At 65.6% G+C, this 106,288-nt stretch carries 101 protein-coding genes and 2 tRNA genes (1 of these 103 running past the window's edge); 39 read left to right on the top strand and 64 right to left on the bottom strand.

The annotated features are described in order from the left end of the window. Positions 1-72 precede the first annotated feature (72 nt). Complete coding sequence (locus HMPREF2550_RS12455) at positions 73-966, bottom strand: excalibur calcium-binding domain-containing protein (RefSeq protein WP_141760538.1); 894 nt, start codon at positions 964-966, stop codon at positions 73-75. Positions 967-1,047: 81 nt separating this feature from the next. Then, a complete protein-coding gene (locus HMPREF2550_RS06420; RefSeq protein WP_070790381.1) occupies positions 1,048-1,923 on the bottom strand; it encodes a hypothetical protein in 876 nt (291 codons plus the stop codon). Positions 1,924-2,096: 173 nt separating this feature from the next. Between HMPREF2550_RS06420 and HMPREF2550_RS06415 the strand changes: the two genes are divergently transcribed. Genes HMPREF2550_RS06415 through HMPREF2550_RS06405 form a run of 3 tightly spaced genes read left to right on the top strand, consistent with a single transcriptional unit; the run spans position 2,097 to position 4,949 of the window. Next, positions 2,097-3,785, top strand: coding sequence for a carbon starvation CstA family protein (locus HMPREF2550_RS06415; protein WP_070790380.1), 1,689 nt, complete (start codon positions 2,097-2,099; stop codon positions 3,783-3,785). Beyond that, on the top strand, positions 3,769-4,032 hold the full coding sequence (locus tag HMPREF2550_RS06410) for a cory-CC-star protein (protein ID WP_070790379.1): 264 nt from the start codon (positions 3,769-3,771) through the stop codon (positions 4,030-4,032). The genes HMPREF2550_RS06415 and HMPREF2550_RS06410 overlap by 17 nt, the downstream gene beginning before the upstream one ends. Then, positions 4,023-4,949 carry an ArsA family ATPase gene (locus HMPREF2550_RS06405; RefSeq protein ID WP_210400215.1) on the top strand — a complete coding sequence of 309 codons (927 nt, stop codon included), beginning with the start codon at positions 4,023-4,025 and terminating at the stop codon, positions 4,947-4,949. The genes HMPREF2550_RS06410 and HMPREF2550_RS06405 overlap by 10 nt, the downstream gene beginning before the upstream one ends. Positions 4,950-4,954: 5 nt before the next feature. Here HMPREF2550_RS06405 and HMPREF2550_RS06400 read toward each other — a convergent pair whose 3' ends face one another. After that, a complete protein-coding gene (locus HMPREF2550_RS06400; protein ID WP_070790378.1) occupies positions 4,955-6,259 on the bottom strand; it encodes a deoxyguanosinetriphosphate triphosphohydrolase in 1,305 nt (434 codons plus the stop codon). Between HMPREF2550_RS06400 and HMPREF2550_RS06395 the strand changes: the two genes are divergently transcribed. Continuing rightward, the gene (locus tag HMPREF2550_RS06395; protein WP_070790426.1) at positions 6,258-8,225 is read left to right on the top strand and encodes a TPM domain-containing protein; all 1,968 of its coding nucleotides are present in this window, start codon (positions 6,258-6,260) and stop codon (positions 8,223-8,225) included. The two genes, HMPREF2550_RS06400 and HMPREF2550_RS06395, sit on opposite strands and share 2 nt — an antisense overlap. Before the next feature lie 84 nt (positions 8,226-8,309). After that, positions 8,310-8,474, top strand: coding sequence for a hypothetical protein (locus tag HMPREF2550_RS12260; RefSeq protein ID WP_168167093.1), 165 nt, complete (start codon positions 8,310-8,312; stop codon positions 8,472-8,474). Here the strand turns inward: HMPREF2550_RS12260 and HMPREF2550_RS06390 are convergent. The 3 genes from HMPREF2550_RS06390 to HMPREF2550_RS06380 are packed head-to-tail and all read right to left on the bottom strand — an operon-like array spanning position 8,471 to position 10,772. After that, positions 8,471-8,887, bottom strand: a complete 417-nt coding sequence (locus HMPREF2550_RS06390) for a hypothetical protein (RefSeq protein ID WP_070762216.1) — start codon at positions 8,885-8,887, stop codon at positions 8,471-8,473. The genes HMPREF2550_RS12260 and HMPREF2550_RS06390 overlap by 4 nt on opposite strands. Further along, positions 8,884-9,390, bottom strand: a complete 507-nt coding sequence (locus HMPREF2550_RS06385) for a hypothetical protein (RefSeq protein ID WP_070790377.1) — start codon at positions 9,388-9,390, stop codon at positions 8,884-8,886. The genes HMPREF2550_RS06390 and HMPREF2550_RS06385 overlap by 4 nt, the downstream gene beginning before the upstream one ends. Beyond that, the gene (locus HMPREF2550_RS06380) at positions 9,390-10,772 is read right to left on the bottom strand and encodes a glycine--tRNA ligase (protein ID WP_038591851.1); all 1,383 of its coding nucleotides are present in this window, start codon (positions 10,770-10,772) and stop codon (positions 9,390-9,392) included. The genes HMPREF2550_RS06385 and HMPREF2550_RS06380 overlap by 1 nt, the downstream gene beginning before the upstream one ends. Before the next feature lie 250 nt (positions 10,773-11,022). Between HMPREF2550_RS06380 and HMPREF2550_RS06375 the strand changes: the two genes are divergently transcribed. Together HMPREF2550_RS06375 and HMPREF2550_RS06370 are read left to right on the top strand one after the other, a co-directional pair. Continuing rightward, on the top strand, positions 11,023-11,592 hold the full coding sequence (locus HMPREF2550_RS06375) for an ArsR/SmtB family transcription factor (protein WP_070790376.1): 570 nt from the start codon (positions 11,023-11,025) through the stop codon (positions 11,590-11,592). After that, positions 11,546-11,992 carry a Fur family transcriptional regulator gene (locus HMPREF2550_RS06370; protein ID WP_070790375.1) on the top strand — a complete coding sequence of 149 codons (447 nt, stop codon included), beginning with the start codon at positions 11,546-11,548 and terminating at the stop codon, positions 11,990-11,992. The genes HMPREF2550_RS06375 and HMPREF2550_RS06370 overlap by 47 nt, the downstream gene beginning before the upstream one ends. Before the next feature lie 2 nt (positions 11,993-11,994). Here the strand turns inward: HMPREF2550_RS06370 and HMPREF2550_RS06365 are convergent, their stop codons facing one another. From HMPREF2550_RS06365 to HMPREF2550_RS06345, 5 genes are all read right to left on the bottom strand, one after another. Then, on the bottom strand, positions 11,995-12,741 hold the full coding sequence (locus HMPREF2550_RS06365) for an isoprenyl transferase (RefSeq protein ID WP_070790374.1): 747 nt from the start codon (positions 12,739-12,741) through the stop codon (positions 11,995-11,997). A gap of 7 nt (positions 12,742-12,748) precedes the next feature. Continuing rightward, positions 12,749-13,453 carry a DNA repair protein RecO gene (recO, locus tag HMPREF2550_RS06360; protein WP_246819773.1) on the bottom strand — a complete coding sequence of 235 codons (705 nt, stop codon included), beginning with the start codon at positions 13,451-13,453 and terminating at the stop codon, positions 12,749-12,751. Positions 13,454-13,499: 46 nt separating this feature from the next. Next, positions 13,500-14,474, bottom strand: coding sequence for a GTPase Era (era, locus tag HMPREF2550_RS06355; RefSeq protein WP_083319809.1), 975 nt, complete (start codon positions 14,472-14,474; stop codon positions 13,500-13,502). 42 nt (positions 14,475-14,516) lie between these two features. After that, entirely contained in the window at positions 14,517-15,656 is a 1,140-nt protein-coding gene (locus HMPREF2550_RS06350; protein ID WP_070790372.1) for an HNH endonuclease, read from the bottom strand. Between the two features lie 87 nt (positions 15,657-15,743). Further along, on the bottom strand, positions 15,744-17,474 hold the full coding sequence (locus HMPREF2550_RS06345; protein WP_070790371.1) for an ABC-ATPase domain-containing protein: 1,731 nt from the start codon (positions 17,472-17,474) through the stop codon (positions 15,744-15,746). Positions 17,475-17,614: 140 nt separating this feature from the next. Here HMPREF2550_RS06345 and HMPREF2550_RS06340 point away from each other — a divergent pair, with 140 nt between their 5' ends. Next, positions 17,615-17,902, top strand: coding sequence for an FmdB family zinc ribbon protein (locus HMPREF2550_RS06340; RefSeq protein WP_070790370.1), 288 nt, complete (start codon positions 17,615-17,617; stop codon positions 17,900-17,902). Between the two features lie 8 nt (positions 17,903-17,910). Further along, positions 17,911-19,164 carry a formamidase gene (gene fmdA, locus HMPREF2550_RS06335; protein ID WP_070790369.1) on the top strand — a complete coding sequence of 418 codons (1,254 nt, stop codon included), beginning with the start codon at positions 17,911-17,913 and terminating at the stop codon, positions 19,162-19,164. Here fmdA and pdxY (HMPREF2550_RS06330) read toward each other — a convergent pair. The 11 genes from pdxY (HMPREF2550_RS06330) to HMPREF2550_RS06280 form a co-directional block, all read right to left on the bottom strand. Then, the gene (gene pdxY, locus HMPREF2550_RS06330) at positions 19,161-19,979 is read right to left on the bottom strand and encodes a pyridoxal kinase (RefSeq protein ID WP_070790368.1); all 819 of its coding nucleotides are present in this window, start codon (positions 19,977-19,979) and stop codon (positions 19,161-19,163) included. The two genes, fmdA and pdxY (HMPREF2550_RS06330), sit on opposite strands and share 4 nt — an antisense overlap. Continuing rightward, positions 19,979-20,830 carry a pyridoxal kinase PdxY gene (gene pdxY / locus HMPREF2550_RS06325; RefSeq protein ID WP_070790367.1) on the bottom strand — a complete coding sequence of 284 codons (852 nt, stop codon included), beginning with the start codon at positions 20,828-20,830 and terminating at the stop codon, positions 19,979-19,981. Before pdxY (HMPREF2550_RS06325) ends, pdxY (HMPREF2550_RS06330) begins: the two co-directional genes overlap by 1 nt. Positions 20,831-20,884: 54 nt before the next feature. After that, positions 20,885-22,207 (bottom strand): hemolysin family protein, encoded by a 1,323-nt coding sequence (locus HMPREF2550_RS06320; RefSeq protein ID WP_070790366.1) that lies wholly within the window; start codon positions 22,205-22,207, stop codon positions 20,885-20,887. A gap of 6 nt (positions 22,208-22,213) precedes the next feature. Continuing rightward, complete coding sequence (gene ybeY / locus HMPREF2550_RS06315) at positions 22,214-22,786, bottom strand: rRNA maturation RNase YbeY (RefSeq protein ID WP_070790365.1); 573 nt, start codon at positions 22,784-22,786, stop codon at positions 22,214-22,216. Further along, positions 22,783-23,829 carry a PhoH family protein gene (locus HMPREF2550_RS06310; protein ID WP_246819772.1) on the bottom strand — a complete coding sequence of 349 codons (1,047 nt, stop codon included), beginning with the start codon at positions 23,827-23,829 and terminating at the stop codon, positions 22,783-22,785. Before HMPREF2550_RS06310 ends, ybeY begins: the two co-directional genes overlap by 4 nt. Before the next feature lie 31 nt (positions 23,830-23,860). Further along, the gene (locus HMPREF2550_RS06305) at positions 23,861-24,565 is read right to left on the bottom strand and encodes a 16S rRNA (uracil(1498)-N(3))-methyltransferase (protein ID WP_070790363.1); all 705 of its coding nucleotides are present in this window, start codon (positions 24,563-24,565) and stop codon (positions 23,861-23,863) included. Further along, positions 24,565-25,710, bottom strand: a complete 1,146-nt coding sequence (dnaJ, locus tag HMPREF2550_RS06300) for a molecular chaperone DnaJ (protein ID WP_070790362.1) — start codon at positions 25,708-25,710, stop codon at positions 24,565-24,567. Before dnaJ ends, HMPREF2550_RS06305 begins: the two co-directional genes overlap by 1 nt. 49 nt (positions 25,711-25,759) lie before the next feature. Then, entirely contained in the window at positions 25,760-26,779 is a 1,020-nt protein-coding gene (gene hrcA, locus HMPREF2550_RS06295; RefSeq protein WP_070790361.1) for a heat-inducible transcriptional repressor HrcA, read from the bottom strand. A gap of 31 nt (positions 26,780-26,810) precedes the next feature. Continuing rightward, entirely contained in the window at positions 26,811-27,953 is a 1,143-nt protein-coding gene (gene hemW, locus HMPREF2550_RS06290; RefSeq protein WP_070790360.1) for a radical SAM family heme chaperone HemW, read from the bottom strand. Between the two features lie 9 nt (positions 27,954-27,962). Continuing rightward, entirely contained in the window at positions 27,963-28,631 is a 669-nt protein-coding gene (locus HMPREF2550_RS06285) for a hypothetical protein (RefSeq protein ID WP_070790359.1), read from the bottom strand. Between the two features lie 83 nt (positions 28,632-28,714). Further along, a complete protein-coding gene (locus HMPREF2550_RS06280) occupies positions 28,715-30,553 on the bottom strand; it encodes an AMP-dependent synthetase/ligase (protein WP_070790358.1) in 1,839 nt (612 codons plus the stop codon). 71 nt (positions 30,554-30,624) lie between these two features. On the opposite strand from HMPREF2550_RS06280, the gene malQ reads away from it, so the two are divergent. Next, the gene (malQ, locus tag HMPREF2550_RS06275) at positions 30,625-32,775 is read left to right on the top strand and encodes a 4-alpha-glucanotransferase (protein ID WP_083319808.1); all 2,151 of its coding nucleotides are present in this window, start codon (positions 30,625-30,627) and stop codon (positions 32,773-32,775) included. On the opposite strand, the gene HMPREF2550_RS12075 is transcribed toward malQ, so the two are convergent. From HMPREF2550_RS12075 to HMPREF2550_RS06270, 3 genes are read right to left on the bottom strand one after another with little or no spacing between them, the layout of a single operon-like run. After that, a complete protein-coding gene (locus HMPREF2550_RS12075; protein ID WP_038591907.1) occupies positions 32,772-32,915 on the bottom strand; it encodes a hypothetical protein in 144 nt (47 codons plus the stop codon). The two genes, malQ and HMPREF2550_RS12075, sit on opposite strands and share 4 nt — an antisense overlap. 5 nt (positions 32,916-32,920) lie before the next feature. Next, complete coding sequence (locus tag HMPREF2550_RS12255) at positions 32,921-33,091, bottom strand: hypothetical protein (RefSeq protein WP_168167687.1); 171 nt, start codon at positions 33,089-33,091, stop codon at positions 32,921-32,923. A gap of 3 nt (positions 33,092-33,094) precedes the next feature. Next, complete coding sequence (locus HMPREF2550_RS06270; RefSeq protein WP_070790356.1) at positions 33,095-35,074, bottom strand: M3 family metallopeptidase; 1,980 nt, start codon at positions 35,072-35,074, stop codon at positions 33,095-33,097. 31 nt (positions 35,075-35,105) lie between these two features. Between HMPREF2550_RS06270 and HMPREF2550_RS06265 the strand changes: the two genes are divergently transcribed. Continuing rightward, complete coding sequence (locus tag HMPREF2550_RS06265; protein WP_070790355.1) at positions 35,106-36,377, top strand: carboxylesterase family protein; 1,272 nt, start codon at positions 35,106-35,108, stop codon at positions 36,375-36,377. On the opposite strand, the gene idi is transcribed toward HMPREF2550_RS06265, so the two are convergent. Together idi and HMPREF2550_RS06255 are read right to left on the bottom strand one after the other, a co-directional pair. Further along, on the bottom strand, positions 36,374-36,907 hold the full coding sequence (gene idi, locus HMPREF2550_RS06260; RefSeq protein ID WP_070790354.1) for an isopentenyl-diphosphate Delta-isomerase: 534 nt from the start codon (positions 36,905-36,907) through the stop codon (positions 36,374-36,376). The genes HMPREF2550_RS06265 and idi overlap by 4 nt on opposite strands. After that, complete coding sequence (locus HMPREF2550_RS06255) at positions 36,907-37,452, bottom strand: hypothetical protein (RefSeq protein ID WP_070790353.1); 546 nt, start codon at positions 37,450-37,452, stop codon at positions 36,907-36,909. Before HMPREF2550_RS06255 ends, idi begins: the two co-directional genes overlap by 1 nt. Before the next feature lie 79 nt (positions 37,453-37,531). On the opposite strand from HMPREF2550_RS06255, the gene HMPREF2550_RS06250 reads away from it, so the two are divergent. The 12 genes from HMPREF2550_RS06250 to HMPREF2550_RS06195 all read left to right on the top strand — a co-directional run bounded on the left by HMPREF2550_RS06250 (position 37,532) and on the right by HMPREF2550_RS06195 (position 52,244). Further along, positions 37,532-39,409 (top strand): ABC transporter ATP-binding protein, encoded by a 1,878-nt coding sequence (locus HMPREF2550_RS06250; protein WP_070790352.1) that lies wholly within the window; start codon positions 37,532-37,534, stop codon positions 39,407-39,409. Between the two features lie 46 nt (positions 39,410-39,455). Further along, the gene (locus HMPREF2550_RS06245) at positions 39,456-40,577 is read left to right on the top strand and encodes a MalY/PatB family protein (protein ID WP_070790351.1); all 1,122 of its coding nucleotides are present in this window, start codon (positions 39,456-39,458) and stop codon (positions 40,575-40,577) included. Positions 40,578-40,583: 6 nt separating this feature from the next. Then, positions 40,584-42,302: a maltose alpha-D-glucosyltransferase gene (treS, locus tag HMPREF2550_RS06240; protein WP_070790350.1), complete on the top strand. Its 1,719-nt coding sequence runs from the start codon at positions 40,584-40,586 to the stop codon at positions 42,300-42,302. A gap of 7 nt (positions 42,303-42,309) precedes the next feature. Then, on the top strand, positions 42,310-43,398 hold the full coding sequence (locus tag HMPREF2550_RS06235) for a trehalose synthase (protein WP_070790349.1): 1,089 nt from the start codon (positions 42,310-42,312) through the stop codon (positions 43,396-43,398). 189 nt (positions 43,399-43,587) lie between these two features. After that, on the top strand, positions 43,588-44,973 hold the full coding sequence (gene brnQ, locus HMPREF2550_RS06230) for a branched-chain amino acid transport system II carrier protein (RefSeq protein WP_070790348.1): 1,386 nt from the start codon (positions 43,588-43,590) through the stop codon (positions 44,971-44,973). A 9-nt stretch (positions 44,974-44,982) separates the two neighbouring features. Then, positions 44,983-45,969: an LLM class flavin-dependent oxidoreductase gene (locus tag HMPREF2550_RS06225; RefSeq protein WP_070790347.1), complete on the top strand. Its 987-nt coding sequence runs from the start codon at positions 44,983-44,985 to the stop codon at positions 45,967-45,969. Positions 45,970-45,979: 10 nt separating this feature from the next. Then, on the top strand, positions 45,980-46,735 hold the full coding sequence (locus HMPREF2550_RS06220) for a GntR family transcriptional regulator (protein ID WP_070790346.1): 756 nt from the start codon (positions 45,980-45,982) through the stop codon (positions 46,733-46,735). A gap of 32 nt (positions 46,736-46,767) precedes the next feature. Next, positions 46,768-48,228, top strand: coding sequence for an ABC transporter substrate-binding protein (locus tag HMPREF2550_RS06215; protein ID WP_246819771.1), 1,461 nt, complete (start codon positions 46,768-46,770; stop codon positions 48,226-48,228). Positions 48,229-48,230: 2 nt separating this feature from the next. Continuing rightward, the gene (locus HMPREF2550_RS06210; RefSeq protein WP_070790344.1) at positions 48,231-49,166 is read left to right on the top strand and encodes an ABC transporter permease; all 936 of its coding nucleotides are present in this window, start codon (positions 48,231-48,233) and stop codon (positions 49,164-49,166) included. Further along, entirely contained in the window at positions 49,163-49,948 is a 786-nt protein-coding gene (locus HMPREF2550_RS06205; protein ID WP_070790343.1) for an ABC transporter permease, read from the top strand. The genes HMPREF2550_RS06210 and HMPREF2550_RS06205 overlap by 4 nt, the downstream gene beginning before the upstream one ends. After that, entirely contained in the window at positions 49,945-51,318 is a 1,374-nt protein-coding gene (locus HMPREF2550_RS06200; protein WP_070790342.1) for an ATP-binding cassette domain-containing protein, read from the top strand. The genes HMPREF2550_RS06205 and HMPREF2550_RS06200 overlap by 4 nt, the downstream gene beginning before the upstream one ends. Positions 51,319-51,320: 2 nt before the next feature. After that, positions 51,321-52,244, top strand: coding sequence for a ribokinase (locus HMPREF2550_RS06195; protein WP_070790341.1), 924 nt, complete (start codon positions 51,321-51,323; stop codon positions 52,242-52,244). On the opposite strand, the gene HMPREF2550_RS12250 is transcribed toward HMPREF2550_RS06195, so the two are convergent. Together HMPREF2550_RS12250 and HMPREF2550_RS06190 are read right to left on the bottom strand one after the other, a co-directional pair. Next, positions 52,222-52,359 (bottom strand): hypothetical protein, encoded by a 138-nt coding sequence (locus HMPREF2550_RS12250; protein ID WP_168167092.1) that lies wholly within the window; start codon positions 52,357-52,359, stop codon positions 52,222-52,224. The genes HMPREF2550_RS06195 and HMPREF2550_RS12250 overlap by 23 nt on opposite strands. Before the next feature lie 23 nt (positions 52,360-52,382). Continuing rightward, complete coding sequence (locus HMPREF2550_RS06190) at positions 52,383-53,594, bottom strand: alpha/beta fold hydrolase (RefSeq protein WP_070790340.1); 1,212 nt, start codon at positions 53,592-53,594, stop codon at positions 52,383-52,385. Between the two features lie 25 nt (positions 53,595-53,619). On the opposite strand from HMPREF2550_RS06190, the gene HMPREF2550_RS11840 reads away from it, so the two are divergent. Continuing rightward, complete coding sequence (locus tag HMPREF2550_RS11840; RefSeq protein ID WP_083319807.1) at positions 53,620-55,152, top strand: aldose epimerase family protein; 1,533 nt, start codon at positions 53,620-53,622, stop codon at positions 55,150-55,152. After that, positions 55,149-55,844 carry a CPBP family intramembrane glutamic endopeptidase gene (locus HMPREF2550_RS06180; protein WP_070762176.1) on the top strand — a complete coding sequence of 232 codons (696 nt, stop codon included), beginning with the start codon at positions 55,149-55,151 and terminating at the stop codon, positions 55,842-55,844. The genes HMPREF2550_RS11840 and HMPREF2550_RS06180 overlap by 4 nt, the downstream gene beginning before the upstream one ends. Here the strand turns inward: HMPREF2550_RS06180 and lepA are convergent. Further along, positions 55,828-57,684 carry a translation elongation factor 4 gene (gene lepA, locus HMPREF2550_RS06175; RefSeq protein ID WP_070790339.1) on the bottom strand — a complete coding sequence of 619 codons (1,857 nt, stop codon included), beginning with the start codon at positions 57,682-57,684 and terminating at the stop codon, positions 55,828-55,830. The two genes, HMPREF2550_RS06180 and lepA, sit on opposite strands and share 17 nt — an antisense overlap. Before the next feature lie 100 nt (positions 57,685-57,784). Between lepA and HMPREF2550_RS12450 the strand changes: the two genes are divergently transcribed. The 3 genes from HMPREF2550_RS12450 (at position 57,785) to HMPREF2550_RS06160 (ending at position 60,052) form a co-directional block, all read left to right on the top strand. Then, entirely contained in the window at positions 57,785-58,390 is a 606-nt protein-coding gene (locus HMPREF2550_RS12450; RefSeq protein ID WP_246819770.1) for a type II toxin-antitoxin system PemK/MazF family toxin, read from the top strand. A 198-nt stretch (positions 58,391-58,588) separates the two neighbouring features. Next, entirely contained in the window at positions 58,589-58,852 is a 264-nt protein-coding gene (gene rpsT, locus HMPREF2550_RS06165) for a 30S ribosomal protein S20 (RefSeq protein WP_038591974.1), read from the top strand. Positions 58,853-58,987: 135 nt separating this feature from the next. Continuing rightward, positions 58,988-60,052, top strand: a complete 1,065-nt coding sequence (locus HMPREF2550_RS06160; protein ID WP_141757725.1) for a CE1 family esterase — start codon at positions 58,988-58,990, stop codon at positions 60,050-60,052. A 19-nt stretch (positions 60,053-60,071) separates the two neighbouring features. Here HMPREF2550_RS06160 and HMPREF2550_RS06155 read toward each other — a convergent pair whose 3' ends face one another. The 15 genes from HMPREF2550_RS06155 to HMPREF2550_RS06085 all read right to left on the bottom strand — a co-directional run bounded on the left by HMPREF2550_RS06155 (position 60,072) and on the right by HMPREF2550_RS06085 (position 76,523). Next, complete coding sequence (locus tag HMPREF2550_RS06155; protein WP_070762173.1) at positions 60,072-60,719, bottom strand: LysE family translocator; 648 nt, start codon at positions 60,717-60,719, stop codon at positions 60,072-60,074. After that, positions 60,716-61,114, bottom strand: a complete 399-nt coding sequence (locus HMPREF2550_RS06150) for an ankyrin repeat domain-containing protein (RefSeq protein WP_070790338.1) — start codon at positions 61,112-61,114, stop codon at positions 60,716-60,718. The genes HMPREF2550_RS06155 and HMPREF2550_RS06150 overlap by 4 nt, the downstream gene beginning before the upstream one ends. A 12-nt stretch (positions 61,115-61,126) precedes the next feature. After that, on the bottom strand, positions 61,127-62,053 hold the full coding sequence (holA, locus tag HMPREF2550_RS06145) for a DNA polymerase III subunit delta (RefSeq protein WP_070762171.1): 927 nt from the start codon (positions 62,051-62,053) through the stop codon (positions 61,127-61,129). Positions 62,054-62,063: 10 nt separating this feature from the next. After that, positions 62,064-63,704: a ComEC/Rec2 family competence protein gene (locus HMPREF2550_RS06140; protein ID WP_070790337.1), complete on the bottom strand. Its 1,641-nt coding sequence runs from the start codon at positions 63,702-63,704 to the stop codon at positions 62,064-62,066. Positions 63,705-63,706: 2 nt separating this feature from the next. Next, positions 63,707-64,366: a ComEA family DNA-binding protein gene (locus HMPREF2550_RS06135; RefSeq protein ID WP_070790336.1), complete on the bottom strand. Its 660-nt coding sequence runs from the start codon at positions 64,364-64,366 to the stop codon at positions 63,707-63,709. A gap of 111 nt (positions 64,367-64,477) precedes the next feature. Then, positions 64,478-65,275, bottom strand: a complete 798-nt coding sequence (locus HMPREF2550_RS06130; protein ID WP_070790335.1) for a DegV family protein — start codon at positions 65,273-65,275, stop codon at positions 64,478-64,480. Beyond that, positions 65,272-65,925: a histidine phosphatase family protein gene (locus HMPREF2550_RS06125; RefSeq protein WP_083319806.1), complete on the bottom strand. Its 654-nt coding sequence runs from the start codon at positions 65,923-65,925 to the stop codon at positions 65,272-65,274. The genes HMPREF2550_RS06130 and HMPREF2550_RS06125 overlap by 4 nt, the downstream gene beginning before the upstream one ends. 67 nt (positions 65,926-65,992) lie before the next feature. Next, entirely contained in the window at positions 65,993-66,448 is a 456-nt protein-coding gene (gene rsfS, locus HMPREF2550_RS06120) for a ribosome silencing factor (protein ID WP_038592000.1), read from the bottom strand. Positions 66,449-66,523: 75 nt separating this feature from the next. Beyond that, positions 66,524-67,141: a nicotinate-nucleotide adenylyltransferase gene (gene nadD, locus HMPREF2550_RS06115; RefSeq protein WP_083319805.1), complete on the bottom strand. Its 618-nt coding sequence runs from the start codon at positions 67,139-67,141 to the stop codon at positions 66,524-66,526. Between the two features lie 50 nt (positions 67,142-67,191). Continuing rightward, entirely contained in the window at positions 67,192-68,130 is a 939-nt protein-coding gene (locus tag HMPREF2550_RS06110) for a hypothetical protein (RefSeq protein ID WP_246817374.1), read from the bottom strand. Positions 68,131-68,173: 43 nt separating this feature from the next. Beyond that, positions 68,174-69,451, bottom strand: a complete 1,278-nt coding sequence (locus tag HMPREF2550_RS06105; protein ID WP_070790333.1) for a glutamate-5-semialdehyde dehydrogenase — start codon at positions 69,449-69,451, stop codon at positions 68,174-68,176. Between the two features lies 1 nt (position 69,452). Further along, positions 69,453-70,382 carry a D-isomer specific 2-hydroxyacid dehydrogenase family protein gene (locus HMPREF2550_RS06100; protein WP_070790332.1) on the bottom strand — a complete coding sequence of 310 codons (930 nt, stop codon included), beginning with the start codon at positions 70,380-70,382 and terminating at the stop codon, positions 69,453-69,455. Positions 70,383-70,398: 16 nt separating this feature from the next. Further along, positions 70,399-71,544 (bottom strand): glutamate 5-kinase, encoded by a 1,146-nt coding sequence (gene proB, locus HMPREF2550_RS06095; RefSeq protein WP_070790331.1) that lies wholly within the window; start codon positions 71,542-71,544, stop codon positions 70,399-70,401. Between the two features lie 11 nt (positions 71,545-71,555). After that, on the bottom strand, positions 71,556-73,088 hold the full coding sequence (gene obgE / locus HMPREF2550_RS06090) for a GTPase ObgE (protein WP_070790421.1): 1,533 nt from the start codon (positions 73,086-73,088) through the stop codon (positions 71,556-71,558). A gap of 138 nt (positions 73,089-73,226) precedes the next feature. Further along, positions 73,227-76,523, bottom strand: coding sequence for an AAA family ATPase (locus HMPREF2550_RS06085; RefSeq protein WP_070790330.1), 3,297 nt, complete (start codon positions 76,521-76,523; stop codon positions 73,227-73,229). Positions 76,524-76,711: 188 nt separating this feature from the next. On the opposite strand from HMPREF2550_RS06085, the gene HMPREF2550_RS06080 reads away from it, so the two are divergent. Then, a complete protein-coding gene (locus tag HMPREF2550_RS06080; RefSeq protein ID WP_141760537.1) occupies positions 76,712-77,488 on the top strand; it encodes a hypothetical protein in 777 nt (258 codons plus the stop codon). A gap of 24 nt (positions 77,489-77,512) precedes the next feature. On the opposite strand, the gene rpmA is transcribed toward HMPREF2550_RS06080, so the two are convergent. The 6 genes from rpmA to HMPREF2550_RS12245 all read right to left on the bottom strand — a co-directional run bounded on the left by rpmA (position 77,513) and on the right by HMPREF2550_RS12245 (position 83,574). Further along, complete coding sequence (rpmA, locus tag HMPREF2550_RS06075) at positions 77,513-77,839, bottom strand: 50S ribosomal protein L27 (protein WP_038592018.1); 327 nt, start codon at positions 77,837-77,839, stop codon at positions 77,513-77,515. A gap of 25 nt (positions 77,840-77,864) precedes the next feature. Next, positions 77,865-78,170, bottom strand: coding sequence for a 50S ribosomal protein L21 (gene rplU, locus HMPREF2550_RS06070; RefSeq protein ID WP_038592021.1), 306 nt, complete (start codon positions 78,168-78,170; stop codon positions 77,865-77,867). A gap of 269 nt (positions 78,171-78,439) precedes the next feature. After that, positions 78,440-81,907 (bottom strand): translation initiation factor IF-2 N-terminal domain-containing protein, encoded by a 3,468-nt coding sequence (locus HMPREF2550_RS06065; RefSeq protein ID WP_070790328.1) that lies wholly within the window; start codon positions 81,905-81,907, stop codon positions 78,440-78,442. 171 nt (positions 81,908-82,078) lie between these two features. After that, entirely contained in the window at positions 82,079-82,678 is a 600-nt protein-coding gene (locus HMPREF2550_RS06060; protein WP_070790327.1) for a TetR/AcrR family transcriptional regulator, read from the bottom strand. A 165-nt stretch (positions 82,679-82,843) separates the two neighbouring features. Next, positions 82,844-83,254, bottom strand: coding sequence for a nucleoside-diphosphate kinase (gene ndk / locus HMPREF2550_RS06055; protein WP_038592025.1), 411 nt, complete (start codon positions 83,252-83,254; stop codon positions 82,844-82,846). 14 nt (positions 83,255-83,268) lie between these two features. Then, the gene (locus HMPREF2550_RS12245; RefSeq protein WP_070790326.1) at positions 83,269-83,574 is read right to left on the bottom strand and encodes a hypothetical protein; all 306 of its coding nucleotides are present in this window, start codon (positions 83,572-83,574) and stop codon (positions 83,269-83,271) included. A 28-nt stretch (positions 83,575-83,602) separates the two neighbouring features. Here HMPREF2550_RS12245 and HMPREF2550_RS06045 point away from each other — a divergent pair, with 28 nt between their 5' ends. Beyond that, on the top strand, positions 83,603-85,063 hold the full coding sequence (locus tag HMPREF2550_RS06045; protein WP_168167689.1) for an AMP-binding protein: 1,461 nt from the start codon (positions 83,603-83,605) through the stop codon (positions 85,061-85,063). On the opposite strand, the gene HMPREF2550_RS06040 is transcribed toward HMPREF2550_RS06045, so the two are convergent. From HMPREF2550_RS06040 to HMPREF2550_RS06020, 5 genes are read right to left on the bottom strand one after another with little or no spacing between them, the layout of a single operon-like run. Next, a complete protein-coding gene (locus HMPREF2550_RS06040; RefSeq protein WP_070790324.1) occupies positions 85,023-85,496 on the bottom strand; it encodes a DUF4233 domain-containing protein in 474 nt (157 codons plus the stop codon). The genes HMPREF2550_RS06045 and HMPREF2550_RS06040 overlap by 41 nt on opposite strands. Positions 85,497-85,501: 5 nt before the next feature. Then, positions 85,502-86,398, bottom strand: coding sequence for an ATP-grasp domain-containing protein (locus tag HMPREF2550_RS06035; RefSeq protein WP_070790323.1), 897 nt, complete (start codon positions 86,396-86,398; stop codon positions 85,502-85,504). After that, entirely contained in the window at positions 86,391-88,010 is a 1,620-nt protein-coding gene (locus HMPREF2550_RS06030) for a bifunctional folylpolyglutamate synthase/dihydrofolate synthase (RefSeq protein ID WP_070790322.1), read from the bottom strand. Before HMPREF2550_RS06030 ends, HMPREF2550_RS06035 begins: the two co-directional genes overlap by 8 nt. Before the next feature lie 9 nt (positions 88,011-88,019). Continuing rightward, positions 88,020-90,761, bottom strand: a complete 2,742-nt coding sequence (locus HMPREF2550_RS06025; RefSeq protein WP_070790321.1) for a valine--tRNA ligase — start codon at positions 90,759-90,761, stop codon at positions 88,020-88,022. Between the two features lie 22 nt (positions 90,762-90,783). Continuing rightward, positions 90,784-91,758 carry a malate dehydrogenase gene (locus HMPREF2550_RS06020; RefSeq protein ID WP_070790320.1) on the bottom strand — a complete coding sequence of 325 codons (975 nt, stop codon included), beginning with the start codon at positions 91,756-91,758 and terminating at the stop codon, positions 90,784-90,786. A 258-nt stretch (positions 91,759-92,016) separates the two neighbouring features. On the opposite strand from HMPREF2550_RS06020, the gene HMPREF2550_RS06015 reads away from it, so the two are divergent. Next, positions 92,017-92,787, top strand: coding sequence for a TetR/AcrR family transcriptional regulator (locus HMPREF2550_RS06015; protein WP_070762149.1), 771 nt, complete (start codon positions 92,017-92,019; stop codon positions 92,785-92,787). A gap of 7 nt (positions 92,788-92,794) precedes the next feature. Here HMPREF2550_RS06015 and clpX read toward each other — a convergent pair whose 3' ends face one another. Beyond that, on the bottom strand, positions 92,795-94,072 hold the full coding sequence (gene clpX / locus HMPREF2550_RS06010; RefSeq protein WP_070762148.1) for an ATP-dependent Clp protease ATP-binding subunit ClpX: 1,278 nt from the start codon (positions 94,070-94,072) through the stop codon (positions 92,795-92,797). A gap of 221 nt (positions 94,073-94,293) precedes the next feature. On the opposite strand from clpX, the gene HMPREF2550_RS06005 reads away from it, so the two are divergent. Both HMPREF2550_RS06005 and HMPREF2550_RS12070 read left to right on the top strand, forming a co-directional pair. Then, the gene (locus tag HMPREF2550_RS06005) at positions 94,294-95,058 is read left to right on the top strand and encodes an alpha/beta fold hydrolase (RefSeq protein ID WP_070762147.1); all 765 of its coding nucleotides are present in this window, start codon (positions 94,294-94,296) and stop codon (positions 95,056-95,058) included. A 61-nt stretch (positions 95,059-95,119) separates the two neighbouring features. Further along, a complete protein-coding gene (locus tag HMPREF2550_RS12070; RefSeq protein WP_141760536.1) occupies positions 95,120-95,725 on the top strand; it encodes a hypothetical protein in 606 nt (201 codons plus the stop codon). A 60-nt stretch (positions 95,726-95,785) separates the two neighbouring features. Here HMPREF2550_RS12070 and HMPREF2550_RS05990 read toward each other — a convergent pair whose 3' ends face one another. From HMPREF2550_RS05990 to HMPREF2550_RS05975, 4 genes are all read right to left on the bottom strand, one after another. Beyond that, positions 95,786-96,406 (bottom strand): ATP-dependent Clp protease proteolytic subunit, encoded by a 621-nt coding sequence (locus HMPREF2550_RS05990; protein ID WP_038592057.1) that lies wholly within the window; start codon positions 96,404-96,406, stop codon positions 95,786-95,788. Positions 96,407-96,440: 34 nt separating this feature from the next. Beyond that, on the bottom strand, positions 96,441-97,031 hold the full coding sequence (locus HMPREF2550_RS05985; protein ID WP_038592060.1) for an ATP-dependent Clp protease proteolytic subunit: 591 nt from the start codon (positions 97,029-97,031) through the stop codon (positions 96,441-96,443). Between the two features lie 172 nt (positions 97,032-97,203). Further along, entirely contained in the window at positions 97,204-98,574 is a 1,371-nt protein-coding gene (gene tig, locus HMPREF2550_RS05980) for a trigger factor (RefSeq protein ID WP_070762144.1), read from the bottom strand. A gap of 78 nt (positions 98,575-98,652) precedes the next feature. Beyond that, positions 98,653-98,726 (bottom strand) — tRNA-Pro (locus tag HMPREF2550_RS05975). Positions 98,727-99,054: 328 nt separating this feature from the next. Here HMPREF2550_RS05975 and HMPREF2550_RS05970 point away from each other — a divergent pair. Beyond that, positions 99,055-99,909: a hypothetical protein gene (locus HMPREF2550_RS05970; protein ID WP_070762143.1), complete on the top strand. Its 855-nt coding sequence runs from the start codon at positions 99,055-99,057 to the stop codon at positions 99,907-99,909. A gap of 28 nt (positions 99,910-99,937) precedes the next feature. On the opposite strand, the gene HMPREF2550_RS05965 is transcribed toward HMPREF2550_RS05970, so the two are convergent. Then, a tRNA-Gly gene (locus HMPREF2550_RS05965) sits at positions 99,938-100,012 on the bottom strand. 137 nt (positions 100,013-100,149) lie between these two features. Here HMPREF2550_RS05965 and HMPREF2550_RS05960 point away from each other — a divergent pair. From HMPREF2550_RS05960 to HMPREF2550_RS05940, 5 genes are all read left to right on the top strand, one after another. Continuing rightward, complete coding sequence (locus tag HMPREF2550_RS05960; RefSeq protein ID WP_070790317.1) at positions 100,150-100,932, top strand: hypothetical protein; 783 nt, start codon at positions 100,150-100,152, stop codon at positions 100,930-100,932. Positions 100,933-101,011: 79 nt separating this feature from the next. Beyond that, positions 101,012-101,791, top strand: coding sequence for an electron transfer flavoprotein subunit beta/FixA family protein (locus HMPREF2550_RS05955; RefSeq protein ID WP_070790316.1), 780 nt, complete (start codon positions 101,012-101,014; stop codon positions 101,789-101,791). A gap of 12 nt (positions 101,792-101,803) precedes the next feature. Beyond that, positions 101,804-102,742, top strand: a complete 939-nt coding sequence (locus tag HMPREF2550_RS05950) for an electron transfer flavoprotein subunit alpha/FixB family protein (protein WP_070790315.1) — start codon at positions 101,804-101,806, stop codon at positions 102,740-102,742. A 7-nt stretch (positions 102,743-102,749) separates the two neighbouring features. After that, positions 102,750-104,159 (top strand): cytochrome b/b6 domain-containing protein, encoded by a 1,410-nt coding sequence (locus tag HMPREF2550_RS05945; RefSeq protein ID WP_083319803.1) that lies wholly within the window; start codon positions 102,750-102,752, stop codon positions 104,157-104,159. 17 nt (positions 104,160-104,176) lie between these two features. Then, the gene (locus tag HMPREF2550_RS05940; protein ID WP_070790314.1) at positions 104,177-105,016 is read left to right on the top strand and encodes an aldo/keto reductase; all 840 of its coding nucleotides are present in this window, start codon (positions 104,177-104,179) and stop codon (positions 105,014-105,016) included. Here HMPREF2550_RS05940 and HMPREF2550_RS05935 read toward each other — a convergent pair. Beyond that, entirely contained in the window at positions 105,013-106,212 is a 1,200-nt protein-coding gene (locus HMPREF2550_RS05935) for an aminotransferase class I/II-fold pyridoxal phosphate-dependent enzyme (RefSeq protein WP_070790313.1), read from the bottom strand. The genes HMPREF2550_RS05940 and HMPREF2550_RS05935 overlap by 4 nt on opposite strands. Then, a protein-coding gene (locus tag HMPREF2550_RS05930; protein WP_070790312.1) for a 6-carboxyhexanoate--CoA ligase crosses the window boundary here: on the bottom strand, positions 106,209-106,288 show its 3' portion. It continues 631 nt past the right edge of the window; the window shows 80 of its 711 coding nt (coding positions 632-711); its start codon lies beyond the right edge, outside the window; the stop codon is at positions 106,209-106,211. The genes HMPREF2550_RS05935 and HMPREF2550_RS05930 overlap by 4 nt, the downstream gene beginning before the upstream one ends.

Genomic DNA, 106,288 nt, shown 5'->3' with positions numbered 1-106,288 from the left:
GGCGCTGTTTTTCGCGCTGATGACTGTTTTTGGTTTTGCGGAAAACAGTCGTCAGCGTTAGTGGCGGCTTGTTTAGCGCGGGTCCCGCTCGCAACCGATCCCGTCGCCGTCGCGATCCAGGTGGCTGGCGTAGCCAGGCTGGCCTGCGTAGATCGGGCTGCCGATCGCGTTCCAGACTGCGGTGCAGTTCTTGTAGTACGCGGCCGCCGGTGCCGGCTCGGGCGCGCGGGCGGGGGCGACGAATTGGTGCTGCTGCTGTTCTTGCTCGAGTCGCTGTTGTTCCGCGATGCGGGCGCGTTCCGCCTCCTCGGCCTCGCGCTGCAGCCGGGCTGCCTCTTCGGCGCGGGCGCGCTCGGCGGCCTCGCGTTCCGCGGCTTCCCGGGCGGCGGCTTCTGCGCTACGGGACGCGGCGGCGGCACTAGCGCGCGAGGCCTCGGCCTCCGTGTTCCGGGTAGTGGACAGCGCGGCGGACGAGCGCGTGGTGGTTGCTGCCGACGCACTGGTCGTGGTGTTCGCCACCGGCTCGGTCGGCGCGGGCTCATCCTCGGCCGGCATGAGGATGAGGCCAGCCATGACCAGCACCGCACTGAGCGCGCTCACGCCCGGCCAGTGGCGCGGCGTCTTCTCGGGCGGCCGGGGCGTGCCCATCCCCTGGATCACGACCTGGTCGGCCTCGGTGAGGAACTGCGACAGGTACGCGTTGGTGCGGACCGTGTCTTCGTACTGCTTCACGGCCTTGTTGTCCCTGGACGCGCAGCGAAGCCACCACAGCGAGGGAATGAGGAAGGCGACGCCGACCAGCACCATGGCGACCATGGCGGCGAATTCCTGGTCACCAAACACGCCAGCGAGGACACACAGTGCGCCCCAGGCGACGGCAAGCCACGCGACAGACTGCCCGAACAAGCCCGGGGCGCGGGCCAGATCCTTCGGGTTTGGGGCCGCAACCTGAAGCGACGTACTCACGGTGGTAAACCTCCTGGGCAGAGCTACTTTCTACCCCTTAATCTAGCCAATGGGCCGGAGAAAACGTATTCGTGCGCAGGTCTAGAACTGGAGGTTCGCAAGGCCCGAAAGGTCCGGCAGCTCCGGAAGTTCAAGCCCGAACTGCGGGCCGACCGTGGCGAGCAGCGCAAGCGAGACGCCCAAGACTGCGAGCAGGGAGAACACCACCACACCGGCGGTGGCACCAGCCGAGGAGGCGCGGCCCTGGTCGGGCTGCGAGCTACCCGGCGCGGGGTCGTGCTGCGGCGGGGGGCTGGTGGGCAGGTCGATGTGGGCGAGCTTGGCGTCGCTTGCTACAAGGTCGCGGCAGTCCCACGCGGCCTGGGCGAGCACGTTTTCGTAGGCCAGGCGGGTGTTGAAGTATTCGCCGGTGGCGTCGTTTTGGATCACCGCCGCGAGCGCCTCCGCGTCCTTCGGCTTCAGGCCCGGGAAGTGGCGGACAAGCGCGCTGGTCAGGGATTGGGCGTGGGTCCGGTCGCGCGCGCTGGCCTTCGGGTCGGCGTAAGTGGGGCGGGTTTCGCCTTCCGTGGCGCCGACTTGGGCAAGATCCGCGACTTCCGATCCGGTTGGGCCGAAGGGGATGTCGGCGCTCGAGGCGGAGTCGCGCACGTCCAAGTAATGCTGCGCAAGCGGCTCCGGCATGAGCTTCTTCAAAAGTTCAACGTCGGTGTAAGTCGCGGCTTCTGGGTAGACGCGCTCGATGGCGCTGACCCACTTGCCCACCAGGAGCTTGCCGCCGAGGTTCTTCTCCTCGTCGGCGTAGGTCTTGGCAAACTCGCGCTCGGCGGCGGTGGTCACCACCGAGCAGGTTGTCTCATCCTTCGGCGCGAGGTCGGCGGCGGAGGCAGAAGTGGCGGGAACGACGAGGCCCGCAGCGACACAGGTAGCAACGGTGGCGGGCATGAAGAAACGGCGCATGACGGCTTTCCTTTCTGTGAAATGCATAAAACCCTTCTACTCCATTCATCGTTTGTAGCTGGGAAAACGTAACGGGGCGTCGGAAAGCAATGGGCCCCACTGTGGGAAAATGCTGTGAGGTGTGGCATACTTTTGCCCATTGTGACACGAAACACCAACAGAAAGGTGAGCGCATGAACTCGCTCTTCCTGGTATTTATCGGCCTGGCTATGCTGGGCTCGGGATACCTGCTGTACTCCAAATTCCTCGGAAGGCGCGTCTACCAGCTCTCTGACAGCTACCAGACGCCCGCGCACACCATGGAAGACGGCGTGGACTATGTGCCCACCAACAAGTACGTGCTGTGGGGCCACCACTTCACCTCGGTCGCCGGCGCCGCGCCGATCATCGGCCCCGCTGTGGCCGTGATCTGGGGCTGGCTGCCTGCGTTCCTGTGGGTCACACTCGGCACGGTGTTCTTTGCCGGGTTGCATGATCTGGGGGCGCTGTGGGCGTCGCAAAGGCACAAGGGCCAGTCGATCGGTACGCTGTCCGGCCGCTACATCGGCGCGCGCGGCCGCAACCTCTTCCTCGTGGTCATCTTCCTGCTGCTGCTCATGGTCAACACCGCGTTCGCCGTGGTGATCTCCAACCTGCTCATCTCTACCCCGTCGGCCGTGATCCCGACCTGGGGCGCGATCCTCGTCGCCGTGCTCATCGGCCAGGCGATCTACCGGTTGAAGTGGAACCTGCCGCTCGTCTCCGTCGTCGGGGTGATCGCGCTCTACGCGCTGATGGTGCTCGGCGACCGCGTGCCGGTCACGCTGCCGGAGACCGTCCTGGGCATCCCGGACCGCGGCATCTGGATTCTCCTGCTGTTCATCTACGCGTTCATCGCCTCGATGCTGCCCGTGTGGGTGCTGCTGCAGCCGCGCGACTACATCAACGGCCTGCAGCTCTTTGTCGGCCTGATCATCCTCTACGCCTCGTTCCTGGTCGTCCGCCCGGAGATCGTCGCGCCGACGCTGAATAACGCCGTGCCGGAGGGCACCCCGAGCATCTTCCCGCTGCTGTTCGTCACCATCGCCTGCGGCGCGATCTCCGGCTTCCACGGCATCGTCGCGTCCGGTACCTCGGCGAAGCAGCTGGATAAGGAAACCGACTCCCGCTTCGTCGGCTACTTCGGCGCCGTCGGCGAGGGCCTGCTCTCGCTCGGCACGATCATCGCCACCACCGCCGGCTACAAGACGCTCACCGACTGGGAGAACGTGTACAACGAGTGGAACGCCGGCGGCGTCGACGCGTTCGTCGAGGGCGGCGGCGCGCTGATGAACCAGGGCCTCGGCATCCCGACCTCCCTGTCCGCAACCATCCTGGCCACCATGGCCGTCCTGTTCGCCGCCACCACCATGGATTCCGGCATACGCCTGCAGCGCATGGTGGTCGGCGAAATCGGCGAGATCATGGGCGTGAAGCTTTCCGGCCTGGTCGCCACGTTCATCGCCGTCGGCGCCGCGCTCGGCCTGACCTTCTCCACCGGCCTCGACGGCTCCGGCGGCATGATCATCTGGCCGCTGTTCGGCACCACCAATCAGCTCATGGCAGGACTGACCCTCTCCATCCTGGTGGTCATCCTGACCAAGCTGCGCCGCCCGACCCTGCCGCTGCTCATCCCCCTCACCTTTGTCACGCTCATGTCGCTGTGGGCCGCGATTCTGCAGCTGGGCACGCTATTCGCAGCCGGTAACTGGCTGCTGCTTGTCATCGATGTGATCATCATCATCTGCGCGATCTGGGTCGTCGTCGAAGCCATCACCGCGATCAGCAAGGCCCGTCGCGAGCCGGCGATGGAATGGTCCGACGAGTATGAGCCTGCGCAGTAAGCTGGCCGCGTTCGGCGCGGGCCTCAACGAGTTCTACCAGGCGCCTTACCGGCGCGAATTCGCCCGCGCCGCGCGCGAGGAGGACGACCTGTTCACCCTGCTGGTCGCTTCCGAAATGCTCGGCATCCCCAACCCCGCCAGCTACTACACGCTCGAACTTTTGCCCCTGCTTTACGACGACTTCCACGCCTGGCACACCCGCATGGGCATGGAACGCTCACCACTCGACGGGATTTCATGCTGCTAGACGCCCCAGTCATGTTCTTCGGCGGCAAAGGCGGCGTCGGCAAGACAACCGTCTCCGCCGCCACCGCCGTCCGCCTCGCCGCGCGCGGCCGCCGCGTCCTGCTCGTCTCCACCGACCCCGCCCACAATCTCGGCCACATCTGGGGCCAATCGCTTCACGACGACCCGCTCACCCTCGAGGACCACCTCGACGCCATCGAACTCGACCCGGCCGCCATCACGGCGCAGCACCTGCGCACCGTCGGCGAGTCCATGCGCGCGATGATGCCGGAGCGACTCCACGGCGAGGTGGACAAGCACCTGGAGATGTCGCGCCACTCCCCCGGCATGCACGAGGCGGCGCTGCTCGAACGCATCGCGGACCTGGTTAGCGCTTCCGACTACGACCACCTAATCTTCGACACCGCCCCCTCCGGCCACACCTCCCGACTCATGGCGCTACCCGAGCTCATGGCGGCCTACACCGACGGTCTGCTGGCCCGCCGCGACAAGTCGGACAAGTTCAGCGAGCTCGTCCGCGGCATGGGCGGCGATTCTACCGGCTCGCCTGTCGACCGCCGCAACCAACAAATCCGCTCCACCCTGCTCAAGCGGCGTCGCAAGTTCGAGCGACTGCGCTCCGTGCTTACCGACCCCACCCAGTGCGTCTTCCACATCGTGCTCACCGCCGAACGCCTGCCCGTCATGGAATCGATGGAGTTCTACGAAGAGCTTTCCTCCCACGGCGTGCACGTCGGCGGCGCGGTGGTCAACCGGCGCACGCCGGATGAGGCGGGCGAGTTTTTGGCGCAGCGCCGCCGCGTCGAGGACGACGCGCTCGCGCTTTTGCACCTGCCGGTCCCGGTGCACGAGCTGCCGTGGCTGCCGGGCGAAATTGGTACGCGCGCCGCCCTCGAGCAGATCGCCGCGCTGCTGTAGGGCGGCTAGAAGAACCCGTCGAACGCGGCGGCCTTCTTCGCCAGCCGCTCCAGGCGCGACTCCGTCATCGACGCGATCTGGTCCACAATCACCCGCTCGCGCTCCGTATCCGTTTCCGCCGCCTCGAACCAGGTGCGAAAGATGGTGTCGAGCGTGCCCGGCGCGCCCGCGCGCAAGTACTCGTGGACACGGAAGATCCGCTCGCGCTGCCTGTCCTGCCGCGCCAAGTGCGCAGGCACGTCCATCACGTAGAGCACGGCGACCGTCTTGAGCAGGCGGACCTCGGCCTCCACGTCCGGCGGGATCACGAGGTCCCCGTGCTGGCGGCCGAGCCCGGTGGAAAGCGCTTGGTTCGCCTCGTCCGCAAGCGTCGCCTGCGTGACCCCGCCGACGTAGCGGCCCACCAACTGCGAGGTCAGCGCCTTGAGCCCCGTCCAGGACTGCAGCGTGAAGTCGAAGTCGGCGGCCGCGGCGATCGCGGGCATAGAGCGCAGCCGGTCGGCGGCGTCGATGAGCGAGTCCGCCGTACCTCCGAACGCGGCCGCGCCCTTTTCCGCCAGCGCCGCCAGCTCCACGAAGTCCCACAGCACCTTAAGCGACACGCGCCCCGACACGATGCCGTCTTCCACATCGTGGACGGAATACGCGATGTCGTCGGCGAAATCCATCACCTGCGCCTCCATCGGCGGCCGGCTATCAACGTGCCCGGCGCGCGCCCAGGCGAGCACGTCGGCGTCCTCGTCGTAGGCCGAGTACTTGCGGTTGACGGTGCCGTCGGCGTTGGTGCGGGTCCGCGGGTATTTCACGGCCGCGTCGAGGCTGGCGCGGGTGAGGTTGAGGCCGTATGACGTGGCGTCGACAAGCACTTTGGGCTCGAGGCGAGTCAGGATGCGTAGCGTTTGCGCATTGCCCTCGAAGCCGCACGGCGCCACGGCGTTGAGCGCGTTTTCGCCGTTGTGGCCGTACGGCGGGTGGCCGATGTCGTGGGTCAGGCCGGCCATTTCGCACAGGTCGGGGTGCAGGCCGAGCCCGGCGCCGATGCCGCGGGCGATCTGCGCGACCTCGAGCGAGTGCGTCAGGCGCGTACGCGGCGTGTCTCCGTCGCGGGGGCCGACGACCTGCGTTTTGTCGGCGAGCCGACGCAGCGCGGCGGAGTGCAGCACGCGCGCCCGGTCGCGCGCGAAGACGTCGCGGGTGTCGTGGCCGGGCGCAAGCTGCGCCTCCTTGACGGCCTCGGGCGCGCGGCGCGCCACGTCGTCGGAGTTGTAGGTGTACACGACACCCAGCGTAACGGTTACGCTGGTGGGCATGTATTCGCGCTACCTTCGTATCCTCGCCGCCGCATCACTCATCGCGGCACCTGTGCTTCTCGACGCCCCCGCGCACGCCCAAGCCCCCGCCGCAAGCGCGCCCGCCTTGCTCACCGCGCCCGTGACCGACGACGCCGGCGTGCTCACCGACGCCGAACGCGCCGAACTCGAGCAGGCCGTGAACAACGTGTCGAAGGAGAAGCACCTGTCGCTGCGCATCGTCTACGTTGACTCGCTCGGCGGGATGACCGGGCAGCAGTGGGCGGAGCAAGCCGTCGCCGCCAACGGCGCGAACACGGGCGTGCTCGTGGTTTCGCCCTCGGAGCGCGGCTACGGCGTGTTCGGCGGCGACGAGTGGCAGCAGAGCGAGATCGACGCGATGAACGACGCCGCCTACGACAAGCTCGTCGACGAAGACTGGGCCGGCGCAGGCCTCGCCGCCGCAGACGCTGCGGTTTCCGGCGGCGGTTCGGGCGCGGGCTGGGCCGCGGGCGGCGTGGGCGTGCTCGCGCTTGCCGGCGGCGGCGCGTGGGCGGCCAGCCGCCGCAACTCCAAGAAGCGCGGCGCGGCGCAGCTCGAGTCCGCGAAGCAGCTCGCGCCGGGTGATACGGATTCGCTCGGCCGCCTGCCCACCGCGACGCTCGAGGAGCTGGCGCGCGAAAGCCTCGTCGCTGCCGACGAGTCCATCACGCAGGGCAAGAACGAGCTGAAGCTGGCCTCCGACGAATTCGGCGCCGACCGTGTGCGCCCGTTTACCGCCGCGATGAACCAGGCCACCTCGACGCTGCAACGCGCCTTCCACACCCACCAGAAGCTCTACGACGCGATTCCCGAAACCGAGCCGGAAAAGCGCGCGATGCTCATCGACATCATCTCCTCCTGCGGCGAGGCCGAGCAGGCGCTGCAGGCGAAGACCGAGGAGTTCAACCAGATGCGCGGCACGCTCATGCGCGCCGGCGAGGAGGTGGACAAGGTGCGCGCCCGCACGATCGACATCCGCGCCCGCCTCGAGCCCGCTGCCGCGCGCCTCGCTGAGCTGCGCGAGCGCCACACCGAGGGCATGCTCGCCTCGCTCGCCGACAACGTCGACGTCGCGCGCGAGTCGCTCGACGAGGCGGAGGCGCAGCTCGAGCAGGCGGCGCAACTCGCCGCGAAGCCCGCCGGCCAGCAGGGCCCGCTTATCGACGTCCTCGCGTCCGCCACCAACGCCATCGACGTCGCCGACCACAACCTCGCCGCCATCGAGCACGCCGAGGATAACCTCCGCAACGCGCAGACGAACCTGCCCGCCCTCATCCAGGAAATCAAGGACGAGCTCGCCGAGATCGAGCAGGTCAAGGGCTCCACGCAGCAGGGCGCGCGTATCGACGTCGGCGCCCTCGACCGCATCGCCGCCACCGCGCGCGAGGCGCTGGACCGGATTGGCAACCGCGCCGAGACCGACCCGCTCGCGCTCTACACCGAGCTCAGCGACGTGGACGCACGCATTGACGCCGAACTCGACCGCGCCAAGGGTGCCGCCCACGACCAGTCGCGCGCCCTGCAACTCTTCGACCAGCAGATGCGGGTGGCTACCAGCCAGATCCAGTCCGCCGAGGACCTCATCCGCTCCCGCGGCCGCATCATCGGCTCGCACGCGCGCTCGCTGCTCGCCGAGTCCCAGCGCCAGTACGCCGAAGCGCACCGGCGCCGCGTCGACGACACGCGCAACGCCATCGACTACGCCCGCGCCGCCACCGACACCGCACGACGCGCCCACCAGGCGGCCAAGGACGACGTGGACAACTACCGAGCGCAGCGGAACCGGCAGACCGCCAGCGACGTCGCGCGCGCCGCGATGTGGGCGGCGATCTTCTCCGGCGGCGGAGGCGGCGGCCACCGCGGCGGCGGCGGCGGAGGATTCGGCGGAGGCGGCGGATTTTCCGGCGGCGGTGGCGGCAACGTCAGCCGCGGCGGCACGTTCTAGTTTCCTGCATGAAACGTTGCCGACGCCGCGAAATGGTCGTAATCTGAGAAAGTAAGACCGGACTAAGAGGAAGGAGTCAGTGCAATGCGCTCGTTACTGAGCCACAAGCTCACTGGCACCGAGATCAGCGAACTCGAGTCGCTCGCCCGCTGCTCCGCCTCCCCCACCATCCGCGACCTGCTCCGAGAGATCGCCCGCGCTGCCCGCCAAGGCGAAGACGTCGTCGCCGCAGACCCGCGCGGCAACTAGTAGTAGGTCCGGCGCACGGCCGCATCCACGTAGGTCAGCGACCACGTGATGAACACCAAGTCCAGCGTGAGGGCCGAGTGCAGTTCCACCTCGAGCGAGCCATCTGCTTTCGGCGTGGTCACCGCGCACAGCTCGCCTGCCGCGTCGCGTATTTCCCTGCGCCCGCGCATGCCGACCCGGGTCAACGTGTAGTCGCGGTCCCCGCAGTGCGCGGTGTAGCGCGACACCGTCAGCGACCGCTTCCGCACCGCGAACTCCTCGCCGTCGGCGCTCTCGGCGCGCAGGTGCGCCGGGTTCATGCTGCGAAAGCGCAGCGTGTGGCAGCCGAAGCGCAGGACATCGCGGTCGCCGTCTACATCAACGTCCGCGACCGCGTCCTGCCCCCGGTACAGCGTATGCTCGCGCCAGATCACAGCACGAAAACCATGACTGCGACGAGCGAGAACAGCAGCAGCGTCGCGATCAGCACGTTGGAGGAGACGAGTTTGCGTGCTTCGAGGATTTCTCGGGAGATCCAGGCCAGCGACGCGACGTCGATAAGCGGCAGGGTCGTTTCGCCCTCGAACTCCAAGATGGCCTTGCGCACGCCGTTGTGATCGGACGTAAATTGCCCGACCTTGGTGCCGTTGGCGTCGTCGACGATCCAGTTTTGCGACGTCTCGCCCACAAACTCGTAGCGACGCCCTTCAACCTCGACGGTAATCTGGCGCGAACGCTTCAGCGAGTCGTGCGCGCGCACGATCTCCACGCCGTCGCGCGTGGCCACTGCGCCGGACTCCGGCGACGCGACCAGGTCCCACTGCTTGCCACCGACGTTCGCCCGCTCGTGCGTGAACACGCCAAGCACCTCGGGGCCCGCCTCGGCGAGCAGCTTCAGGTTGTCACGGTCCGTGCGATCCCAGCTGACGTAGTGCATTAGCAGCCGATCAGGCGGGCGGCCAGGTACGCCTCGAGCTCGTCGATCTTCACGCGCTCCTGCTCCATCGTGTCGCGCTCGCGCACGGTGACGGCGCCGTCCTCGAGCGAGTCGAAGTCGTAGGTGACGCAGAACGGGGTGCCGGTCTCGTCCTGGCGGCGGTAGCGGCGGCCGATCGCGCCGGAGGTGTCGAAGTCGACGTTCCAGTGCTGGCGCAGCTTGGTCGCGAGCTCCTGCGCGGGCTCGGCGAGCTCCGGCTTCTTCGACAGCGGCAGCACCGCGACCTTCACCGGCGCGAGGCGACGGTCCAGCTTCAGCACGACGCGGGTGTCGGTGCCGCCCTTCGCGTTCGGGGCCTCTTCCTCGTGGTAGGCGTCGATGAGGAACGCCATCATGGCGCGGCCGAGGCCGGCGGCGGGCTCGATGCAGTACGGGATCCAGCGCTCCTCGTTCTGCTGGTCGTAGTAGGACAGGTCCTCGCCGGAGGCCTCGGCGTGCGTCTTCAGGTCGTAGTCGGTGCGGTTGGCCACGCCCTCGAGCTCGCCCCACTTCGAGCCGGCGAACTCGTAGGCGTATTCGATGTCGACGGTGCGCTTGGAGTAGTGGGACAGCTTCTCCTGCGGGTGCTCGTAGAGGCGCAGGTTATCCGGGTTGATGCCCAGGTCGACATACCAGTCGTAGCGGTTGTCGATCCAGTACTGGTGCCACTTCTCGTCCTCGCCCGGCTTGACGAAGAACTCCATCTCCATCTGCTCAAACTCGCGGGTGCGGAAGATGAAGTTGCCCGGGGTGATCTCGTTGCGGAAGGACTTACCAATGTTGGCGATACCGAACGGCGGCTTCAGGCGCGCCGACGTCATCACGTTCTTGAAGTTGACGAAGATGCCCTGCGCCGTCTCGGGGCGCATGTAGTGCAGGCCTTCCTTGTCGTCGACGGGGCCGAGGTAGGTCTTCATCAGGCCGGAGAATTCCTTCGGCTCGGTCCAGTTGCCGGGCTGGCCGGTCTCGGGGTCGTTGATGTCGGCAAGCCCGTTGGCCGGCGGGTGGCCGTGCTTCTCCTCGTAGGCCTCAAGCAGGTGGTCGGCGCGGTAACGCTTGTTGGTGTGCAGCGACTCAACGAGCGGGTCGGTGAACACCTCGACGTGGCCGGAGGCCTCCCACACCTGGCGCGGCAGGATGATCGACGTGTCAACGCCAACGGTGTCGGGGCGGGAGGTGACCATGTGGCGCCACCACTGACGCTTGATGTTCTCCTTCAGCTCCACGCCGAGCGGGCCGTAGTCCCAGGCAGAGCGGGTGCCGCCGTAGATCTCACCGGCGGGAAACACCAGTCCGCGGCGTTTGCAAAGGTTGACGACGGTATCGATCTTGCTGGCTGCCATGCCTAGCCTCCTGTACTCGGGTTACACGTAACGCTGACAGTCTAGCCTGTCAGCGCCTTCACTTATCGACGCCCCACGCACCTCCTCCCGCCCGCTCACCCAGCACAATCCCAAATCTTTGTCTACACTGAGAAAACCATGAGCGACGTCGCGTGACCGTGCACTTCCGGCAACTTCGGCCTGAATCTCGGCACGGATGCCGACTGAAGTTCACCGTGCCCATTCGCAGTCGAAGAGAAAGGCCCGGGCCATGTACTCGCCCGACCACCCAGCCCCCGACCTTGACCTGACCGCCGATCTCATCAGCGCCCTCGATTCCCGAACGCGCATCGAAATCCTGCTCCTGCTCGCGGAACGCAACCACGTCGTCCGCGAGATCGTGGAAAAGCTCGGCAAGTCGCAGCCATCGATCTCCCAACACCTGCAGGTACTCAAAAGCCTCCACCTCGTGACCGCAGTACGTCGCGGCCGCGAGATCATCTACTCCCTGCCCCGGATGGAGATTATCGACGTCATCTACGCCCTTGGCAAAGTCGCCGAAGACACCCTGCCCACGCCGCCCGGCAAGAGCAAGCGGGCGAAGAAAGCGCGGAAGACGAAGAAGGCGCAGAAGCCGCAGCCAGTGCAGAAGCTGCAGCAGCCGCGCAAGCCGGAGCCGCCGCGGCTAACGTACATCAGCTCCGCCATTCCCATCGAGGAGTATGAGAAGCTCCACAGCCGAGATAAAGACCACGAGACCCGCGCCTTGGGCAGTAGGGCTACGGTAGACAGGTATGGCACTGCAGCGACGTACCAGCACCCCGAAGGAACCGATCCCTAAGCTCGGCCCGCGGATGACGCGCCAGCGGACGGCGATTGTTGAGACGCTGCGCGACGTCGATAAGTTCGCCACCGCGAAAGACATCCACCAGGAACTCCACGCCCGCGGCGAGAAGGTGGGGCTGACCACCGTCTACCGCACCTTGCAATCGCTGGCGGAGATCGACGCCGTCGACGTGCTGCAAAACTCCGAGGGTGAAACGCTCTACCGGCACTGCCTCACCGAGCACCATCATCACCACCTCGTCTGCACCAAGTGCGGACGCAGCGAGGAAATCGACGGCGGGCCCATCGAGTCGTGGGCGAAAGACACCGCGGACGCGTTTGGCTACGAGCTAGTCGCACACGACGCCGAGATCTACGGCGTCTGCGCGCCGTGCACGGGTAAGGGCGGCGAGTAGCGCTACTTGTCGGCGAACTTGTCTACCGCGCCGCCGAAGCGGCGATCGCGCTTCGCGTACTCGTAGACCGCGTCGAACAGGTCCTCTTTGGTGAAGTCCGGGAAGAGTTTTTCCTGGTAGACCATCTCCGCGTACGCCGACTGCCAGAGCAGGAAGTTCGACGTGCGCTTCTCCCCGCTCGGGCGCAGGAACAGATCCACGTCCGGCATGTCGGGGCGGTAGAGGTACTGGGAGAACGACTTCTCGGTGATGTCCTGCGGGCGGATCTTCCCGTCGCGGGCGTCGGCGGCGAGTGTGCGCACCCCGTCGATGATCTCGGCGCGGCCCCCGTAGTTAATGCACATGGCCAGGGTCAGGCCGGTGTTGTCCTGCGTGAGCTCCTCTGCGGCCTCGAGTTCGCGCAGCACCGAGCGCCACAGTCGCGGCCTGCGCCCCGCCCACACGATGCGGACGTTCTTCTCGTGCAGCTCGTCGCGCTGGCGGTGCAGCACCTCGCGGGAAAAGCCCAGGATGAAGCGGACCTCTGAGGCCGCGCGCCGCCAGTTCTCGGTGGAAAACGCGTACGCCGACAGCCACTCGACCGTGCCCATCTCGATGCACGCATCTACGCAGTCCATCAGCACCGCCTCGCCCTGCTTGTGGCCTTCCGTGCGCTTAAGCCCGCGCTGCTGCGCCCAGCGGCCGTTGCCGTCCATGACGAGCGCGATGTGGCGGGGGATGAATTCAGGGTCGATCTGGCGCGAAGTCATTCCCCCATTATGCCTGTTCCATCATCCGCAAGCTCTTCAACCCGGCCTCCAGGTGGTACTGCAGGTGCGCCGTGGTGGCGCGGTGGACTTGGGCCAGCACCGTCGCGCTCGCACCTGCGTGCGGCGTGGCGGGCGCGTACGCGTAGCCGTTGGCGAGCAGCCACATCGCGTGCAGCGTTTCCGGGTCCACCTCGAGCGAGCCGGGCGGGCGGCAGTTGGTACATACCGCCCCGCCTACCGCCGCGTGGAACGCGTGGTGCGGGCCGGGTCGCTCGCAATTGGCGCAGTTGTAGAGGGACAGCCCCCAGCCGGCGTGTTCGGTGGCGCGCAGGATGAACGCGTCGAGGATCTGCGTCGGGTCGTTAGCCGTTTGCAGTTGCGCGATCGCGTTTTTGACCAGGTCGAACAAAACGGCGTCGCCCTCTTCGTAGGTCAGCTTCTCCGCGGTTTCCAGCACCGCGCAGGCCGCAGCGTAGCGCTCGAAGTCTTCGATGATGTGCGCGCCGTGGTACGCCACGGTGTCGGCGGCGGTGATCGTGGACAGGCCACGGCCCGGGTAGACCTGCACGTCGAGGTCAACGAAGGGCTGCAGCCGCGAACCGAACCGGGACCGCGATTTCCGCACGCCCTTCGCCACGCCGCGGACCAGCCCGTGCGTGCGCGTGAGCAGCACGATGACGCGGTCGGCCTCGCCGAAATCGTAGGTTCGCACCACGAACGCCCGGTCGCGCCACGACGGGCGCGAGCCTCCTCGCCGCCTAGAAGCCAAGACGACCCAACGCCTTCGGGTCCTGCTGCCAGTTCTTCAGCACCTTGATCCGCAGATCCAGGTACACGTTGCGGCCAACGAGCTCAATGATCTGCTTACGCGCGCGGTGGGTAATACCCGACAGACGGCGGCCGCCGGGACCTTCGAGGATGCGCTGCTGGCCAGGCCGCTCGAGGTAGATCACCGCGTAGATCATGGTCCGTTCCAGGTTATCTGGGTCGGGCACCATCTCATCGACTTGGACGGCGACCGAGTGCGGCAACTCGTCGCGAAGCCCCTGCAGCGCCTCCTCGCGGATCAGCTCCGCGATGCGCGCTTCAATCCCCTCGTCGGTAACGTCTCCAACGGGGTAGAACCGCGGGCCTTCGGGCAGCTGGCTAATCAGCACGTCGAGCAGCACGTCCGTTTGCACCCCGCCGGTCGCGGACACGGGCACGACCTCGCTGTCCGGGCCGAGCAGCTCGTGCAGCTCGAGCAAGCGCTCGCCGACGGTGTCGCGCGACGCTTTGTCCAGCTTGGTCACAATGCCCACCACTGGCGTTTTCGGCTTGATGCGGCGGATTTGGTCGAGGATGTAGCGGTCGCCAGGGCCGATTTTCTCGTCGGCGGGGACGGTGAAGCCGATGACGTCGACGTCGGCAAACGTGTCTTTCACCACGTCGTTGAGCCGCTCGCCGAGCAGGGTGCGGGGACGGTGCATTCCCGGGGTGTCGACGAGGATGACCTGCGCGTCGTCCCGGTTCACGATGCCGCGAATCGGCCGCCGCGTCGTCTCCGGCTGATCCGCCATGATCGCGACCTTCTCCCCCACCAGCGCGTTCGTCAGCGTCGACTTCCCCGTATTGGGGCGGCCGACGAAACTGACGAAGCCTGAGCGGAAGCCCTCCGGAGTGTTGGTAAACCCGGCGGCACCGGCGTTCGCGTCGTCGGGCAGGTCGGCTTCATCGGGGAAGAAAGTGCTCATAGGCCGCAATCTTACCCGGCGCACCCCGCAAACCGTGTGACGCTAGTGCGCGCCTTCCGGTTGCACTGCGTGCAGGTGGCGGCCTTTCGTCCGTTTGCGCGCGGCGTCGGCTTCGCGGTACTCGGCAAGGTCGGCGCGCCGCTCCCGCCGCTCATCCTCCACGAAGCGGGCCTTGCCGGTCGCGTCCGAGACCCACGCGAGCTTGCCGTTAATCCGCTCCATGCGCCCGAAGCCCTTCTGCCCGTTGACGCCGTTGTGATACGGGCACAGCCAGCACAGGTTCTCCGGCTTGGTTTCGCCGCCGCGGACGTGCTCGATGAGGTGGTGCGCTTCGCACTCCTCGGAGGGACAGTTGCAGCCGGGCCAGCAGCAGGTTTGCGATTCCGCGTCGCAGGCACGGCGCTGCTTGTAGGTGGCGATCCGCCCGTCGTAAGTGTTGATCGGGCCGAGTGTAGGCCCGGTCAGCGTGATCAGACACTGTTCGCGCAGCTCGCGCTCGACGACTTCGGCACCGGTGAGGATGGTGCCGTCGGTAAGCTCGACGAGCACATCGTCGCCCTCGCCGTGGATGACGCGGACGATGTCGTGCACGCTGAGCACGGCGTGCGTGGTGATATCGCTTTGCACGATGGGTCGGTGCGTTCGCAGCCACTCGACCGGATCAAGCGGGCGGCCATCCTCGTCTTTCGCGTTTTTCAGCGTGGTCACGAGCGGCTGGACGTCTTTCGACGGCCCGGTAATCGACATGGTGATTTTGTCGCCGACGCGGCGCGTGCGCAGGCCGTCGACAAGCGGCTTCTTCGGCTGGTACTTGCCCTTGATGCGGCGCGCGGCCCGTCGCACAGTCTGCGTATCCCCAGCTATTTGGCACAGTTCCTCCCGGAAGCGCCAGCGCGCGTTCGCATCTTTTATGTTGCGCGAGGCTTGCTTAACGACGGCCAACGTCTCCACACAGAAACGCAACCGCCGCGCCGACTCTCGACATCGTTTTTGATATCTCGAGTGGGACACCGGGCCGTAAAAGAGCTCGGCGAGTTCTATGAGGTCGGTCGCGTAGTCGTCGGGGATGTCGAGGGCAATGAGGTCGTCGTAGGTCTTTCCCTCCTCCGCAACCCAGGCGACGAGCGCCATGCCGTCGTTGCGGAGCGAGAAGTAATTTTCGATTGCTTCGTTAGTTAACATGCGAACAACACTAACGTATATCGTTCGTTTCGTCAACAGTTTGCGGGAAATTTATCTTTCCGCAGCCTATAGCACATTCTGGCCATCTCATTCGACGCGCAGGTTTCGGAAGCGATTCACCGCAGCAAGAATTTCGAAGGCGCGCGGCAACGCGAGGTGCCCCGGGTGAGCGCGTCCCGGCGCGAGCGCCTCAAGGCCCGCGGCGAGCTCTTCGCACAGGGCGTCGGCAACGTCGGCAAGCGATGCTCCGCCGTCGGCCAAGGCGTCGATCCGCTGGAGCGCGAGCGCGATCGCAGCCACCTGCGGCGCCCCGGCGAGTTGTGAGAGATTCCGCAGGTCAATAGCACTTTTCCCAATGGTGATCGTCTCATCCCCGCGCGCTTTCGGCGGCTTCGGGCCGCGCCTAAACTGCGGCCCGACCAGGCGGCGCACATCGGGGCCGAACATCTCCGCAGACACCGGCAACTGCGCCGGTGCATGGCCCCGACCAATCTCGTGCGCGCGGACGGTCACATTGGCGGGCGTGTATGCGTGCATCGCGATAACCGTATCCGCAAGCCCCAAAAACGCACCGGAACCACCGGCGACGAGCACCGTCGACACGCCGCGCCGCACATAAAGTCCCCGCACTCGAGCGCTCAGCGGCGTAATCGGCTCCCGATCATCCGCGATGAGCTGGCCCATCACGGAGTCTCTGAGCATGAAGTTGGTGGCGGAGGTGTCTTCGTCGATAAGCAACGCGGTTGCGCCAGCTTGCAACGCCTCGACGACGTTCGCCGCCTGCGAGGTCGAGCCCGAGGCGTTTGCGGTGGAGAAACGGGTGGTATCCGCGCCGTTCGGCAGGTTGGTAATGAACGGGGAGATGTCTTGCGCCGTGACCGGCCTGCCGTCTTCAGCGCGGACGGCGGTTGCGTCGGCGCGGGTGAGGGCGAACTCGCGGCCGTCGCCAAGCGTGTGCGCGTAGACGCCGCGCTCGAGCGCGCGCAGCAACGTCGATTTGCCATGGTAGCCGCCGCCGACGATCACCGTGACTCCCTCCGGCACGCCCATGCCTTTCACGCGTCGGCCGCTGGGCAGGTCGAACTTCTCGCGCAGGCTCCGCGGACTGCGGAACGGCACCCCGTCCGGCAGCGGGAGGTCGCTCGCCCCGGAACGCCGCGCAAGCATCGCCCCATCAGCCACAAACGCCACAAGGCTGCGCTTCGGTAACTCGGCACGCAACGCCTCCTGGTCGCGCAGTAGCCACACGGCCCGCTCGAGCGCGGCGCGTTCAGTGCGCATTCCAGCGGCGACGGCGGCCGTCATATCGTCCACGAGCAGCGTCGCCGCCTGTCGACCCAACACTCTGCGACCACGCGCGGGCAGGCCCACAAGCAGGCGAAACTCGATGCGGTCGCGCGTGACCAGAACGTTCGTGCGCTCGATGACCTCCTGACCAAGCTCGCCGATACTGATCGTGTTCGACTTCCCGCTACCGCCGCCCGCACGATGCGTGCCGACAAGGTGCGCGGCAACCGCGCGCGCCAACGCGTCCGCAACCGCAACACGGTCGAGCCGCGAGTCCGTAAACTCCGGGGCTAGGTCGAGCTCCGCGCGCGGCACAATGACCCGCACCTTCGACGGAGCCGCGAAAGGGTCCGCCTGCACGCGATCCACCGCGATCTGCCACTGCCCGTTCTCGTCGCGATACGTGCCCGCAAGCTGCTTATACGCGCCGTACCCCGCGCCGTCGATCTCCCTGCAGCGCGCGGCTAACTGCGCCCACGTGCCGCTGGTTCTCCGCTGCGCCCTCCGACGTTTCCTTCGCTGTTGTGCCATACCGCCACCGTAACGGCCAGGACCTGCAGCGCACCTCGTGGGCACCCCCAGGAGAGGGCGTTCACGCAAGACACTTTTTGTCACTGGCATTACACTGGTGCCACTTCCGTGACCCGCATAACGACACGAAAGCGAGCGACATGCCGTTCTACGAATTCCGCTGCCACACCGGCCACACCACGGAGCGACTCTTGCCGATGTCCTCGGACACCCGCACCACCGAGTGCAAAACCTGCGGCGACGAGGCGACCCGGGTGATCAGCGCGCCTGCGGTGGCGGGCGTCGACAAGCGGAAAGCCCGCCTCGTCGAAGCAACACAGAAGAGTGCGTACGAACCCGCAGTGGTCAACTCGGTACCGCGTTCAGGTAACCGCCGCGCCACCCCAGTTTCGCACAACCCACAACACGCAAAACTGCCCAAACCCTAGGAGGAACCATGCCTCAGAATCTCTTCCCACTCGATTCAACGAAGACGTTCCCCGAACAGGAGCACGTCGGCCACAACCGCTGGCACCCCGACATCCCGCCCGTTACCACAGTGCAGCCCGGCGACTCTTTCCGCATCGACTGCCGCGAGTGGTTCGACGGCGACATCCACAACGACGACAGCGCCGACGACATCCGCGACGCACCGCTGAACAAAGTCCATGCGCTGTCAGGCCCGTTCCGCATCGAGGGTGCAAAGCCGGGCGACCTGCTCATCGTCGACATCCTCGACGTAGGGCCGATCCCACAAGAAGAAGGCCCGCTCGCTGGTCAGGGCTGGGGCTACACCGGTATCTTCGCCAAGAAGAACGGCGGTAGCTTCCTCACCGACCAATTCCCCGACGCCTACAAGGCCGTCTGGGATTTCAAAGGCCAGACCGCCACTTCCCGCCACATCCCAGGAGTGAGCTTCACTGGCATCATCCACCCCGGCCTTATGGGCACCGCGCCCTCCCACGAGCTGCTGAATACCTGGAACCAGCGCGAAGCAGCGCTCATCGCCACCGACCCCGAGCGCGTCCCACCGCTCGCGCTGCCGCCCGAGCCAGAGCAGGCCATCCTTGGCTCGCTGACCGGTGCCGACTTCGACCGCGTCGCCGGCGAAGGTGCGCGTACTGCCCCGCCGCGCGAAAACGGCGGCAACCAGGACATCAAGAACCTGTCCAAGGGCACGCGCGTGTTCTACCCCGTCTTCGTCGACGGCGCGAACTTCTCCGTCGGCGACCTCCACTTCTCCCAGGGCGACGGCGAGATCACCTTCTGCGGTGGCATCGAGATGGGCGGCTTCATCGACGTTCACGTCGACGTCATCAAAGACGGCATGGCGAAGTACGGCGTGAGCGAAAACGCCATCTTCATGCCCGGCAACGTCGAGCCGCGCTACAGCCAGTGGCTCGCGTTCTCCGGCACCTCCGTCACGCTCGACGGCGAGCAGCGCTACCTCGACTCGCAGCTCGCCTACCAGCGCGCGTGCCTGCACGCCATCGACTACCTCACCACGTTTGGCTGGTCGCCGGAGCAGGCCTACCTCCTGTTGGGTGCCGCGCCGATCGAGGGGCGTTTCTCCGGCGTCGTGGACATTCCGAATGCGTGCGCCACGGTGTACCTGCCGACGGAAATCTTCGACATCGATATCCGCCCCGGTGCCGGCGAACCGCCGCGCATCGATCCGGGTATCGGCGCGCCGCGCTCGTCGTTCGACTAGGCCGTCCGCGCGGGGTCGACGATGCAGTCCTGCAGCTCGATCAGCGGCAGCTCGTCAAGCCCGCGCTCGCGCACGGCGCGCACCATCGCCCCCATCGTTCCGGCGAGGTGGGTTAGGCGGTCGTGCTGCGGGGCGTCGATAAGCGCGGCGTACAGCGCGGTAGCCAGATCGCCCGCGCCGACGACGTTGCCGCCGAGCCGTGGGGCGTCGATGCGCCGCACGCTTGCCGACGCCACGTCGACCATCCCAATCGTCGCCGGATCCCCCGTCTCCACAGACGTGATCAGCGCATTTTCGCACAGCGACCGCGCCGCGTCCGCGAGCGTTTCGGTGTAGGCGGTATCAGCCGGGTCGAGGCGCTGGCCGGTGAGGAGTTCGAGTTCCCATTGGTTGGGCGTGATGGCGTCGGCAAGCGGGATGAGCGTGTCCGTGTAGACGTCCGGGATGTCGTCGCTGACGAACGAGCCGACCTCCGCGTTGCCGATGACCGGGTCGCACACGTACCGCGCCTGCGGGTTCGCCTGCTTGATGGCTACGACGGCGTCGTGGACCACCTCCGCCATCTCTGCGGTGCCCAGGTAGCCGCTGACAAACAGGTCGACCTGCGGGAACGCGAACTCCATGCCGCGCAAGATCTCGCGCACCGTGTCCGCGCCGAGAACCGGGCCGCGCCACGTGGGGTACTCGGTGTGGTTGGAAAAGTTGACGGTGTGCACCGGCCACACCTCGTGGCCCAGCCGCTGCATGGGGAACACGGCGGCCGAGTTGCCGACGTGCCCGTATGCCACCGCAGACTGCAACGAGATGATGTTCACTACAGTTTTTCCACGCTGAACTGCAGCTGCGGGTCGGCGTAGTAGTCCTGCGCCTCGACCAGCTTCAGCTCCGGCGAGTCGGTCTCGAAGGTCATCCGCAGCATGTCGTAGACGGAGCTGGCGGTGCGCGCGAGGGCGTCGGCTGCGTCCCCGCCGCGCAGGTAATGGCCGGTAAACAGGGCCGCGGTCACGTCGCCGGAGCCGTTGCGCTTGAACGGCAGGCGCGGGGTGCGCACGATCCACGCGCCGTTGTCGTCGACGGCGAGCATCTCGATGGTGTCCTCCGGTGCGTCGGGGCGCTCGACGGAGGTGACCAGCACGGTCGACGGCCCCATGTCGCGGGCAGCGTCGACGGCGGCAAGCGTGGAATCGAGGTCGGTCACGTCGCGCTCAGTGAGGTAGCCCAGCTCGAACTGGTTCGGCGTGATCAGATCCGCGACCGGCACGACCTTGTCGCGCAGCAGCGGCGGGATGTTGTCGGAGACGTGGCAGCCGGATTTCGCGTTGCCCATCACGGGGTCGCAGGCGTAGATCGCGTTCGGGTTCTTCGCCTTGACCTGCGCGACTGCGTCGATGATGACGTCGGCGATGTCGTCGCCGCCCTGGTAGCCGGACAGTACAGCGTCGACGCGCTCGAGTGCGCCGCGCTCATCCATGCCGGTAATGATCTCTGCGACGTCGGCCGCCGGGATCATCGGGCCCGTCCAGTGGCCGTAACCGGTGTGGTTGGAGAAGTTGACGGTGTAGACTGGCCACACCTCGTGGCCGATGCGCTGCAGCGGGAACACGGCGGCCGAGTTGCCAACGTGCCCGTAGGCGACGGCCGACTGGATAGAGAGAATGTTGCTCATGGCACCTATTGTGCACCCGCGCCGCACAACGCCCGCGTTAAGGGCGGACAAAGTCTAGGCTTCGGGGGCGAAGGGTTCGGCGGGTTGGGCGGGGACGTCGATAAGCACGGTGCGGGTCTTGATCCGGCCGCGGCGGTCGAAGCCGCCCTCGGCGGTGTAGCGCACGCCGTCGATGACGGTCGATGAGCCCGGCAACGGGACGCGGCCCAGCTGGTAGGACAAGAGGCCGGCGACGGTGTCGACGGAGTCGGTGAGCGCGTCGTCGAACTCCACCGTGTAGTCGAAGTGGTCCTCGAGGTAGTCGACAAGGTCGTCGAGCGGCAGGCGGGATTGCGCGCGGAAGCGGCGCTCGCCGACCTGCTCGATCGGGGCGTCCTCGTCCTCGTCGTACTCGTCGGTGATCTCGCCGACGATTTCCTCCAGCAGGTCCTCCATTGTGAGCAGACCGGCGACGTTGCCGAACTCGTCGATGACGATCGCGATGTGCATGTTCTGCTGCTGCATCTGCCGCAGCAGCTCGTCGAGCGGCTTCGACTCCGGCACGAATAGCGGCTCGCGCATGAACTCGGTGAGCACCGTGGACGCGGCGACTGGCGCGCCGTTCGGGCCGAACATGTCCTTCAGGTAGGAGACACCGACGATCTCGTCGACGCTGTCGCCGATCAGCGGCACGCGCGAATGCCCGGAGCGCACCATCAGGCTGGTCGCCTGGCGTGCCGTCTTCTCGCCTTCGATCCAGATCATCTCGGGTCGCGGCACCATCACTTGGCGGGCGGGCGTCGAGGCGAGGTCGAAGATGTTCTGGATCATCCGCCCCTCGGTTGTTTCCACCACGCCCTTTTCCTGCGCGATGTCGACGGCTTCGCGCAACTCCACCTCGGTGGCATAAGGGCCGTCACGGAAATCCTCGCCGGGGTGGAACACGTTGCCCAACTTGATCAGCCCGCGGGCTACCGGGCCGAACACTGCGTGGAAGAGCACCAGCCACTGCGCGGCCTTCAAAGAAATCGTATATGGGTTGCGCTTGCCGGCGGTGCGGGCGAAGACGCCGATGATGCCGAATTGCAGCAGCGCCACCGCCACCACGGCAGCGGTGATCGCCCACGCATCTTGCTCAATCAAGTCCATCGCCGTCATCGCCGCGAACACGGCCGCGGTGATGTCCAGCACGGTGCGCAGCATGACCAGCATATTGATGTGGTTTGCACGCGAGTTGACTACGCGCAGCAGCGCGGGCGCGCCCGCTACCTCGTCCTTGACCATGTTTTCCACGCGAGCGCGGGACACCGGTGACAGAGCGGATTCTACAGAGCCGAATAGGCCCGAAAGCAGCATCGCCACAACCGTGACAACGCCATAGATGATGGTGTGATGCATAAAAGTCTAGTTTTCTCCCCGCTCGCGCATCCGGCGGTCGAGCTCCTCGCGGTCTGCAGCCGATGGAAATGCGTGCGGGCCGGTGGGCTTGGGCTGGTATTCGACGTCGCGGGCCGCTAGGGAGTCGTACCAGTCGGCGAGGATCTCGTTCTGCAGCGCGAACATCTCACGCTCGTCGGCGGGCTGGATGTGGTCGTAGCCCAACAGGTGCAGCACGCCGTGGACGGTGAGCAGCGCGAGCTCGTGGGCGAGGTCGTGGCCGGCCATTTCGGCCTGCTTACGGTCGAATGCCGGGCACAGGATGATGTCGCCGAGCATCGCCGCGCCGAGCGGGTTCGCGTCGGGGCGTCCGCCGCCCGGGGTCAGCTCGTCCATGGGGAAGCTCATCACATCCGTGGGGCCCTCCAGGTCCATCCAGCGCACGTGGAGATCCGCCATCGTCGCTTCGTCGACGAGCGTGATGGTGGCCTCGGTGTCGGGGTGGACGTCCATCGCTTGGAGTGCGAACGAGCAGACGTCGATAAGCATTTGCTCATTGACTTCCGCCTCTCCGGACTCGTTGAGAACCTCAATGCTCACTGCTTGGCCTCCTGTTCGCGCTCGCGCTCAATCTCGCGCTGACGCTTCTCATAGCGCATCGAATTCTGGGCATCGTGCCGGTCGTACGCGGCGACGATGCGGGAAATCAGGTGATGGCGCACGACGTCCTCGCCGCGCATCTCCTGAAACGCGATGTCCTCAATGTTGGCGAGGATGCGACGCGCCACGCGCAGGCCCGAGACCGTGCCGCGCGGCAGATCCACCTGGGAAATATCGCCAGTGACCACCATCTTCGAGCCGAAGCCGAGACGGGTGAGGAACATCTTCATCTGCGCGCCGGTCGTGTTCTGCGCCTCGTCCAGAATCACGAACGCGTCCGAGAGCGTGCGGCCGCGCATGTACGCGAGCGGGGCGACCTCGATGATGCCGGCGTCGACCAACTTGGGGATCGTCTCCGGGTCGATCATGTCGCGCAACGCGTCGTACAGCGGGCGCAGGTACGGGTCGATCTTGTCGCTGAGCGTGCCGGGCAAAAAGCCCAGCTTCTCGCCTGCCTCCACCGCGGGGCGGGTCAAAATGATGCGCTTGACCTCCTTAGCCTGCAGCGCCTGCACCGCCTTTGCCACCGCGAGGTAGGTCTTGCCGGAACCGGCCGGGCCGATGCCGAAAGTGATGGTGTGCTCGTCGATCGCGTCGACGTATGCGCGCTGGCCCGCCGTCTTCGGGCGGATCACCTTGCCGCGCCGCGAGACGATCTCCGCGCCGAGGATCTCCGCGGCCGATTCCGGCGCGTCCGCCTCCGTGATGCGCACCGCCTGGACGACGGTGTCCTGGTCGACGGGTACGCCGCGGCGGGCCATGGACTCCAGCTCGTCGACGACGCGCGCCGCGTAGGCCACCTCGGCCTCCGTGCCGCGCACCGTGAGCGTGTTGCCGCGCGCGTGCAGGTTCGCCGCGAGCTGGCGGTTAAGTACCCGTAGGTTCGCGTCGTTGACGCCGAGGACTGCCTGCGCGTAAGCCGAGTCGAGATCGAGTTTGCGGGTCACCTTCGCCGAATCGCCCGCGGCGTGCGAAGTGTTCACGTCATTGTGATTGTGCATTGTGCTCCCAACGCTACCAGCGAGATGTCAATGCGCCGATGGCGCACAGTGCCGCAAACCCGGCGCTCGCTGTGCGCAGGACCTGCGGCCCCAGCCGCACGGGCTGGGCCCCGAGCAAATCTAACTCATCTTGGCCGATCCCGCCCTCCGGGCCGACCAGGACGTACAGCGTTTCGACGCCGCTAAAGTCGACGTCCGTAATCGGCGTGGTCGCGTCCTCGTGCAGCACGATCGCGCGCGCGCCGCGCAGGCGCTCGGCGAGCTGGTTTGTGGTGACCGGGTCGTGCACGGTCGGCCAGATCGCGCGGCGCGACTGCTTCGCGGACGCGATCGCCTGATTGCGCCACTTCTGCACCTGTTTGTCCTGCTTGTCCGCGCTCCAGCGGGCGATGGTGCGGTGCGAGATCCACGGGATGATGGCGTCGACGCCGCCCTGGACTGCGAGGTCGACCGCGAGCTCGGCGCGCTCCGACTTCGGCACTGCCTGCACCAGCACCACCTGTGGCTGCGGCGGCTTCACGGTGCGCTCGGCGACGACGTCGCCGGAAACGCGCTCGCGGGTGCATTCGCTAACGGTGACTTCGGCGGTGTGGCCGGTGCCGTCGACAAGCATGATGCGATCGCCGGGCGCGATGCGCTTAACATTCGCATGTTTCGCTTCCGCGCCGGTGAGCACACCGTCGGCGGGCTGTGGCGCGTAGAAGTACGGCAGGCTCATTAGCGACGGAACCTGTCACGCATCCGGGAGAAGAAGCCGTCGCCGCCGCCGTCGTCGGAGCCGGCGTGCACGCGCGCCGTATCGGCGTGGCCCTCGCGCAGCTTCTCCAGGCTGGTGCGCTCCTCCTTCGACAGCTCGGTCGGCACGACCACCTGGACGTGCGCGATCATGTCGCCGGCACCCTCGGCGCGCAGCTTCGGCATACCTTCGCCGTCAAGCACGATCTCTTCGCCCGGCTGCACGCCTGCGGGTACGGTGATCGTGGTGGTCTCGCCAGCCAGGTTGTCCACGTGCAGTTCGGTGCCGAGCGCGGCGTCGTACATGGGCAGGCGCAGCTCGAGGTGGAGGTCGTTGCCCTCGCGGGCGAAGACCTTGTGCGGGGTGGTGTGGACCTCGACGTAGAGGTCGCCGGCCGGGCCGCCGCCGTGGCCGACCTCGCCCTGATCGGCCATGCGGATGCGCATGCCGGAGGCGATGCCGGCCGGGATTTTCACCGTCAGGTCGCGGGTGGCGCGCACGCGGCCGTCGCCGGCGCACTGGCGGCAGGGGTCCGTAATGACCTCGCCGTAGCCGTGGCACTTCGGGCACTCATGCGTGGTCATCACGTTGCCCAGGAAGGACTGCTGCATCTCCTGGACCGCACCGTGACCCTTGCAGTAGTCGCAGGTCTGCGGTTTGGCGCCCGACTCCGAGCCGGAGCCGTGGCACTTGTCGCACAGCACCGCGGTATCCACGGTGACTTCCTTGCGCACGCCGGAAAACGCCTCCTCGAGGGTGATCTGGGTGCGCAGCAGCGCGTCGTTGCCCGGCTGGACGCGGGAGCGCGGTTCGCGTCCGCCCGCGCCGCCGCCGAAGAACGCCTCGAAGATGTCGCCGACGCCGCCAAAGCCGCCGAAACCGCCAGCACCGCCGGGCGCGCCGCCCCCCTGCTCCATCGGGTCGCCGCCGCGGTCAACGATGCTGCGCTTCTTCGGATCCAGCAGCACCTCCTGGGCGAGCGAGAGCTCCGCGAATTTCTCCTCCGCCTCCTCGGACGGGTTCACGTCCGGGTGGTATTTGCGGGCGAGCTTGCGGTACGCCTTCTTAATCTCCTGCTCGGTGGCTTCCCGGTCCACGCCGAGGATGCCGTAATAGTCACGTGCCAAAATTCAAACCTTTCACAGTGTTAGACGTTCACTTGCGGCGCACGCCGCGTCATTCGCCCTGCAGGATGCGGCTGATGTAGCGCGCGACGGTGGCAACCTTCTGCATGGTACCGGGGTAGTCCATGTAGGTCGGCCCCACCACCCCGAGCCCGCCGAGCGCCTCATCGCCGGCTCCATACGCAGTAGTAACAATTGCTGCCTGGGAAAATTCCTCGTTCTCGTTTTCGCGCCCGATCCGCACCGAGACCCGCTCCATGTCTTGGGCGGTGGCGAGCAGTTTCAGCACCACGACTTGCTGCTCGAGCGCGTCGATGACGCTGTGCAGGTCGGCGAGCCGGTGCACAGTGAGGTTGCCCGCGCCTGCGATGAGCAGCCGGTCCGCGGTGGTGTCGACGAGCGTGTCCACGAGCACCGCGGTACACCGCGACACCGCGTCGGCGAGTTCGCGCGGGGCGCGCGCGTGCAGAGTGGACAGCCCGGCGGTGGCCTCGCGCATGGTGCGGCCGACGAGGATGTCGTTGAGCAGGTCGCGGAGCACGGGCACGTGGGCGTCGGCAAGCGGGCTGGCGAGCTCCACGTTGCGCTGGTCGACGCGCCCGGTGTCGGTGATCACGACGAGCAGCAGGCGCGTCGGTGTGAGTGCGACGACTTCGCAGTGCTTGACCCGGGAGATCTCGAGGTTGGGCAGCTGCACGACGGCGGCCTGGTTGGTCAGCTGCGCGAGCAACTGCACGCTGCGGCGCAGCACGTCCTCGAGGTCCACGCCGTGTTCGAGGAAGTCGAGGATGGCGTGACGCTCGGCCACCGACAGCGGCTTGACGTCGTCGTGCAGCGCGTCGACAAACGCGCGGTAGCCGGCCTGCGTGGGGATGCGCCCCGAGGAGGTGTGGGTCTGGCTGATGTAGCCCTGTTGCTCCAGCACGCTCATGTCGTTGCGGATGGTCGCCGAGCTCACGCCCAGCTTGTGGCGCTCCACCAGCGCCTTGGATCCGACGGGTTCTTGCTGCGCGATGTAGTCGGCAACGATTGCGCGCAGCACCGCGCGGCGGCGCTCATCAGCAGCACTCATTAGCACTCCCTCTCATCGACTGCCAGCTATCCTACTCGGCGGCCAAAATATCGGTCACGATGCCGTCGGCAAGCAGCCGGCCCGCATCGGTCACCGCAATGCGTTCGCCGAAAGTTAAAAGCCCGCCGCGCACATGCTTCTCGACGATCCCCCGCGCCCCCTGGCCTACCCAACCGGCAGGAATACCCTCCTTGAGCCGCAGGCCGAGCATCACTTGCTCGTCGTGGCGCTGCTCGTCGGTGAGCGTTTCGGAGAAGTCCACGGGCAGCTCGCCGTCGCGCAAGAGCGCAGCGTAGCGCTCGGGGCGCTTGACGTTGGCGAAGCGCTCGCGGCCGATGAAGGAATGCGCGCCCGGGCCCGCACCCCACCACTGGCCGCCGCGCCAGTAGAGCAGGTTGTGGCGGCACTCCCCGCCCGGCTTGGCCCAGTTCGACACCTCGTACCAGTCGAAGCCGGCGTCCTCGAGCGTTTCGGCGATCAACTCGTAGCGGCGCGCGTAGACCTCCTCCTGCGGCGCGGGCAGCTCGCCGCGGCGGACCTTGCGCGCCATCGCCGTGCCGTCCTCGACGATAAGCGAGTAGGCGGAGACGTGGTCGACGTCGGCAGAGAGGATGGCGTCGAGGGTTTTGCGGACGTCGTCGTCGGTTTCCGTCGGCGTGCCGTAGATCATGTCGAGGTTGACCTGCGCGAACCCGGCGGCGCGCGCCTCCCTCGCCGCAGCGACCGCGCGGCCCGGCGTGTGTGCGCGGTCGAGCACCTTGAGCACGGGCGCGGACGCCGACTGCATGCCCAGTGAGACGCGCGTGAAGCCCGCGTCGAGAAGGCCCGCGAAGTACTCGGGGCTGGTGGACTCCGGGTTCGACTCCGTGGTCACCTCCGCACCAGGCAAAAGGCCAAAGGTGCCGCGCACCGCGTCCAGCACACGCCCCAAACCCGCCGCGCCGAGCAGCGAGGGCGTGCCGCCGCCGATAAACACCGTGTCCGCACCGCGCGCGTCGACCCGTGCAGCGGCGAGTTCAAGCTCCCGCTCGAGCGCGTCGAAGTATTCCGCGTGGGAAGAGGCCACCTCGTTGGGTGTGTAGGTGTTGAAGTCGCAGTAGCCGCAGCGGGTCGCGCAGAAGGGGACGTGGATGTAGACGCCGAAGGTGTTTCGACCTGTCTCGGATTCAGCCATGCGGCCAGTCTAGGCACCGCGGCGCGAACGCTTGGCGGCGACCTTCTCCACGATCCGGTTGATCCGGGCGCGTTCTTCCAGAAACTCCGGCGGGTTCGTCCCGCGCATGGTACGCGCGAACGCGGGGTGGTCGACGCAGACGGTTTCCACCCAGCCGTCGACAACCGCCTCGACGAGCTCGGCAACGGTGGCGAACAGATGCGGCAGGCTTACCGCGCCGAGCTCGCGGGCGACCATGTCGGTCTGCTCCAGGGTGTAGGAGACGATCTCGGTGAGGTGCTGCACCGTAAGATCGGTGCGTCCGGTGAGCGCGTCCTCCATGGTTTGGACGGAGAAGGGGGCGGCGAGTGGGAAGAGGTCGGTGAGGCCTGCGGCGTCGAGAAGCTCGGGCTCCGGGATCTTCTCCTCGGGACACGCGGACGCCGAGAGCACGCCGGCGCGCATGCCGGAGGTCAGCGCCTGGCGCAGCCCGATCAACTCGCCGACGACCCGGCGCGCGTCCACGCGGGCGTCGTCGGCGATCTCGACGAACTCGGCGAGGCAGTCGTCGGTGAGCTCCCCGTCGTAGTCCGCGACCGCTTCGGCGATGTGCTCGATGTACTCGGCGACCTCGTCGCCGATGTTGTAAATCTCCTGCGTGAGCTCACGGTGCCGCAGCATAGCCGCTGTCTTGCGCACGGGTAAGCCCCCTTCGGTTCAACTAAAGATTTGCTGGGAGCCATGCTAAGCCACGGCGGCGCGGCGGCGTGGAAGGCGCGCCGCTACCGCTCGTAGAGCTTGTCGATGTCCTCGCTGAAGCGCTCAAAGACGACGTTGCGCTTGACCTTCATCGTCGGCGTCATCTCGTTCTCCTGCTCGGACAGGTCGCGGTCGAGGATGCGGAACTTCTTGATCGCCTCGGCGTGCGAGACGGTGGCGTTGGCCATGTTGATCGCGTCCTGGACCTCGGCGCGCAGGCTCGCGTCCTGAGCGAGCTCGGCGAGCTTGCGGTGCTCGGGGATGTTGCGGTTGGCCTTCCAGCGGGCCAACTCATCCTCGTCGAGCGTGACCAGCACGCCGATGAACGGCTTGCCGTCGCCGACGATCAGCGCGTTCGAGATCAGCGGGTCCTGGCGGATGATCTCCTCCATCGGACCGGGCGAGACGTTCTTGCCGCCGGCGGTGACAATCAGGTCCTTCTTGCGGCCGGTAATCCGCACAAAGCCCTCGTCGTCGACCTCGCCGAGATCGCCGGTGTTGAACCATTCGCCGTCAAAGGCCTCGGCGGTGGCCTCGGGGTTGTTCCAGTACTGCTTGATCACGCCGGGGCCTGCGAACTCGATTTCGCCGTCGTCGTTGATGCGCACCGAGTAGCCGTTGACCGGCGGGCCGACGGTGCCGATCTTCTGGCGCACCTTGTTGTTCACGCACGCGGCGGCGCAGGTTTCGGTGAGCCCGTAGCCCTCGTAGACGGGGATGCCCATGCCGCGGAAGAAGTGCGACAGCTCCGGGCTCATCGCGGAGCCGCCGGTAATGCCGTAGGACACCGCCCCGCCCATGGCCTCCTTGAGCTTGGAGTAGACGAGCTTTTCAAAGACCTTGCGCTTCGCCTTCTGCACGCGCGTCGGACCCTCGGGCGTTTCCATTGCCTTCGAGTACTCGATCGCCGCGCGCTCCGCCTCCAGGAACACGCGCTTGCCCACTGCGGAGCCGTCGGCGGCCTTGTTGTAGGCGGCGTTGCGCACCTTTTCAAACACGCGCGGGACGCCCAGCACCATGTTCGGCCGGGCGCGCTGCAGCTCCACCGTCAGCGTGGAGGTATCCGACCAGTGCGATTGTGTGGCACCCGCGATCGCGAGCGCGAGCGCAACGGCGCGCTGCAGCACGTGCGCGAGCGGCAGAAACGTCACGACGCGCTTGCCGGGCACGGCGACCTCGCCGATGTCGTTGAAGATCAGCGCGCGCGTCTGGTAGATCCAGTTGCCGTGAGTCAGCTCCACGCCCTTCGGGCGGCCGGTGGTGCCGGAGGTGTAGACGAGGGAGCCGATGTGGTCGTGGGTGATGGCGGCCACGCGGGCGTCGATAAGCGACTGCTCGACGTCCCGACCCTCAAACTTCAGCGTCTCCACGCCGGAAGCATTAAATTCGTAGATCTTTTGCAGCTTGGAGGTCGAGCCGGCGAGCCGGGGCGTGCCGTCGTCTTGCAGCAAGAACGAGCTGATCAGCTGCGTGTGCTCGCGCGTTTCGGTCAGCGCCAGCTTCGCGCCGGAGTCCTCGAGGATCCACTGGATCTGCGACATCGAGCTCGACGGGTAAATCGGCACGGAGATCGCGCCCGCGGCCCAGATGGCAAAGTCCATCAGCGCCCACTCGTAGCGCGTCGCCGACAAAATCGCCACGCGGTCGCCCGCCTCCACACCGGCGGCCACCAGGCCCTTCGCGGCCTCGTAGACCTCTTCGAGGAACTCGCCTGCGGTCACGTTGACCCAGTCGTAGTTGCGCGGCCGCGAAAAGAGCACGATGTGCGGCTGCATCGTACACAGCTCGATGAGCTGGCTGAGGCAGTTCTCTTCCGGCGGCACAGTAAAACCGAGTTCCGTGGTGTATGCATTCTGCGACATAAGCCCTCACCCTACCGCGTGGAAGCCTCACCTGGCTCCGGTCACGCGCGTTTGGCACAATATTGACTGTGATGAATGAGGAACTTTTGCTGTCCCTGGCCCAGTCCTACGGCTTCGGCACCACCTACCGAGCCTCCGACGGGCAGCTGACCACCCCACCTAACCAGTCCTTCCTCAAATTGCTGCGCGCCATCGGCGTCGATGTGCCCGACTCCCCCACCGACGAAGCGCTCCGCTCGCTTCTCGACGCCCGCGCGACCGAACTCGCCACCCGCCCCCTCCCGCCCACCGTGGTGGCGACCGCGGGCGAAGAGCAGCACTTCAACGTGCACGTCCACGACGGGCACTACGCGCACTGCTGGATCCGCCTCGAGGACGGCTCCTCGCGCGATGCCTACCAGGACGAAAACTGGACGCCGCCGACCACCGCCCCCGACGGCACGGTGTGGGGCGAAGCGACCTTCCACGTCCCCGGTGACCTGCCGGAGGGCTGGCACGAGCTGCACTTAGAGTCCGACAACCTGCACGAGGTGTGCACGCTGATCGTCGTGCCCGCGCGCTTGCAATCGAACGAGGCGTGCGTGCAGCGCCCCAACTACGGTGTGATGGCGCAGCTGTACTCGGTGCGCTCGTCGCAGTCCTGGGGTGTGGGCGACTTCGAGGACCTAGCTCGCCTGGCCGAGACCGTCGCCGCCGAGGGTGCCGACTACCTGCTGATCAACCCCGTGCACGCCGCGCAGCCGGTGCCGCCGGTAGAGGACTCGCCGTACCTGCCGACCTCGCGCCGCTTTGTCAACCCCATCTACATCTCGGTCGAGGCCGTGCCCGAGTACGCGCGCCTAGACGCAGACACCCGCGCCGATATCGACGAGCTCGCAGCCCCCTTGAAGGCCATGAACTTGACGGCCGACCCGCTTGCGCGCAACGAGGTCTTCGGCACCAAACTCGCCGTGTTGCGCGAGCTATTCTACCTCTCGCAGCAGGATGAGGGCCGCGCCCACGACTTCGAGCTCTACACCCTCGACGAGGGCGAGGGCCTGCGCGAGTTCGCGCAGTGGTGCGCTTCGCGCGCCGCCGCGTTTACCCGCGGCCAGCACGCCGCAGCGGAGGCGGACGAGGAAACGGTGCGGTTCTACATGTGGCTGCAGTTCATCGCCGACGAGCAGCGCCGCGTCGCCCAAGACCGGGCGCTTGCCGCCGGGATGCGCATCGGCATCATGACCGACCTCGCCGTGGGCATCCACCCCGACGGGGCGGACGCGCACACGCTTGCCGACGTCCTCGTGCCCGCCGCTTCTGTTGGCGCGCCGCCGGACCAGTACTCGCAGCAGGGCCAGGACTGGTCGCAGCCGCCGTGGAACCCGGAGGCGCTGGCGCGTGAGGGCTACGCACCGTGGCGCGACCTGCTGCGCACCGTGCTGCGCCACTCCGGCGGCATCCGCGTCGACCACATCTTGGGCCTGTTCCGCCTGTTCTGGCTGCCGCGCGAAGACACCCCGGCCGACGGGCTGTATATGAACTACGACCACCGCGCGATGGTGGGCATCTTGCTGCTGGAGGCGCAGCGCGCGGGCGCGGTTGTCGTCGGCGAAGACCTGGGCACCTTCGAGCCGTGGGTGCAGGACGTGCTGCGCGACACCGGCATCTTCGGCACTTCGGTGCTCTGGTTCGAGTCCATCCCGCCGGCGGGCGCGCCGCGGCCCGCGGACCAGTACCGCCACCTCGCGCTGTCCGCAGTCGGCACGCACGACCTGCCGCCGACGGCCGGCTACCTCGAGGGCGCGCACAACGAGCTACGTTCCAAGCTGGGGCTAGTCAGCCAGTCGCTGGACGAGCTCAACGCCAACGACGGCGTGTGGATCGGGCGCGTGCTCAACCAGGCTCGCGCCGAGGGCGCGTTTGCAGACACCGCGTTCGCAGAGACGGACTTTAGCCAGTACGACCTCGGCGAGTTCGACGCTGCGGGTTCCCTTGACGATTTGCTGGTGGGGCTAACCCGCTTCATCGCGTCGACCCCGTCGGCGATGACGGTGACGAACCTGGTGGACATGGTCGGCGATCGCCGCATCCAGAACCAGCCCGGCACGAATTCGGAGCAATACTCCAACTGGTGCATCCCGCTTACCGACGCGACCGGCACCCCCGTCCTCATCGACGACCTCGCCGACAACCCGCTGTTCCACCGCGTCGCCGAGGCGTCGCGCCGGCCGGGCGCGGTCTAGACCAGGCTGCCGACCAGCGCGGCGATGACGACGAGCGCGAGCATGACGTAGAGCGCCTGCGTCACGCGCGACTGCGGGTACTTGCGCTGCGGCTTCGGCAGCTGCTGATCCTGCTTACGCAGTTCTTCCGGGTTGGCCATGGCGCTTAGTCTACTTCGCGGGCAGGCTCGGTCGGCAACTGCCGTGCGCGCGCCTGGTTGCGCTGGTACGCCAGCCAGTCGGTGACCCGCAGCATCGCCCACGCCGCCACCGACGCGAGCGGGAGCGCGACGATCAGCACGATCGGCAGCTGCAGCCAGGGGCTTAAGGCGAACATGCGCTACACCGCCGTCCCCTCGAGGCCGCGGCGGATAAGCAGCGGGCGGGTGTCCTTGTCGCGGCCACGGAAGGCGCGGTAGGCGTCCGCGAAGTCGCGGGAAGCGCCGCGGGCGAGGATCTCTTCGCGGAACTTCTCCCCTGTTTCGCGGTTAATTCCCTGTTCGCGGATCAGCTCGAAACCGTCGGCGTCGAGCGCCTCTGCCCACAGGTAGGAGTAGTAGCCCGCGGAGTAGCCGCCGGCGAAGATGTGGTTGAACCAGGTCGAGCGGTAGCGCGGGGTCAGCCCCGGTACGTCGAGATGGTAGCGGCGCAGGACGTCGTGTTCGAAAGCTTCGATGTCTTCCGGCGGGGTGCGATCAAGCGAGTGCCACTCGAGGTCGATCGCGGCAGCAGCCAAGTACTCGGCGGTGGCGAAGCCCTGGCCGAACGTGCGCGAGGCGCGCACCGCGTCCAGCATGGCGGCGGGAAGCGGCGCGCCGGTGTCCACGTGGCGGGCGTAGTTGCGCACGATCTCGGGGGCGAAGGCGTAGTTCTCGTTGATCTGCGAGGGGAACTCGACCCAGTCGCGCGGCACGTTGGTGCCGGACAGCGACGGGTAGCGCACGTTGGACAGCAGGCCGTGGAGGGCGTGGCCGAACTCGTGGAAGACGGTGGTGACCTCGTCGATAGTGAGCAGCTCGCTGTTCACACTCATCACGTTGACCACCACCGGCTTGGTGTTGGCAAGATGCGACTGGTCGACGAAGCTGCTCATCCAGGCGCCGCCGCGCTTGCTTTCGCGGGCGGAATAGTCGGTCAGCAGCAGGCCGAGGCCTGTGCCGTCGTGGTCTTTGACCTCCCACACCTGTACGTCGTCGCGGTAGGCGCGCAGGTCTTCGCGGAGGGTCACGGTGATGCCGTAGAGCAGGTGCGCCGCGTAAAACACGCCGTCCTCGAGCACCTGTCGCAGCGGGAAGTACTTGCGCAGCTCCGCCTCGTCGACGTCGAGCTCCTCGGCTCGGCGCTGTGCGGACCAGTACGGCCAGTCGGCACCGTCGAGACCGTCCTCGCCGAGGTCTGCCCCGCGCGAGATCGCGAGCTCACCGTCGAGCTTGCGCTCGGCGGCCGCGTTCGCCGCCGCAGCCGGCGCGAGGTCCGCGATCAGCGCGCGTGCCGCGTCCGCGTTGCCCGCGGTCTCCTCCGCGATGACGTAGTCGGCGTGCGTGGCAAAGCCGAGCAGTTGCGCGCGCTCCTGGCGCAGCGCGACCGCCTCGCGCACGAGTGGGGCGTTGGATTCGGTGCCGCGTTTAAGGGAGGCGTCGAAAAGCGCGCGGCGGGCGGCGGGATCGCTGAGGTCGGCCTGCAGCGACTGGGTCGAGGGCAGTTCGATGGGGACGAGGTAGCTGTCGCCGTCGGCAAACGCGGCGAGCTGGTCCTCGCTTGCGCCCGCCAGTTCCTCGCGGGTGAAGCGGACAGCGAGTCGCTTGGTGTCGGCGAGCAGGTTGCGGCCGAAGTGCTCGGAGAGTTTGGCAAGCCGCTCGTTGATCTCGCGCAACCGCGCCTGGCCTGCAGCGTCGAGGTCCGCGCCGCGGCGGGTAAAGCGGCGCAGAAGCAGGTCGTGGAGGCGCTGCGACTCCTCGTCCGCGGGCACCTCGACGGCGCGCAGCCGGTGGTAGAGCTCGGCGTTTTGGTAGATCGCGTCGGTGTGCGCGGTTAGTTGCGGCACGATGCGATCGGCCACGGCGTCGAACTCGGCGGTGGCGTCGGTGCCCTGCAGGTTGAAGAACCAGGCAGCCACGCGCTCTACGTCCGCGCCGGCCAGCTCGAAGGCCTCGACGGTGTTTTCCCACGTTGGGGTCGCTTCCGCGCAGATCGCGGCGATCTCCGCCTCGTGGCGGGCGAGCGCCTGATCAAACGCCGGCTCGACGTGGGCCAGTTCGATGGCGTCGAAGTCGGGCAGTTGGTACGGCAACGTCGATGGTGCAAGCAGTGGATTGGTCATGGCGGCCATCTTAGGCGTTTAAGATTGCGGCATGGCTACGCGCGAAACCCAAGTCACTTGCCCCGCCGGCGCGATCGTCGGCACCAGCGACGGGCAGGTGCGCAGCTTCCACTCCATCCCGTACGCACATGTTCCGGCTCCGTTCGACGCGCCCGAGCCCTCGCCGATGGGCTTGCTTATCGACGCCACCTCCCCGGAACACGGCACCAACCGGCTTTCCATCGCTACCCCGGAAGGCGCGCGCAGAAACGACGACCTGCCGGTTCTCGTCTACATCCACGGCGGGCGCTTCGAGGAGGGCAGCCACACCGATACCTACAGCAACGCAGAAGGCTTTGCCCGCGAGGGTTTCGTGCACGTGCGCGTCGGCTACCGGCTGAAGTTCCCCGGCATGCTGCCGTTTGCCGACGATGCTTCGTACGAATACCGCGCCGTGCAGGATTGCGCGACGGCGCTCACGTGGATCCAGCGCAACATCGAGGCCTTCGGCGGCGACCCCACCAATGTGACGCTCGTCGGCCACAGCGCCGGCGCCGACATCACGCTCTGGCTTGCACGCCGAGACCACTTCAAAGGAGAGTTCCGCCGCGCGGTGGCGGCCTCCCCAGTCTTCCCGCGCCGCAGCTTCGCTTCCCGCAAGTGGGCGGCGCGCGGCGCGCTCGGCACGCCCCTTTTGCGCGGCGAGCTCAACGCGCTGGCCGCACGGAACCCGAAGCGACTCACGCGCGCCTACGGCCGCTTCCGCACCCAGTACCTCACCGACATCGCGCTCGGCCCCTACCCGTTTGATGCGGGCGCGCTCGCCGACGTCCCACTGGTGGTCACCTCCACCCGCGATGAATTCATGCCCACCGGCAGGCCCTTCGACCGCGCCAAAGTGGGCAAGCCAGCCGCACGCGTCATGGCGCGGCACATGGGGGTGGCCAAGGGGAAGGCGCGCGAATACCTCGAGCACGCGGCCACGATGGACCCGCGCGCCGTCGGCGGCCGGCTCATCTCGGACGCAATGTGCAGGCGCTGGGTTGACGACATCGCCGAGGGCGCGCCCGGCGCGCTGTGGCAGGCAGAGCTCTACCCCACCGAGAACCGCCCCGCGTACCACTCCAAAGAGCTCACGCCAGCGTTCACAATCGGCACGGGCCTCAACGCGTGGCTGACCCGCTTTGCGCGCACCAGCGAGGTCGGCTGGCGCGCCTATGCGGAGGGCCGCGCCGTCATGCGCGTGCGCCTCGACGGCACGGGCGCGGAAGAAGTCACCGACCCGCTCGGCTACCTACGCGGCGTGTTCGCACCGGTAGATTAAAGCGCGTTGCGCAAGCGCTCGTCGGCGAGCTCCTCGACTAGCCACGGCGAGAACGCGAACGGCGTCGCCTCCGCGGCACGGATCACGTCCTGTGGGGCCACCCACGCCCAGGAATCCACCTCGTCCGGGTTGGGGTCGAGCTCCACGCCCGGCGACATCCGCGCGGTAAAGACCGGGCAGACCTCGTTTTCCACCACGCCGGAAGAGTCCACGGCGCGGTAGCGGAAGTCGGGCAGCACCTCGGTGATCGCGTCGATTGCCGGCATGCCGAGCTCCTCGGCGGCGCGGCGGCGCACCGCGTCCACAGCTGCCTCGCCCGGGGCCGGGTGGCCGCAAAACGAGTTCGTCCACACGCCGGGCCAGGTCAGCTTGCCGAGTGCGCGGCGCGTGAGCAGCAGGCGGCCGTCCGCATCCAGCAGCCAGCAGGAAAACGCCAGGTGCAGCGGAGTGGAGTCGGTATGTACGTCGGTTTTGTCGGCGGCGCCGATGGGGGTCCCCGTGGCGTCGATAAGCACTACTTGCTCTCGCATTAGGTATTCAGATTCCCTTTAAACGTCACGTTACCAATGGTGAACTCGGCGTCCCACAGGTTGCCCGTGGACACGTCGAAGGCATACTTCGCGTTCGTGGTCGCGCCAGGTCCGAGCGGCAGGTCCACGCCGATGATGTCCACATCCGCGTTTTCCGCGCTCTTCGGGTCCGCAGTCTGCATCGAGGCCCCACCCGCGTTGTAGCGCAGCTGCGGGGTGAGCGTGTCGGCGGGCATCGGCACGTCACTCTCGTTGGTCACCGCGACCACCACGACGGTGCCGCCGTTGGGCTCGTAGCTGGTGCCCTGCCACTTGTAGGAGAGGTCCATCGCCGGGTCCTCGACGCGGTCGCCGTTGAGCTTGTCGGTGACCAGCGGGTCGACCTCCTCCGCCTTGAACTCCGGGGCAGGCGCGCCGGTCGGCGTGGTGATCTCAATCTCCTCTTCCTGGGCCTCCTCGCTCTCCTTGCCGCTGACGCAGCCGGACAGCGCGAAAACGGAGGTGGCGGCCAAAAATACGGCGATGAACTGCGAACGGTGTGACATACACGCCTCTTTTAACTCGTTGTAGCAGTGGACGTTTCGATTCTTCCCTACTGTACAGCGCGGGTACCCTAGCCAAACTATGCAGTCTTTGTTGCGTGTGCTCCGCAGCGCCTCCGCGCTGTGGCCGTACTACTTGGCCGTGGTCCTCATCTCCTCCGGCGTTGCGGCGCTGGGGCTGGTCTCGCCTTTCCTCATTCGGGAGGCCACCGACACCATCGTCGACTACGTCGGCTCCCCGGAAGGCCCCGCGCCCACCCGCACTGTGATCTGGCTGGCGCTGGCGCTCTTTGCCGCAGAATCCGCCGCAGCGCTGTTGCGCAACGTGTCCGGCTACCTGGGTGATGTGATGGTGGCGCGGATCCGGCAGATCCTGTCCACGCGCTACTTTGCCAAGCTGTTGTCGCTGCCGCAGCGCTACTTCGATACGCAGATCACCGGCACGATCATCGCGCGGCTGGACCGCTCGATCGCGAACGTCACGCAGTTCATCCAGTCCTTCGCCAACAATTTCCTGCCGATGCTGCTGCAAGTCGCGGCAATTCTCGCGATCACGGCCTACTATTACTGGCCGCTGACAATACTGCTCGCGCTGCTCTTCCCGCTCTACATGTGGCTGACCGCGCTGACCTCGAAGCGGTGGCAGCGCTACGAGCAGGACAAAAACGCGAACGTGGACGAGGCCAACGGCCGTTTCGCCGAGGTAGTCGGCCAGGTCAAGGTGACCAAATCTTTCGTCGCCGAGGTGCGTGAGCTAAATAAGTTCGGCCACCACTACCAGGAGACGGTCGCGCTGACACGCCCGCAGTCGCGCTGGTGGCACAGCATGGACACAGTGCGCGGGGTTGCCATGACCGCGATCTTTTTAGGCATTTACCTCATCCTGTTCCTGCGCACGCTGCACGGCCACTTCACAATCGGCGAGATGGTCATGCTCATCCAGATGGTCACCATGGCCCGCCAGCCGGCGCAGATGATGAGCTGGATCGTGGATGCCGCGCAGCGCGCCATCGCCGGCTCGCGCGACTACTTCAAGGTCATGGACGAAGAACACGAGCCGACCGCCAACGCCCAGCTCGTCGCCGCCACCGAATCCACCGACGTGCCCGCGCTTCGCGACACGCAGCATCACCCCCTGCCCGTCAACGAGCCGGTCCTCGCCTTCGACGACGTCTCCTTTGCCTACACCCCCGGCGAGCCGGTCCTTTCTGGCCTCACCTTCTCGGCGCGCGAGGGCGAAAAAATCGCGCTCGTTGGCGAGTCCGGGGGCGGCAAGTCCACCATCGTCAATCTGCTCTTGGGGCTCTATCCGCTTGTCGACGGCACGCTCACCATCTGCGGCCGCAACCTCGAAGACTTAAGCGTAGAAGAGCTGCGCGCCTCGACCGGCGTCGTCTTCCAGGAACCCGCCCTGTTTTCCGGCACCGTGCACGAGAACATCGCCTATGGCAAGCCGACCGCCACCCGCGAGGAGGTCATTGACGTGGCCAAGCGCGCCAGCGCCCACGACTTCATCATGCGTTTCAAGGACGGCTACGACACCGTCATCGGCGAGCGCGGCCTGCGGCTTTCCGGTGGGCAGCGCCAACGCGTGGCCGTGGCCCGCGCCATGCTGAAAGACGCGCCCATCTTGGTCCTCGACGAGGCGACCTCCGCGCTGGACACGAAGGCGGAACGCGCCGTGCAGGCCGGCCTCGACGAGCTGATGAAGGACCGCACCACCATCATGATCGCCCACCGCCTGTCCACGATCGCGGATGTGGACACGATCATCACCTTGGATCACGGCCGCATCGACGAGATCGGCTCGCCCGCCGAGCTCGCGGTCTCGGGCGGTATTTATTCAGAGCTGCTCGCGCTGACCGCGTCCTCTTCGGCTGCGGACCGCGCACGCCTGAAGTCCTTCGGTTTCCAGCTCGATGGCGCGGACGACGAAGACGAGGACGACGCGCGGGTGTGAATGTAGCGCTGGGGTGGAAAGCGGGGCGTCGATAAGCTTGGGCCCTATGGATTTCCCTGAACTTTCAACGCTCCGCGCACGCGGAACCCGCAAATGGACCCAGTACGACGACGATGTGCTGCCGCTGTTCGTGGCGGAAAGCGACTTCACCACCGCCGAGCCGGTGCGCGCCGTCATCGCTGACGCCGTCGAGCGCGAAATGTTCGGCTACACGCCCGCGCCGCAGGCGCAGCAGCTGCCCGAGCTGACGGCCGACTTCTACGACGCGCGCTACGGCTGGCGGCCGGACCCGGCGCGCATCTTTGCCATCCCGGACGTGGTACGCGGCGTGCTTTTGGCTATCCAGCACTTCACGCAGGGCCCGGTGATCGTGCCGGTGCCGGCTTACCACCCGTTCTTGGAGGTGGCCGAGACCGCCGGGCGCGAACGCATCAACGTCGCCGCGGTGCCGGGGCTCGACTTGGACGAGCTGGAGGCGGCGTTTGCGCGCGGCGCGGGCTCGCTGATCTTGACCAACCCGTATAACCCCGGCGGCTGGACGTTCGACGCCGAGCGCCTCGACGAGATCTGCGCGCTCGCCCGCCGTCACGGCGCACGCGTGATCGTTGACGAGATCCACGCCCCGCTCGTCTTCGACGGCGCCCACACCTGCGCGGCCGCGAACAACCCGGACGTGTGCATCACGATTACCGCCGCATCCAAGGCCTGGAACGTGGCGGGGCTCAAATGCGCGCAGCTGATCTTCTCCAACGACGAGGACGTAAAGACGTGGCAGGGTTTGAGCGGCGTGGCGAAGGACGGCACGGGCACGCTCGGCATCGTCGCGGCCGAGGCCTGCTACCGCGACGGGCGCGACTTCCTCGATGAGGAGATCGCCCAGCTGCGCAAAAACCGCGATTGGTTGGCTAAGGTGCTGCCGGAGAAGATTCCGGGCATCGACATCCAGCTGCCCCAGGCCACCTACCTGATGTTTTTGGATTTCCGCAACACCAAACTCACCACCGACAAGCCGGCCACGTGGCTGCGCACGCACGCGAAGGTGGCCATGAACGAGGGTGTAAGCTTCGGGCCCGGCGGCGAGCACAAGGCGCGGCTAAATTTTGCCACCAGCCCGGAGATCCTGGCTGAGGCCGTCGACCGCATGGCTGAGGCGATTCGCCTACTGTAGGAGGACATGGAGCAGACACCACAGGCCTCAGATTTCTTGCCCCCCGCGCCCCCGGAGCAGCCCTGGGAACGGCCCGAGCCCGAGTGGTACAAGGACGCGGTCTTCTACGAAGTCCTTGTCCGCGCCTTCTACGACCCGGACGATACCGGCATCGGCACGCTGAAGGGCTTGGAGGAAAAGCTCGACTACCTGCAGTGGTTGGGCGTGGATTGTCTGTGGCTGCCGCCGTTTTATGATTCGCCGCTGCGCGACGGCGGCTACGACATCCGCGACTTCCGCAAGGTGCTGCCGGAGTTCGGCACGGTGGAGGACTTCATCTCGCTGATCGACTCTGCGCACAAGCGCGGCATCCGCATCATCACCGACTTCCCCATCAACCACACCTCGGACACGCATGCCTGGTTCCAGGCCTCCCGGCAGGACCCGGACGGGCCCTACGGCGACTACTACGTGTGGAGCGACGACGACACGAAGTACGACGGCACCCGCATCATCTTCATCGACACCGAGGAGTCCAACTGGACGTGGGACCCGGTGCGCAAGCAGTACTTCTGGCACCGCTTCTTCTCCCACCAGCCGGACCTGAACTACGACAACCCGGCCGTCCAGGAGGAAGTCTTAGACATCATCCGGTTCTGGCTGGACCTGGGCATGGACGGCATCCGCCTCGACGCCATCCCCTACCTCTTCGAGCGCGAGGGCACCAGCTCCGAAAACCTGGCGGAAACCCACGGATTTATCAAGCGCGTGCGCACACTTTTCGACGAGGAGTACCCCGGCCGCTTCCTCCTTGCCGAAGCTAACCAGATGCCCGATGAAGTGGTGGCCTACTTCGGCGACGGCGGCCCCGACGGCGTCGGCGACGAGTGCCAGATGGCGTTCCACTTCCCCGTCATGCCGCGCATCTTCATGGGTATCCACCAGGAGTCCGCCCAGCCGATCATCGACATTTTGCGCGAGACCCCGGCGATCCCCGCGACCGCCCAGTGGGGCATCTTCCTGCGCAACCACGACGAGCTCACCCTGGAGATGGTCTCGGAGGACGAGCGCGACTACATGTACAAGCACTACGCCTACGACCCGCGCATGCGCGCTAACGTGGGCATCCGCCGTCGGCTCGCCCCGCTGCTCGGCGGCCACCGCGACCGCTTGGAGCTCGCCCACGCCCTGCTGTTGAGCCTGCCGGGTTCGCCGTTTTTGTACTACGGCGACGAGATCGGCATGGGCGACAACATCTGGCTGCCCGACCGCGACGGCGTGCGCACCCCGATGCAGTGGTCCAACGACCGCAACGGCGGCTTTTCCAAGGCGGAGCCGGAGCGCCTCTACCTGCCGCCGGTGCGCAACGACCAGTACGGCTACCACATCATCAACGTGGAATCGCAGATGAACCGCGAGAACTCGCTGTTGCAGTGGGTTCGCAAGCAGGTGCACATCCGCAAGCAGTACAAGGCGTTCGGCCGCGGCTCCTACATTGAGGTCGAGCACGGCAACGAGCAGGTACTCGCGTTCATCCGCGAGTACGACACCGGCTCCGGCGTGGAGCGCATCCTGTGCGTGAACAACATGAGCTCGCGCCCGCAGGCTGTGGAGATGCAGCTCGGCCAGTACGACGGTATTGTCCCGCGCGAGCTTTCCGGCGGGCTCGAGTTCCCGGCGATCGGCGAGCTGCCCTGGCTGGTCACCCTGGCCCCGCACGGTTTCTTCTGGTTCGACATCTCCTAGGAGCACCATGTTTGATATTGCCTCGCAGCGCTTCTACGGCGCGAAGTCCGAACCCGTCGACGCCATCGACGTCGCCGCCACCTGCCCCGTCGAAGGCGCGCAGTGGCAGCTTCTCGACGTCACGCACGGCGGGGTGACCGACACCTACCAAGTGCTGCTCGGCGGTGCCGATTTCGACACCGACGTGCTGCACACCGACGCCGGCGCCACCGCCTACCTCGCGGCGCTGCCGCAGCTAGGCGAGGTCCACGGCGAGCTGCGCACCGGCCCGGCCACCGCTTTGGGCGCGGAGCAGTCCAACACGTCACTGGTGGTCGGCGACACGATCGTGAAGGTCTTCCGCCGCCTCGAAGACAGGCTCAACCCGGACGTGGAGTTGCTCAGCCGGATCGGTTCCTGCCCCAACGTCGCCGCGGTCAACGCGTACGTCACCCGCGGCGAGCAGACGCTGGCGATGCAGCAGGAGCTGGTCCGCGGCGGCGTCGACGGCTTCGACCTGGCCACCGGCGGCGGGCTCGATGCTGACGCGACGCGCGCGCTCGGGGAGGCGATGCGCACCGTCCACGACGCGCTGACCGAAGAGTTCGGTGTCGAACACGTCGAGGCCGCTGAGATTGCGCAGCGCCTGGCCGCGAATCTGGAGGACTACGTGCGCCGCGCACCTGTCCTCGCGGATGTCGCGCCGCGCATCCGCGACCTCTACGCCGCACTTGACGCTCCCAGTGTGACGCCGGTGCAGCGCGTCCACGGCGACCTGCACCTAGGCCAGACGCTGAAAACGCCCGAGCGCTGGTACCTCATCGACTTCGAAGGCGAGCCCGCCCGCCCGCTCGCGCAGCGCCGCCGACCCGACCACCGGCTGCGCGACGTTGCCGGCATGGTCCGCTCGCTCGGCTACGCGCGCGCGGTCGGCGGCTTCGACGCTGACTGGGAACAGGCGCGCACCGCGGAGCTGCTCGACGGCTACGGCGTGGCGCGCGATGCGCTCCTTGCCGCCTACATCGTGGACAAGGCCGCCTACGAGGTGGTCTACGAGGCGAACAACCGGCCCGACTGGGTCGATATCCCACTCACCGCGATCAGGCAGCTGGTCTAAACCGGGGGTAGTCGGTCCGCGCGCGGGTGCGGTGCGCGCGGATCGGGTGTGAGCTGGGGGTTTGTGGGGGTGGGGAGCGTGGCGTCGAGAAGCGAAAGCTCAAAACGTTCCCACTAGGCGGGATACGTTTCCAAAAAATGGAATCTTCAGGGTACGCTAAAGCAACCTGATACTTACAAGGAGGTTCCAATGAGCTCCACAGCAACGCCCACCGCCAGCGGCGGGCACACCAAGACGATCGTCATCACGGCGCTCGCCCTGTTCTCCATGTTCTTCGGCGCGGGCAACCTGATTTTCCCGCCGATGCTCGCGGTGCAGGCCGGCGACAACTTCTGGCCCGCCATCCTAGGCTTCCTCGGCACGGGCGCGCTGCTGCCGGTGCTCGCCGTGATCGCGATTGCGCTGTCCGGCGCGAACGTCCGCGACCTCGCGCAGCGCGCCGGTTCCATCTTCGGCGTGGTCTTCCCCGTGCTGGCGTACCTCTCCATTGGTGCCTTCTACGCGCTGCCGCGTACCGGCGCAGTCTCGATGGAAACCGCGATCACCCCGCTGTTCGGCTGGGAGGGCGTGGCCGCCTCCGGTGCGTTTAACGTCGTCTTCTTCGGCGTGGCGCTCGCGTTGGCGTGGAACCCCACGCAGATTATGGAAACGCTGGGCAAGTTCCTCGTGCCCGCCCTGGTCATCCTGCTGATCATCATGATCACCGTGGCCGCCTTCCAGTGGACCGCAGAGCCTTCCACCCCCGCCGAGGCCTACGCCGACGGCCCGTTCACCGCGGGTCTGCTCGAGGGCTACCTGACCATGGACTCGATCGCCGCGCTCGCGTTTTCCATCGTGGTGATCTCCAGCCTGCAGTTCCAGGGTTTTAGCGAGGGCAAGCAAACCGTCCGCGGCACCATCTGGGCCGGCGTCGGCGCAGGCGCCATGCTCGGCGCAATCTACCTCGGCCTGGGCACGATTGGCCGCGTCATCCCGAACCCGGGCCAGTACGACAATGGTGCCGCGCTGCTTGCCGACGCCTCCAACCTGACCATGGGCACCGCAGGCCAAATCATCTTCGCACTGATCGTGCTGCTCGCCTGCCTGACCACCGCCGTCGGCCTGATCACCGCGACCGCGGAGTACTTCTCTTCCCAGTTCCCTGGTTCCTACGCCACCTGGGCCATCATCTTCACCATCACCTCCGCTGTGATTGCGACGCAGGGTCTCGAGTTCGTCATGTCGATTGCCGCGCCGGTGATCGGCTTCCTGTACCCGCCGGCCATCGCGCTGATCTTCGTCACCCTGATCGAGCCCGCCTTTGCCAAGCGCACCCGCTTTACCTGGGCGTTCTTCCTGCCGATCTGGGTCGCCGTGATCTACTCCGCCATCGAGACCTTCATCAGTCTGGGCTGGGCTGCCGACGCCCTGTCCCCGCTAATCACCTGGCTGCCGCTGCAGGCCGACGGGCTGGGCTGGGTCGTCCCGGTCGCCGTAACGTTTATCATCGGCATCGTCATCGACTGGGCCAACCCCAAGACCCCGATGGCCATCGGCACCCACGAGACGATCGACGGCGAGGTCGTCACCGCGTAGTGTGGGGGCATGCATACCCCGCTGTCGCTCATTGACTTTTGCACCCGATACCCCGACGAAACCGTCAGCGAAGCGCTCCAACGTTCTGTGGAGTTCGCGCAACAGGCGGAATCGTTGGGGTATTCGCGTATCTGGTACTCCGAGCACCACAACATGAGCTCGATTGTCTCCTCCTCCCCGGCCGTGCTCATCGCGCACATCGGGGCGAAGACCAACACGATCCGGCTCGGCTCCGGCGGCGTGATGCTGCCCAACCACGCCCCCTACGTCATCGCCGAGCAGTTCGGCATGCTCGAGGAGCTCTACCCCGGCCGCATCGACTTAGGCCTCGGTCGCGCACCCGGCACTGACCAGCAAACGCTCGGCCGCGCGTTGCGCCGCGACCCGCGCGCCGCCGAGAACTTCCCGCAGGACGTCGTGGAATTGCAGGCGTGGCTGTCCAACGAGTCGCCGCTGCCCGGTGTGACCGCCGTGCCCGGCTTTAACACCAACGTGCCGCTGATTATCCTCGGCTCGTCGATGTTCGGTGCCTCGCTCGCGGCCAAGCTCGGCATGCCCTACGCGTTCGCCTCGCACTTCGCCCCGCAGCACTTGGAGCAGGCCACCGCCTACTACCGCGAAAACTACGAGCCTTCCGAGCGTTACCCCGAGCCCTACTGTGTCGCCGCCGTTAACGTCACCGCCGCGGAGACGGAAGAAGACGCAGAGCGCCAAACCGCGCTGGTGCACCGCAACCGCGTGCGCGCCATGCTGGGCAGGCGGGGCCAGGTACTCAATGAGGAACAGCTCGACGCCGTGGTCGACTCCTTCCAGGGCCGCCAGATCATCGATATGCTCCGCTACACCGCCAAGGGCACCGCTGAGCAGGTCCGCGAGTATCTCGAGTGGTTCCAAAAACACGCCGGGGCCGACGAGCTGATGATCTCGCTGCAGGCCCCCAGCCACGAGGAGGTCCTGGCGTCGATGGACATCCTGTCCAAGCACTGGGACGCCTAGGCGCGCCCCGATGCATCCACTTCGGCCGCCGCAGCAGCACGAAGAGATTGCGGCGTACCTGCGCGATGAGATCTTCGCCGGGCGCATCCCCGCCGGCGAAGCGCTGCCCTCGGAGGCAGACCTGTGCACGCAATTCAACACCTCCCGTGGCCCGGTGCGCCAAGCCTTGTCAACGCTGCGCGCCGAAGGGCTGATCTCGGCCGGGCGAGGGCGACGCTCCCTCGTGCTGTCGAACACGCGCACCGAGTCCTTCGAAGAAATCCTGTCGAACACCGCGTGGATCACCAACATGGGCAAAGCCCCCGGCCAGGTGCTCGACTTCTTTGGCCGCGTCCCGCTTCCGGCGAGCGCCGCTGGCGCACTGCGCGTTGCTGCCGACACGCAGGCGGTGCACATCCGCCGCACCCGCACCGCGGACGGGGTCCCGCTGCTGTGCGAGTCGCTCTACTTCCATCCCGACCTCGACGACGAGCTTGCCACGCTCGACCCGGCACGGGATTCCATTCACCGCCATCTGAGCACCTGCGGCATCAACTGCAACAATCTGTCGCGTCGCCTCAACGTCCGCGCCGCCACCGCGGCGCAGGCCGACGCGCTTCGCATCGCCGCAGGTACGCCGGTCATTCAGGTGCAGATGACGGTGTTTGACCACGCGGGCGCGCCCGTCGAATTCGCGGTGCAGCTCTACCGCGCCGACACGCTGACCATCGGGCTGCACAACGTGCGGGGGCACGCGTCCCCCCTGTGGTTCGAAATCGATTCGTAACCCCAGCTAAGCGCCAATTACACTGTGCAGCCATGGCGAGATCCATGGACACTCGGCGACGCATCGCGGGCACGGTGCTCGCCGCCTCCGGCGCACTGTTCGGCGCGAGCGCGTGCGCGACCGACGGCGGCGCGCCCCCGCGCGACACCGTGGTGGTGGCGACCCAGGCCGCGCCCGCGAGCCTGGACTTTACCTCCACCGGCGGTGCCGCGGTGCCGCAGGCGATGATGGGCAACGTCTACGAGACGCTCGTGCGCATCGACGACACCGGCACGCCGCAACCTTTCCTGGCAGAACGCTGGGAGGAAAGCGCCGACGGCACCACTTACACCTTCCACCTGCGCCAGGACGTCACGTTTTCCGACGGCACCCCGTTCACCGCCGGCACGGCCGCCTTTTCCATCGACTACGTCAAGAACCACTGGACCAACGGGCTGAAGAAGCAGATGGACGCGGTCGCGGAAGCGCACGCGCTCGATTCGCACACGCTGGTCGTCACGCTCGCCGCACCGGACCCGGATTGGCTGTGGTCCATGGGCACGCTCACCGGCGCGATGATGGCCCCGGCGAGCATCGACCGGCTTGCCACCGACCCGCTCGGCACCGGCCCCTACCGCGTGGCCAGCTTCCGTGTCGGCGAGTCCATCGCCTTTCACGCCCGCGCCGACTACTGGGGCGGGCCCGTGGCACGCGACGCGGCGATCCGCTACTTCGACGACTCCACCGCCGCCGTGAACGCGTTGCGCACCGGCGACGCGGACGTCGTCTGGGCGATGCAGGCGCCACAGCTTCTCGACGCCCTGCCCGAAAACATCACCGTCGACATTGGTACCACCAACGGCGAGGTGTTGTTCTCCATGAACAACAACCGCGCCCCCTTCGACGATCCGGATGTCCGCCGCGCCGCCGCCTACGCCATCGACCGCGACGCCATCAACGCGGTCGTCTACAACGGGCTGGCCACTGACACCGGCGGCGCACCCGTCCCGCCGACCGACCCCTGGTACACCGGCGAGAACTTCTACCCCTTCGACCCCGACCGCGCCCGCGCGCTGCTCGCCGGCCGCACCCCGGAGGTCACAATCACCGTGCCGAACCTCGCCTACGCGCAAACGGCGAGCGAGCTGATCTACTCGCAGCTTGCCGACGTCGGCTTCCGCGTCCGGCTCGAAACCGTCGAATTCCCGGCGGTGTGGCTGAACGACGTGCTCAACGGGCACGACTACCAGGCCTCGCTCGTCGCGCACGTCGAGCCGCGCGACCTCGGCATGCTATTCGGCAACCCCGACTACTACCTCGGCTACGACTCCGCCGCCGTGCGCGCCGCGCTTGCCGACGGCGACCGCGAAACAGCCGTGAACACCATCATGGCCGACGCCGGCGCGCTCACCCTCGCCAACGCGCCCAACGTCGTGCTCTACGCCCCCGGCGTGCGCGGGCTGAACCCGAACGTGGTCACCGACGCGCTCGAACTACGCAAGGTGGAGAAATAACCATGCCAACCACATTTGCCGCCCGCGCCGGCCGCGCCCTTGCCCGGTTTGCGCTCCTGCTCGCCGCCGCCAGCCTCATCATCTTCCTGCTCCTGCGCGCAGTACCCGGCGACCCGGCGCGCGTCGCGCTCGGCGTTGCCGCAACCGAGGAGGACGTCGCCGAGCTCGCTCGCCAGCTCGGCACCGACCGCCCGCTTGTCACCCAATACTTCAGCTGGGTCACCGGGATGCTCACCGGCGACTTCGGGATCTCCATGGCCAGCGGCACCCCGCTCGGGCCCCAGCTCGCAGAGCGCGCGGGCGTCTCGCTTGTGCTCACGCTTAGCGCGATGGCCGTCTCGGTGTGCATCGCGGTCCCGCTGGGCGTGTACTTGGCGCGCCGCCGCGGAACCGCCGACGCCGCGATCGTCGACGGGCTGACCCAAATCGGAATCGTCGTGCCCTCCTTTCTGGTGGGCATCCTCGCCGTCGCGCTGTTTTCGGTGCGGCTCGGGTGGCTGCCGGCCAACGGTTGGGGCACGCCCGCGCACGCCGTACTACCGGTGGTCGCGCTCACGCTGGTGCAGGCGTCGATCCTGACCCGCTACGTGCGCGCCGCGATTGCCGAGGAGTTGGAGAAAGACTATGTGCGTACGGCGAGGGCGAGCGGAGCGTCAATAAGGACTGCATTGGCGTGCCACGCGCTGCGCAACGCCGCGCTGCCCGTGCTCACCGTGACCGGCGTGCAGCTGTCGGCGCTGATCGTGGGGGCGGTCGTCATCGAGCGGGTGTTTGCGATTCCTGGGCTCGGGAGCATGCTTCTCGACGCCGTCGGCAACCGCGACCTCACCCAAGTCCAATCCGTCATGATGTGCATCGTCGCGTTCACCCTTCTGGTGAACCTGGTGGTGGATGTAAGCTACGCCGCGATCGACCCGCGGACCCGGAGGCGCGCATGACACGCACTAACACCTCGCGCGCTCTCGGCTGGGTGCTCATCGGCACCGCCGCGTTCGCCGCGCTACTTTCACTGTTTTGGACCCCCTACGACCCACTGCACGCCGACCCCGCCGCACGCCTGGCGGGCCCGAGCTGGCAGCACTGGATGGGCACCGACGCGTTGGGGCGCGACATCACCTCGCGCATCATGCACGGGGCGCGATTTACGCTATCCGTCGCCTGCGCCGCCGTCGCCTGCTCCGCGCTTGTTGGCGTGCCGCTCGGCGTGCTCGCGGGCATGCGGCGGCGCGCCGGGCACGCCGTGATGGCGGGCGCGGACCTTTTGCTCGCCTTCCCTGCGCTGCTGCTCGCGATCGTGTTCACGGCGGTGTTCGGCGCGTCGACGTGGGTGGTCATTGCCGCCGTCGGCATCGCCGGCATCCCCGGGTTCGTGCGCGTCGCGCGCGTCGGCACCATGCAGATCATGCACCAGGACTACATCCTCGCCGCCCGGATCAGCGGCGTGCCCGCCTTGAGGATCGCTACGCGCCACGTGCTGCCCAACATCGCCCCTATTATTACAGTGCAAATTTCGACTGCGCTCGCGCTGGCCATCCTCGCCGAAGCGGGCCTGTCCTTCCTCGGCCTGGGCACGCCCGCCCCGTATGCGTCGTGGGGGCGGATGCTGCAGGCCTCGCAGCCGTACCTGGCCACCTCCCCTCACCTGGCGCTGTGGCCCGGCTTCGCCATCTCACTCACCGTTTTAGGCTTCAATCTTCTCGGCGATCGGAGGACACCGTGACCGCCCCCGTTATTACGGTCGATTCGTTGAGCGTGCCGGGCATTCTCCACGACGTCTCCTTCACCGTCGCCCGCGGCGAACGCGTCGGGGTCATCGGCGAATCCGGCTCCGGCAAATCCGTCACTGCCTTAAGCATCATGGGGCTTGCCGACGCGCCGGGGCTGCCCGCCGCGCGCGGCTCCGTCACCGTCGCCGGCGTCCAGATGGTCGGCACGCGCGACCGGGTGCGCCGCAGCGTGCGCGGCAGCCGCGTCGCCATGGTCTTCCAGGAGCCGATGACCGCGCTCGACCCGCTGACCAAGGTTGGCCGCCTCGTGCCGCGCGAGCTTTTGCGCCAGGTGGGCGTCGACCGGCCAGACGCGTACCCGCACCAGCTCTCCGGCGGGCAGCGTCAACGCGTGCTCATCGCGCTGGCGCTGTCGCAAGACCCCGACGTGCTGATTTGTGACGAGCCCACCACCGCCCTCGACGTGACCACGCAGGCGCAGATCCTCGACCTCCTCGACGAGCTGGTAAGCGAGCGCGGCATGGGGCTGCTGTTCATCTCCCACGACCTCGCCGTCGTCCGCCGCATGACCGACCGCACGCTCGTCTTCCACCAAGGCCGCATCGTCGACGGCGACAGCGAGTACGCCCGCCAGCTCGAGTCCGCCGCCCGGCCGGGCCCGCCCGCGCCGGCGCCGTGCGAAATCGCTTCCTCGGCGGCGGTCGAGTTGGATGGCGTGTGCGTCGACCGCGGCGGCACGCGCGTGCTTTCCGACGTCAACCTCACCGTCCACGAAGGCGAACGCCTCGCAATCGTCGGCGGCTCCGGCTCCGGCAAAACCACCCTGCTGCACGTCATCGCGGGCCTCATCACCCCTTCGGCGGGCGAGGTGCGCGCCGAGAAACACCTGCAGATGGTCTTCCAGGACCCGTACTCCTCACTCGACCCGCGGATGCGGGTGCGCGATTCCATCCGCGAGACCGGTGTCACCGCCGACGCCGCCGATAAGGTCCTCGACGCCGTCGGGCTTGCCGGCACCGGTGATCGCCTCCCCCGCGCGTTTTCCGGCGGCCAGCGCCAGCGCATCTCAATCGCGCGCGCCGCCGCCCCGCGCCCGCGCCTGTTGCTTGCCGACGAGCCCGTCTCCGCCCTCGACGCCACCATTCAGCACCAGGTGCTCGAACTGCTGCGTGCGACCGTCGGTAAGCACACGCTCATTTTTGTCACCCACGACCTGCAGGTCGCGCGCGAGCTGTGTCCGCGACTGGCGGTGATGGAGCGCGGCCGCATCGTCGAGCACGGCGCCACCGAGGAAACCTGGGCGAACCCGCAACACGAATACACGCAGGCACTGCTGGAGGCGATCATTCCGTACGATGAGTAGGCATGAGCCACTCATCTGCAGACATCGTCGTGGTCGGCTCCATTAACGCCGACCTCACCGTCACCGTGCCGCGCCACCCGAACCCCGGCGAAACCCTCCTGGGCGACGGAGGCGGGCTCACCGCCGGCGGGAAGGGTGCCAACCAGGCGTGCGCGGCGGCGAAGCTGGGTGCCAGCGTCGCGCTCGTCGGCGCGGTCGGCGACGATGCGAACGCCGGTCCCGCGACTGCCGTGCTGCGCGCGTCCGGCGTCGACTTAAGCAACGTCGAAGAGGTCGAGGACGTCACCGGCCTTGCCGTGATCACGGTTGCGGCCGACGGGGAGAACACGGTGCTCGTCGTGCCCGGCGCGAACGCGTGTGTCGACGCTGCTTATGTCCGCGCCCACAGTGCCCCCGTCGAGGACGCGCAGCTCGTTCTCCTGCAAGGCGAAATCCCGGCGGACGGTTTCGCCGAAGCGGTCGCGCTTGCCGGCGGGCGCGTCGTGGTCAACCTCGCCCCAGTCGTCGACGTCCCGCGCGAGGCCCTGCTGCAGGCCGATCCGCTGCTGGCCAACGAGCACGAAGCGGGGCTGATCCTCGCCCAACTTGGCGCGGACGACACCGGCGAGCCGGAGACGCTCGCGCAGCGCCTGCTGGAGGTGGGTTTCCCCTCCGTGGTGCTCACCCTCGGCGCGGCCGGTGCCCTGGTTGCCGACGCCGACGGCCTGCGCCCCATCCCAACCCCGCGCGTCGACGCGGTCGACACCGTCGGCGCGGGCGACGCGTTCGCGGGCGCGCTGTGCCACCGGCTGGTCGCAGGCGACTCGCTCGACGAGGCCGCCGCCTTCGCCGCCCGCGTCGGCGCGTTCGCCGTGCAGCGCCCCGGCGCGCAGCCATCCTACCCTTCGGCGGCGGACGAACTGCCTAGTTGTAAATCTGCGGAATAAGCGCCCAGCTGAGCACGTGCTCTTCGACGCGCTCAAAACCACTGGTCAACAGCTCAAACTCGGTGGCCTCTGCCTCGCTGAGCTGCGCTTCTTCGCGGGGAAACGGTCGTTGCATGCCCTGATCATAGCCCGCCCGCGCTAGTTCGTGCCCGCGGCGCGGTCGAGCAGCTGCCCCAGCACCGCCGCACCATGTTTGCGCAGGCCGTCGTGCTGGTAGTGCGCCGTCTCCCACGCGTCGATGCCAAGCGTGCGCGCCGTTTCCAGCGAGAGTTCGCGCGGTACGTAGATGTCGTCGGTGTAGACGGCGGCAACGCGCTTCCCGTCGGCGGCGTCGTGCGCGGCCACCCCGTCGACGATGCCCGCGTACTGGTTCGCCCAGTCGTCTTTCGCCACGAGCGCGTGCGCGGCGTCCGTGAAGGGGCGCAGCGCGGGGTCTTCGTCGAATTGGAAGGGGAAGATGTGTTCACCGGTGAGGTAGAACTCGTCGTCATCGGGCGTGGCGTCGGGGCCGAAGCCGGCGATCGCGCGCGAGACCCGCTCGGCGGACCAGTCGGTCGCGCCCGCCACCGTGCCGCCGTAGATGGATTCGTGGATCGCAGCGTAGAGCGGGTTGGGCGCGAAACTCACGCGCTGGCCGACCGCGGCGAGAAAGTCGGTGCGCAGCCGCCCGTTGGGATGAAACGGTGCCTCGAGCAGGTTCGCGAGCGAGGCGAACCCACCCTCCTGCCCAAGCTCGATACCGATGGTGCGGAAGCGGCGCGGGGTGAGCCGCTCGCCGGTGGGCAGCGTCTCCTCGGTGGTGGCGAGGTGGCGGCAGACCTCGCGAATCATCCGCTCCGCCTCCGGCAGCGCCAGATTGAACGCGCGGTGGCGGGTGCGCAGTTTGGCAAAGGTCGCCTCGTAGACCGCATCAGGGCCCTCGCTTATCGACGCCAACCCGCCCGTAAACACCGCCACCCCGATCCGCTCCGGCGCGGTTGCAAGGTAGTGCAGCAGGCAGAAACCGCCGAAGGACTGACCCAGCACGTCCCACCGGGTGATGCCGAGCGCCTCGCGGATCGCCTCGGCGTCCTTGATGATCTCGGGCGCGCGCAGCTGTACGAGCGTTTCCGCAGTGATGAGTTCCGGTGTTGCGGCGTCGATACGCGTCGAACGGCCCGTGCCGCGCTGATCCAGCAACACGACCCGGTAGCCGCGGCGCAGCGCCTCCTGGATCCACTCGAAGCGCTCCCGCGGCGCCGGCGAGCCGGGCCCGCCCTGGAGGAACAGCAACGCCGGCGCGTCCGGCTGGCCCATCACGCGCGCGAAGATTCTCCACTGGTCTCTGGTGATTTCGACGGTTGACTCCATATGCCCGATCGTAGACACTATCCGGGTGATTGCCGCCTACCATCGCCTCGCACGCCGTGACCGCACCCGCCCGTACCGCTGGTGGCGCCCGGGCGTCGAGATTGCCGTTGCCGGTCTGCTCTTCGTCGTGCTGCAGGCGGTGTGGGTGGTGCCCTTCTTACTGATCAACGGCGTGGAGCAGCCGGGCGGCATCGCCGAGGGCAACCCCACTTCCATGCTCTTCGGCTACGGGGCGATCGCGCTGACGATCCCGGCCGCGTTTGTTGCCGCCTGGGCGTCGGGCCGTGACGTGCGCGTCCTCTGGTCGATCGAGCGCAGATTCCGATGGCGCTTCTTCCTCCCCGCGCTCGCCGCGTTTGCCGCGCCGAGCCTGCTCGCGCTCGCGGTGGGTGTACTCGCCTTCGGTGCCCCGCCCGCGCGCCTCGACGCAGTCTTCTTCTCCTGCGTTGTGATCACGCTGTTGGTGCTGCCGCTGCAGTGTTTGGCCGAGGAGCTTCTTTTCCGAGGCAGTCTTGTGCAGTGCGTTGGCGCGTGGGCGCCGTCGCCGTGGGTTGCGTATCTCGTGCCGGTGCCGCTGTTCGTTTTCGGCCACACCGGCGGTGGAGGGCAACTCGTCACCGTGACGATCTTCGCGCTATTAGCCGCGCTCCTTGTGCACCGCACCGGCGGGCTTGAGCTCGCGCTGGCGCTGCACATTGTCAACAACGCGAACGTCTCTTACGCCAACTTCTCCGGCATCGCCGATCTGGATTCGTCGCGCGCGTTCCTCCCGATCGCGGGCCTGCTCGGCGCTTTCCTGCTCGCTGTGCTCGCCAGCGTCGTGGTGGGCGCTAAGGTTGCCCCCATGCCGACTTTCGACGCCCACCTGCGCCACCTGCCCCACACGACCGGCGACCTGCTGTTCCAATCAGCTGCCAACCCCGCCCACGGGGGCGTGCCCGTCGTCGCGCCCTGGTTCGCGCAGACGCTTGGCCCGCAGATGCACGGCTGGGCCAACCAGCTGCCCTGGGTGCGCACTGCGCAAAACGACGGCACCACAGCCGAACTGACCAACGACCACCTGCGCCTGACCTACACCGTGTGCACCGAACCCGACATCTCGTTTCACCTGCGCGTCGACAACCTCGACGACGTCCCGCGCCGCATCCAGCTCGCGCTGCACCCATACTGGGCGGTCGACGCTGCCGGTGCCCGCGTTACGGGGCTTGAGGGCGCGCCCTACTTCGATAAGATCGCCGGTGCCACGAGCACGCTCGAGTCCCCCATCGTGTTCGGCGAGGAAGTCGACCGCGTGGTGGGCACCACCGCGCAGTGCTCGCTTAGCGACGCCCACCGCACCCTCACCTTCACCACCCACGGCACCGACCACGTCGTGGTCTGGAACCCCGGCCCCGAAGTATGCGCCCATGACGAAAGCCTCGGCACCGACGACTGGGCGAGGTTCGTCTGCGTCGAACCGGCGCTGCTCGGCGAGAACCGGGACGGCGTAGTACTCGCGCCGGGCGAGTCCGCGGAAATCGGTCTCGACGTACACGTCACCGCGCCGACGCAGCCATGACGCAGTTCCACAGTGCCGCGCACGCCGACGTCGGCGTGCGCGTTGGCGAGCTTGTGCTGCTCGTCGTCTTTGCGACCGCCTTCGGCGTGGCCGCCGCGTTCGGTCTCCAAACGACGGGCACGGTTGACCCCCGGTTCGAGCCGCTGTGCATCCTCGCCGCGACCCTGCCCGCAGCCCCGCTCGCACGCGCGTGCACCGGGCGACACCCCGCCACGCTCATCTCCGCGGAAAGGCGCATCCGCTGGGGACTTGTCGGCCGCGCGCTCGCGGTGACGGTGTGTGTCTACGCCGTCGCGACCCTTGCATCCCCTGGGTCACCTGCACTCGGCTGGGGCGCGTTCCTCTTCCTTTGCACCGTCGTCGCGCTGCAGGCCGCCGCAGAAGAACTCGTCTTCCGGGCCGCGCTGCCGCAAATGCTCGGTGGCCTGGCCGCGCCACTCGCCTACGGCCTGCCGACGCTGGGTTTTGTCGCCCTGCACACGGGTAACGCGGGCACGCTTGCTGACGTCGCCGTCTTCGCCACCTGCGCCGCCTGGCTCACCTGGCGCACCCGCGGCATCGAGGCCGCGTGGGTGTTACACCTGGTAGGTAACGTGTGGGGGCTCGCGGCGTCGATAAGCGAAGGGCCCTGGGGCACGGTGGCCACGGTTGTGGCGACCGCCTTGATCGGGGTGTTTAGCCCTCGTCGGTAGACAGCGCCGCGACGAACGCCTCCTGCGGCACGGTGACCGAACCGATCGCCTTCATACGCTTCTTACCCGCCTTCTGCTTCTCCAGCAGCTTGCGCTTACGCGAAATGTCGCCGCCGTAGCACTTCGACAGCACGTCCTTGCGCATCGCGCGGATGTTCTCGCGGGCGATGATCTTCGAACCGATCGCGGCCTGCACCGGCACCTCGAACTGCTGACGCGGGATGAGCTCTTTCAGCTTCTTCGTCATCTTGTTGCCGTACCACTGCGCAGAATCCCGGTGCACGATCGCCGAGAACGCATCCACCGGATCACCCTGCAGCAGAATGTCCACCTTAACCAGGTTCGCCTCCTGCCACCCGGCGTCCTCGTAGTTCAGCGAGGCGTAGCCCTTCGTGCGGGACTTGAGCATGTCGAAGAAGTCGAAAATGATCTCGCCGAGCGGGATGAGGTAGCGCAGCTCCACGCGGTCCTCGGACAGGTACTCCATGTTCTTCATCTGGCCACGCTTGGACTGGCACAGCTCCATCGTGGAGCCGACGAACTCCTGCGGCACGATGATCGTCATGTTCACCACCGGCTCAAACACCTGCTGCAGCTTGCCGCCCGGCCAGTCGGACGGGTTGTGCACCATGTGCTCGGTACCATCCTCGGCGATCACGCGGTAGGTCACCGACGGCGCGGTCGAAATCAGGTCCAGGTCAAACTCGCGCTCGAGGCGGTCGCGGGTGATCTCCATGTGCAAAAGCCCCAAGAAACCACAGCGGAAGCCGAAGCCAAGCGCCACCGACGTCTCCGGCTCCCACGTCAGCGAGGCGTCGTTGAGTTGCAGCTTCTCCAAGCTCTCGCGCAGCGCCGGGAAGTCCTCCTGGCTCACCGGGAACAAGCCCGAATACACCATCGGCTTGACCTCCTCGAAGCCATCCAGCGGCTCGTCGGCACCCTTCTGCGCCCACGTGACGGTATCGCCCACGCGGGTCTCACGCACGTCCTTCACACCGGTGATGAGGTAGCCGACCTCGCCGGGGCCCAGGCCCTTCGTCTTCTTCATCGTCGGCGAGACCACGCCAATCTCCAGAATCTCGTGCTGCACGCCGGTGTTCATCATCTGCACGCGCTGGTTCGGCTCCAACTTGCCGTCCATCATGCGGACGTAGGTGACGACGCCGCGGTAGGTGTCGTAGACCGAGTCGAAGATCAGCGCGCGCGCTGGTGCGTCCGCGCCGTGCTCCGATGCCGGCGCCGGGATCAGCTCGACGACCTTGTCCAACAGCTCCGACACGCCCTCGCCTGTCTTGCCGGAAACGCGCAGCACTTCCTCGGGCTCGCAGCCAATGATGTGGGCGATCTCGTTCGCGTACTTCTCCGGGTCGGCCGCCGGCAGGTCAATCTTGTTCAGCACCGGGACGATCTCGAGGTCGTTTTCCATGGCCATGTACAGATTGGCAAGGGTCTGTGCCTCGATCCCCTGCGCCGCGTCGACAAGCAAAATTGCCCCCTCGCAGGCGTCGAGCGAACGCGACACCTCGTAGGAGAAGTCGACGTGGCCCGGGGGGTCAATCATCTGCAGGACGATGTCTTGGCCGGCGAACTCGCCCGTCTTCGGTGTCCACGGCAAGCGCACGTTCTGAGCCTTAATGGTGATGCCACGCTCACGCTCGATATCCATATTGTCCAGGTACTGGTCACGCATCTCGCGCGCGGCGACTACGTTGGACAGCTGCAAAATGCGGTCCGCGAGCGTCGATTTACCGTGGTCAATATGAGCGATAATGCAGAAGTTTCGAATCCGCGAGGGATCGGTAAACGTCTGTTCCGCAAAATTCTTCGTCGTGGCAGCCATAGTTCCACCATCCTACCGGGGCCAACCCACCCCCAACCACTTGTCCCACCCGCACCAAGCGCCTAAAGTGGCGAGCAACACGAACGGGAGGTTCGCCAACGTGGAATCACACCGAGAAGCCGGTACCCGCGGCGATGGCCCGCGCCTGGTCAAGCGGCAAGGCAGCTTCGCGCCGCTCAACAAGCTCAAGGCGAAAACCTCCCACCTATTTAAGCGACGTTCGCGTCGAGAACGGCGCACCGCGTCCCTCGACCAAGGCCTCGCACTGCTCAACGAACGCCTCGGCACACGCAACCCCGCGCACGAACCACGCACCGCCACCTACGTCACCGTCAAACCGACCGCACTCTTGCCGCGCAATATCTACTACGCGCCCGACATGGACGGCAACGCCGAGCCCGGGGAAGTCGTGTGGGTCACCATGCCTTCGCACCCGCCGCGGCAACGCAGCATGCTCGTCGTCGGCCGCGAGCGCAACGAGGTGCTCGGGCTGCTCATCTCCCCCGAATCCGAGCACGCTAACGACGAGCGCTGGCTCGGCATCGGCGCAGGCGAATGGCACGAATCCGGCAAACCCTGCTGGGTGCGCCTGGACAAAACGCTCATCGTCCCCGAAAGTGACCTGCACCGCTCCGGCACGATTATCCCGCCGCGTCGCTTTGAGCGCGTCGCCAACCGGCTTCGGGACCGCTTCGACTGGGGCTAAGCAGTTTGGAGCTTGCGCCTGCACCCTGCTAGTTTGGAGGAGTTGTTCTCGCCCGGGAGATTTCAGGGCTGTTTGACGACGCGGGCAGGACCTTGGGTCCGCGTAAACCGCGCTGCGGTTGCCACAGTCAAACGCTTACGCCCTTTCCGGTGAAGATCGACATGACCGATCCGAATACGAAAGACCAAGAGGTACATCATGGCAAACATCAAGCAGCAGAAGAAGCGCGTTCTCACCAACGAGAAGCGTCGTCAGCGCAACAAGTCCGTCCGCTCCGCCACCCGCACGGAGATCCGCAAGTTCCGCGAGGCCGTGGAGTCCGGCGACAAGGCTGCCGCTGAGGCACAGCTGCGCGTTGCTTCCCGCAAGCTCGACAAGGCCGTGACCAAGGGCGTCTTCCACCGCAACAACGCGGCGAACAAGAAGTCCAACATGGCACAGGCGCTGAACAAGATGGCGTAACAAACGCCTTCGCGCCGACGGCGCGAGCGCGTGTCACCCCCGCCCTAGCCCTTCAAGGCTAGTGGCGGGTTTTATCTTTTTATGCGCTTACCCCCGGAGTGTATTTAGCTTGCGGCTAGATTACGATACTCGTTCGTGAAGAAACCTCGTCGCTACCAGCGCGCATTGTGCTCCGCTGCCATTGCAGCCGGCCTGGCGCTCGGCTCCACTGCCGTTGTGGACGCCCCTTTGACCGAAGAAGCGCACGCCGCTTCGCTTTCCGACGTCATCCCGGAGATCCCCGGCGTTGACCCCGTCATCGCACAGCGCATTGGCACGCTGATCGCGCTGCTGGTCATCCTCGGCATCGCACTTCCCGTTGTGGGTACCGAAGGATCCTCCGGCGCTGGCGGTACTGGTGGCGCGTCTGACGGCGGCTACCGCGGCGGCCGGGACGCAGGGTTCGCGCCCGACGGCACGATGCGCCGCACCATCAGCGTCGGCGGCCGCACCCGCTCCTACAACATGGTCCTGCCACCGGGGTACGCAGAGGGCAACTCCTACCGCATCATTTTCGGCTTCGGTGGTTGGCAGCACTCCGCGGAGCGGGCTCATGAGTACCTACGCCTGGAGGACGCTGCCACGGACACGATCGTTGTCTACGGCCAGGGCGTCGACAACGCGTGGGCCGGCGCCCCGTATGCAAAGACCAGCATCAACCATGACATCGCCTACGTTCGCGCGGTGATTGCGGACCTCGCCGAGAACTTCGGCGGCGACCGCAACCGCGTCGCCGCAATCGGCCTGTCGAACGGCGGCGGCATGGCCGCAGTGCTTGGCTGCCACGCCTCCGACACTGTCAAGGCCATCGCTTCCGCGGCCGGCGCGTACTACGACCCAACGGTCAGCAACTGCGACTTCGGCCGCGTTGCCACCTTGTTGATGCACGGCACCCGAGACGATGTCATCAACTACAACGGCGGCACCCGCCACGGCGGTGCCTACCAGCCGGTGACTCGCGTGCTCGACACGTTCGGGCAAAAGAACGGCTGCTCGACCCGCACCTTTGAATATGGTGGTCTTTTCGGCGCCACCTCCATCGAGCCAATCGGGTGCATCACCCCGACGCGGCTCGTGCGCGTCAACGGCGGCGGTCACACGTGGTTTACCCGCCCCGACGCGACGAGGGAGTCCGTAGACTTCGTCATGCAGCAGCTCTAGCTGATGCTGCGCGCGGGGGCTACGCCAACGCGAGCGCCCCACGCGCGCACAGCACCGCGCCCACCACGATGAAGAAGAGGCCCGCCGCAATATCGATAAACGGGCCCGCCCCGAGCAAACGGCGGCGCACCTTTTCCGTCGAAATCACCTGCGTGTAGACGGCGAAGAGCGCGAAAGAGCTCAGCCACAACGCGGCGATGACCACCACCGCGGTAGCCACCGAAGGGTGAGCTGGGAGCAGTGGCGCAATCATCGCGGACAGGGCGAGCACGATTTTCGGGTTAGCTAGATTCGTCGTCAGTCCGCGCCAGTAGCTCGCCCGAGGACTGCCAAGCCGCTTCGCCGCCTCCACCGTATTCGGCGGCGGCTTGCGGCGATCCGCCCACCCACCGCGCACGTTACCGACGCCCATCCAGACCAAAAACGTCCCGCCGACGAGCTGCACCGCCTCGAGTGCCCAGGGAAACGCATTCAGCAGCGCGGTCGCGCCAATGACGGTGAGCGTGCACCAGAACAACACGCCAGTCTGCACGCCGAGAGTGGTCGCCCACGCGTGCTTGCGTGAGCGGGTGCCCGTGCGGGTCAGCAAAATGACGTCGGGGCCGGGCGATGCCGCACCCAATACGTTGAGCCCGACGATGACGGCGAGGTCGCCGAACCCGATCATGCCTCGCGCCTCGGCGGCAGCAGATCGATGAGCTCGGCGCGCCCGAACATGGTGGCGGTCTCGCGGGCGGTGGGGTGGCCGGCGTCGGGGTCGGCGTTGGCGTCGATAAGCATGCGCACGATCGCCTCATCACCTTGAAACACTGCACCTGCCACGATGCTCTGGCCGCGCTCGTTGAGTTTGTTCACGTTAGCGCCGCGCTCGAGCAACCCCCGCACGAGCTCGGGGTGGCCGGCATAGGCGGCGAGCATCAAGAAACTATTGCCATCCTGGTTGCTCAAATCTACGTCGACCCCGCGGTCAACGTACTCCAGCAGCTGCAGCTGCCCCGATCTGGCCAGGGAAAACAGCGCAGTGGCGAACTCCTGCACGTCCTCCGGAATCTCATCGCTCATAACGAAAAAGTATCACGCGAGCTGTGCAATCCGGCGCACCGCGTTCTCCACCGCGAACTCGGGCACGCCCCCGTTGCCCTTCACCTCCGCGTCCAAGTCTGCGACGATGATGACCGCCTCCGATACCGCGGCAGGCGACCAGCGGCGCGCAATCTGCATCGTTTTCTTCACGCCCCACGGCGCCATGCCCAGGTCGCGGGCAAGCGCGTTCGGATCTCCCCGCATGCCCTGCAGCTTCGCGACGTCGCCAACCTTGTAAGCAAGCGCAGCCGCGATCGCGACCGGATCGGTTCCGAGCTGCAGTGCCCGGCGCGTCGACGCAAGCGCACGATCCGCGCGCCCCTGCACCGCGAGCTCGGCAATATCGAACCCGGCGACCTCGGCCACACCCGTGTAGTAGTCGCGCACCGCCTGGACGGTCACCTGCCCGCCCGTGTCCGCGACAAGCTGCGAGACGGCAGAGGCCAGCTCGCGCAAGTCTGAACCAACGGACTCGAGCACCGCTGACACCACGTCCTGGTGCGGGCGCACCCCGTGGCGACGGAACTCCGCGGTCAGCCACGCCGGACGGTCACGCGCACTGACCGGGTCCACCGCGTGTACCTCCGCCAGCTTCTTGAACTTCGTCACCGCCGCCTTCTGGTGGCCTTTGCCGGTGTGCTCGATAACGATGGTCATGCCCGGGGCAGGGTTCTTGCACGCCTCCAAGAGCACCTGCGTCGGCTCTTTGCGAGCCATCTCCGTCTTCTTCACCACCACGACGCGCTCCTCGGCAAACAGCGACGGGCTTGTCGCCATCGCAATTTCGCCCTCGGTGACGTCGCCGGCACGCAGCGTCGTCACCTCGACCGCCGGGCCGAGGCTGTCGATGATTTCCTTGGTGACGCGCTCGGCGAGAAACGTCTCCTCACCAAGTACAAGGTGAACCGGGTTGAGCATGCCCCCAAGCTTACGGGCCGAGCAGACGCTGCGTCCCGTCGGCGTAGAGCACCACACGCCCATCTCGGTTGGGGAACAGCACCGGAATACCGGAGGTGGTCACCACCGGGAAGCGGTGCGGGCGGCCACCTTCCAAAACGACGACGAGTTCGGTGCCGGCGGGGATCGGCTCGACGTCTTCTTTTGTTTCGACCACGTGCGCGCGCAGCGTGGTCGGGTCGATCGGTCGTGCCGCATGAAACGACACGTTGGTACCAAGAAGCAACGCCGCCACCACCGCAAACGTGACCCGCGGCCGGTGGAGCAGAAAACCAGCAACGATCCACCCGTAGCAGACCAGCACTACCGGCGGGGACGCGTTCACCGTTGCCGAGGGAAGGTTCGCGCCGTACGCAGCCACAGCCTGCACCCACCAAGCAAGGGGCTCAACTATCCATAGCACGAGCGCCTCAAAGCCGCCTGGGACGAGCGAAAGCACACACGCGATAAGCCCCAGCACCGTAATCGGCGGCACCACAGGGGCGACGAGCACGTTGGCGACTACTGAGACGAGCGAGACCTGCCCGGCCATAAGCGCGATGATCGGCATCGTCGCAATGTCGGCGGCGATCGCCACGGCCAGCGCGCGCACCACGATGTCCGGCCATTGAGTAAACGCCAGCGCGCGGTACAGCAGCGGCGAGAGTGCGACGATCCCTGCGGTTGCGGCGACCGAAAGCGCAAACCCGTAGTGCACCGCTAAGTCGGGGTCAACCAAGACGAGGCCGATGATGGAAAAACACAGCGCATGGATCGGCTCCGCGCGGGTCGAAGCCATGACGGCGGTCAGCCCCACCAAACCGGTGACAGAGGCCCGCAGCACGCTAGGGTCCGGCCCCACCAAGCCGGCGAACAGCAGCAGCGCAGCCGTGGCGGCAGCGAGCCGATAGCGCAGCCCGAAGCCCAACAGGGCCGCAGCGATCACCGCCGCGCTCGTCACGATGGCGACGTTTGATCCGGACACCGCAGACAGGTGCGAAAGGCCCGTATCGATGTACATCTGCTGCTCCGCGTCGCTCTGGGAACTGGTGTCTCCGAGCACCATCCCCGGGATCAGCCCGCGGGTTGCCTCACCAACTTGCGCTTGTACTGCCTGGTCAAAGGTGGTTCGCACATAGTCGGCGAGCCGAGCCATCCCCTGCGGACCGGCGTGCACTGCGATGTCGCCATTGATCGTCACGGTACCGACGCCCGGCACCGTGGACTCTCCGACCGTGCCGATGGCTTCAACGTGCGCGCCGGGAACCGCGTGCGGCGGTAGGTCCTCCGTAAACACCGGCATGGCCGCGGGGTAGCCGTCGACATTCATCCGGATCAAGTAACCGCCGCTCGCAAGCTCGCGCGGCTGTCCACTGATGGTTCCCACCACGCTCCCCTGTGTATGCCCGGTCTTCTCCCAACGGCTCGCCAGCACGCAGCGCAGCTGCGTCCCCAGCGTGGATGCAGCCCCCAGACCTGCAACCAGAATCGCTTGGCCGTACTCCTTGTACAGCACGCACACGCCGGCCCCGACTGCGAGCGCTCCCCCAGCCCATACCGGGCCCCACAGCAGGCAGCACAGCGCTCCCGCCCAGACGCCCACTGCTGCGGGCACGAGTCGTAATTCCTGCATGGTTAAGGCCCAACGAGGTCCTTGAGCGCTTCGAACTTCGCCGGACCGATGCCTTTGACATCCATCAGATCCTCAGGCTTTGCAAACGGGCCGTTCGCCTCGCGGTGTTGCACGATCGCCTGCGCCGTTGCTTCGCCGACGCCAGGCAACGCGGTGAGTTCGGCCGCGGTCGCCGTATTGAGCGACAGCACTCCCCCGCCGGCACCTGCTGGCGCATCGGGGGCTTGTGCGCCGGATTCGCCGCCAGCGTGAACGGAGGGCACGACCAACTGCTGCCCGTCGACTAAGAGTTGCGCTTGGTTCAGTGCGTAGATGTCTGCGTCTGGCCGGGCGGATGCGGCGTTGAGGGCATCCGCAACGCGCGCACCGTCTGGGAGCGTTACCAGTCCAGGGCGCTCCACTTCACCGACGACAGACACCACGATTTCCCCGCTTGGCGCGCTTTCCGTTTCGGTCGCCGCAGAGTCCCAGGTGGTCGGGGTCTCCGGCGGCGGCGAGGCACGGAGAAACGCCCACGCACCGAACGCTAGCAGTACACATGCGACGGCGATGCAGGCATGTTTAGGCGACACGCTAAGTCGCGGTTTCGGGTATTCGACGTTGAGTAGGTCTTCTTCCCCAGTTGGGCGAGTAAGTTCTTTGATTCGGTCAAGAGTATCCATGCCCGCATAATACGAAACGTAAATCAAAAATGGAAGGTCCTAGTGAAATCTATCCAAAACATCCAGCACGAATGAAACGGGCGGGACAGAAGGGACTACTGAGGTTCCGGCCTACCCCTCGCGCTGCGAGGAGAACACCACCGAAAGCCCGATCGCCCCCTGACCGGTATGCACCGCAATCACATCCACCAGTGGCTCGATCAAAATCCGCGAGCCATCCGGCAACACCGCCTCCAGCGTATCCGCAAGCTGATTTGCAGCCTCAGCCGCATCGGTGTGCTGGATCGCCGCAAAGACCGGCTTCTCCCCCGCTCGCTCCATGACCAGCTCCGCAAGCTTTGCGAAGGCTTTCGTCTGTGTCCGCGTCTTACCTGCGAGTTCAAGTTTGCCAGCGTTGAGCCGCAGGATCGGTTTGGTGGCGAGCAGTGCGGCGGAAAGGACTGCGGTGCCCGTCGATAAGCGACCGCTCTTGCGCAAATCATCAAGCTGGCTGAGGTACAGCCACGTCTCTGAGCGCTCGATGGTCGAACGCGCCATCGCCTCGCACTCGTCCAAGTCAGCCCCTTCGCGCGCGAGCGTCGCCGCAGCCATCGCCGCAGCACCAATACTCATCCCCGCAGTGTCCGTCTCCACGACCCGCACGGTATCCGGAAACACCCCTGCGGCCTGGACTGCGGCCGACCACGTCGAGGAAAAGTGCTTCGACAAGTGCAACGCGACCACACCGTCGTCCCCGCCGCGCTCCAACTGCCGCGCGTAGCACGCCGCAAGCTCAATCGCGCTCAGCCCGCTTGTCGACGCCCCCTCGTCCCCCTCCATCACATGCAGCGCAGCCTCGGTAATATCAAGCTCCTGCAGCAATTCCTCAGACAAGCCTGCTGCGGAATCAACCACAATGCGTACCGTCATGGGGCAACCAACCCCTGATTCCACGCCTCCAGGTACCACTGCACCTCGTCGTCGCTGGCCGAATTTTCGGCGCGGTACGCAGGCAGCGCGTACAAGCGCGCGGTATTCGTGTTACCCAGGCTCTTAAAGAGCGGGTACTGCGCTACATCGAAGCCGAGCAGACTGGCGGTCAGCGCAGAGATCGTCCCGCCGTGCGCGACCAAAAGCACCGCCGAATCGCCCCATTGTGCATAATCCGTGAGCAGCTCGTCCACCACCGGGCGGGCCCGCTGCGCTACCTGCACACGGCTCTCGCCTTCCGGCGGTGCCCATGTCGCGTCGTTGCGCCAATGCGCACGCGCCCCCGGGTGAGCCCCGTCGACTTCCTCGTGCGACTTGCCCTGCCACGCCCCCAAGTGGGTCTCCCGCAGGCGAGGGTCCGTAGTCACGGGCACACCGACTGCGTCAGCAATAATCTCCGCGGTGTCAGCCGCACGCGAAAGGTCGGAGGCGACAATCTTCGACACACCGAGCTGCGCCACCATGCTCGCCGCAGCGCGCGCCTGAGCAATCCCGGTCTCCGACAACTGGGTGTCCAGGTGCCCTTGCATCCTCCGGGTCGCGTTGTACACGGTTTGCCCATGCCTCAGCATGATGAGTCGGCGCTGCATCGGCGATCCTCCTTACGTAAGTGGGCGGAACTTCGGGCGACTGAAACTACACAAGCGTGGCTCGTGTTTAGTCCTCGTCTTCAGGTGCCTCGCCAGCAAGCGGCAGATCCTCGAGATCCTCAACCCCGCGGACTTCCGTGAAATCTTCCGGACGCTGGTACGGCTCGATCCCTTCCACGGTGATAGCCGGGCAGTCCGCGTACAGGCGGTCAAGCCCGTAGAACTCGCGCTCCTGCTCACGCTGCACGTGCACCACAAAGTCCCCGTAGTCCAGCAGCACCCAGCGGAACTCGCGGTTGCCTTCGCGACGCTTCGGCTCCAGGCCCGCCTCGGTCAGCTCAGCTTCCACCTCGTCGACAATCGCGGCGACCTGACGCTCATTGTTTGCCGATACGACAACAAAAATATCCGTAATGCCCATCACCTGGGACACATCAAGCACGGCAATATTCGTGCCTAGTTTCTCATCAGCAGCCTTCGCCGCAATGGTGGCCTGTTCAATGGAGATCTGCGCTGCGCTCAAGAAGCAATTCCTTTTCAAGTACCAAGATAAAATGTAGCGCCCTCATTGTCCCATGACAGGCGCGCAAAGTGCCACTTACTGATAGAGCCGATTCTTCGCGATGTACTGCACCACCCCATCAGGCACCAAGTACCACACCGGGCGCCCCTCATGCGCGCGCTTGCGACAATCCGTGGAAGAAATCGCCATCGCCGGGATCTCGATCAGGTGCACACGGCGCTGAATCTCCTCCGGAAACATCTCCTCCGTCAGTTCATAGCCTGGCCTGGTGACCCCGACAAACTCGGCGAGCTCAAACATCTCTTCCCAATGCCGCCAAGACATAATCGAGCTCAACGCGTCCGCTCCCGTAATGAAAAACAGCTTCGCGTCGGGGAACTGTTCCCGAAGATCCCGCAACGTATCCAACGTGTATGTGGGGCCACCCCGGTCAATGTCGACCCTTGAAACCGAAAAACGCGGATTAGAAGCAGTAGCCACCACGCTCATCAAGTACCGATCCTCGGCCGCAGTAATCTCCCGATCCGCCTTCTGCCACGGGTTACCCGTCGGCACGAAGAGGACCTCGTCTAAGTCAAACCTGTCAGCGACCTCGCTCGCCGCCACGAGGTGTCCGTGGTGGATCGGATCAAACGTACCGCCCATGATGCCGATGCGGGAGGCACCGGCGAGCGAATCAGCAAACTCTTCCATGGTCACCAGGCTACGCGGAGCGGGTCGTAACGAAGCCTCCCCGCCCCTGCTTAGCGGTACCGAACCTGGTCCACAAACCTGCCGAAGGTATCCGAAACCTGGTTATCCCAGCGCGAAGGCCAGATGTAGTAGCGCCCGTGGTTGCCACCGTTGCCTTGGGAGGCGCGCAACGTCTGGATCGACAGGTCACACACGCCATCCAGCGGCAAGCAGTAGTTCACGCGGTTGCGTGTCCCCGCAGCAGACTTCATATTGAACGGCAAGAAGCCCAACATGCCGCCGGCGCCACCGCCTGCAACACCAACCGTGGCCGGATCCCAGGGGGCTGTGTTCGGGCTACCGAAGTAGACCACGCCCGCAAGCTGTCCGCGCCGCGCCAGCTCCCGCTCATGCTCCAGCATGATCATCGTGCCCTGCGAATAGCCGGACAAAATGTACTTCGGACGGCACCCAGTGGATCGCTCATAGTTGTTGATCATGGCCATCACGCCAGTGCGGCCAATCTGCACGGAATCGAGGAACTCATTGCCGGCGCGCACGGCCATGCGCAGTACCGGCATGCTGTACTGCACCGCCAGGCCAAGCGCCTGCAGCGCTGTCGACGGCGCAATGACATTGGGCACTTCGTACTCCGGGTAGACGGCCGGGTAGTAGCGCGGCTCAAGGCCGAGCACCTCCACGTCCTTCATCAGCGAATTGCCGCCGTGCGTCGCCCGGTAGCGACCTTCGGCGTGGTGCAGGAAGGCACGAATCGTCTGCCCCTCCCACCCGTTGGACACCCACGGTGCCTGGGAGGAGTAGCGGGTGCGGTAAATCTGGTCGTTCTGGCCGGAGCCGCGGGCCGCGACAAACGCGACCGCCGGACAGCGGTGCTGCGCTTCAGCCTGCGGGGCAGGGGCAATCGGGGTAAGCACCGCGGTAACCGCGGCGACAAAGGCGATGACAAGGGCGCTCACGCGAAGGCGCCAGGAGGCATGGGATTTCAACACGCCAATGAGCATAGAGCCAGAATGCCCCAATGTCTCATTAAGGTTACGGCCTGGTGTGCCCAGCCCCCTCGACGATCCACTTTGTGCTGGTCAGCTCGGGCAGCCCCATCGGGCCACGCGCGTGCAGCTTCTGAGTTGAAATCCCAATCTCAGCACCCATGCCGTACTGCTCGCCGTCTGTGAACGCGGTGGAAGCATTCAGCACCACTGCTGCCGCATCAACACCATCAGCGAAACGCTGCAGGGCCCGCGCGCTATCCGAGGCGATAGCTTCGGTGTGCCCGGTGCTGTACTTCGCAATATGCGCAATCGCGCCCTCCACACCGTCAACCACCGCGCACGCGATATCGAATGACAGGTACTCATCTGCCCAGTCTTCCTCCGTGGCAGCCACGATGTCGCGGGCACCGCACGCCGAAAGCGTTTCCACGTCGCCGTGGACGGTGACCGAGGCCTTCTGCAGTGCCTCGATGACGCGGAGTTTGTCGGCGTCGGGCAACGCGGCGTCGAGAAGCACTGTCTCCGTCGCATTACACACCGAGCAGCGACGTGTCTTGCCGTTGAGCAGCATGTCGATCGCCGAATCCAGCGGGGCATCTTTGTCAATGTAGAAGTGGCAGTTGCCCGTGCCCGTCTCAATCGCTGGCACAGTCGCGTGCTGCACCACCGCGTGAATCAGCGAGGCGCTCCCGCGCGGGATGACCACGTCGACCAGGCCGCGGGCTGTAATCAACTCCTGCACCGTCGCGTGGCTCTCGCACGGCAGGAGCTGTACCGCCTCACGCGGAAGCCCAGCGGAGGCGAGGACGTCCTGCAGCACCGCGACCAGCGCCGCGTTCGAACGCACTGCAGATTTCGAGCCGCGCAAAAGTGCAACGTTGCCCGACTTCAGGGCAAGCCCGAAGGCGTCGACCGTGACGTTCGGACGCGCCTCGTAGACCATCCCCATCACGCCCAGCGGAACGCGCACTTGCCGCAGCTTCAGCCCATTCGGCAGCGTTCGGCCCTGCACGATGTCACCGACCGGATCCTGCAGACCCGCAACCTGGAGCAGACCGTCAGCAATGCCGGCGACACGATCGGTGTCAAGGGCCAGGCGGTCGATGAGTGACTCGTCCATCCCGTTCTCACGTCCGGCCGCGATGTCAGCGCGATTCGCCTCAAGGATCTCTTCTGTGCGCGCGACGAGTGCCTCCGCCGCCGCGCGAAGCACCGTGTTCTTGGCTTCGGTCGACAGCTCGGCAAGCTGCGGCGCAACGCGCTTCGCGGCTTGCGCGAGCTCGTGGACGCTCCCGGCCACACCCTCTGCGTGATCGTGCATGTTAGTACCCCGCTTCCACATCGACTTCGGTGTGCATTTGCTCACCGCTGGCAAACTTCTCCCAGTTCTTCACCGCGAGCGCACCCACGCGTCGCTCCATGAATCGCGGAATGTTGGCAGTGTGCGGCGTAATCACGACCGTGTCCATGTCCCACAGCGGGTGATCCGCGGGGAGAGGCTCGGGCTCCGTCACGTCCAGGCCCGCCCCCGCAATGGTGCCGTTACGCAGCGCGTCCGTCAGCGCCTCGGTGTCGATGAGGCCACCGCGCCCGACGTTCACGATCACTGCGTTCGACGGCATCGCCGCAAGCACCTCAGCGTTCACGAGGTGCTTCGTGTCCGGTGTCAGCGGCGCGAGCAGGACAAAGTACTCGTTGTTGGCCCATACCTGCGCCATCGCTTCAGCATCGGACATCGCTACAGTTTGCACCGCGCCCTTTACCTCGCGCCCAGAACGGTTCACCGCAGTGACCTCGACCCCGAACGGGGCGAGAAACTCGACCAGCTTCTTGCCAATGCCGCCAGCACCGATCAGCGCCAGCTTTTTGTTATCGAAGAGGAACTCGGTCTCATCGAAGAGCTGGCTTTGGTTCCATTCGCGTCGCACAGCCTTGTGCCGGTGCGACACCGCGAGCAACAGCCCAAGCGTCGACTCCGCCACGGTGTCGTCGTAGATTCCAGCGGCGTTAGCGAAGCGGACGCCTCGCGCCGCGTGCTTCGCCAAAATTCCGGCGTCAAGGAGCATCTCAATCCCGGCGTAGCCGATCTGCACGACCTTCACGCTCTCCGGCAGCGTGTCCGGAAAGTCTTTCGGGCCGCCGCGGAACACAAGCATGTCCGGGTCCTGGTCAAGGTCGACCATTTCGTGGCCTGCCGCTTGAAGGTCAGCGACCGAGGCCTCCCACGGGGAAGGAAGAAAAGCAAACTTCATGCCCCTACCGTAGCCGTTACAATCGGCTCGCGTAGTGAGATAGGTAATCCGCGTGCACAACCGGGCGTCGTTTATTTTCCGCAAGCTCTGATGTGTGCTTGCCACACATATCGGCAAGCTCCGTCGCGTCGTAGGCGACCTCCCCTCGACCAATCACTTCAGAGTCCGGGCCGAGAATCTCCACGATGTCGCCGGCATGAAATTCGCCTTCGACGCTCGTAATCCCCACCGCGAGCAGGCTCGTTCCACCGCGGGTCACCGCCTCAACAGCACCCGCGTCCAGCCGCAGGACCCCCTCCGCATCCGCGGCGTAGAGCGCCCAAAACTTCCAGGCGCGAAGCTGCGACGCCGGTCGCGTGTGAAACACTGTGCCACAGTCGGCGCTGCCCAGCGCTTGGGCAATATTGCTTGCCGACGTCAACAGCACCGGCACCCCGCCGCGCGTCGCCAACCGCGCCGCCGACACTTTAGCTGCCATCCCGCCGGTGCCGAACACGCCACCATCGCCAGCTGCGACCCCTTCGAGGTCGTGTCCACTGCGCACCTCGGTGAGCATGCGTGCTGTCGGGTCTGCAGGATTTCGGTCGTACAACCCGTCCACATCCGACAGCAGCACGAGCGCATCGGCAGCAGTGAGCGTCGCAACGATTGCCGACAGACGGTCATTGTCCCCGAAACGCATTTCCGAAGTAGCAACCGTGTCGTTCTCGTTCACAATCGGCACAGCCCCCAACTGGCGCAGCCTGTCGATCGTGCGCTGTGCGTTCCGGGCCCGTTCACGCACACCAGCATCGGCCTGCGTCAGGAGCACCTGCCCAGCCGTTCGGCCATAACGAGCAAACGACGCACCCCACACCTGGGCGAGGTGAACCTGGCCAATCGCGGAAGCCGCCTGCTTCGTCGCCAAATCGCGCGGACGCTGCGACAACCCCAGCGGTGCCATACCAGCAGCGATTGAACCAGATGAGACAACGACGATGTCGGTGCCTGCGCTCATCCGTGCATGCATGGCGTCGACAAGCGCATCAATCTTTTCGGGGCTGACGGACGAGTCCGCGTTGACCAGCGAGCTCGACCCAATCTTGACCACAATCCTTCGCGCGCTCGCAATGTGCGCGCGAAGCTGGGATTCGGAAAGGTCAGGCGTTAAGGCAGCAGGCATAAGGACTCAGTCTAACCCTCCCAGCGCTTGCGCTCCGCTTCTTCCCCGTCGCCGTAATCAAACTCATCGATGAGGCCACGCCGCGCCTGCGAGGCACGCTTGCGTTCCGCGGCAGAGATTCGGTTTGTGTCGTACAGGCGGGCGTCCGCGCCGCGGCCTGCGAGCGTCGGGTCTCCGCCACGCATCGGCTCCCAATCGAAGGAAATGTCTCCGATGGTGACGGTATCGCCCTCTTGCGCGCCGATCCGCCTGAGTTCGTCCTCGACGCCGGCCTTTTCCAGACGATCCGAGAGATATCCGACCGCTTCATCGTTTTCAAAGTCGGTCTGGCGGATCCAGCGCTCTGTCTTCTCTCCAGTGACGATCCAGCCCTCGGGATACATCGGGTCGCGCTCGACCACAATGCCACTGTCTGCCTTACCTTTACGCCCCTTACGCGACACACCGCGCGGGCGAAGGATCTCTTGCTGCTCGACAGTTGCAGCGGACTTCTTCGCCTTCCGCTGCGCCTTGCGGGTTTGCTCGACGACATTCCACATCGCCCATTTGAGCTCTTCTAAGCCCGCACGGGTCGCCGTCGAGATCTGGAAAACCGGCCACCCGAATCGCTCCTTGATGTCTTCGAGGAGAAACTCGGCGAGCTCTGCGGCTTCCGGGATGTCCATCTTGTTCAGCACAATGATGCGCGGCCGCTCACGCAGATCCCCGAGGCCCGAGTCGTGGTCGAGTGCATCCGCGTAACTATCCAGCTCCGCTTCCAACGCCTCCACGTCAGAGATGGGGTCTCGGCCGGGCTCAATGGACGCCACATCAACAACGTGGACAAGGACCGCGGTGCGCTCAATGTGCCGCAAGAAGTCGAGCCCCAGGCCCTTGCCTTGGCTTGCCCCCGGAATCAACCCGGGGACATCGGCAACCGTAAAAGTGTCGTCGCCCACGTCCACAACGCCCAGGTTCGGCGCAAGCGTAGTAAATGGGTAGTCCGCAATCTTCGGCTTCGCTGCAGACAGGACCGAGATGAGGGAGGACTTACCTGCCGACGGGAAACCGACGAGCCCCACGTCAGCCATAGACTTCAGCTCCAGGATGAGGTCGTGCGCCTCACCTGGCTCGCCCTTGAGCGCAAAGCCCGGGGCCTTGCGCTTTGCGGTAGCGAGCGCCGCGTTGCCCAGCCCGCCGTACCCGCCTTCGGCAGCCATAAACCTCGTGCCGGGCACCGTCAGGTCCGCCAGAATCTCGCCGGCCTCATTGCGCACCACGGTGCCCACTGGGACCTCCAAGATGAGGTCCTCGCCGCGGGCACCGTTGCGGTGATCGCCTTCACCGTTGCCGCCACGACCGGCCTTGACGTGCGGACGGTACTGAAAGTCGAGAAGCGTGTGCACCTGTGTCGACACTTCCAACACAATGTCGCCGCCGTGCCCACCGTTGCCCCCGTCTGGGCCGCCGAGTGGCTTGAACTTTTCGCGGTGCACGGACACGCACCCGTGCCCACCGTCACCTGCTTGCAAATGCAGCACCGCGCGATCAACAAACTGCGCCATGGTCTTGCCCGCCTCCCTCTCGTAAATGATCCGCCTGCTCGTGCGCGTCTCACGCATTACAACGTGTGCGGCACCTCCAACAAGGTTTCTTACATGCAGGGTACCGGGTGAACCGCAAAGCAAGTAACGGCTCCGGTCTTAGTCCACCGAGAGCGTGTGCTCTTCCCCGACTATACGAACCGTTTCCTCCGTGATCGTGCGCAGCGCTTCACCGCTCGGGTCGTTTTGCGCGATCCAAAGCTTATGACGATGTTCCAACCGGTCTGCAAAGTTGCGCGCCCACCGCCCATTGCTGCGCTCAGCAGACGGTAACGCTTCATACACCGCGACAACGGTCCCTTCCAGTAGTGCCGCATCGACGCTCCAACCCCTTGCTTTCAGGCTTTCTGCGACAATGCGCGCAACCTCTTGCGGGGTGTAGTCAGGAAACTCGATCGCGTTTGGAATACGGGAGCGCAGTCCAGGGTTCGCGTCCATGAATGCTTCCATCTCGTCGGTATATCCGGCAAGAATCGCGATGAACTTGCCCCGGTCATTCTCCAATCTGGGTAGAAGCGTCTCAACGGCCTGCAGGCCAAAATCATTCGCACTTCCAGCGCTGGTGAGTTGGTACGCCTCGTCGATAAACAGCACTCCACCCATCGCTTCGTCGAGTGCTCGGGTGGTCTGCTTTTCAGTCGCGCCGATGACAGAGCCAACGAGGTCTGCTCGCGTAACCTCCTTGACGGTGGGCGACTCCAGAATCCCCAATGCGTGGAAGATTTCCGCAACGATGCGCGCAACGGTCGTCTTGCCCGTGCCGGGATTACCAGAAAACACCATGTGGTACGTCGGCGTGGAGGCCTGTAGACCCTGCGCTTCGAGCCGCTGGTTGGCCTCCGCGACCTGCACCAGGTCCGCAGCCCACTGCTTCACTTCTTCCAAGCCGATAAGGTTTTCCAGCTCATCCAAGAGGGACTCAACACGCTCGGCACTGGCCGCCCCACCTGTGACTGTGCGGATATCTGCGGCGGTCACGCTTGTGATCTCTTCGTTTGTCACCTGGGACAAGTCGCCGGCGTGAGTCAGGGCCAAACGGGTACTGATCGCCCCGATGAGTGCATCCTCAAAATTACGCACCCACCTGCCGTTCGAACCGTCGCCAGAGCGCCGGTACTGTCGACGAATCGCTGCTTGCAACGCATCCCGGTCAAAGGTATAGCCCTTCTTCGACAGGCTCGCCGCGCCGATTGCCGCAAGTTCATCCGCAGAATAGTCCTCAAAGTCGAAGCGGTTGGGGATACGCGACTTCAATCCCGGGTTCATGGCAAGGAAGTCCTGCATCAAGTCGGGGTAACCTGCGAAAATGATGACGATGTCGTCGCGGTGGTTCTCCATGAACGTCAGGATCGCAGTCACCGCTTCTTTGCCGAAGTCCTGCCCGCTTTCCGAGTGCAGGTCATAGGCCTCATCGATAAACAGCACACCGCCACGTGCCTGCTCAAGCACCTCGTTGGTTTTTTGCGCTGTTTTCCCGATGTATTCGGAGACGAGGTCAGCCCTTCCAACCTCGACAAACGTGTCCGTTCGTACTGCGCCGGCGCTATAGAGCGCCTGCCCAAGCAAGCGCGCCACGGTAGTCTTCCCCGTCCCGGGATTACCGAGGAACATCGAATGCATCACCAGCGGCTCAGGTGCCAGCCCAAGCTCAGCGCGCCGTTGATTAAACTTCACACGGTTCATGAACGCATTGATCTGGCGCTTTACCGTGTCAAGGCCGATGAGTTCGTGAATCTGCGACATTGGATCACCAGGCGCACTTTGCGACGATGCCGCCGCTGCCGCATTCTCGACGCCCACGGCACCGGGAGACGGCGCAGCGTCCACAGGTTCACGCACGCATTGCCATTGCCCATCAACCTGTTCAAAGAACGATGCAGCAGAGAACTGCACTTCTCCTTGATCTACATAGACTGCCGCGCTGGCTGTCTGCACCAGCCAAGATTCGCCCACGGTCAGGGAGGCGTGATCGACGAAGAATTCCGCGTAGCTCGTCAGAAGCGTCAACTGGGAGAATTCGCAGCGGCTCCCGCGCTGAATCACCAACTGTCGCTGGTTTGTAAGTGAAGGATGAATGGCGAGCGAGCCAGACACCCGTGACGCCTCTGCATGCACAGCGTATGCAGACGATGCGTCGACGTCGACGACTGCCCCATCGACAAACTGTGCCCAACCGAGGAAGGACGTACTAGTGGAAACTTCTCCGCCGAAAGCCGCCACCGTAGGGTCTGACACCCCCGCAGGAGACTCAACAATGGTCTGATCTAGGTAGAGACGGCCATTGCGGACAAATAACGCCGGAATCTTGCCGAAGCGTTGCGCGCTAACCACCCTTGTACGCAGGAGATACGCCTCAGAGCCTTCAAAAACATTACAAGCGTTATGCCCATCTGCCTGTAACAACGTCATGTCTTCGACGATGAGCCTGCCACCATTGTCCGCGTTCAGCGAGCCTGAAATTGCCAGCACTGTGGCGTCGCGCTTCGCGCCCCGAAGGGTCAAATCGCGGACGTGTTTCGGCACTGACTCAATTGAGTAATTTCCCTCTTCCAGTATCACTGTTGCGTCGGATGCAAGCAGCGGCGCGACCACACGCTCAAAATCTTCATTATCCGCAGCTCGCCATCGCACTTCAGATGTGGTCTCGCCCTCACGGTGCACGACACACGAGCGGGGATCAACATCGCAGTGACCCGCCCCTTCTGCCTTCACCACTACTGTGGCACCGTTGTCGCTCACCACCTGCGACAAACGCAGGTTGGCGTTTCGCACAAGTATCTCCGGCTTGCCAGTCTTCACCAGCACACCTGACGAATCCAGCGTTGCACCATCAACGACGATCGCTAAACGGGTGAGCGTGGGCGTCTCAATGGTCACGTCGTTCAAGAGGTGCATCTTTGCGCCAGTGGACGCAAAAAGCATGCCTACCACCGTCGCCTGGACGCTCCCCTCCGACCCTGACTCCAAATCCAGCCTGTCCAGCGTGCTGCGCTCGATCGCGCACTGCGCATGCTCGATGCCGAGCACCGCCTTCTTGTCTTTCCCGCCCCTGACTACGCTGTCCCACACCTTGAGCTGTGCACCTTTGACACCAATCGATGGAAACTCTGTCTCATCAGGCACCTCAACATGGCAGTTGCGCACCAGTGCATGACCGTCGTTGCAAATGATGGCGTTGCCACCACGCGGGCCGAACACTGACACCCCGACAAGCGACGCCCCTCGAGCGAGCACAATGCGACCATAAATTCGCACCCCTGAATTCTCGGCCTGCAAAGTACGGGATTCGACCAGCAACGTTTCTACCCGGTAGTCGCCCGGCGCAAGCAAAAGCGCTTCTCCCGGCGGTACCGACGCAAGCATCTGGGCGAGATCATCGTTCGGCGTTGCGCGCATAGTGGGACTCTCCTTTTAGGGCTTCGACACGGGACTACTCTACGCGTAGCCGCCGCATCGACCACTGCCGCCACCACAATCTAGGAATTTCGTATTTTTCCTTGACTCGACAGTGCCAGTTGCGTATCTTTCGGTTCATGGACTTTATAACGCAATTGAAACAGTACTTTTCCCTACGAGACCGTGGCATGGACATTATTACCTGGGCCGCACATACACAGCAGAATCACGATGACCTTACTGCGCTTGGCATGCCCAACGATTACGCAACAAACGTACTCCGGTTGGTCGAATTATTCTTCCACGAAGAGACACATTCGCGTTACCAAGCACGAAGCAAAAGAAAAGCAGAAGAGAACAACCACAGTGTGGAGACGCTCGCCGTGATCTGGCAGGCTTCCCGCAACATCGAAGACCCCACGAAGCGCTGGCAATTTAGGGAAGCACTCTGCGGCACGACAGGCGATACACACGATGTCCAGCGGACGGCGCGCCGGATCAAGAAACACTACGTCCCGAAAAAGGTGCCCAAGGATGGGGTGAGAACCCGCCGCGTTGGCGACAAGATGACTGTTTCCATCACCGGATCCCCCGACTCGATGCAGCATCTTGTGGATGCCTTCAATGAAGCCTCTGCTGCAGGCGGTTCCCCTACCGACCCTGTTGATTGGGTGCTCCACCATCGCCCCTCTGGTGCCGGTGACCTTACCGCACATGCAGTGATGACCATCGACGACGTCGAACACGTCTTGAGGGGTGACAGCGTTGAAGACGACGTTCTCGTCCAACTCACGGACGGCACGGTGCTTACCGGCATGGAAGTCGCCCAGCGCTCTCTGCGCGATCGTGGGTTCATCACGCTTCTTTCTCCAGGGGCCGGGCCGATCAATGTCTACGAGGCCGCCTTCGAGCATGCAGACGTGAAAAAACGCCGCGGCCCCAAAGATATGGGGCACGCGGCGTAGAAGACACGTGGTGTGCGCTTCCGGCTAGGCGGTAGCTTCGTCCTCGACAACGCCTGCTGCCTCTGCCTGCTCAAGCACCTCGGAGGAGACGCCCTCACCATCAGCCGGGATGATGTTGACGATGCGACGCTTCCGCTTGATGCCGAACTGGACAGAGCCCGGCTTCAGCGCGAACAGCGTATCGTCGCCGCCGCGGCCGACGTTGTCGCCCGGGTGGAACTTGGTGCCACGCTGACGAACGAGGATTTCACCGGCCTTGACCTGCTGACCACCGAAGCGCTTCACACCGAGGCGCTTCGACTCAGAGTCACGACCGTTCGAGGAGCTGGATGCACCCTTCTTAGTTGCCATGTTTCTTTCTCCTTAGAAGTTGGTCTTACTTGATGCCAGTGATCTTGACGGTGGTCAGCTGCTGACGGTGGCCCTGGCGGACCTTGTAGCCGGTCTTGTTCTTGTACTTAAGAATGTCGACCTTCTTGCCCTTGCCGTGCTCGACGATCTCGGCCTCAACGCTTACCTTGGCCAGTGCATCTGCGCCAGCGGTCACGTCAGCGCCATCTACGAGAAGGATCGGGGTGAGTGCAACCTTGTCGCCTGCTTCACCCTCCAGCTTCTCGACCTTGACGAGGTCGCCTTCGGCAACCTTGTACTGCTTGCCGCCGGTCTTGACGATCGCGTACATAGAGGGTTACCCCTTATCTCTACTCGCACGTCCTCCGGCATGCTTCGGTGGACGTATGGAACATTAACTTTCTGCGTTTCGGGGCCCGAAAGACCCGCCGTGCCCGCATGCGTAGGCAACGAGGCGGCACGCCCCAAAACAGCGACTGCCAAAGACTACACCGAAGTGGGGCGATTCTCCAAACTGCGATGGCTTTTAAAGAATCGCCTCACCATCTGTCCCCTCCAGAGACGTCTTACCGTCCTTGGCGAGGGATACGAGGCTCGGTGCTATGCGCCGCCCCTGCGGGTAGCGCGGCGTCGACCTCGACGCCCACCACCAGCACGCTGCTTATTGCTGGCAACCGATGCGGTCTTTTGGGCCTTCCTCGGAGCGGCCACACTGCCATTCCCATTCGTCTTCTCGGTGTCGCTCTTCTCAGTCGAGGCTTGTGCCTCTGGCTGTGGCGTCGTGGTGCGCCGCACTGCGCGACGACGACGTCGACGCGGAGACGTGCCAGAACCACCCTTACCGCGGCTGCTCCGGCGTTGCTGCTTGTTTTCACCACTTTCGCTGCCCGCAGCGTTACCGTCAGTCGACGTGCCTGAGTGCTTGTCGCCTTTCGGGGTTTCCTTGCGACGATCATCTGTCGTTGCCGGTTTCTCCTCGACGACAAAGTCTTCTCGCTGCGGACGACGATCCGAGCGCGAATTTCCGCGCGTTGGTCGCTTCCTACGGGGAGAGTCCTCGAACTCCTTGAGCGCCTGCTCGTAGTCCTGCGTCGTGTCGGGCTCGTGGCGTGCTTCTACGCCAGCGCCCTTTTCGACGGCCTCCGTCTGCGAGGCCGAGTTCGAGCGAGCAGCACGTCGCGTCCTGCCACCGCGCGTGCCGCGGGTTCTCCGCCTGCTAGGAGCGGAGCGGTCACCGGCGTTCTCCTGATCGCGAACACTGGTATCAGCGCTGTCACCGCTCGTTGCGTTTTCAGAAGCAGTCCCACGGTGCTTATCGCGCGAGGAGTCTTCTCCGGTCTGCGCGTTTGATGGTGCATCTTGCGCCGGTTCAGCAGCGTGTGTGTTGGCCCCATCACGTCCGCGCCCACGTCCTCGTCCGCCACCGCGACGGCCACGTCGCCGTGACGAGCTGGGCTTTTCAGATTGCTTCGCGCGCTGCGTGTCCTCCTGCGTATCCGCGTCGTCGTCCTCGATGACGACGGCCCCAGCGAGTTCTTCAATATCTTCATCAGCCATCGGTGTGCTGTGGCTGTGGCTGTGCATCGCCTTTGCAGCGGGGTGCTCGCCGACAGGACGACGCCTCTTTGGCTTCGCGTTTTGCGGCCTAGAGCCTTGCTCGTGCACCGGCATTTGCTCAACAGGGTCGTCAAGGAGGATGAGTCCTCTGCCTTCGCAGCACTCGCAGGGCTCCGAGAAGGTCTCCAAGAGACCGGTCCCCAAGCGCTTCCGCGTCATTTGGACAAGCCCCAGTGACGTCACCTCAGACACCTGGTGGCGGGTTCGATCTCGCCCGAGTGCTTCCTTCAGGCGGCGCAAGACCAGATCCTGGTTTTCCGGCAGGATCATATCGATGAAGTCAATGACAATCATGCCGCCGATATCGCGCAGGCGAATTTGACGCACGATTTCTTCGGCTGCCTCAAGGTTATTCCGCGTCACTGTTTCTTCCAGTGACCCACCCGAGCCGGTGTACTTGCCGGTATTGACGTCAATGACTGTCAGCGCCTCAGTGTGCTCGATGATCAGCGTGCCGCCCGAGGGCAACCAGACCTTTTGCGAGAGCGCCTTGCGCAGCTGTTCGTCTACCCGATACAGCCCGAATGCATCTGCTGCTTTGTGCTTTTCCGTGCTGAACTTTTCAACCCTGTCCAGCAGGTCTGGTGCGACCGACTCCACGTACGCGTGCACCATGTTGTATGGGCGCTTGCCGTCGATAATCAGCGAAGTGAAGTCCTCATTAAAGAGGTCCCGCACAACCTTTACGAGGAGATTCGGCTCTTCATAGAGCGTGACGGGCTGCGCACCCTTCGACTCAATTTCGCGCTCGGCGTGCTCCTGAATTGCTTCCCACTGCGTGTGGAGACGGCGCACGTCTGCGGCGATGGCCTCCTCGCTGGCCCCCTCGGCAGCAGTGCGAATGATCGCGCCACCCGTGCCCGGGACCACATTGTGCAGGATCTCCTTGAGGCGCTTGCGCTCAGGTGCTGGGAGCTTGCGAGAAATACCCGCGCTGCGCCCGCCGGGGACATACACCAAGTATCGCCCTGCAAGCGAGATCTGGGTGGTCAAGCGAGCACCCTTGTGCCCTACTGGGTCTTTCGTTACCTGCACGACTACCTGGTCGCCGGACTTCAACGCATGCTCGATGCGGCGTGAGCGTCCGCCAAGCCCTGCGGATTTCCAGTCAATTTCACCGGCATAGATCACGCCGTTGCGTCCCTGCCCAATGTCGATAAAGGCAGCTTCCATGCTCGGGAGGACGTTTTGCACCCGGCCAAGGTAGATGTTGCCAATCAGCGTTGTCTGTTCATCGGAAGTGACAAAGTGCTCGACAAGCAGGCCATCTTCAAGCACACCGACCTGGGTGATGCGCCCGTGGCCATCGTGGCGCTCACGTTCGCGTACCACCATGGTGCGTTCCACCGACTCCCTGCGTGCCAAGAATTCAGCTTGGCTGACGATGCGGGAGCGCTTTCTGGCCTCTGCGCTCTTCTCGCTGCGCCGACGCCGCTTCGCTTCAAGACGTGCTGAGCCCTTGATCGCTCTCGGTTCTTCGATGAGCTCAGTGGCCTCCGAGTCACCAGCGTGCTCCGTATGCCCAGCTTCCTGCGTCTGGGCGTCATGCGCAGCTTTCCGGCTTCGGTTGTTGCGTGTCCGCTGAGCAGATCTCCCGCGATGGGATTGCGGGCGGGCTTGACGCTCCTCGGTGCTCGGCGAGGATTCTTCGTCACTGCGCTCTTCGTCTGCACGAGTTGCGGTATCGCTCGTCTGGGGACGGCTTGCACGACGGCGCTGACGGGATCGGGACGGTGCCTTGAAGATCGGTGCGTAGCCCGCCGTCGGCTCATCCTCAGGGACCGGGGTGACCTCGGGTTCGACGTTGGTCAGTGGACGTGCATCATCTGATGCCGATGCCGCAGATGGGTCAGCGGCCTCTTCGCCCTTGCCAGAGTCGTCTTCCCGCTGTGCTTCGGCACTGTCTTCGCTGGCCGGGGGAACTTGTGCAGCGTCGTCCTCTTTGCGCTCTTGCGCATGATCGTCGGCAGGCTTGCTGCGATCGCTCGCTTCGAGTTCGGCGTCTACTTTGTCCTCGATCTGGTGAATTTCGTTTTCCACGTCCTTGCGCACGCGGTGGCGAATCTTCTCATCAGCATCTGCCGCGGCTTCCTTCTTCGCGCCAGCCCGGCTTGCTTCACCCTGCGCACCAACGGCAGTAGAAGCCGCCAACGCGTCAAGAAGCTGCTCACTTTCAGCCTTAGTGAGCGAAGACTGTGCAACCTTGACAATCCCCATCTCAGAAAGCGCTACCACCAAATCCTTCGACGGTACGTCCAGCAACTTCGCCAGCTGGAAGACGCGCTGTTTCTCCTTCAGCTGTGAGCGGTCGAACGCGACGTAAGGATTCTGCGGCTTCGATTTCGCCGCCCGCGTGCTTGTGCCTTTGCCTGATTTCCGGGTCGACTTCTTCGTGGTCTTTTTAGTTGTCCGGCGTTGCTTCTTCGGTGTGGTTTCCTCGTTTTGAGCCACGGGCCAATTCTCCTGTTATGCGTGATCCCGCGTGGTGGCACCGGGCGCTGGCACGATTGGTGCCGCCGCCGCACAGTGCCACGCTTTCTCGCGGGCAATGTATGAAAGCTTGACAGCGTCCGTGCCTAGTTAGCCACGACGCCTGCTCTCCATTGTGGCACAGCGGAGGATTTAGTCGCGCGATGGTGACGCGTTGTGCTCCGCGAGCTCAATAAACTGGACGAGACCGTCGACTGCTGTTTCAACTACCGGCTTGTCCCAGCTCGTCCCGACGAGCGCCGCACCTACGAGCGCGCCAAGTGCCTGCCGGCCGTTTACCTGCGTGACTCCGGCGTATTCAAGTATCTGGTCGATGCGCCGCACGGCTTCTTCAATTTGGTGCCTGACCATCTTCTGCAAGACTGCCCCTTCGCGCCCAGCATCGATGGTGACGGCGATAATGCTGCGCACTTGCTCCGGATAACCGTTGGCGGTCAGATTCAAAATGGCAAACGCGAGCGCTTCACGGTCCTCGCGGACCTTTGGATCAGCAAGCGCATCTTCAAGGATCTGGTTTTGCAGCGCGTGCACCCGCTCGAAGCAGGTCATGATGAGTTTTTCGCTGCTGTCAAAGTAGTATCCGATTGACCCAACGGGCACGTCCGCTATCGCGGCGACCTGCCGGTGCGTGACTGCGCGCATCCCCTCGGCGAGAAGAAGACGGACTGTTGCCTCATGAATTGCGTCGCGCTTCGTTCTCGCCCGCTGCTGCTGCACCTTCCGCTCGCTCACCAGTATTGTCCTTCCCTTGCAGGTCTTTAAACTGTTTTTCCTGCTTTTCAGTTTAACAAGCTAAATCAAAGCAACTGTGTGCCATCACACAATTTTTGGGGTAGCACGAAAAAGCGCCACCCTCACTGCTTGCACAGCGGGGTGGCGTGAAGCCTAACGAATCGGTTACTTGTTGGGGAACCAGATCGCGATCTCGCGCTCAGCGGACTCCGGGGAGTCGGAGCCGTGGACGACGTTTTCGCCAACGGTCAGTGCGAAGTCACCGCGGATGGTACCCGGGGTGGCCTTTTCGACCGGGTGGGTGCCACCGGCCAGCTGACGCCATGCGGCAATGGCAGACTCGCCCTCAACGATGCCTGCGACCAGCGGTGCGGACGTGATGAAATCGACGAGCTCACCAAAGAACGGCTTGTCCTTGTGCTCTGCGTAGTGCTTCTCAGCGGTTTCGCGGTCGGCGGTGCGCAGGTCCATCTCAACCAGCTTGAGGCCCTTGCGCTCGATGCGGGAAATGATTTCGCCGACGTGGCCGTTGGCAACACCGTCGGGCTTGATCAGAATCAGAGTACGTTCAGTCATGGCCCAAACTTTACCTAAAGGTCGTCCACGATGCGCATTGCGTCAGCGCGCGTGGCATCACGCTTCCACAGCTGCACCTGCCGCACCGCAGTTTCCATATTTCCTTCTCGCTTCATGTTCGCGATGGTCTCGCGTTGGTCGTCGCTAAGCACAAGATCGGGTGCCGAGCGCAACCGGTATTGCAGAACGAGCCACGTTACGAGCGCAAGTGACGCGCCAACGATGGCAAGCGGGCCGACCCAAGCGGGTAGGGAAAGCATCGCCGCGCCCACGGCGAGTACGGACAACACGGCGGCAATGACGAGGAGGACGTGGCGCATGTGTTTGAAGCTACTAAGCTTTTCGTCGATGTTCCAGCATGTGCCGATTCACCAGCTCGCTTTAGGCCGTGGCCGCCCTGACGCGCCCGCGTTGACAGATCTCACCGCCGGTACAACCGTGACGTATGGGCAGTTGAGTGAGCTCGCAGCGAACGTTGCACAAGTGTTGGCCCGCACTCCCCTGCCCGATCGACCCGTGCTCGCCGTCCAGTTGCCCAACTCTGTAGAGTTTGCCGCCGTTATTCTGGGGATTTCTCAGGCGGGAGCCACAACAAGTCTTATCGGTCCGCTGCTGCGCGACCACGAAGCGCAACACCTCGCAGCGCTTGCTGGCGCGAACGCTGAGGTGGGGATCATCCGCATGGCGCAGGCACGCGCGCTGATTCAGGGGAAGGCACCGGAAGGGTGGCCGCCTCTGTCTTCTGTGGCACGCGTCGACAATGCAGTCACCGATCGCGGCGACGCTCTCGCGTTTATCCCCTTCTCGTCAGGCACGACGGGGCTGCAGAAGGCAGTCGGGTTGCCGGGAGCGTCGGTAAGCGCGAATATGGCGCAATTCGCAGCGGCGATCGCACAAAGTGGCGTGGGCGAGCACACGCCAACAATGTCACCCTTGCCGTTTTCCCACATCTACGGCCTAACCGCGCTGCTGCTCACGCCGCTGATGCTCGGCCACCACATCGTGACGATGCAGCGTTTCGAACCCGCGCTGTTCACACGCGCGCACCGGAACCATGACGTAAAGCTGACGTTCATCGCTCCCCCGCTTGCCCGCGTGCTCGCGGAAGCACCGCCGGAGGATTTCGCCGCGCTCGAGTTGATCATCAGCGGTGCCGACCACCTGGATCCGGCGGTTGCCAGCGCGGTAGAGCAGCGCCTGAGCGCGAGCGTGATTCAGGGCTACGGGATGACGGAGACATCGCCAGTGACGTTCGTTGGAGTGCGAGGCAAAACGCCGCCCGACTCTGTCGGCTTCCCGCTGCCGGGAACGCGCTTCCGCCTCGGGGCGCATGGCGAGCTCTCGGTTGCCGGCCCGCAGCTGATGCGCGGCTACCTCCGGCATGCCCCCATTGGCGAGTGGTTCGATACCGGCGACCTCGCGCGGGTTGGCGAGCACGGCGAGCTCTACCTCATCGGGCGCGCGAAGGACACCATCAAGTACAAGGGCTACCAGGTCGCCCCCGCGGAACTCGAGGCGGTACTCACCCAGCATGAGGCGATTGCCGACGCCGCCGTGACCGAGTTCGACCTCAATGGCACGGAGGTCCCGCGCGCGTTCGTGGTCCGAACCCCGGGTGCCGCGCTGGACGAATCCGACGTCATCGACTTCGTTGCCGCCCGCGTCGCGCCGTACAAGAAAGTGCGCGTGGTCGATTTCGTCGACGAGATCCCCCGCAGTGCTGCCGGGAAGATCCTGCGCACCACGCTGCGTGACTTGCCGCGTGCGTCTACCTTTCCGGGTCCTCCGCAGTGCCCAGGTGCTGAGTGACCAGGTAGCCGGCCCGCATGCGCTGCAGCATTTCGGAGCGCAGCTTAATGATGAAGAACCAAACGATGCCGAAAGTAATGCCCACCACGGTGACCGACCAGTGGATGAAGAAGCCGAAGATGAGCGGCACCTGGAGTGCTAAGTCCACCCAGAGCATCCCGGGACGTTTTTGGAAGAACGCAGCGATGATGTGCGCAACCCCAATCACAGTCACGTAGACCCAATTGAAGGTGGTCCACAGCGCGCCTTCTTCGATCTTGAGGATCACGGTAAGGATGAGCAAGATGGTGATCGCTTCCATGATCAGCGTGCCTGCGAGCACGCCAGTCAGCCCCTCCATCGGGTCTTTGACTGGCGTTTTCCCGGGGCCAAGTGGCCCCATTTCCGGTTCGCGGCGGAAGCGTGCGCGTCGGGGGGTGTTCTGGTCAGCCATGAGACTCATCGTATCTGTGTTGCGGGTTCGGCCATAACTGCTGCGAGCAGCTCGGCGACGTGACCGGCAACGTCGACGCCGGTGACTTCCGTGAGCGAGGCAAATTGTGCGTTCGAGTTCACCTCACCCACAAGCGGCGTTGCGGCATCCAGGAAGTCGACGGAACCAACCTCCAAGCCGAGGGCGTCCATCGCTGCGCGCGCCGTGTCCACGTACTCCGTCGGCGGGCTCCACGGCTCAGCGCGGCCTCCGCCGGTGATGTTCGCGCGGAAGTCGCCGCCCGTGCCGTAGCGGCGCATCGCGGCGGCGGGCTCGCGCCCCACCATGTAGATCCGCGCGTCGCGGCCGTGAGAGTCGGCGATGTATTCCTCCACGATGACGGGTGTCGGGTACGCACCCCGCAGAAACGCAATGAGTTCTGCGCGGTCTCGCACCAGCTCCACACCTTGGCCCCACGAACCGACGGCGCGCTTGGCCACCGCGGGGTAGCCGAGCGATTCCTCAACGGCACCCAAAAACGCACTTGCCGCCCACTCTTCGGGCTCGAGGTTTCGGTAGACCAATGGCGCGGTGCAGGTACGCGGGTGCGCCATACCAGCGGCGCTGAGCACGGCGTGCGTGTAGGCCTTGTTGTCGCAGGCCGCGATCGCGGCGGCGGAGTTGATGGTGCGCACGCCCGCGGCTTCGAGCTGGGCGACGGCCGCAACGTCCTTGTCCATGATCAGCGCCGCCCGCGGCATATCGGGATCACGAGCGGCGAGTTTCGCCAACGCCTCGTCGGTGCTGATGCGCTGCAGGTCCACCCCCAATGCAGACGCGGCGCGGATCAGCTCCGTGAACTGCCACTCGAACTTGTCCCAGTGCAGCCAACGGTTGGTGACCAGCCACGCGTGCTTAGCCATTGCCGCCTTGTGCGTCGGTGGTAAGGAAGGCGCGCGCGTCGCCGGCGGTGGCGACAGATCCGGTGATCAGCACTCCCATGCCGTCCTCGTCGGCCTCCTCGGCGGTCTCGCGTGCGAGTTCAATCGCCGCGGGCAGGTGTGCTTCGACGCGGACCCGGTCGTCGCCAAAGATCGTGTACGCGAGCTCGGCGAGTTCGTATGCGTCCATGGCGCGCAGCGAGGAGTTCTGCGTGATCACGACTTCGCGCAGCTCCGGCTCGAGCGCAGTGAGCATGGCAGAGGCGTCCTTGTCGGCGAAGATCGACACCACGCCGACGAGGCCCGCGTAGTTGAAGTCGCGGCGGAGTGCGGCGGCAAGGGTGCGTGCGCCGTGGGGGTTGTGCGCGGCGTCGACAAGCAGCACGGGTGCGGTGCCGAAGCGCTCGATGCGGCCCGGGACCCGCACGCGGACGAAGCCTTCGCGGACGGCGTCGAGGTCGAGCGGGTGCTCGCGGGTAACCCCGAAGAAGGCTTCGACCGCGGCGAGTGCAAGCGACGCGTTGGCCGCCTGGTGCGCGCCGGCCAGTGGGAGAAAGATGTCGTTGTAGTCGCCACCCAGGCCGTGCAGGTCAAGCTGCTGCCCGCCGACGGCCACCGTGGACGCGCCAACGCTGAACTCGCTACCCGCGCGCGCGACGATGGCGTCGACCTCCACTGCGCGCTCGAGTACCGCGCGCATCGCTTCCGGCTCCTGCTCGGCGACGACGGCGATGTTTTCCGCCGGCCCGAGCCCGTCAGTACCGCGCGCTTTGATGATCCCTGCCTTCTGCGCGGCGATCTCGGTCAGCGTGTCCCCAAGGAAGCCCTGGTGGTCGAGCCCGATCGGGGTGATTGCTGCGACGTCGGCGTCGGCGACGTTGGTCGCGTCCCACGTCCCTCCCATGCCGACCTCAACCACGGCGACGTCGACGGGCGCGTCGGCGAACGCGACGTACGCCATCGCCACGAGCACCTCGAAGCGGCTCAACGGGGTGGCGAATTTCGCGTCGACCATTTGGAGATAGGGCGCGAGCTCGTCGTAAATCTCGGCGAGCCGCCCCGGCGCGATCTCGGCACCGTCGATCTCGATCGTCTCGGTCACACGCGTCAGCTCGGGGCTGGTGAACAGGCCAACGCGGTGGCCGAGCGCGCGCAGCAGCGACGAGGTCATGCGCGCGGTGGACGTTTTCCCGTTCGTGCCCGCGACCTGGATCACTTTCAGTGTGCGCTCGGGTGAGCCGAGCAGGTCCAGCAGCATGGCGATCCGGTCCAGGCTCGGGTTCGGGTCGGTCGCCCCGGCGCGCGCATCGAGCTCCGCGTTGAGCCGCTCGAGCGCGGCGTGGTCGAAGGGCTCCTCGCTGACGCTTGCGTCATCGCCCGCCAGCTCGCCAACGCGCACGCCGACAAGGTCCGCGAGGTGCTTAAGCTCGCCGTCCTCCGGCTCCGGCTCGATGTGCTCCTGCTCGGTCCCGCCGAGGTTGAGCGTGATGCCGCTGTCGGTCATGGAGAGGCGGCCGAACTCGGTGTCGCGCTCCGGGTGCAGCTCGCCGTACGGTCCGCGTTCGCGGGGAGTGTCCTCGTCGTGCTCAGTCATACCCGCAGTCTACTTCTGCGGCAGCGCCTCGAGGCGTGCGGTGACGCGCTCGAACTCTTCCTGCGCGACCTTCTGGCGCACCTTGATCTTCTCCACCACCTGCTCCGGCGCGTTCGCCAGGAACTGCTCGTTCGCCAGCTTGGTACCAGTGGTATCCAGCTCCTTTTGGGCTGCGGCGAGTTCCTTTTCCAGGCGCTTACGCTCGGCGGCGACGTCGACGGTGCCGGAGGTATCCAGCGCAACGTCGAGGTTCGCCTTGCTCAGTCGCATCTCAATGCTTGCCGACGCCGCGAAGTCCTCGCCCGGCACCTCAACCCGCGCAATCTGGCGCACCATGTCTTCCTGCGCGCCGAGGTCGGCGGAGGCGAAGTCCAGCTTCGCCGGCACCTTCTGCGAAGGCTTGACCCCCTGGTCCGCGCGGAAGCGGCGCAGCTCGGTGATCAGCTTGATGGAATCCTCGATGCGGCGGCGCGCCTCCAGGTCGGTCTCTGCCCCACCGTTGGTGTCGTCGGCGGTCGGCCACTCGGCGAGCGTGACCGTCTCCTCGCCGGTGAGCGCCGTCCACAGCACCTCTGTGATGAACGGCATGGTCGGGTGCAGCAGGCGCAGCAGGACGTCGAGGACGCGCCCCAGCACGATCTGTGTGGTGCGGCCGCGCTCCTTTTCTTCCGCTGACGCGTCAGCCGCAGCGCGCGGGATCTGCGTCTTCGCGATCTCGAGGTACCAGTCGCACAGTTCGTCCCACGCGAAGTGGTAGATGACCTCGTTGGCCTTGGCGAACTGGTAGTCGTCCAGGTAGGCGTCGACGCGGGCGCGAAGCTCTTCGGCGCGGTCGAGAATCCAGCGGTCGGCGTCGGTGAGCGTGCCGCGCTCCGGCAGCTCGCCCACGGCCGCGCCGTTCATCAGCGCGAACTTCGTCGCGTTGTACAGCTTGGTGGCGAAGTTGCGGGCGGCGACGGCGTGGTCGTCGCCGATCGGCAGGTCCACGCCCGGGTTCGCGCCGCGGGCCAAAGCGAAGCGCAGCGCGTCCGCGCCGAAGCGCTCGACCCAGTCCATGGGGTCGATACCGTTGCCCAAAGACTTCGACATCTTGCGGCCCTTTTCGTCGCGCACCAGGCCGTGCAGGTACAGGTCCGTGAACGGGACCTGCGGGTGGCCGTCAGTACCCTCGCCGAGCACCTCGGGCGTGGTCTCGCCCGCAAAGGTGCCGAACATCATCATGCGCGCCACCCAGAAGAACAGGATGTCGTAGGCCGTCACCAGCACCGAAGTCGGGTAGAACTTCGCCAGCTCCGGGGTCTTCTCCGGCCAACCCATGGTGGAAAACGGCCACAGGGCGGAGGAGAACCAGGTGTCCAGCACGTCCGGGTCCTGCTCGTAGCCAGCTGGCGGCTGCTCGTCGGGTCCGACGCAGACCACGTCGCGCTCGCCGTTTTCGTCCTCCGACCCGTACCAGATTGGGATGCGGTGGCCCCACCACAGCTGCCGCGAGATGGTCCAGTCGTGCATGTTGTCCACCCAGTCGAAGTAACGCTTCTCCATCGACTCGGGGTGGATCTTCGTATCGCCGTTGCGCACCGCGTCGCCCGACATCTGAGCGAGCTTGTCCACCTTGACAAACCACTGCAGGCTCAGGCGCGGCTCGATCGGCTCGCCGGAGCGCTCCGAGTGGCCCACCGAGTGCACGTACGGGCGCACTTCCTTGACGATGCGGCCCTGCTCCGCCAGTGCCTCACGCACGGCGACGCGCGCCTCTTCCCGCGGCATGCCGTCGAAGCGGGTGCCGGTGTTGGCGATGCGGCCCTGCTCGTCCATGATGATGGGCATGTCCAGGTCGTGGCGCAGGCCCATCTCGTAGTCGTTCGGGTCGTGCGCAGGCGTGATCTTCACCGCGCCGGTGCCAAGTTCCATGTCGACGTAGTCGTCGGCGATGACCTTGAGCTTCAGGTCGTCGCGCAGCGGGTGCGCGAACTCCTGGCCGATCAGGTGCGCGTAGCGCTCGTCGTCCGGGTGGACCGCGATGGCGACGTCGCCCAGCATCGTCTCGACGCGGGTGGTGGCGACGACGAGGTGCGGCTCCGCGTCGTCGAGCGAGCCGTAGCGGATGGAGACGAACTCGCCCTCGACGTCCTTGTACACGACCTCGATGTCGGACACCGCGGTCTCAAGCACCGGCGACCAGTTCACCAGGCGGTAGTCGCGGTAAACCATGCCCGCGTCGTACAGCTGCTTGAAGATGGTCTGCACAGCCTTCGACAGGCCCTCATCCAAGGTGAAACGCTCGCGCGACCAGTCGACGGAGTCACCGATGGCTCGCATCTGCGTGGTAATCGTGCCGCCGTACTGCTCTTTCCACTCCCAGACGCGGTCGATGAACTCCTCGCGGCCGTAGTCGTAGCGGTCCTTGCCCTCCTCGGCCTTGAGTTTCGCCTCAACCTTCGTCTGGGTGGCGATGCCGGCGTGATCCATGCCCGGCAACCACAGCACCTCGTAGCCCTGCATGCGCTTGCGGCGCACCAGGGAATCCATCAGCGTGTGGTCGAGGGCGTGGCCCATGTGCAGCTGACCGGTCACGTTCGGCGGCGGCAGCATGATGGAGTAGGCGGGCTTGTCCGAGCTGGGATCCGCCTCAAAGTACCCCTTGTCCACCCACCGTTCGTAGATGGTCGACTCGTGGTCGCCGGGCTCCCAGCTCTTGGGCAGAGCGTCCGCGCGGTTGTTGCCTACTTGATCATTCCTCGCATCAGTCACGCTTGCCCATCATAGTCCCCGCTTAAAAGAGGCCGTCGGCCACTGCGGCTTCCTCCCGCAGCGCGGTAACGTTCGCGTCGATGCGCTGGCGCTGGGCGTCGCTGATCTCGAGGCCTTCGACGAGTGCCCACTCGCCGCCGTTGCCAGTCACCGGCACACCGAAGACCAGGCCGGCGTCGATGCCGTATTCGCCTGTCGACGGCCGCGCCACCGTCGTCCAACGCCCCTCGGTACCCTGCACCCAGTCCCGCATGTGATCCACCGCAGCGGAAGCCGCGGACGCCGCAGAAGACTTGCCGCGCACCTCGATGATCTCGCCGCCACGCTTGGCCACGCGCGGGATGAACTCGCCCGTGTACCAATCCTGGTCCACCTTGTCAGCCAACGGCTCGCCGTTCACGGTGGCGTAGGTGATGTCCGGGAACTGCGTGTCGGAGTGGTTACCCCACACCACCAGGCGCTCGAACGCCGTGGACGGGACCTCAAGCTTCTGCGACAGCATCGACGCCGCGCGGTTGTGGTCCAGGCGCATCAGCGCGTTGAAGCGATCCGCCGGCAGGTCCGGTGCCGCCTTGGCAGCGATGTAAGCATTGGTGTTGGCGGGGTTGCCCACCACGAGCACGCGGACGTCGTCAGCCGCGCCGTCGTTCAGCGCGCGACCCTGCTCAATGAAAATCTTGCCGTTGGCCGCGAGCATGTCAGCGCGCGACTCGCCCTTCCCGCGCGGCTTCGCGCCGACCAGGAAGGCCGCGTTCGCGCCTTCGAAGGCCTTGCGCTGATCATCGGTCACGGTGATGTCGTTGACCAGCGGCATCGCGGAGTCGTTGAGCTCCATCGCGGTGCCCTCGGCAGCGCGGGCGGCAGCTGGGATTTCCAGCAGCGTGAGGTTGACCGGCTGCTCCTTACCAAAGACGTCACCTGCGGCGATGCGCCACAGCAGGGAGTACGCGATGTTGCCGGCAGCGCCGGTGACCACAACGTTGACAGGACTGGACATGATGGCTCCTTGCAAGTGTTCTTCTAGGCGCGCCGACGTTTCGCCGCCAGCGCTTCGATGGCACGGCCCCAAGTATAGGAACCATCGACCACGTGCTGGTGGGTTCGCTCCCCCCGTTTGGGCGCTTTTCCGCAGGAAAATGTGGGCTTTTTCTTCAGGCTGGGACATTGGGGGTGCCAGTAGGGCACGATAGAACCGTATGGCCGCAACGCGGCGACCGGCGTTTGCGCCAACCGGTTGGAGAGACAAGGAGACACTGTGACGCCGCTGCCTGAAAAGCACACCGCAGACGCTTCGACCCCGCCGCTCGACGCCCCCGCTGACGCCACAGTTGATGAGGTCGTGGCGACCGCGCTGCGCATGTTCGCGGACGCGGGCTTCCATGCCACGAAGCTGGAGGACATCGCGAAAGCGTCCGGCATGTCCAAGCGGAAAATCCACTACAACTTCGGCGACAAGAAAGGCCTGTATGCCCGCGCCGTGCTGCGCGCGCTGGAGCAGCTGCGCCCGCCGGAGTCGGTCTTAAACCGCTCTTACGCCGTGCCCGTCGAGGGCATGCGCCGCTTTATCGACGCGCTATATATGGCCATCAAGGACCACCCGGACGCAGTCGTGATCCTGCTGCGCGAGCAGCTCGACCCGGCCCTCGAGGACGCGGACTCGCTCTTTTCCCAGCGCCCTGAAGACGTCGCCCTGCACCTGGAGCGCCTGCTGCTCATCGGCCAGGATTCGGGCGCGTTCCGTCCCGGTATCTCCGCCGACGACGTGCTGTTGCTGTTGATCTCGATCTGCTTCTTCCCCGCCGGGGTGGGCGATGTGGCCCAGGGCCTGCGGGGTGTGAATTTCCGCTCAGAGCGCAACATCACGGGGATGCGCCGCATGGTCATCGACACCGTGATCGCGTTTCTGACCACGAGCATTTCTCCCTCCGGCTACGACAGCTACCTGGAGGCCACCCCACCGACACCGGCGGAGGACTCCTCGGACAACCACGACTACCTCAGCGAGCCCGAGGGCGGGATCTACTAGCCAGCGACTACGCCGAGCGCTTCTCGTCGGCGCTCAGGTACTCCGGCTCCGCCTCGCCGCGCACCACCGCGCCGTCGATGACGACCTGGGAGACGCCCTCCCTGTCGGGCAGCTCGTACATGACCGGCACGAGCAGCTCCTCCATGATGCCGCGCAGGCCGCGGGCACCGGTTTTGCGCTCTGCGGCTTTGTCGGCGATGAGTCCCAGCGCGTCGTCGCTAAGCACGAGCTCCGCGCCGTCCATGGCGAAGAGGCGCTCGTACTGCTTGACCAGGGAGTTCTTCGGCTCGGTGAGCACGCGCACCATCGCGTCGCGGTCGAGGTCCTCCACGGTGGCGATCACGGGCAGGCGGCCGATGAATTCCGGGATCAGGCCGAATTTGACCAGGTCACCGGGCTGCACGCTGGCCAGCAGGTTCGCCTCGTCGCGCTCGTCCTTGGAGTCAATCTCGGCACCGAAGCCGATGCCCTTCTTGCCCACGCGCTCCGCGATGACCTTGTCCAGGCCCGCGAACGCGCCGGCGACGATGAACAGGATGTTCGTCGTGTCCAGCTGGATGAACTCCTGGTTCGGGTGCTTGCGACCGCCCTGCGGGGGCACGGAGGCAACGGTGCCTTCCAGGATCTTCAGCAGCGCCTGCTGCACGCCCTCGCCGGAGACATCGCGGGTGATCGAGGGGTTCTCCGACTTGCGGGAGATTTTATCCACCTCGTCGACGTAGATGATGCCGGTCTGTGCCCGGTTGACGTCAAAATCGGCAGCTTGCAGCAGCTTCAGCAGAATGTTCTCCACGTCCTCGCCCACGTAGCCGGCCTCTGTCAAGCTGGTTGCGTCAGCGATGGCGAAAGGCACGTTCAGCATGCGCGCCAGCGTCTGCGCCAGGTAAGTCTTGCCGGAGCCAGTCGGGCCGAGCAGCAAGATGTTGGACTTAGAGATCTCCACGTCGTCCTCGCGGCGGCGCGCAGGCGAGGCCAGCGTGTCCGCCTTGATGCGCTTGTAGTGGTTGTACACCGCGACCGCCAGCGTGCGCTTGGCCTGATCCTGGCCAATGACGTACTGGTCCAAGAACGCGGTGATCTCGGACGGGCGCGGCAGCCGCTCAGACTCGCCCGCCTGGTTCTGCTGCGAGCCGGCGAGCTCCTCCTCGATGATCTCGTTGCACAGCTCGATACACTCGTCGCAGATGTACACTCCGCCGCCCGCAATGAGCTTGCGTACCTGCTTCTGGCTCTTGCCACAAAATGAGCACTTGAGCAGATCCGAGCTGTCGTGTGTTCCTGCCATGTGAGCTGTCTTCTCCTGAGTTCCTACGATGCACAGTCCGTGGCTGCCTGGCGGCACGCACCCCGGGCCACGGACGGGGTTGAAAGGATGAACCCCAAGTGTAGTTGCTGCGTCAAACCGGCGACGGACGGGCGCGCATGGAAGCACCCGCTCCCCCACCACGCTCTATTTTCACGCACAATGGGGTCTACACGATCACCCCAAGCATCGAAGGAGCCGCAATGACCAACCTGCACGTCACCGAACACGGCAACAGCAGCGCCCCCGCCGTCGTGCTACTCAGTTCTATCGGCACCACGCACGAGGCCTGGGCAAAGCAGATCCCCATCCTCGCGGAGCACTTCCGCGTGGTCACGGTGGATCACCGCGGCCACGGGCGCTCTGATGCGGCGCGCGTCGCCCCGGGGACGACCACGATGGATACGCTTGCCGCCGATATCCTTCAGGCCCTGGACCAGGTCGGCGTCAACCGCTTCCGTATCGTCGGCCTGTCCCTCGGCGGGGCGCTCGCCCAGTACCTCGCCGCGAAGAGCGGGCGGGTAGAAAAAGCCGTGTTCGCCTGCACCGCGACCTACCTCGGCGGCGAGGAGAAGTGGCGCGAGCGCACCGCAATCGCCCGCGGTAAGGGCATGGAGGCACTCGCGGACGGGATGATGGAAAACTGGTTCACCGAGGGCTTCCGCGCGCAACACCCCGACGAGGTGCGCCGTGTCCGCGACATGGTCGCCGGTATCGACGGCGAGGGCTACGCGCAAAACGGCGACGCGCTCGCCGGCTGGGACTTCGCCGAAGAGCTGAGCGCGATCACCTGCCCGGTGCTCACCATCGCCGGCGCGCAGGACCCGTCGACCACGCCCGCCGAACTCGCGCGTATTGCCGAGGGCGTGGCGGGGCCGGTGGAGCAGGTCGTGATCGATCCCGGCTCGCACCAAGTGGCCATCGAGCGCCCGGAGGAATTCAACCGGGCCTTGACACAGTTCCTCTAAGCCCGATCGGCTACGCTAGTAGCGTTATCCACTCGTGAGGGAGACCGAAAGGAACAGCGAAGTGAAACGCAACCGCACCCAGTCCCTTCTCGTCGCCGTCATCGCCACGGTGGCGCTCGCGGGCTGCGCTGCATCCGCCGAAGAAGAGGCGCGGTTGGCCGAGCCTGTGATCGATTTCCCGGCAACCAGCACAACGGCTACCCCCACGACGGAAAGCTCGCCGAAGACTACCGCGAGCGACGACGAAGACGATGAGGAGACCACCTCGTCGTCGGCGACATCGTCTTCGTCGAAGAAGACGTCCACGGCAACGTCGACAAGCAAATCGACTTCGACGCGGAAGACCAGCACCCGCAGGTCCCCGCGCGAGGAAGTGCGCGAGCAGGTCATCACGGAGACGATCGCGGTGGACGATGGCTCCAACGGCTGCGCCTGGCCCGAGCAGGGCGCTGGCAGCGGCAACCAGGAGTACAGCACGTTCTGTGACGGCGCGTGGGCGCGCACCGTCATGCCGGATACCGGGCAGGAGTACTTCTGGGCGTCGAAGGACGGCGGCTGGGTCAGCGTTGACCCGCACGGCACGAACGAGAACGGCGCATGCTGGGCGCGCGAGGACTTCGCGCAGGCACCTGCCGCGGTGAAGAACTCGGTGCCGTTCTGTAACTAGGCACCGCAAAACACACAAAAGCGCCGCCCCCGCAAACGCAGGGGCGGCGCTTTTTGCTACCTAGGCGTTGAGCTTGCGGTAATCAAAGACCTGGTCGATGATCCCGTACTCGACGGCTTCTGCCGCGGTGAGGATCTTGTCGCGGTCGGTGTCCTCGCGGACCTGCTCCGAGGTGCGGCCGGTGTGGTGGGACAGGGTGTCCTCCATCAGGCGGCGCATGCGCTCGATCTCGTTTGCCTGGATCTCCAGGTCAGAGACCTGGCCCTGGGTACCCTGGGTGGCGGGCTGGTGGATGAGCACGCGCGAGTTCGGCAGTGCGGCGCGCTTGCCCGGGGCACCAGCGGCGAGGATGACGGCCGCGGCGGACGCGGCCTGGCCGAGGCAGACCGTCTGCACGTCGGGGCGGACGTACTGCATCGTGTCGTAGATCGCCATGAGCGCGGTAAACGAGCCGCCGGGCGAGTTGATGTACATGGTGATGTCGCGGTCCGGATCCTGCGACTCCAGCACGAGCAGCTGCGCCATGATGTCGTTGGCGGAGGTGTCATCGACCTGGGTGCCGAGGAAGACGATGCGCTCCTCGAAGAGCTTGCCGTAGGGGTCGATCTGCTTAGTGCCGAAGGAGGTCTCCTCCAGGAACTGCGGCAGGACGTAGCGAGAGTTCGGCATCTGGAAAGTCATGTATTAAGTCCTTTGCGTATGTAGGTGTTCCGGGTTAGTTGCCTACTGGGCCGTCGGTCTGCGCGACGTGCTCGATGACGTGGTCAACAATGCCGTATTCCTTCGCCTGCTGGGCGGTGAACCAACGGTCGCGGTCCGAGTCCTTGGTGATCTGCTCGAAGGTCTGGCCGGTGTGCTCGGCGATCAGCTCGGCCATCTCGCGCTTGGTCTGCGCAAACTGCTCGGCCTGGATCGCGATATCAGCCGCAGTGCCGCCAACGCCTGCAGACGGCTGGTGCATCATGATGCGGGCGTGCGGCAACGCGTAGCGCTTGCCCTTCGTGCCACCAGAGAGCAGGAACTGGCCCATGGAAGCGGCCAGGCCCATGCCGTAGGTGGCCACATCGCACGGAGAGTACTTCATCGTGTCGTAGATCGCCATGCCCGCGGTCACCGAGCCGCCGGGCGAGTTGATGTAGAGGGAGATGTCGCGGTTCGGATCCTCCGCGGACAGAAGCAGGATCTGCGCGCAGAGCTTGTTCGCAATCTCATCGTCGACCTGCTGGCCGAGGAAGATGATGCGCTCGCGCAGCAGGCGCTCGTAGACGGAGTCCCCGAGGTTCATGCCGTTGGTTGGCGATGTCATATGACGCTCCTTGAAGTCTAATTTCGTGTTGTAATGCCCCTACCCTACTCGGGGCAAGAGCATTTGTGGCCCCTGTTCGCTACCGGCGTACACGCTTCCAAGCATGCAAAAAGCCACCGCCCTTAAGGGCAGTGGCCTCATGCATGTGCTTATCGACGCCTACCGCACCGGCCTACTTCTCTTCAGCCTCGGTCTCGACGGCCTCGACCTCTTCGTCCTCTTCGATCTCGCCGAAGTAGTCGTTCGGGTCAACGGAGTTGCCCTTGTCGTCGGTCACGGTGGTCAGGCAGATCGCGCCGGCGAGTGCCTTGCCGCGGCGCACGTCTGCGAACAGGTTGCCAATCTGGCCCGACTGCTGCAGCTGGGCCACGAACTGGTTCGGGTCCATGCCGTAGGACTGTGCGGTGAACAGGATGTGATCGGTCAGCTCCTGCTGGGAGACCTCCGGCTGCTCCTGCTCCGCAACCGCGTCGAGGAAGAGCTGGGTGCGCACAGACTCCTCGGCCTGCTCGCGGGACTTCTTGTCGAACTCCTCGCGGGTCGTGCCCTGCGCCTCGAGCAGCTGGGCCAGCGCAGCCTCGTCGTGCGCCATCTGGCCGAGCAGCTGGTGCAGCTGGTTGTGCACCTGCTCTTCCACGACGGACTCCGGCAGCTCAAACTTCGCCTCGGCGAGCGCGGCCTTGAGGACCTCGTCGCGAATGTTCGCAGCCTGCTCTGCCTTGGTGTTCTCCTCGAGCTCGGACTTGGTTGCCTCGCGCAGCTCCTCGACCGTGTCGTATGCGGACGCTTCCTGCACGAAGTCGTCGTCGAGGTCCGGCAGCTTGCGCTCCTTGGACTGCTGGACGTGGACCTTGAAGGTGGCCTCCTTGTCCTTGTGCTCGCCCTGCTGGATGGTGGAGGTGAACTCGTTGTCCTCGCCGGTCTTCATGCCGCGCAGCGCGGTGTCCAGGCCCTTGATCAGGTCGTCGCCGCCGATCTGGTAGGTCAGGCCCTCGGTAGAGGCCTCCTCGACCTTCTCACCGTCGACGAATGCCTCGATGTCGATGATGGCGAAGTCATCGGTCTTCATCTTGCGCTTGGTGTCCTTGAGCTCACCGAAGCGGGAGCGCAGGTTGTCCAGCTCCGCGTCGACGGCCTCGTCGTCGATCTCGATGGCCGGGACGGTGACAGCAATCTTGGAGAAGTCCGGGACCTCAATCTCCGGGCGCACGTCGACCTCAGCCACGAACTCGACGACGTCGTTGTCCTCGATCTTGGTGATCTCGAGCTCAGGCTGCGCGAGCGGGGTCAGCTCGTTCTCGTTGATGGCCTGCTCGTAGCGCTGCGGCACCATGTCGTTGACGACCTGCTCCAGGATCGGGCCGCGGCCGAAGCGTGCGTCGATAAGCTGGCGCGGAGCCTTGCCGCGACGGAAGCCCGGGATGTTGACCTGCTGGGCGATGGACTTGTACGCCTGGTCAATCTCCTTCCCGAGCTCGTCGAAGGGGACGCTCACATTGAGCTTCACGCGGGTCTCGCTGAGCTTCTCGACGGAAGTCTTCACGGATAACTCCTGTACTAGTTGATTGCAAAATATGTCTATGTGCAGCAAGCCCGCTCACGAGGAGCGGGCTTGCCTTTGTCGGGGCGACAGGATTTGAACCTGCGACCCCCTGCTCCCAAAGCAGGTGCGCTACCAAGCTGCGCCACGCCCCGCAATTTCACGACGTGAGCTGCGATTAAGCAGAGTGTTGGGGCACTCCACAAACTCACGCCAAGCAATTGTAGCGTGCAGCACGGATAATACAGAATTCAGCCCCACGAAACGGCGCCGGCGGAGCATGGCGTTTTCACTGATGACTGTTTTATGAATTTTAGAAAACAGTCGTCAACGCTATTTTTGCCTTTTTGACGGAAGCTCACCTGGGGTTTTGGTGCTCCATTCTCGCTGATGACTGTTCTGCGAATTTTCAAAAACAGTCATCAAGGCTGACCAAGGAACTTTCAGCGCCCGTAACCGCCAGAAATACGACATACTGTCACCATGGTCGGGGGAACAACCGCGCAGGAAAAGCGCGAAGAAGAACTTGCGCTCATCAACACTGTCTTAAGTAGGCGAGGCAAAGCAGTCATCACTGGTCCGGCAGCTGCCAGAGTCTTGGGATTGAGCACCCTGCACTGGGTCACCCGCGTCGACCTCCTTTATACGAGCAGGTCTCACGCGAGAGTGAAGTCGGACTCGTCTCAATTCATAGTTCACAACGCCAAGCTCGCAGAGAGCGACTTCATCACCGAAGACGGGGTACGTCGGGTGTCGGTGATCAGAACGCTTTTCGATTCCTACCGTTACTACGGGCGTATGGAAGCACTCGTGCAGATCGAGTCCGCGCGCTGGAAGTGGCCAGACCTGACTGTTGCTGCACTGCTGGATCGGTGCGAGACGCTGCCTCGGGCCAGGGGGCTTCGTGGGTTTCGGGAACTGATTCGGCATTCGGCGGATACTTCGCAGAGTCCGCTGGAAACGATTGTGCGGGATCGACTCCTCAACGCAATGCAATCCGGCGCGCTTACCGGGGTTGAAAGCTTGGAGTTCCAGGTTGGGTTTCGCATCGAGAACCAGCAGGGCCTGACCACGACTGCCTGGGCCGATGCGCTCATCAACGGCCACATCGTGTTGGAAGCGGATGGTGCGGAGAAGACTCACGGCGGTTTTGGCGACCCGGTGGAAGCGTTGAACAGGGAGCGTCACCGCGAAAAGGAGCTCCAGAATCGTGGCGCGGTGTTCTACAGAGTGGGCTGGCAGGCTGCACGGGAACCGGACTTCATCGCGCGTCTGCAGCGGCTCATTCAAGCACACCCTGGGCAAAAACAGCTGCCGGGCAGAATCGACGCAAAGTAAAAAAACCGGCACCTAACGGCACCGGTCGTGGAGGGAATGACGGGAATCGAACCCGCGTCTTCAGCTTGGAAGGCTGAGGTATTAGCCACTATACGACATTCCCAGTCGCGCAAAACGCTACCGGAAAAGTGTAGCTTAAGCGTCCCACGCATTCCAAACCCCCCCGACGCGGAACTTTTGCCGCCCGCGAGACGTTGTTCTGGGTAAGAAATGTGTAACTAATCCAAGGACGTGAGTTTCGTGTTAACGCTAGTTCTCATTCTCGTCGCCGTCGGTGTGGGCGCGTATTTACTTAGCAGCAGTGGGAGTAGCCGCAAGCAGCTTGACCAGCAGCAGCTTGACGACGCTGTGGCGGACGCGAAGCGGTGGACCGACCGCTTGGGTTCGCAAGTACTGAGCCTGACGGGTAGTGACGCGGCGTCGACGCAGGCGTTGGCGGATGCCTCCGAGCGCTTCAACGCTGCGAACTCGGCGCTGGGCACCGCGCAAACGGTGAAGCAGGCGCAGCTGGCTCGCGAGTCGGCGCTGGAGGGTCTGTATTACGTCAACGCTGCGCGCGAGCTGATGGGCATGCCCGCGGGCCCCGCCTTGCCGGAGCTGGAGGGCCAGCGCCGCGCAGGTCGCGTGACCGAGGAGCGCACGGTTCGCCAGGAGGACGGCACGACGGTCACGGCTTCGCCGACCCCCTCTGCTGCGACGCCGCACTACTACCCCGGCGGCGCGGTGGCGGGTCGGCCGGTGCCGGCTGGTTGGTACTCGTCCGCGTGGTGGGGCCCGGCGATGATGACGGGCGTGTGGGCGGCGAGCTCGATGATGTTTTATTCAGCCATGTTCGCGGGCATGGCGGGCACGCCGTCGGCGGACGCGTTTGAGGCCGGGGACTTCTCCGGCGGGGACGTCAGCGACGCTGGCGGCGACCTTGGCGCTGGTGATATGGGCGACGTGGCTGGCGGCGATGCCGGCGGCGGCCTCTTCGATGGCGGCGGGTTTGACTTTGGGGATTTTGGCGGCTTTGACCTGTGACGGGGCGTCGATAAGCGAAGGCGAAAGCGCGCGCGATAGACTGCTTGGCGTTCGATTGCCCTATATATAAGGAGCCGCAGTGCGCATTGCAGTGTTGCTGAAAGAAGTCCCGGACACCTACAGCGACCGCGACATGAACCTGGAGACTGGTCTGACGGACCGTACAGGTGAGGTCGCCGCCGATGAGGTCGGCGAGCGCGCGGTCGAGGCGGCACTGCGTATCGCGGAGAAGCTGGGCAAGGACGACGTGCACGTTGAGGTTGTGTCGGTCGGGCCTGAGCAGGCGGCCGAGTCGGTGCGCCGCGGGATCGCGATGGGCGCGAACGACGCGACGATGGTCACGGACGACCGCCTCATTGGCGCGGACGCCACGATGACGGCGACCGTGCTGGCGGAGGTCATCCGCCGCGGCAACTACGACCTGGTCATTTCCGGCTCGGTATCCTCCGATGGCGGCACTGGCGTGATCGCGCCGATGCTGGGTGAGCTGCTCAACTGGCCCGCGCTGACGAACCTCACGGAACTTGAGGTCGAGGCAAACCAGGTCACGGCAACCCAGATGGGTGACCGCGTCACCTCGAAGCTGCGCGCTGAGCTGCCCGCAATCGTGGCGGTGTCGGATGAGTTCGCGGACGCGCGCTTCCCCAACTTCAAGGGCCTGATGGCGGCGAAGAAGAAGGAACTGACCACGCTGAACCTGGATGACCTGGGCATTGACGCGGAGGATTACACGCCGGCGCGCGCGATCATGGTGAGCATCGATCGTCGTCCGCCGCGCGAGCAGGGCGAGATCATTGACGAGTCCTCGACCTCCGCAAAGCAGCTCGTCGACTTCCTCGAGTCCAAGAACCTTATCTAGTTAGGAGCCACAATGACCAGCACAGATCCGGTTCTCGTCCTGCTTGCCGAGACGCTCGATGGCTCGCCCGACCCGGCAGCCGCAGAACTCATCGGTGCCGCCAGCACGCTCGGCACGCCCGTGGTGCTCGCCTCCAGCGTTGCGCATGCCGAGGCGCTCGGTGCGCTCGGCGCGGCCAAGGTCGCAGTCTCCGAGCTTTCGCTTATCGACGCCGCGTTGGCCGCCGCCGAGACCTTCAACCCCACCGCGATCATCACCTCCCACGACGTGCGCGGCCGCGACCTGGCTGCGCGCGTGGCCGTGCGGCTGGGCCGCGCCGTGCTCACGGATGCCGTCGGGGTCCGCCGCGATGAGCAGGGCATTGTGACTGACCACTCGAACTACGGCGGTGCGTTTACTGCCGTGGCTGCGGCGACGCACTCCGCGCCGGTGATCACGCTGCGTTTGGGCAGCGTTGAGGCGCGCGCGGAGGCAGCAGCCGGTGAGGTCGTGGAAGTCTCCGGGGAAGCGCGAGAGCGCCGCCTCGCGGAAGTACTCGAAAGCGAGAAGGACGAGCGCACCTCGACCCGCCCGGAGCTGACCACGGCCGACAAGGTCGTCGCCGGTGGCGTCGCGCTTGGCGATGCCGACATGTTCGAGGACCTCGTCGGCGGTCTTGCCGATTCGCTCGGTGCCGCGGTGGGCGCGACCCGTTCCGCGGTGGACGAAGATCAGGTGCCTTATGAGGCGCAGATCGGCCAGACGGGCGTGTTGGTCTCGCCGAAGCTCTACATCGGCATCGGCATCTCCGGTGCGGGCCAGCACCTGGTGGGTATGCAGACTGCCGACACGATTGTGGCGATCAACAACGACGAGGACGCCCCCATTTTTGAGATCGCCGACTTCGGCATCATCGGCGACCTCTTCGATGTGGTGCCCGACATCATCGACGAGCTCGAGTCCAGGAAGTAGGCGCTTTATGCAGGTACCCGTACGTCAGGGCCTGCCGCGCGTGCCCGGCGGGGCACCGTGGCCACCGGTCACCACTGCAGAGGTAGCGCAAGCGCCCCGCGCAGCGGCCGATGCCGAAACCGAGACGGTCGAAACCGCTGATGCCCCGGTAGCAGAACTCATCACTGTGCCGATTCGCCGCGGCCTGCCGCGCATTCCGGGCGGTGCCGCTTGGCCGGAGGCCGAAACCGCGCAGGTTCCGGCGCCGAAGCAGGCGGCAACAGACGACGCACCGGCGGAAGCAGTTGCTCAGGAGCCTGCCGCCGACCTAGTGACCGTGCCGCTGCGCCGCGGCCTGCCGCGCACCCCGGGCGGTAACCCTTGGCCCGAGGCGGAAACCGCACAGGTGCCCGCACCGAAGCAGGCGGCGCAAACCGCCGCACCGGAGGAGTCCGCGGCCGCAGACTCCGCCCCGGAGCCAACCGCGCCAGCGCAGCAGCCGACGCAGCCAAAACCAGCACCGCAGCAACCCGCGCCGCAGAAGCGGCAGGCGGCGGGCACGGCGGCGTCGAAAAGCAAGGCCCCTTGGCTGTGGGGCGCGGCACTCGTCGTGCTGGCCGCGATCGGCGTGCTCGCTGCGCGCTGGTTCGTCGGCACGGAGACGGGCGCGGACTTCATCACCCGCTACGACGGCCGCCAGCCGCTGCCGGACTCTGCGCCGGTGGGGCTGCCGTCGTGGCTGGCGTGGTCGCACTTCTTCAATATGTTCCTAATGGCCATGCTGGTCAAGACGGGGTTGACGCAGCGTCGAGAAGCAAAGCCCGCAGCGTACTGGGCTCCTCGCACCCGGCCGCGGGAGAAGATCTCCGTGAACCTGTGGCTCCACCTGGTCCTCGACCTGGCGTGGGTGGTGCTCGGCGTGATCTTCTACGTGCTGCTGTTTGCCACCGGCCAGTGGATGCGGATTGTGCCGACGAGCTGGGAGGTCTTCCCGCACGCTCTCTCGGCCGGCATCCAGTACTTGAGCCTGGATTGGCCGAGCGAGAACCCGTGGGTGTACTACAACGCGCTGCAGGAACTGTCGTACTTCCTCGTCGTGTTTGTCGCCTCGCCGCTCGCGATCATTTCCGGTGCACGGATGAGCCCGGTGTGGCCAAAGCGCTGGACTTTCCCGTCCATGCGCACCGCCCGCGCGCTGCACTTCCCCACCATGATCTTCTTCGTGGTGTTCCTGCTCATCCACATCGTGCTCGTGGCCACCACGGGTCTGCGCGGCAACCTCAACGCCATGTTCGCCGCAACCGACGACCCGACTGGCTGGACCGGTACCATCCTCTTTGTCGTCGCAGCGGCGATCATCGCCGGCGGCTGGGCGCTCGCCCGCCCCGTGCTCGTCGCGCCGCTCGCTGCCAAGACGGGCAATGTCACGCAGCGCTAAACCACTAAGGACCCCCCATGACCTCCGCAATCCCGCGCCTTCAGCTTAACGACGCCACGTCGATCCCCCAGCTCGGCTACGGCCTCCACCGCGTGGACCCGGCGCGCGCCGAGGAGCTCACGCTGGCCGCGCTCGAGGCGGGCTACCGTCACCTCGACACCGCGTTCATCTACGGCAACGAGGAGGGCGTGGGCCGCGCGCTCGCCGCTTCCGGCATCCCGCGCGACGAGCTGTATGTGACGACGAAGCTGTGGAACGACCGGCACCGCGACGCCGACGCCGCGCTCGCAGAGTCGCTCGAACGCTTAGGGCTCGACCACGTGGACCTGTATTTGATCCACTGGCCGGTGCCCTCGCAGGGCGCGTACGTGGACGCGTGGAAGTCGATGATCCAGCTGCGAGATGGGGGCCTGACCACCTCGATCGGGGTGTCGAACTTCTTGCCCTCCCACATCGATGACCTGGAGATGGCCACCGACGTCACGCCTGCGGTCAACCAGGTGGAGCTACACCCGCTGTTCCAGCGCTGGAAGGAGCTCGACGCAATGCGGGTGCACGGCGTGGCGATCGAGGGCTGGGCACCACTCGGCGGCGGCGAGCTGGACCTTGAGGACTACCCGGAGATCACCGACGCGGCTGAGGCGCACGGCAAAACGCCCGCGCAGGTCGTGCTGCGCTGGCACATTCAGAACAAGGTTATCGTCTTCCCCAAGACGACCTCGACTGCGCGGATGGCGGAGAACTTGGACATCTTCGATTTCGAGCTGTCGCCCGACGAGATGGCGGCGTTGATCTCGCTCGACGAGGAGGAGTTCGGCCGCATCGGCCCCCACCCCGCCGACTACGCAGACATCTAGAGTCCCAAGCGCTCGAGCTCTTCGCACAACGCGTCGATCTGCGCGGGCGTGTGCGTGGCCATGAGTGTGACGCGCAGGATCGCTTCGCCCCGCGGCACCGTGGGCCAGCGGATTGCTGGCACGATGAAGCCGCGCTCGGAAAACTGCGCGGCCGCCGCCATTGCGGCAGCCTCGTCCCCGACGTGCACCGGCACAATCGGCCCTGCACCGGCGGGGTCACCTACCTCGGTGCCGCGGCGCGCATGCCACCTAGCGATGTTCGCGTGCAACCGCTGCACCGGACCCGGGTCACACTCCAGGATCTCCACCGCCGCCGCGATCGCCGCACTCGTGCCGGGCGCGGGCGAGGTGGAGAAGACGAACGAGCGCGCCTGCTGCCGCAGCAGCTCAGCGACCGGCGCGCTGGTCGCTACGGCCGCGCCTTCCGCCCCGAGCGCCTTGCTGGCGGTGATCAGCTGGATGTCGGGGCGCACGCCGAAGTGCTCCGGTAGGCCGCGGCCGGTTGTGCCGATGGTGCCGATGGCGTGGGCGTCGTCAAGCATGCTCCATGCGCCGTGGCGCTGGCAGACTTCGAGCAGTTCTGGCAACGGCGCGCACACCCCGTCCATGGAAAACAGCCCGTCGGTGACCACGAGCGCGTGCTCGGTGGTGCGTTCGGCGAGCGCGGTTTCCACCGCCGCGATGTCGCGGTGCCTCACGACGCGCACCTCGGCACCACTGGCCTTGGCCAGGCGGCAGCCGTCGATGATGCTGGCGTGGTTCTTCGCGTCCGAGACGATGGTCAGCCCCGGCCCGCGGCAGGCGGCGGCGAGCGCCTGGAGGGTGGACACGTTGGCCTGGTAGCCGGTGGCGAAAAGCACTGCGTCCGCGTACCCGGTGAAGCGCGCGACCGCGGCTTCGGCGCGAAGGTGCAGGTCACTGGTACCGGTGGTCAGGCGCGACCCGCCGGAGCCCGCGCCGAACTGCTCGGTGGCGGCGACCGCGGCGGCCACCACGCGCGGGTCCTCGGCAAGCCCCAGGTAGTTCGAGGAGCTGAACAGGATCGCCTCGCGCGCGTCTGCCGCAGCGTTTGCGCGCAAGCGGGCGGTGGGCTCCTGCCCGCTCGCGAAGACGGCGGGGCTGCGCCACAGGCCGCGCTCGCGCCACGCATCCAGGTTCGCGGCGGCGACGCGGGCTAGCGAAGACGCATCGCTCATGCCAGTACCTCAGTCTGGATGAGCACCGGCTGGCGCTCCAGGTAGTCGATCAACGCCGGGATGTCGGCACCCTCGC

The organism is Corynebacterium sp. HMSC074A01 (genome assembly GCF_001831515.1).
Classification (GTDB): Bacteria; Actinomycetota; Actinomycetes; order Mycobacteriales; family Mycobacteriaceae; genus Corynebacterium.
This window is presented reverse-complemented; position numbering and strand designations above follow the sequence as displayed.

Bases quoted from the DNA above. Each gene is read 5' to 3' on its own strand.
- HMPREF2550_RS06420 (WP_070790381.1), bottom strand. From the start codon at position 1,923: ATGCGCCGTTTCTTCATGCCCGCCACCGTTGCTACCTGTGTCGCTGCG.
- HMPREF2550_RS06415 (WP_070790380.1), top strand. From the start codon at position 2,097: ATGAACTCGCTCTTCCTGGTATTTATCGGCCTGGCTATGCTGGGCTCG.
- HMPREF2550_RS06410 (WP_070790379.1), top strand. From the start codon at position 3,769: ATGAGCCTGCGCAGTAAGCTGGCCGCGTTCGGCGCGGGCCTCAACGAG.
- HMPREF2550_RS06405 (WP_210400215.1), top strand. From the start codon at position 4,023: ATGCTGCTAGACGCCCCAGTCATGTTCTTCGGCGGCAAAGGCGGCGTC.
- HMPREF2550_RS06395 (WP_070790426.1), top strand. From the start codon at position 6,258: ATGTATTCGCGCTACCTTCGTATCCTCGCCGCCGCATCACTCATCGCG.
- HMPREF2550_RS06400 (WP_070790378.1), bottom strand. From the start codon at position 6,259: ATGCCCACCAGCGTAACCGTTACGCTGGGTGTCGTGTACACCTACAAC.
- HMPREF2550_RS12260 (WP_168167093.1), top strand. From the start codon at position 8,310: ATGCGCTCGTTACTGAGCCACAAGCTCACTGGCACCGAGATCAGCGAA.
- HMPREF2550_RS06385 (WP_070790377.1), bottom strand. From the start codon at position 9,390: ATGCACTACGTCAGCTGGGATCGCACGGACCGTGACAACCTGAAGCTG.
- HMPREF2550_RS06380 (WP_038591851.1), bottom strand. From the start codon at position 10,772: ATGGCAGCCAGCAAGATCGATACCGTCGTCAACCTTTGCAAACGCCGC.
- HMPREF2550_RS06375 (WP_070790376.1), top strand. From the start codon at position 11,023: ATGTACTCGCCCGACCACCCAGCCCCCGACCTTGACCTGACCGCCGAT.
- HMPREF2550_RS06370 (WP_070790375.1), top strand. From the start codon at position 11,546: ATGGCACTGCAGCGACGTACCAGCACCCCGAAGGAACCGATCCCTAAG.
- HMPREF2550_RS06365 (WP_070790374.1), bottom strand. From the start codon at position 12,741: ATGACTTCGCGCCAGATCGACCCTGAATTCATCCCCCGCCACATCGCG.
- era (WP_083319809.1), bottom strand. From the start codon at position 14,474: ATGAGCACTTTCTTCCCCGATGAAGCCGACCTGCCCGACGACGCGAAC.
- HMPREF2550_RS06350 (WP_070790372.1), bottom strand. From the start codon at position 15,656: ATGTTAACTAACGAAGCAATCGAAAATTACTTCTCGCTCCGCAACGAC.
- HMPREF2550_RS06345 (WP_070790371.1), bottom strand. From the start codon at position 17,474: ATGGCACAACAGCGAAGGAAACGTCGGAGGGCGCAGCGGAGAACCAGC.
- HMPREF2550_RS06340 (WP_070790370.1), top strand. From the start codon at position 17,615: ATGCCGTTCTACGAATTCCGCTGCCACACCGGCCACACCACGGAGCGA.
- fmdA (WP_070790369.1), top strand. From the start codon at position 17,911: ATGCCTCAGAATCTCTTCCCACTCGATTCAACGAAGACGTTCCCCGAA.
- pdxY (WP_070790367.1), bottom strand. From the start codon at position 20,830: ATGAGCAACATTCTCTCTATCCAGTCGGCCGTCGCCTACGGGCACGTT.
- HMPREF2550_RS06320 (WP_070790366.1), bottom strand. From the start codon at position 22,207: ATGCATCACACCATCATCTATGGCGTTGTCACGGTTGTGGCGATGCTG.
- HMPREF2550_RS06305 (WP_070790363.1), bottom strand. From the start codon at position 24,565: ATGAGCCTGCCGTACTTCTACGCGCCACAGCCCGCCGACGGTGTGCTC.
- hrcA (WP_070790361.1), bottom strand. From the start codon at position 26,779: ATGAGTGCTGCTGATGAGCGCCGCCGCGCGGTGCTGCGCGCAATCGTT.
- hemW (WP_070790360.1), bottom strand. From the start codon at position 27,953: ATGGCTGAATCCGAGACAGGTCGAAACACCTTCGGCGTCTACATCCAC.
- HMPREF2550_RS06280 (WP_070790358.1), bottom strand. From the start codon at position 30,553: ATGTCGCAGAATGCATACACCACGGAACTCGGTTTTACTGTGCCGCCG.
- malQ (WP_083319808.1), top strand. From the start codon at position 30,625: ATGAATGAGGAACTTTTGCTGTCCCTGGCCCAGTCCTACGGCTTCGGC.
- HMPREF2550_RS12075 (WP_038591907.1), bottom strand. From the start codon at position 32,915: ATGGCCAACCCGGAAGAACTGCGTAAGCAGGATCAGCAGCTGCCGAAG.
- HMPREF2550_RS12255 (WP_168167687.1), bottom strand. From the start codon at position 33,091: ATGTTCGCCTTAAGCCCCTGGCTGCAGCTGCCGATCGTGCTGATCGTC.
- HMPREF2550_RS06270 (WP_070790356.1), bottom strand. From the start codon at position 35,074: ATGACCAATCCACTGCTTGCACCATCGACGTTGCCGTACCAACTGCCC.
- HMPREF2550_RS06265 (WP_070790355.1), top strand. From the start codon at position 35,106: ATGGCTACGCGCGAAACCCAAGTCACTTGCCCCGCCGGCGCGATCGTC.
- idi (WP_070790354.1), bottom strand. From the start codon at position 36,907: ATGCGAGAGCAAGTAGTGCTTATCGACGCCACGGGGACCCCCATCGGC.
- HMPREF2550_RS06255 (WP_070790353.1), bottom strand. From the start codon at position 37,452: ATGTCACACCGTTCGCAGTTCATCGCCGTATTTTTGGCCGCCACCTCC.
- HMPREF2550_RS06250 (WP_070790352.1), top strand. From the start codon at position 37,532: ATGCAGTCTTTGTTGCGTGTGCTCCGCAGCGCCTCCGCGCTGTGGCCG.
- HMPREF2550_RS06245 (WP_070790351.1), top strand. From the start codon at position 39,456: ATGGATTTCCCTGAACTTTCAACGCTCCGCGCACGCGGAACCCGCAAA.
- treS (WP_070790350.1), top strand. From the start codon at position 40,584: ATGGAGCAGACACCACAGGCCTCAGATTTCTTGCCCCCCGCGCCCCCG.
- HMPREF2550_RS06235 (WP_070790349.1), top strand. From the start codon at position 42,310: ATGTTTGATATTGCCTCGCAGCGCTTCTACGGCGCGAAGTCCGAACCC.
- brnQ (WP_070790348.1), top strand. From the start codon at position 43,588: ATGAGCTCCACAGCAACGCCCACCGCCAGCGGCGGGCACACCAAGACG.
- HMPREF2550_RS06225 (WP_070790347.1), top strand. From the start codon at position 44,983: ATGCATACCCCGCTGTCGCTCATTGACTTTTGCACCCGATACCCCGAC.
- HMPREF2550_RS06220 (WP_070790346.1), top strand. From the start codon at position 45,980: ATGCATCCACTTCGGCCGCCGCAGCAGCACGAAGAGATTGCGGCGTAC.
- HMPREF2550_RS06215 (WP_246819771.1), top strand. From the start codon at position 46,768: ATGGCGAGATCCATGGACACTCGGCGACGCATCGCGGGCACGGTGCTC.
- HMPREF2550_RS06210 (WP_070790344.1), top strand. From the start codon at position 48,231: ATGCCAACCACATTTGCCGCCCGCGCCGGCCGCGCCCTTGCCCGGTTT.
- HMPREF2550_RS06205 (WP_070790343.1), top strand. From the start codon at position 49,163: ATGACACGCACTAACACCTCGCGCGCTCTCGGCTGGGTGCTCATCGGC.
- HMPREF2550_RS06195 (WP_070790341.1), top strand. From the start codon at position 51,321: ATGAGCCACTCATCTGCAGACATCGTCGTGGTCGGCTCCATTAACGCC.
- HMPREF2550_RS12250 (WP_168167092.1), bottom strand. From the start codon at position 52,359: ATGCAACGACCGTTTCCCCGCGAAGAAGCGCAGCTCAGCGAGGCAGAG.
- HMPREF2550_RS06190 (WP_070790340.1), bottom strand. From the start codon at position 53,594: ATGGAGTCAACCGTCGAAATCACCAGAGACCAGTGGAGAATCTTCGCG.
- HMPREF2550_RS06180 (WP_070762176.1), top strand. From the start codon at position 55,149: ATGACGCAGTTCCACAGTGCCGCGCACGCCGACGTCGGCGTGCGCGTT.
- lepA (WP_070790339.1), bottom strand. From the start codon at position 57,684: ATGGCTGCCACGACGAAGAATTTTGCGGAACAGACGTTTACCGATCCC.
- rpsT (WP_038591974.1), top strand. From the start codon at position 58,589: ATGGCAAACATCAAGCAGCAGAAGAAGCGCGTTCTCACCAACGAGAAG.
- HMPREF2550_RS06155 (WP_070762173.1), bottom strand. From the start codon at position 60,719: ATGATCGGGTTCGGCGACCTCGCCGTCATCGTCGGGCTCAACGTATTG.
- HMPREF2550_RS06150 (WP_070790338.1), bottom strand. From the start codon at position 61,114: ATGAGCGATGAGATTCCGGAGGACGTGCAGGAGTTCGCCACTGCGCTG.
- holA (WP_070762171.1), bottom strand. From the start codon at position 62,053: ATGCTCAACCCGGTTCACCTTGTACTTGGTGAGGAGACGTTTCTCGCC.
- HMPREF2550_RS06140 (WP_070790337.1), bottom strand. From the start codon at position 63,704: ATGCAGGAATTACGACTCGTGCCCGCAGCAGTGGGCGTCTGGGCGGGA.
- HMPREF2550_RS06135 (WP_070790336.1), bottom strand. From the start codon at position 64,366: ATGGATACTCTTGACCGAATCAAAGAACTTACTCGCCCAACTGGGGAA.
- HMPREF2550_RS06130 (WP_070790335.1), bottom strand. From the start codon at position 65,275: ATGACGGTACGCATTGTGGTTGATTCCGCAGCAGGCTTGTCTGAGGAA.
- HMPREF2550_RS06125 (WP_083319806.1), bottom strand. From the start codon at position 65,925: ATGCAGCGCCGACTCATCATGCTGAGGCATGGGCAAACCGTGTACAAC.
- nadD (WP_083319805.1), bottom strand. From the start codon at position 67,141: ATGGAAGAGTTTGCTGATTCGCTCGCCGGTGCCTCCCGCATCGGCATC.
- HMPREF2550_RS06105 (WP_070790333.1), bottom strand. From the start codon at position 69,451: ATGCACGATCACGCAGAGGGTGTGGCCGGGAGCGTCCACGAGCTCGCG.
- HMPREF2550_RS06100 (WP_070790332.1), bottom strand. From the start codon at position 70,382: ATGAAGTTTGCTTTTCTTCCTTCCCCGTGGGAGGCCTCGGTCGCTGAC.
- proB (WP_070790331.1), bottom strand. From the start codon at position 71,544: ATGCCTGCTGCCTTAACGCCTGACCTTTCCGAATCCCAGCTTCGCGCG.
- obgE (WP_070790421.1), bottom strand. From the start codon at position 73,088: ATGGCGCAGTTTGTTGATCGCGCGGTGCTGCATTTGCAAGCAGGTGAC.
- HMPREF2550_RS06085 (WP_070790330.1), bottom strand. From the start codon at position 76,523: ATGCGCGCAACGCCGAACGATGATCTCGCCCAGATGCTTGCGTCGGTA.
- HMPREF2550_RS06080 (WP_141760537.1), top strand. From the start codon at position 76,712: ATGGACATTATTACCTGGGCCGCACATACACAGCAGAATCACGATGAC.
- rpmA (WP_038592018.1), bottom strand. From the start codon at position 77,839: ATGGCAACTAAGAAGGGTGCATCCAGCTCCTCGAACGGTCGTGACTCT.
- rplU (WP_038592021.1), bottom strand. From the start codon at position 78,170: ATGTACGCGATCGTCAAGACCGGCGGCAAGCAGTACAAGGTTGCCGAA.
- ndk (WP_038592025.1), bottom strand. From the start codon at position 83,254: ATGACTGAACGTACTCTGATTCTGATCAAGCCCGACGGTGTTGCCAAC.
- HMPREF2550_RS12245 (WP_070790326.1), bottom strand. From the start codon at position 83,574: ATGCGCCACGTCCTCCTCGTCATTGCCGCCGTGTTGTCCGTACTCGCC.
- HMPREF2550_RS06045 (WP_168167689.1), top strand. From the start codon at position 83,603: ATGTTCCAGCATGTGCCGATTCACCAGCTCGCTTTAGGCCGTGGCCGC.
- HMPREF2550_RS06040 (WP_070790324.1), bottom strand. From the start codon at position 85,496: ATGGCTGACCAGAACACCCCCCGACGCGCACGCTTCCGCCGCGAACCG.
- HMPREF2550_RS06035 (WP_070790323.1), bottom strand. From the start codon at position 86,398: ATGGCTAAGCACGCGTGGCTGGTCACCAACCGTTGGCTGCACTGGGAC.
- HMPREF2550_RS06030 (WP_070790322.1), bottom strand. From the start codon at position 88,010: ATGACTGAGCACGACGAGGACACTCCCCGCGAACGCGGACCGTACGGC.
- HMPREF2550_RS06020 (WP_070790320.1), bottom strand. From the start codon at position 91,758: ATGTCCAGTCCTGTCAACGTTGTGGTCACCGGCGCTGCCGGCAACATC.
- clpX (WP_070762148.1), bottom strand. From the start codon at position 94,072: ATGGCAGGAACACACGACAGCTCGGATCTGCTCAAGTGCTCATTTTGT.
- HMPREF2550_RS06005 (WP_070762147.1), top strand. From the start codon at position 94,294: ATGACCAACCTGCACGTCACCGAACACGGCAACAGCAGCGCCCCCGCC.
- HMPREF2550_RS05990 (WP_038592057.1), bottom strand. From the start codon at position 96,406: ATGACTTTCCAGATGCCGAACTCTCGCTACGTCCTGCCGCAGTTCCTG.
- HMPREF2550_RS05985 (WP_038592060.1), bottom strand. From the start codon at position 97,031: ATGACATCGCCAACCAACGGCATGAACCTCGGGGACTCCGTCTACGAG.
- HMPREF2550_RS05970 (WP_070762143.1), top strand. From the start codon at position 99,055: ATGGTCGGGGGAACAACCGCGCAGGAAAAGCGCGAAGAAGAACTTGCG.
- HMPREF2550_RS05950 (WP_070790315.1), top strand. From the start codon at position 101,804: ATGACCAGCACAGATCCGGTTCTCGTCCTGCTTGCCGAGACGCTCGAT.
- HMPREF2550_RS05945 (WP_083319803.1), top strand. From the start codon at position 102,750: ATGCAGGTACCCGTACGTCAGGGCCTGCCGCGCGTGCCCGGCGGGGCA.
- HMPREF2550_RS05940 (WP_070790314.1), top strand. From the start codon at position 104,177: ATGACCTCCGCAATCCCGCGCCTTCAGCTTAACGACGCCACGTCGATC.
- HMPREF2550_RS05935 (WP_070790313.1), bottom strand. From the start codon at position 106,212: ATGAGCGATGCGTCTTCGCTAGCCCGCGTCGCCGCCGCGAACCTGGAT.